Origin of the sequence: Vibrio sp. EJY3 (genome assembly GCF_000241385.1) — a bacterium.
GTDB classification, from domain to species: domain Bacteria; phylum Pseudomonadota; class Gammaproteobacteria; order Enterobacterales; family Vibrionaceae; genus Vibrio; species Vibrio natriegens.
This window is the reverse complement of sequence record NC_016613.1, coordinates 115343-230685: the sequence shown is the minus strand read 5'-3', so window position 1 is coordinate 230685 and position 115343 is coordinate 115343. Positions and strand designations below refer to the sequence as shown.

Annotated in this window: 107 protein-coding genes (2 of these 107 running past the window's edge); 48 read left to right on the top strand and 59 right to left on the bottom strand. The window is 45.5% G+C overall.

Annotated features, from left to right (window positions below; all coding sequences use genetic code 11):
- From VEJY3_RS01060 to VEJY3_RS01025, 9 genes are all read right to left on the bottom strand, one after another.
- Positions 1-160: the 5' end (the start) of an oligosaccharide flippase family protein gene (locus tag VEJY3_RS01060; RefSeq protein WP_014230612.1), read on the bottom strand. The gene continues 1052 nt to the left of window position 1, outside the view; only the first 160 of its 1212 coding nucleotides appear in the window; the start codon lies at positions 158-160; the stop codon falls past the left edge of the window.
- Positions 160-705, bottom strand: coding sequence for a dTDP-4-dehydrorhamnose 3,5-epimerase (rfbC, locus tag VEJY3_RS01055; protein WP_014230611.1), 546 nt, complete (start codon positions 703-705; stop codon positions 160-162). The genes VEJY3_RS01060 and rfbC overlap by 1 nt, the downstream gene beginning before the upstream one ends.
- A 1-nt stretch (position 706) precedes the next feature.
- Positions 707-1588, bottom strand: coding sequence for a dTDP-4-dehydrorhamnose reductase (gene rfbD, locus VEJY3_RS01050; protein WP_014230610.1), 882 nt, complete (start codon positions 1586-1588; stop codon positions 707-709).
- Positions 1588-2475 (bottom strand): glucose-1-phosphate thymidylyltransferase RfbA, encoded by an 888-nt coding sequence (gene rfbA / locus VEJY3_RS01045; RefSeq protein ID WP_014230609.1) that lies wholly within the window; start codon positions 2473-2475, stop codon positions 1588-1590. The genes rfbD and rfbA overlap by 1 nt, the downstream gene beginning before the upstream one ends.
- A gap of 2 nt (positions 2476-2477) precedes the next feature.
- Positions 2478-3542: a dTDP-glucose 4,6-dehydratase gene (rfbB, locus tag VEJY3_RS01040; protein ID WP_014230608.1), complete on the bottom strand. Its 1065-nt coding sequence runs from the start codon at positions 3540-3542 to the stop codon at positions 2478-2480.
- 71 nt (positions 3543-3613) lie between these two features.
- Positions 3614-4621 (bottom strand): Wzz/FepE/Etk N-terminal domain-containing protein, encoded by a 1008-nt coding sequence (locus VEJY3_RS01035; protein ID WP_014230607.1) that lies wholly within the window; start codon positions 4619-4621, stop codon positions 3614-3616.
- Between the two features lie 169 nt (positions 4622-4790).
- Entirely contained in the window at positions 4791-5060 is a 270-nt protein-coding gene (locus VEJY3_RS24540; RefSeq protein ID WP_308507398.1) for a four helix bundle protein, read from the bottom strand.
- Positions 5061-5167: 107 nt separating this feature from the next.
- Positions 5168-7846, bottom strand: a complete 2679-nt coding sequence (locus tag VEJY3_RS01030; RefSeq protein WP_014230606.1) for an SLBB domain-containing protein — start codon at positions 7844-7846, stop codon at positions 5168-5170.
- A 68-nt stretch (positions 7847-7914) separates the two neighbouring features.
- Positions 7915-8433 (bottom strand): outer membrane beta-barrel protein, encoded by a 519-nt coding sequence (locus VEJY3_RS01025; protein ID WP_014230605.1) that lies wholly within the window; start codon positions 8431-8433, stop codon positions 7915-7917.
- Between the two features lie 552 nt (positions 8434-8985).
- On the opposite strand from VEJY3_RS01025, the gene VEJY3_RS01020 reads away from it, so the two are divergent.
- The 9 genes from VEJY3_RS01020 (at position 8986) to VEJY3_RS00980 (ending at position 18255) form a co-directional block, all read left to right on the top strand.
- Positions 8986-9210, top strand: coding sequence for a hypothetical protein (locus VEJY3_RS01020; protein ID WP_014230604.1), 225 nt, complete (start codon positions 8986-8988; stop codon positions 9208-9210).
- A gap of 67 nt (positions 9211-9277) precedes the next feature.
- Entirely contained in the window at positions 9278-9952 is a 675-nt protein-coding gene (locus VEJY3_RS01015; RefSeq protein WP_014230603.1) for a YjbF family lipoprotein, read from the top strand.
- The gene (locus VEJY3_RS01010) at positions 9949-10713 is read left to right on the top strand and encodes a capsule biosynthesis GfcC family protein (protein WP_014230602.1); all 765 of its coding nucleotides are present in this window, start codon (positions 9949-9951) and stop codon (positions 10711-10713) included. Before VEJY3_RS01015 ends, VEJY3_RS01010 begins: the two co-directional genes overlap by 4 nt.
- Complete coding sequence (locus VEJY3_RS01005) at positions 10710-12908, top strand: YjbH domain-containing protein (protein ID WP_014230601.1); 2199 nt, start codon at positions 10710-10712, stop codon at positions 12906-12908. The genes VEJY3_RS01010 and VEJY3_RS01005 overlap by 4 nt, the downstream gene beginning before the upstream one ends.
- A gap of 123 nt (positions 12909-13031) precedes the next feature.
- Complete coding sequence (gene rfaD / locus VEJY3_RS01000; protein WP_014230600.1) at positions 13032-13973, top strand: ADP-glyceromanno-heptose 6-epimerase; 942 nt, start codon at positions 13032-13034, stop codon at positions 13971-13973.
- A gap of 133 nt (positions 13974-14106) precedes the next feature.
- Positions 14107-15087 (top strand): lauroyl-Kdo(2)-lipid IV(A) myristoyltransferase, encoded by a 981-nt coding sequence (gene lpxM, locus VEJY3_RS00995; RefSeq protein ID WP_014230599.1) that lies wholly within the window; start codon positions 14107-14109, stop codon positions 15085-15087.
- A 7-nt stretch (positions 15088-15094) separates the two neighbouring features.
- Positions 15095-16159 carry a lipopolysaccharide heptosyltransferase II gene (gene waaF / locus VEJY3_RS00990; RefSeq protein WP_041170289.1) on the top strand — a complete coding sequence of 355 codons (1065 nt, stop codon included), beginning with the start codon at positions 15095-15097 and terminating at the stop codon, positions 16157-16159.
- Entirely contained in the window at positions 16153-17403 is a 1251-nt protein-coding gene (gene waaA / locus VEJY3_RS00985; protein ID WP_014230597.1) for a lipid IV(A) 3-deoxy-D-manno-octulosonic acid transferase, read from the top strand. Before waaF ends, waaA begins: the two co-directional genes overlap by 7 nt.
- A gap of 3 nt (positions 17404-17406) precedes the next feature.
- Complete coding sequence (locus tag VEJY3_RS00980; protein WP_014230596.1) at positions 17407-18255, top strand: glycosyltransferase family 2 protein; 849 nt, start codon at positions 17407-17409, stop codon at positions 18253-18255.
- 218 nt (positions 18256-18473) lie between these two features.
- On the opposite strand, the gene VEJY3_RS00975 is transcribed toward VEJY3_RS00980, so the two are convergent.
- From VEJY3_RS00975 to VEJY3_RS00960, 4 genes are all read right to left on the bottom strand, one after another.
- Complete coding sequence (locus tag VEJY3_RS00975) at positions 18474-19442, bottom strand: hypothetical protein (protein WP_014230595.1); 969 nt, start codon at positions 19440-19442, stop codon at positions 18474-18476.
- A 1-nt stretch (position 19443) separates the two neighbouring features.
- A complete protein-coding gene (gene glf / locus VEJY3_RS00970) occupies positions 19444-20553 on the bottom strand; it encodes a UDP-galactopyranose mutase (RefSeq protein ID WP_014230594.1) in 1110 nt (369 codons plus the stop codon).
- A 335-nt stretch (positions 20554-20888) separates the two neighbouring features.
- Positions 20889-21596: a 3-deoxy-D-manno-octulosonic acid kinase gene (locus tag VEJY3_RS00965; protein WP_014230593.1), complete on the bottom strand. Its 708-nt coding sequence runs from the start codon at positions 21594-21596 to the stop codon at positions 20889-20891.
- Between the two features lie 8 nt (positions 21597-21604).
- Entirely contained in the window at positions 21605-21991 is a 387-nt protein-coding gene (locus VEJY3_RS00960; protein ID WP_014230592.1) for a diacylglycerol kinase, read from the bottom strand.
- Between the two features lie 191 nt (positions 21992-22182).
- Here VEJY3_RS00960 and VEJY3_RS00955 point away from each other — a divergent pair, with 191 nt between their 5' ends.
- Positions 22183-23298 (top strand): glycosyltransferase family 4 protein, encoded by a 1116-nt coding sequence (locus tag VEJY3_RS00955; protein WP_014230591.1) that lies wholly within the window; start codon positions 22183-22185, stop codon positions 23296-23298.
- A gap of 112 nt (positions 23299-23410) precedes the next feature.
- On the opposite strand, the gene VEJY3_RS00950 is transcribed toward VEJY3_RS00955, so the two are convergent.
- The gene (locus tag VEJY3_RS00950; RefSeq protein WP_014230590.1) at positions 23411-24415 is read right to left on the bottom strand and encodes a glycosyltransferase family 9 protein; all 1005 of its coding nucleotides are present in this window, start codon (positions 24413-24415) and stop codon (positions 23411-23413) included.
- Positions 24416-24823: 408 nt separating this feature from the next.
- Here VEJY3_RS00950 and VEJY3_RS00945 point away from each other — a divergent pair, with 408 nt between their 5' ends.
- The 3 genes from VEJY3_RS00945 to coaD are packed head-to-tail and all read left to right on the top strand — an operon-like array spanning position 24824 to position 27395.
- Positions 24824-25891, top strand: a complete 1068-nt coding sequence (locus VEJY3_RS00945; RefSeq protein WP_014230589.1) for a glycosyltransferase family 9 protein — start codon at positions 24824-24826, stop codon at positions 25889-25891.
- Positions 25888-26919 carry a glycosyltransferase family 4 protein gene (locus VEJY3_RS00940; RefSeq protein ID WP_014230588.1) on the top strand — a complete coding sequence of 344 codons (1032 nt, stop codon included), beginning with the start codon at positions 25888-25890 and terminating at the stop codon, positions 26917-26919. The genes VEJY3_RS00945 and VEJY3_RS00940 overlap by 4 nt, the downstream gene beginning before the upstream one ends.
- Positions 26916-27395 carry a pantetheine-phosphate adenylyltransferase gene (gene coaD, locus VEJY3_RS00935; RefSeq protein ID WP_014230587.1) on the top strand — a complete coding sequence of 160 codons (480 nt, stop codon included), beginning with the start codon at positions 26916-26918 and terminating at the stop codon, positions 27393-27395. Before VEJY3_RS00940 ends, coaD begins: the two co-directional genes overlap by 4 nt.
- An 89-nt stretch (positions 27396-27484) precedes the next feature.
- Here the strand turns inward: coaD and mutM are convergent, their stop codons facing one another.
- From mutM to radC, 5 genes are all read right to left on the bottom strand, one after another.
- Positions 27485-28294, bottom strand: coding sequence for a bifunctional DNA-formamidopyrimidine glycosylase/DNA-(apurinic or apyrimidinic site) lyase (mutM, locus tag VEJY3_RS00930; protein ID WP_014230586.1), 810 nt, complete (start codon positions 28292-28294; stop codon positions 27485-27487).
- Positions 28295-28389: 95 nt separating this feature from the next.
- A complete protein-coding gene (locus tag VEJY3_RS00925) occupies positions 28390-28866 on the bottom strand; it encodes a hypothetical protein (RefSeq protein ID WP_014230585.1) in 477 nt (158 codons plus the stop codon).
- 185 nt (positions 28867-29051) lie between these two features.
- Positions 29052-29222 carry a 50S ribosomal protein L33 gene (rpmG, locus tag VEJY3_RS00920; protein ID WP_004410866.1) on the bottom strand — a complete coding sequence of 57 codons (171 nt, stop codon included), beginning with the start codon at positions 29220-29222 and terminating at the stop codon, positions 29052-29054.
- Between the two features lie 13 nt (positions 29223-29235).
- On the bottom strand, positions 29236-29472 hold the full coding sequence (gene rpmB, locus VEJY3_RS00915) for a 50S ribosomal protein L28 (RefSeq protein ID WP_005384783.1): 237 nt from the start codon (positions 29470-29472) through the stop codon (positions 29236-29238).
- 303 nt (positions 29473-29775) lie between these two features.
- Positions 29776-30450: a DNA repair protein RadC gene (gene radC, locus VEJY3_RS00910; protein WP_014230584.1), complete on the bottom strand. Its 675-nt coding sequence runs from the start codon at positions 30448-30450 to the stop codon at positions 29776-29778.
- A 287-nt stretch (positions 30451-30737) separates the two neighbouring features.
- Here radC and coaBC point away from each other — a divergent pair, with 287 nt between their 5' ends.
- The 3 genes from coaBC (at position 30738) to VEJY3_RS00895 (ending at position 33644) form a co-directional block, all read left to right on the top strand.
- Positions 30738-31937 carry a bifunctional phosphopantothenoylcysteine decarboxylase/phosphopantothenate--cysteine ligase CoaBC gene (gene coaBC, locus VEJY3_RS00905; protein WP_014230583.1) on the top strand — a complete coding sequence of 400 codons (1200 nt, stop codon included), beginning with the start codon at positions 30738-30740 and terminating at the stop codon, positions 31935-31937.
- A 160-nt stretch (positions 31938-32097) separates the two neighbouring features.
- The gene (gene slmA / locus VEJY3_RS00900; RefSeq protein ID WP_014230582.1) at positions 32098-32688 is read left to right on the top strand and encodes a nucleoid occlusion factor SlmA; all 591 of its coding nucleotides are present in this window, start codon (positions 32098-32100) and stop codon (positions 32686-32688) included.
- A gap of 5 nt (positions 32689-32693) precedes the next feature.
- Positions 32694-33644 (top strand): Kdo(2)-lipid IV(A) acyltransferase, encoded by a 951-nt coding sequence (locus tag VEJY3_RS00895; RefSeq protein ID WP_014230581.1) that lies wholly within the window; start codon positions 32694-32696, stop codon positions 33642-33644.
- Between the two features lie 70 nt (positions 33645-33714).
- On the opposite strand, the gene pyrE is transcribed toward VEJY3_RS00895, so the two are convergent.
- Both pyrE and rph read right to left on the bottom strand, forming a co-directional pair.
- The gene (gene pyrE, locus VEJY3_RS00890; protein ID WP_014230580.1) at positions 33715-34356 is read right to left on the bottom strand and encodes an orotate phosphoribosyltransferase; all 642 of its coding nucleotides are present in this window, start codon (positions 34354-34356) and stop codon (positions 33715-33717) included.
- 110 nt (positions 34357-34466) lie between these two features.
- The gene (gene rph, locus VEJY3_RS00885; RefSeq protein WP_014230579.1) at positions 34467-35183 is read right to left on the bottom strand and encodes a ribonuclease PH; all 717 of its coding nucleotides are present in this window, start codon (positions 35181-35183) and stop codon (positions 34467-34469) included.
- A gap of 199 nt (positions 35184-35382) precedes the next feature.
- Between rph and VEJY3_RS00880 the strand changes: the two genes are divergently transcribed.
- On the top strand, positions 35383-36249 hold the full coding sequence (locus VEJY3_RS00880; RefSeq protein ID WP_014230578.1) for a YicC/YloC family endoribonuclease: 867 nt from the start codon (positions 35383-35385) through the stop codon (positions 36247-36249).
- A 101-nt stretch (positions 36250-36350) separates the two neighbouring features.
- On the opposite strand, the gene VEJY3_RS00875 is transcribed toward VEJY3_RS00880, so the two are convergent.
- Both VEJY3_RS00875 and VEJY3_RS00870 read right to left on the bottom strand, forming a co-directional pair.
- Entirely contained in the window at positions 36351-38339 is a 1989-nt protein-coding gene (locus tag VEJY3_RS00875) for a YjbH domain-containing protein (protein ID WP_237708169.1), read from the bottom strand.
- A 199-nt stretch (positions 38340-38538) separates the two neighbouring features.
- Positions 38539-39483, bottom strand: a complete 945-nt coding sequence (locus VEJY3_RS00870) for a hypothetical protein (protein ID WP_014230576.1) — start codon at positions 39481-39483, stop codon at positions 38539-38541.
- Positions 39484-40503: 1020 nt separating this feature from the next.
- Here VEJY3_RS00870 and VEJY3_RS00865 point away from each other — a divergent pair.
- Positions 40504-40965: a hypothetical protein gene (locus tag VEJY3_RS00865; RefSeq protein ID WP_014230575.1), complete on the top strand. Its 462-nt coding sequence runs from the start codon at positions 40504-40506 to the stop codon at positions 40963-40965.
- Positions 40966-40968: 3 nt separating this feature from the next.
- Here the strand turns inward: VEJY3_RS00865 and VEJY3_RS00860 are convergent, their stop codons facing one another.
- The 6 genes from VEJY3_RS00860 to VEJY3_RS00835 form a co-directional block, all read right to left on the bottom strand.
- Positions 40969-41394: a phosphate-starvation-inducible protein PsiE gene (locus tag VEJY3_RS00860; RefSeq protein WP_014230574.1), complete on the bottom strand. Its 426-nt coding sequence runs from the start codon at positions 41392-41394 to the stop codon at positions 40969-40971.
- Between the two features lie 128 nt (positions 41395-41522).
- Positions 41523-42362, bottom strand: a complete 840-nt coding sequence (locus tag VEJY3_RS00855) for an ABC transporter ATP-binding protein (protein WP_014230573.1) — start codon at positions 42360-42362, stop codon at positions 41523-41525.
- 32 nt (positions 42363-42394) lie between these two features.
- A complete protein-coding gene (locus tag VEJY3_RS00850) occupies positions 42395-43252 on the bottom strand; it encodes an ABC transporter ATP-binding protein (RefSeq protein ID WP_014230572.1) in 858 nt (285 codons plus the stop codon).
- Positions 43253-43261: 9 nt separating this feature from the next.
- Complete coding sequence (locus VEJY3_RS00845; protein WP_014230571.1) at positions 43262-45088, bottom strand: extracellular solute-binding protein; 1827 nt, start codon at positions 45086-45088, stop codon at positions 43262-43264.
- Positions 45089-45125: 37 nt separating this feature from the next.
- Positions 45126-46169, bottom strand: a complete 1044-nt coding sequence (locus VEJY3_RS00840) for an ABC transporter permease (protein ID WP_014230570.1) — start codon at positions 46167-46169, stop codon at positions 45126-45128.
- A gap of 1 nt (position 46170) precedes the next feature.
- Positions 46171-47196, bottom strand: coding sequence for an ABC transporter permease subunit (locus tag VEJY3_RS00835; RefSeq protein WP_014230569.1), 1026 nt, complete (start codon positions 47194-47196; stop codon positions 46171-46173).
- An 818-nt stretch (positions 47197-48014) separates the two neighbouring features.
- Between VEJY3_RS00835 and VEJY3_RS00830 the strand changes: the two genes are divergently transcribed.
- From VEJY3_RS00830 to VEJY3_RS00770, 13 genes are all read left to right on the top strand, one after another.
- Positions 48015-50615, top strand: a complete 2601-nt coding sequence (locus tag VEJY3_RS00830) for a TonB-dependent siderophore receptor (RefSeq protein WP_014230568.1) — start codon at positions 48015-48017, stop codon at positions 50613-50615.
- Positions 50616-50687: 72 nt separating this feature from the next.
- A complete protein-coding gene (locus VEJY3_RS00825; RefSeq protein ID WP_014230567.1) occupies positions 50688-51452 on the top strand; it encodes a DUF3450 domain-containing protein in 765 nt (254 codons plus the stop codon).
- Between the two features lie 3 nt (positions 51453-51455).
- Positions 51456-52817, top strand: a complete 1362-nt coding sequence (locus VEJY3_RS00820; protein ID WP_014230566.1) for a MotA/TolQ/ExbB proton channel family protein — start codon at positions 51456-51458, stop codon at positions 52815-52817.
- A gap of 9 nt (positions 52818-52826) precedes the next feature.
- Entirely contained in the window at positions 52827-53354 is a 528-nt protein-coding gene (locus tag VEJY3_RS00815) for a MotA/TolQ/ExbB proton channel family protein (RefSeq protein ID WP_014230565.1), read from the top strand.
- 25 nt (positions 53355-53379) lie between these two features.
- Entirely contained in the window at positions 53380-53787 is a 408-nt protein-coding gene (locus VEJY3_RS00810; protein ID WP_014230564.1) for a biopolymer transporter ExbD, read from the top strand.
- A gap of 4 nt (positions 53788-53791) precedes the next feature.
- On the top strand, positions 53792-54424 hold the full coding sequence (locus tag VEJY3_RS00805) for an energy transducer TonB (protein ID WP_014230563.1): 633 nt from the start codon (positions 53792-53794) through the stop codon (positions 54422-54424).
- A 12-nt stretch (positions 54425-54436) separates the two neighbouring features.
- Positions 54437-55648, top strand: coding sequence for a lipopolysaccharide assembly protein LapB (locus tag VEJY3_RS00800; RefSeq protein ID WP_014230562.1), 1212 nt, complete (start codon positions 54437-54439; stop codon positions 55646-55648).
- A gap of 333 nt (positions 55649-55981) precedes the next feature.
- Entirely contained in the window at positions 55982-56605 is a 624-nt protein-coding gene (gene gmk, locus VEJY3_RS00795) for a guanylate kinase (protein WP_014230561.1), read from the top strand.
- Positions 56606-56800: 195 nt separating this feature from the next.
- Positions 56801-57073 (top strand): DNA-directed RNA polymerase subunit omega, encoded by a 273-nt coding sequence (gene rpoZ / locus VEJY3_RS00790; RefSeq protein ID WP_014230560.1) that lies wholly within the window; start codon positions 56801-56803, stop codon positions 57071-57073.
- A gap of 39 nt (positions 57074-57112) precedes the next feature.
- Positions 57113-59233: a bifunctional GTP diphosphokinase/guanosine-3',5'-bis pyrophosphate 3'-pyrophosphohydrolase gene (spoT, locus tag VEJY3_RS00785; protein ID WP_014230559.1), complete on the top strand. Its 2121-nt coding sequence runs from the start codon at positions 57113-57115 to the stop codon at positions 59231-59233.
- A gap of 60 nt (positions 59234-59293) precedes the next feature.
- Entirely contained in the window at positions 59294-59977 is a 684-nt protein-coding gene (trmH, locus tag VEJY3_RS00780) for a tRNA (guanosine(18)-2'-O)-methyltransferase TrmH (RefSeq protein WP_014230558.1), read from the top strand.
- A 108-nt stretch (positions 59978-60085) separates the two neighbouring features.
- On the top strand, positions 60086-62167 hold the full coding sequence (gene recG, locus VEJY3_RS00775; RefSeq protein WP_014230557.1) for an ATP-dependent DNA helicase RecG: 2082 nt from the start codon (positions 60086-60088) through the stop codon (positions 62165-62167).
- A gap of 218 nt (positions 62168-62385) precedes the next feature.
- Positions 62386-63774: a uracil-xanthine permease family protein gene (locus VEJY3_RS00770; RefSeq protein ID WP_014230556.1), complete on the top strand. Its 1389-nt coding sequence runs from the start codon at positions 62386-62388 to the stop codon at positions 63772-63774.
- Positions 63775-63860: 86 nt separating this feature from the next.
- On the opposite strand, the gene envZ is transcribed toward VEJY3_RS00770, so the two are convergent.
- From envZ to VEJY3_RS00745, 5 genes are all read right to left on the bottom strand, one after another.
- Complete coding sequence (gene envZ / locus VEJY3_RS00765) at positions 63861-65153, bottom strand: two-component system sensor histidine kinase EnvZ (protein ID WP_014230555.1); 1293 nt, start codon at positions 65151-65153, stop codon at positions 63861-63863.
- A gap of 127 nt (positions 65154-65280) precedes the next feature.
- Entirely contained in the window at positions 65281-66000 is a 720-nt protein-coding gene (gene ompR / locus VEJY3_RS00760; RefSeq protein ID WP_014230554.1) for a two-component system response regulator OmpR, read from the bottom strand.
- A 183-nt stretch (positions 66001-66183) separates the two neighbouring features.
- Positions 66184-66483 carry a DUF1090 family protein gene (locus VEJY3_RS00755; RefSeq protein WP_014230553.1) on the bottom strand — a complete coding sequence of 100 codons (300 nt, stop codon included), beginning with the start codon at positions 66481-66483 and terminating at the stop codon, positions 66184-66186.
- A 98-nt stretch (positions 66484-66581) separates the two neighbouring features.
- Positions 66582-67085, bottom strand: coding sequence for a transcription elongation factor GreB (greB, locus tag VEJY3_RS00750; protein WP_014230552.1), 504 nt, complete (start codon positions 67083-67085; stop codon positions 66582-66584).
- Positions 67086-67213: 128 nt separating this feature from the next.
- The gene (locus VEJY3_RS00745; RefSeq protein ID WP_086027102.1) at positions 67214-69094 is read right to left on the bottom strand and encodes a RimK/LysX family protein; all 1881 of its coding nucleotides are present in this window, start codon (positions 69092-69094) and stop codon (positions 67214-67216) included.
- A gap of 208 nt (positions 69095-69302) precedes the next feature.
- Here VEJY3_RS00745 and VEJY3_RS00740 point away from each other — a divergent pair, with 208 nt between their 5' ends.
- Positions 69303-71633, top strand: a complete 2331-nt coding sequence (locus VEJY3_RS00740) for a Tex family protein (RefSeq protein ID WP_014230550.1) — start codon at positions 69303-69305, stop codon at positions 71631-71633.
- An 82-nt stretch (positions 71634-71715) separates the two neighbouring features.
- Here VEJY3_RS00740 and VEJY3_RS00735 read toward each other — a convergent pair whose 3' ends face one another.
- Positions 71716-72180, bottom strand: coding sequence for a hypothetical protein (locus VEJY3_RS00735; protein WP_014230549.1), 465 nt, complete (start codon positions 72178-72180; stop codon positions 71716-71718).
- Positions 72181-72291: 111 nt separating this feature from the next.
- Positions 72292-73059 (bottom strand): pimeloyl-ACP methyl ester esterase BioH, encoded by a 768-nt coding sequence (bioH, locus tag VEJY3_RS00730; RefSeq protein ID WP_014230548.1) that lies wholly within the window; start codon positions 73057-73059, stop codon positions 72292-72294.
- A gap of 84 nt (positions 73060-73143) precedes the next feature.
- Between bioH and VEJY3_RS00725 the strand changes: the two genes are divergently transcribed.
- From VEJY3_RS00725 to cysQ, 4 genes are all read left to right on the top strand, one after another.
- A complete protein-coding gene (locus tag VEJY3_RS00725) occupies positions 73144-73866 on the top strand; it encodes an amidophosphoribosyltransferase (RefSeq protein WP_041170186.1) in 723 nt (240 codons plus the stop codon).
- Between the two features lie 96 nt (positions 73867-73962).
- Complete coding sequence (gene nfuA, locus VEJY3_RS00720; RefSeq protein WP_014230546.1) at positions 73963-74547, top strand: Fe-S biogenesis protein NfuA; 585 nt, start codon at positions 73963-73965, stop codon at positions 74545-74547.
- A 160-nt stretch (positions 74548-74707) separates the two neighbouring features.
- Entirely contained in the window at positions 74708-75277 is a 570-nt protein-coding gene (nudE, locus tag VEJY3_RS00715; RefSeq protein WP_014230545.1) for an ADP compounds hydrolase NudE, read from the top strand.
- A gap of 44 nt (positions 75278-75321) precedes the next feature.
- Positions 75322-76149 carry a 3'(2'),5'-bisphosphate nucleotidase CysQ gene (gene cysQ, locus VEJY3_RS00710; RefSeq protein ID WP_014230544.1) on the top strand — a complete coding sequence of 276 codons (828 nt, stop codon included), beginning with the start codon at positions 75322-75324 and terminating at the stop codon, positions 76147-76149.
- 284 nt (positions 76150-76433) lie between these two features.
- On the opposite strand, the gene VEJY3_RS00705 is transcribed toward cysQ, so the two are convergent.
- From VEJY3_RS00705 to gspC, 12 genes are read right to left on the bottom strand one after another with little or no spacing between them, the layout of a single operon-like run.
- Positions 76434-77195, bottom strand: a complete 762-nt coding sequence (locus tag VEJY3_RS00705; protein WP_041170185.1) for a type II secretion system protein N — start codon at positions 77193-77195, stop codon at positions 76434-76436.
- Position 77196: 1 nt separating this feature from the next.
- Positions 77197-77688, bottom strand: coding sequence for a type II secretion system protein M (locus VEJY3_RS00700; RefSeq protein WP_041170184.1), 492 nt, complete (start codon positions 77686-77688; stop codon positions 77197-77199).
- A 7-nt stretch (positions 77689-77695) separates the two neighbouring features.
- Positions 77696-78895 (bottom strand): type II secretion system protein GspL, encoded by a 1200-nt coding sequence (gene gspL, locus VEJY3_RS00695; protein WP_014230541.1) that lies wholly within the window; start codon positions 78893-78895, stop codon positions 77696-77698.
- Positions 78864-79874, bottom strand: coding sequence for a type II secretion system minor pseudopilin GspK (gene gspK / locus VEJY3_RS00690; RefSeq protein ID WP_014230540.1), 1011 nt, complete (start codon positions 79872-79874; stop codon positions 78864-78866). The genes gspL and gspK overlap by 32 nt, the downstream gene beginning before the upstream one ends.
- Positions 79867-80532, bottom strand: coding sequence for a type II secretion system minor pseudopilin GspJ (gene gspJ, locus VEJY3_RS00685; RefSeq protein ID WP_041170183.1), 666 nt, complete (start codon positions 80530-80532; stop codon positions 79867-79869). Before gspJ ends, gspK begins: the two co-directional genes overlap by 8 nt.
- Positions 80519-80908, bottom strand: a complete 390-nt coding sequence (gene gspI / locus VEJY3_RS00680; RefSeq protein ID WP_014230538.1) for a type II secretion system minor pseudopilin GspI — start codon at positions 80906-80908, stop codon at positions 80519-80521. The genes gspJ and gspI overlap by 14 nt, the downstream gene beginning before the upstream one ends.
- Positions 80895-81494 (bottom strand): prepilin-type N-terminal cleavage/methylation domain-containing protein, encoded by a 600-nt coding sequence (locus tag VEJY3_RS00675; protein ID WP_014230537.1) that lies wholly within the window; start codon positions 81492-81494, stop codon positions 80895-80897. The genes gspI and VEJY3_RS00675 overlap by 14 nt, the downstream gene beginning before the upstream one ends.
- Positions 81495-81526: 32 nt before the next feature.
- Complete coding sequence (gene gspG, locus VEJY3_RS00670) at positions 81527-81970, bottom strand: type II secretion system major pseudopilin GspG (RefSeq protein ID WP_014230536.1); 444 nt, start codon at positions 81968-81970, stop codon at positions 81527-81529.
- Positions 81971-82030: 60 nt separating this feature from the next.
- On the bottom strand, positions 82031-83248 hold the full coding sequence (gene gspF, locus VEJY3_RS00665) for a type II secretion system inner membrane protein GspF (protein WP_014230535.1): 1218 nt from the start codon (positions 83246-83248) through the stop codon (positions 82031-82033).
- Positions 83248-84750: a type II secretion system ATPase GspE gene (gene gspE, locus VEJY3_RS00660; RefSeq protein ID WP_014230534.1), complete on the bottom strand. Its 1503-nt coding sequence runs from the start codon at positions 84748-84750 to the stop codon at positions 83248-83250. The genes gspF and gspE overlap by 1 nt, the downstream gene beginning before the upstream one ends.
- The gene (gspD, locus tag VEJY3_RS00655; protein WP_014230533.1) at positions 84750-86771 is read right to left on the bottom strand and encodes a type II secretion system secretin GspD; all 2022 of its coding nucleotides are present in this window, start codon (positions 86769-86771) and stop codon (positions 84750-84752) included. Before gspD ends, gspE begins: the two co-directional genes overlap by 1 nt.
- Before the next feature lie 36 nt (positions 86772-86807).
- Positions 86808-87725: a type II secretion system protein GspC gene (gene gspC / locus VEJY3_RS00650; protein WP_014230532.1), complete on the bottom strand. Its 918-nt coding sequence runs from the start codon at positions 87723-87725 to the stop codon at positions 86808-86810.
- 251 nt (positions 87726-87976) lie between these two features.
- On the opposite strand from gspC, the gene hslR reads away from it, so the two are divergent.
- The 4 genes from hslR to VEJY3_RS00630 all read left to right on the top strand — a co-directional run bounded on the left by hslR (position 87977) and on the right by VEJY3_RS00630 (position 93439).
- The gene (gene hslR / locus VEJY3_RS00645; protein ID WP_014230531.1) at positions 87977-88363 is read left to right on the top strand and encodes a ribosome-associated heat shock protein Hsp15; all 387 of its coding nucleotides are present in this window, start codon (positions 87977-87979) and stop codon (positions 88361-88363) included.
- Positions 88364-88394: 31 nt separating this feature from the next.
- The gene (gene hslO / locus VEJY3_RS00640) at positions 88395-89270 is read left to right on the top strand and encodes an Hsp33 family molecular chaperone HslO (protein ID WP_014230530.1); all 876 of its coding nucleotides are present in this window, start codon (positions 88395-88397) and stop codon (positions 89268-89270) included.
- A 336-nt stretch (positions 89271-89606) separates the two neighbouring features.
- Entirely contained in the window at positions 89607-91235 is a 1629-nt protein-coding gene (gene pckA, locus VEJY3_RS00635) for a phosphoenolpyruvate carboxykinase (ATP) (RefSeq protein WP_014230529.1), read from the top strand.
- A 143-nt stretch (positions 91236-91378) separates the two neighbouring features.
- Positions 91379-93439: an AsmA family protein gene (locus tag VEJY3_RS00630; RefSeq protein WP_014230528.1), complete on the top strand. Its 2061-nt coding sequence runs from the start codon at positions 91379-91381 to the stop codon at positions 93437-93439.
- Here VEJY3_RS00630 and VEJY3_RS00625 read toward each other — a convergent pair.
- The 3 genes from VEJY3_RS00625 to VEJY3_RS00615 all read right to left on the bottom strand — a co-directional run bounded on the left by VEJY3_RS00625 (position 93425) and on the right by VEJY3_RS00615 (position 95799).
- Positions 93425-94342 (bottom strand): bifunctional GNAT family N-acetyltransferase/hotdog fold thioesterase, encoded by a 918-nt coding sequence (locus VEJY3_RS00625; protein WP_014230527.1) that lies wholly within the window; start codon positions 94340-94342, stop codon positions 93425-93427. The genes VEJY3_RS00630 and VEJY3_RS00625 overlap by 15 nt on opposite strands.
- A gap of 106 nt (positions 94343-94448) precedes the next feature.
- Positions 94449-94883 (bottom strand): D-aminoacyl-tRNA deacylase, encoded by a 435-nt coding sequence (dtd, locus tag VEJY3_RS00620; RefSeq protein ID WP_014230526.1) that lies wholly within the window; start codon positions 94881-94883, stop codon positions 94449-94451.
- Positions 94855-95799 (bottom strand): virulence factor BrkB family protein, encoded by a 945-nt coding sequence (locus VEJY3_RS00615; protein ID WP_014230525.1) that lies wholly within the window; start codon positions 95797-95799, stop codon positions 94855-94857. Before VEJY3_RS00615 ends, dtd begins: the two co-directional genes overlap by 29 nt.
- 35 nt (positions 95800-95834) lie before the next feature.
- Here VEJY3_RS00615 and VEJY3_RS00610 point away from each other — a divergent pair, with 35 nt between their 5' ends.
- Entirely contained in the window at positions 95835-96476 is a 642-nt protein-coding gene (locus VEJY3_RS00610; protein WP_014230524.1) for a DUF2959 domain-containing protein, read from the top strand.
- Positions 96477-96498: 22 nt separating this feature from the next.
- On the opposite strand, the gene VEJY3_RS00605 is transcribed toward VEJY3_RS00610, so the two are convergent.
- Entirely contained in the window at positions 96499-97056 is a 558-nt protein-coding gene (locus VEJY3_RS00605; protein ID WP_014230523.1) for an AAA family ATPase, read from the bottom strand.
- Positions 97057-97135: 79 nt separating this feature from the next.
- Positions 97136-98965, bottom strand: coding sequence for a translational GTPase TypA (gene typA, locus VEJY3_RS00600; protein WP_014230522.1), 1830 nt, complete (start codon positions 98963-98965; stop codon positions 97136-97138).
- Between the two features lie 537 nt (positions 98966-99502).
- On the opposite strand from typA, the gene glnA reads away from it, so the two are divergent.
- The 6 genes from glnA (at position 99503) to add (ending at position 108120) form a co-directional block, all read left to right on the top strand.
- Positions 99503-100912 (top strand): glutamate--ammonia ligase, encoded by a 1410-nt coding sequence (gene glnA / locus VEJY3_RS00595; RefSeq protein WP_014230521.1) that lies wholly within the window; start codon positions 99503-99505, stop codon positions 100910-100912.
- Between the two features lie 207 nt (positions 100913-101119).
- Positions 101120-101701: a DUF4124 domain-containing protein gene (locus VEJY3_RS00590; protein ID WP_014230520.1), complete on the top strand. Its 582-nt coding sequence runs from the start codon at positions 101120-101122 to the stop codon at positions 101699-101701.
- 166 nt (positions 101702-101867) lie between these two features.
- A complete protein-coding gene (glnL, locus tag VEJY3_RS00585) occupies positions 101868-102878 on the top strand; it encodes a nitrogen regulation protein NR(II) (RefSeq protein ID WP_049794654.1) in 1011 nt (336 codons plus the stop codon).
- Positions 102879-102928: 50 nt separating this feature from the next.
- Entirely contained in the window at positions 102929-104332 is a 1404-nt protein-coding gene (gene glnG, locus VEJY3_RS00580) for a nitrogen regulation protein NR(I) (RefSeq protein ID WP_014230518.1), read from the top strand.
- 89 nt (positions 104333-104421) lie between these two features.
- Positions 104422-106968, top strand: a complete 2547-nt coding sequence (locus VEJY3_RS00575; protein WP_014230517.1) for a GGDEF and EAL domain-containing protein — start codon at positions 104422-104424, stop codon at positions 106966-106968.
- Between the two features lie 147 nt (positions 106969-107115).
- Complete coding sequence (add, locus tag VEJY3_RS00570) at positions 107116-108120, top strand: adenosine deaminase (RefSeq protein ID WP_014230516.1); 1005 nt, start codon at positions 107116-107118, stop codon at positions 108118-108120.
- A gap of 66 nt (positions 108121-108186) precedes the next feature.
- Here the strand turns inward: add and hemN are convergent, their stop codons facing one another.
- The 5 genes from hemN to VEJY3_RS00545 form a co-directional block, all read right to left on the bottom strand.
- Entirely contained in the window at positions 108187-109578 is a 1392-nt protein-coding gene (hemN, locus tag VEJY3_RS00565) for an oxygen-independent coproporphyrinogen III oxidase (protein ID WP_014230515.1), read from the bottom strand.
- Positions 109579-109796: 218 nt separating this feature from the next.
- Positions 109797-110285: a DUF2489 domain-containing protein gene (locus VEJY3_RS00560; RefSeq protein WP_014230514.1), complete on the bottom strand. Its 489-nt coding sequence runs from the start codon at positions 110283-110285 to the stop codon at positions 109797-109799.
- A 7-nt stretch (positions 110286-110292) separates the two neighbouring features.
- Entirely contained in the window at positions 110293-110835 is a 543-nt protein-coding gene (gene yihI / locus VEJY3_RS00555) for a Der GTPase-activating protein YihI (protein ID WP_014230513.1), read from the bottom strand.
- A complete protein-coding gene (locus tag VEJY3_RS00550; RefSeq protein ID WP_014230512.1) occupies positions 110835-111473 on the bottom strand; it encodes a class I SAM-dependent methyltransferase in 639 nt (212 codons plus the stop codon). Before VEJY3_RS00550 ends, yihI begins: the two co-directional genes overlap by 1 nt.
- A 792-nt stretch (positions 111474-112265) precedes the next feature.
- Complete coding sequence (locus VEJY3_RS00545) at positions 112266-112883, bottom strand: cytochrome c (RefSeq protein WP_014230511.1); 618 nt, start codon at positions 112881-112883, stop codon at positions 112266-112268.
- Positions 112884-113042: 159 nt separating this feature from the next.
- On the opposite strand from VEJY3_RS00545, the gene yihA reads away from it, so the two are divergent.
- A complete protein-coding gene (yihA, locus tag VEJY3_RS00540; protein WP_014230510.1) occupies positions 113043-113702 on the top strand; it encodes a ribosome biogenesis GTP-binding protein YihA/YsxC in 660 nt (219 codons plus the stop codon).
- 756 nt (positions 113703-114458) lie between these two features.
- Here yihA and polA read toward each other — a convergent pair.
- Positions 114459-115343, bottom strand: partial view of a DNA polymerase I gene (gene polA / locus VEJY3_RS00535; RefSeq protein WP_014230509.1) — the end only. Its footprint extends 1908 nt past the window's final position; 885 of the gene's 2793 nt are visible here — the last part of the coding sequence; its start codon lies beyond the right edge, outside the window; it ends in the stop codon at positions 114459-114461.

Here is a 115343-nt window from a genome sequence, read left to right as displayed (position 1 = left end):
TAAGAACAATACATATAGAAGATATCGTTGTAGCTACGACTATCTGTCCATACCCCTCCGGCCCTAAAGTTCTTGCAAACACAAAAACTAAAATACTTCCTATCACTAACCTTGAAAAGACAGAGCTAGAAAGAAATGATATCTTTTTGAGTAACCCCATTAAAGCGCCTCAGCACACTTTAAACTAACCCCTTCTTTATCTTTCTCTGATAGATATACTTCTCCTTCTACTGGCCAAATTATACCTACATCTTCATCATTCCAAATAATAGAAACTTCTGCACTAGGATTATAAAAGTCGGTACATTTGTACACAAACTCCGCCTCATCACTAGTCACATAAAAGCCATGAGCAAAACCTTCCGGTACCCATAACTGACGTTTATTTTCAGCTGATAAGTACACACCTACCCATTGACCAAATGTTGGAGAGTCTCTACGAATGTCAACCGCAACGTCAAAAACCTCGCCAGAAACCACTCGCACTAATTTACCTTGCGTGTTCACCGTTTGATAATGCAAACCACGTAAAATGCCTTTTTTTGACTTTGAGTGGTTATCTTGTACAAACTGTGTTGGTTTTCCAGTTACTAACTCTTCAAATTGCTTTTGGTTCCAGGTCTCCATAAAGAAACCACGCTCATCACCAAATACCGTTGGTTCAATAATTTTAACATCTGGAATTTTGGTATCGATAACTTTCATATTATTCCGTGTACTCATTAATATTGTTTAGTGCTAATTTCCAATCACTCGCTTCTATATCAAACAAAGCTGTAATTTTCTGAGTGCTCATTCGGGAATTACTAGGGCGTTTGGCAGGTGTCGGGTATTGCTCTGTAGTAATACTAGATAAGTTCGGCTTTTTGTTTAGTAAACCTTTATCTATCGCTGTATCAAAAATCACGTCTGCAAACTCAAACCAACTCACATGTGGCAATCCTGAGTAGTGATATACACCATATTCAACTGCATCACCATCGTTGATACATTTAGCTATTTTAACTAGTGCATTAGCAATGTCACCTGCATATGTTGGTCCTCCAAATTGATCTCCAACAATACTTAGCGCGTCTCTTGTTGCACCTAATCGAAGCATGGTTTTAACAAAGTTATTCCCTTTTTCACCAAAGACCCAAGCAGTGCGGAGAATAATGTGCTTTTCACAAGACTTTGCTACTTCTATTTCGCCAGCTAGCTTGCTCGCACCATAAACGCCTTGCGGATTAGTTAGATCATTCTCGCCATATTCACCATGCTTGTTTCCTTCAAAGACATAGTCTGTAGAAACATGTAATATGGCAGCCCCCACTTCTTGCGCGGCTTCGGCTAAAAATTTTGGTCCATCGCGATTGATAGCATAAGAAAGCTCTACTTCTTCTTCCGCTCTATCCACGGCAGTATGCGCTGCAGCATTGATAATGATCGTTGGTTGAAATTCTTGGACCATTGCTTTCACAGCATCTTGGTTGGTTATATCGAGCTCTGCTTTATCGAGAGATAGAACCGTCGTATTCTCATACTCTGATAAGCGTTTGGTAAGACAATAGCCGACCTGGCCTCGTCCGCCAGTAAGTAAAACCCTCATTATCTTTCTTCCTTGCTTAGCTTTTCATTCACTAAACGATACAAATACTGGCCGTATTCATTCTTCATCATTGGCTCAGCAAGCGCTAACAGCTGTTCATTGGTTAGCCAATTATTGCGCCAAGCAATCTCTTCTAAACAGGCAACTTTTAATCCTTGAACGTTTTCGATAGTTTGCACAAATGAAGATGCCTCATGCAGGCTTTCGTGGGTTCCAGTGTCCAACCAAGCAAAGCCTCGCCCTAGTAGTTCGACATTTAATGAACCATCGTTGAGATACATTTCATTAAGTGTCGTAATCTCAAGCTCGCCTCGCTCTGATGGTTTCACTTGTTTTGCCAGTTCAACCACACGGTTATCATAAAAATACAGTCCAGTCACAGCATAATTTGACTTAGGAAGTTCAGGTTTTTCCTCTATTGAAATTGCCTGCATATGTTCATCAAACTCAACTACACCAAAGCGCTCGGGGTCCTTAACTTGATATCCAAAAACAGTTGCTCCGAGTTCACGAGACGCCGCACGCTTGAGGGTATTAGAAAATGACTGACCATAAAAAACATTATCACCAAGAACTAAGCACACACTATCATCACCAATGAATTCTTCGCCAATAATGAATGCTTGTGCCAAACCATCCGGGCTTGGCTGAATTGCATACTCTAGGTTAATACCAAAATCGGAACCATCTCCTAGCAATCGCTTAAAGCCAGCGTTATCTTCAGGAGTGGTGATAATTAGAATATCTCTGATGCCTGCAAGCATCAGCGTAGATATCGGATAAAAAACCATCGGTTTATCATATATTGGTAATAACTGTTTCGACACTCCACGAGTTAGCGGATATAAACGTGTGCCCGAACCACCAGCAAGAACAATACCTTTCATTTTTATGCCCCTGTACCTAAACGTTCACCCGCGTAAGACCCGTCTAACACACGAGACCACCATTCTTTATTGTTCAAGTACCACTCCACCGTTTTTCTGATGCCAGACTCAAAAGTTTCTTCAGGTTTCCAACCCAACTCTCTTTCTATCTTTGAAGCGTCTATAGCGTATCTAACATCATGCCCTGGACGATCGGTAACATAAGTGATTAGATCGATATATTTATAAACTCCGACTGGCTTGTTAGGCACTAACTCTTCAAGCAGCGTACAAATCGTTTTCACGACTTCAATATTGGCTTTTTCGTTGTGCCCCCCTATATTATAGGTTTCCCCTACTACACCTTCCGTCACAACTTTATATAATGCTCGCGCATGATCTTCCACGAATAACCAGTCTCGAATCTGCATACCATCACCGTACACAGGCAATGCCTTACCATCTAGGGCGTTCAAAATCATCAATGGAATAAGCTTTTCTGGAAAATGGTAGGGACCATAATTGTTTGAACAGTTGGTCACGATAGTTGGAAGGCCATAAGTTCTTAACCATGCTCGTACCAAATGATCACTCGATGCTTTAGATGCTGAGTATGGGCTAGATGGTTCATAGGAAGTTTCTTCAGTAAACAGATCATCGGTACCTTCCAGATCGCCATACACTTCATCTGTAGAGATGTGGTGAAAACGGAATGCGTCTTTACGAACATTATCAAGGTTGTTCCAGTAACTGCGCGCCGCTTCAAGTAATGTATACGTGCCCACGATATTGGTTTCAATAAACGCAGCAGGACCATCAATCGAACGGTCTACATGCGATTCTGCCGCAAGGTGCATCACAGCATCTGGTTGGTGTTCGGCAAATACGCGGTCGAGTTCGTTGCGGTTACAAATGTCCACTTGCTCGAATGCGTAACGCTCATGGCTCTCTACTTCACTCAGGGACTCTAAATTCCCTGCGTAGGTAAGCTTGTCGAGATTCACAACACTGTCTGAGGTATTGTTAATGATGTGTCGAATGACCGCAGAGCCGATAAAACCAGCACCGCCAGTGACGAGAATTTTCATAAGATACTGCTCTTTCTATCTATTTTGATACGACCTATTTAGATTAAGCCAATATCGATAATTATTTTAAGCTACTTTTTTAAATGAATCTCAAGAGCTTCAGCGAAAGGATCTTCTTTTCTAGAGGCAAAGCGCACTAATACTATCGCTAACCCAAGAATTCCACCTAATAGCGAACCTAATACACACAGTAATGCACGTTTAGGGCCGTCCTTTAACTCTGGAACCACTGCAGGGTCTACCGTCTTAAAAACAAACTCTTCTTGAACTTCAGCCAGCATTAAGCTTTTGGTTTGTTCTTCTATAAGCTTGTAAAAAGTACTTTGCATATCGGCTACAGCGGTTTTCTGTAGTTGGGTGTTTAGGTAGTCCAAGTTTTGTGAAGTTTCAGCAATGGTGCGCTCTCTCATGACCTTGTTTATGTCTTCTACGAGCCAATTTACCCATTGTTGAGCAATGTATGGAGAGTAATGTTTTATAGATACAGTGTATAAGCCGCTTTCTTTGTCTTGATTTACACTTAAGGTATCTTTGTTGAATACTTCAAAAGCTTCTTGCGCCGTTGGCTTAGAGCCGCGAAGACCTTTTGGTTCACGAAGCCAATTACCTGTACTTGGGTTATATGAGTCTTCATTTATTACCAACTTATTAGCGGCCAGATCCCAATCTTTTGCTGCCATCAACGGAACGAGTAAGTCATGTTTATTGATGAACGCATCCACAAACTGGCGAGACTTCATTACTTGTACTGCAAGATCGGCTTGGGAAGTTTCCCCACCGCCGAGATTCACTCCAGCGAGAGCCGCTAATCCGCCAAGCTGACCAGCCATTTTTGATAAGCCGCCGCCGCTTGAGCTTTCTGCAGGCGATAACAAAGCATCTGCTTTGTAGATATTCGGTAAGCTTAAGGAATAAAGCACTGAAGCAACCGCAAATACAAACGTTGTGGCTATGATGATCCACTTACCTTTCCAAATGGCTTTGAAGAGTTCACGCAGATCAATTTCGTCGTCAGCGATCGCTGCGGGTTGGGGAGGGTAGGGTAAGTATTGGGATGATTGTTCTTTTTGTGGGTCCATAGGGTATTTAGGTCCTAGGATCCTAGGCCCTAGGTCTTAGGTAAAAACCAAGAGCTAGGGGTCAGGATCGAGTTTAATCTGTAAATAAAGTTTTTGAAGGCTAGTATCTGGTTTTCATACTTCGCGGTTGGTTCGCGGACAGAACCTTTTCTGCACCTTATAAGTGCGGCTAGCATTGCTGATATTCTTTGGCTTCTTTAATTAGGGCTAGGCCTTTTTGTTTTTCTATAAAGCCTGCCTCTATACCGATGTAAAGTTGGGTGATGGCTTCGCCAGCGGAACCTTTTGCAATGTATAAGAATCTTGCGGACTCGTTTGCGGTTTCTCGCTCTTCCCCTTCAGCAATGTTAGATGCGATTGAAAGTGCACTTCTGGTCAGTTGATCTTTAAAGCCGTAGTTCTTACAACTATCTAGCTCTTTATATAATTCACAAGACAGGCGACAACTACGTTTCCATACTTCTATTTTTTAAAAGCAAGCTGTCGCATCATCCACTTCCAATTCTTTGGTTTTTCTAGGACCTAGTATACTAGGCCCTATAACCTTTATTTAAGCGCATTTATCGCTACACCAGTTTGGTACAGGATTTGTGTTGCTGCGGTCCAAGTACTTAGAGCATCGCGGTAATCAGTGTCGATAGGCACAACAATCGTATCACCGGCACTTAGTTCTTCATTGTTATTACCAAACCAGTAGCCTGAAGTTGGCTTGTACACAGAGCCATCAGCACGTACGACGAAAATACGGTCTTCATCCGCTTGTTTTTTCGCACCGCCAGCTTTGTTCAAGTAATCGTCCACATCCAACTTACTATCTAAGAGGTAAGTAATTGGAACCTGGACTTCGCCCATGATTGATACTGTATTGCGGAATGTAGGAACAAACAGGAAGTCACCGTCTTCTAGCATAAAGTCTGCAGCACGCTGATCTTTAATAATGCGATTAAGCTGAACAACCATACGACCAAGAGCTTTACTACGGCTTGCTTCTTCCACAAACTTCAGTGTCTTATCTGGATCAGAAATAACAGAACCTAAGTTGCTGTCGGCACGGAAAGTCTTCTTGGCTGTTTCTGCACGCATGTCAGCCGCATACTCGTTAAGTAGCTTCTGCTCTTGTAATCGAAGTGCTTCACGAGTAAATATTGCCCCTTGAGGGTGAGCAAATTCGGTAAGACCACCAGCTCTTTCAAGTAGCTCGCCTAGCGTCTCTCCTTGGCGAACTGTATAAGTGCCAGGGAAACGAACTTCACCTTGCAAAGTGACTGTGCTTTGTAGTTTCACGCTTGGCTTTTCTAATATGTTCAAACGATCACGACCTGCAATGATAGCATCGTCAGCAGTACTACCCTGAATTGCTTTACGTAGGTCAATACGTTCTACATCAATATAAGCGCGTTCATCGACACTATTAACCACAGTACGAGCAAGTTCCGCATTGATAGTAAATGCGTTGTAAGTTAATCCACCAGCTGCTTCTAGTAGTGTTGAGACGGTCATTCGTGGCGTAATTGGATATCGACCCGGATGTTTTACTTCGCCAAACACCTCTGTAATTTGCGGAGCTAAGCCGAGCTTAGACTGCTGCTGGAGTTGTAGAAGTACAGGCGCAAGCAAAGTTCGTCGAGTGTTTTGCTTCATTGCCTCAAAATCTTCTTTCGTGATCTCTTTACCACGGAAAATGATCTTAGTTTGTCGAGTGTTGGCTTTTGAGTTGCTATCTATCGCCGTCACAGCAACCACAGGATTTAAGACATCTTGCTCTTGTTTAAGATCTTGCTGCGCTTGTGATTGAGCTTCTTCTAGTGTTTTTGCTTTGGTTACAACATCGTCCTCAGCAAAATTATCTAAGTCTTCATTATTAAAACGGTTAAAGACCAGAACTCGGTCGCGAGACTTTAATTGCAGGTTATCTTTACTACCCGGTGATAAAATCGCTTTGGCTAGGTTAACTTGATGTACTTCTATATCTCGTTGAGGATTGATTTCTCGAACGACTACGGCGTAGTTTACATCTGCAGTTGAATTAAACGACGAGTCAACCGATTGGAATAAGTCGGCGATTCGGATGCCATTATTCCATTCCACAAAGCCAGGATGGCGCACATCACCTTCGATTTGAACGTATCGAGTTAACTCTTCGCTTTTCTTCAGCACGTTGACTTCATCACCCACTTTAACTTTCGCTTGTTGGTCTTGGGAATTCACAAAGTTCAGCGTTAATGCTTCTCGGCTACCTTCAGTACCGTAACGTTTTATATCGATCTTTTCAAAGAAGGCATTAGCAGTAAAACCACCCGCCATTTGAATTAATTGTTTGTAGGTTTCACCCGGTTTTACTTCATAAATCGCAGGGCGGTTTACTTCGCCGTCAACTGAAACGGTTTGTGCAACCGAACCAATAAATACCACATCACCCGGCATTAAGCGTACATCGTTACGAGCATCACCCTTTAGCAGCAGATCGTACATATCTAGATTGCGAATCACTTTACCATCGCGTTTCAACTGAATATTACGCAGTGCACCACTTTCTCCAAAGCCACCACTGTAGTAAATCGCTTGAGAAATCGTCGAGAGTGCACTCACGGTATACGCGCCCGGTTTGTACGCATCACCCATGACAAATACTTGCATGGTACGCATTTCACCAAGAGAGATATCACTACGCACACCAATCATCTGTTCCTGTACACGTTGGTTAAGTGAGTCACGTACTTCAGAGAAGCTCATGCCAGCGACTTGTACCGGCCCCAACGATGGGAAGTTGATGATTCCCGCACGGTTAACACGCAGACGATGAGTAGTGTTCTCTTTACCGAATAGCTGGATCACAATTTCATCACCTGCACCAATGGTATAGTCAGCAGGAACAGGGACGTCACTAATAGGAGCAAAGGTACTTGGTGAGCCAGCAAATAACTCCAAACCGAAACGTTTCAGTTTTTGCTCTTCATCAGGCTTTAGCCAATCAAATTGCTCACTGTCCATATCAGCTGCCGCTTGTGGACGCTGCTCAATGACTTGTGGATTCTCATAGCTGGTTGATTGAGAGGCCCCTGAAGGCAGAGTAATACCATATTTACTTGCCAATGCTTGTTGCTGATCGACTGGTAAGCTCTTAAACATTTGAAGCTGTTCTGGGGTTGGGTTTTGCGCCAAGGTGTATGGCGCAAACATACTGGCCAATACACAAACCGCAATGGAGAAATATCCTTTAAGCATGATCAATCGCTATAAATATTAATGAAGTGAAAAACCTAGACACAATGACCTAGGCACTAGGTCTTTAATTAAAATCGGTGCTGGAAGCCCACTGAGATTCCGTTCAAACGGACTTTATCTTCAGCCAAGCTGTCAATGAACTCAAAGACAACAGCACTTTGTTTATCGAGAGCGTAATGTGCTCCCATACCAAAGCTAAAGCCCTGATCTTTACCAGCTCCAACATTCTGCTGATCGATTTGCACACTGGAGTAGCCAGCTAACCCATATAAGGCGACTCGCTGAGAAACTGGAATATTAAACTTGGCGAAGCCGCTTGCAATACTATCGACTGCTAGGCCACTATCTCGTTCGAGAGAAGTACCATAGCGGGCTTCTAAGGCAAGATAATCATTGAAGAAGTAGCCAGCTTGCGCTTGAAGAAGAAAAGGACTTCCTTCAGCTACTGAAGATGAGGAGGAGTGGTGATATTCGGCGTTAGAGTAACTCAATAACGCACCGGCATAAAAATTAGCCGAGGCAGAAAAAGAGCACAAGCCTAAACTGATTGCGCTCAATGCCCCTAGCCATGGTCGTTTGTTAATCACGTAATTGTTCCCTAGGTATCGACCTACCGCTGTGTAAATGCGAGCAGTAAGGCCTGTTAAACATCTCTCGCGTTCCACGCTACCGCCCTGCGGCACTTACGCGTTAGCCACTGTTCGCTGATTACCGATTTATTCTATTCGGTTTATTGATAGAAATACTGTTATTTAAGCCAATTTTTTGTGAATTTAAACCCAAAAATCATGATCTAAAGATCAAAACAAAGCTGTCAAATTATGCATGTAAAGACATTAAACGGCAAGGGGGCGAATGTGACCATAATGTAAGAATGGGATGCTCGCTTTTAGTAAAGAAGGTGTAGATGGGTTGGGTTATAGTAAAAGACAATTTCGTTGGAATGCGGAGTTTATTCTAAGCTAGCTATTGTCCTCCCCATCTTTCCTCCTTAGGCTGTTTATTTTCTTAAAATTAACAACCAAATAGATACGAAACTGTTTACATGCTGATGATTTTTTATCTAGAATAGATTTTGGAGCATTAATTTATGCTCCAAACATCGATGTTTTATATACCGGATATAAAAAGGATAAATAATGAAGAATACAGCTCTGGCTATTCTTATGGCTCTAAGTGCGTCAACAGCATTTGCAGCTCCTGAAGCAGGCACAACTGAAGGCGCATCTGCTCTTGCTAGTGGTGAAGTTGCGGTAGGTGTTGGTGCAGCAGCAGCAGCAACTGTCGTCGCAGTAGCCGCAACAGACAGTGACTCTAGCACTACAACAGCTTCGGCTTCTGCTTCTGCTTCTGCTCAGCAGTAATACCAAAAGCAGTCGATTAATAATCGCCCTGATTTATTCAGGGCGATTTTATTTTCAAGAGGGAACAATGAATATCTTTCGAACAATAAAGTGGAAGCGCCTACTTGTTATCCTACCGGTATTGAGTCTTATGTTCGGATGTACGCAAAAATTCAATGATGTGTCCGCAACCGTTCAAGAAGCTTATGGTAACTACATCGATGTAGAGCTCTCGCCGCTAGAAATTGAAGCCGTACCTTACGCTAGCGCCTATCTTAAGATAGGCAATCAAAAACAAATTTTTGTCGTTCTAGCCTTTGCAGATAAAAACCCACTTACCGGTAAAACGCAACTGAAATGGGTAAGTTCAGATAGAGCTATGGTGGTTACCGAGAATGGCCATATTGTTAAAACCGTAAACTTGCAGAACAATAATATAGCTGGTGTGCATGGTCAAATACCTGCTTACACGCCAACAAATACTGAATATCTACTTTCTTATGACTGGGAAGAACAATATCGATACGGATTTCCTGCTCACATTACTCGAACCTATCAAGGTAAAGAAGTGATCACAACACCACTATCCTCAACGTTAGCCAATGTCTATCGTGAATCCGTTGAGTTCTCAAGCCTATCTGAAACCGTTGAAAACTTTTACTGGGTAGATGATAAAGGGCAAGTCGTGAAGACCCTACAGCACCTAGGACCAAATATGGTACCTATTGAGTTAACGATACTGAAAGGATACAGCAAATCATGAGTAAACGACTGTTACCTTTATTAGTTGTCGCTTTGCTAGCTAGCGCAAGTGCTACTTGTGTTTCGGCTCGATTAGCCCCTGATAATGTTTCATATTTAAACGTTGATTTAGTTGGTGTGGGTAAACAGTTGCAATTCGAACAACGAGCTCGATTAGTAGATGTTCTAAAGCAGGCACAACAGCAAAACCTTCGTTTACAATACCCCCTCGGAACAACGTTATTTGACAGTTCTGAACACTCATTACGAGAATCAACAGCGTTAAAAAACTCGGTATTGAATCAAATGATTCAGCATAACCTGGTCGCTCACCCGTTTTATAAATACATCCAAAAACATCAGTTTGCTCCACGTTTATTCTCTGCTGTTGATTTGGATGACATCCGCTTAGATAAATTTAATAACCCCCTCATAAGTGGTGACCTAACGCTCGTATCTCCGCAGCGAGAAGAAAAAGTTATTTATCTAGGAAACTTAGAACAAGTCTATTCAGTTAAAGAGCAAGCAGGTATTACTCTAAAACAACAAGTTGCAAACCTAAAGAGCGACATTGGTGAACTGGCACACCCACCGATCCTCATTTATCCCGACGGAAAAGTCGTTCACCCACACCACGGTTCTTGGTTGACGACGCAATATTATCTGCCGCCATTGACCATGGTTTATATCCCATATGAGGAGTTTGAAAGCTCTGAAATGGATCAGGATATTGTTAAGTTACTTACACAACTAAAGCCAACCTCAACTAAGAGTCCACTATGACGCTGATTAGAAACACTTTAACCCTTTCGTTAATGGGTCCGGCATTAGTTTGGGCTCAAGATGTGCCGTTTGAAGCTCCACCATTACAGCCATCACAGATGGACTTTGGCGGTGTAGGTCTAATGCAAATGCCAACTGGTCGTATGGCACCAGAAGGAGAATTTAACTTTGCTGTCAATTTCAGCAATGAATACCAGTTTTATAATGTCACACTTCAAGTAATGCCATGGCTGGAAGCTACCCTTCGTTATACTCTCGCAAATGATCTTTTCTATAGCGATGACCCTGACTACTCAGGGGATACAAAATACACAGATAAAGGCGTCGATTTCAAAATTCGCCTCTTAGAAGAATCACAGTACTTACCAGAACTTTCGATTGGCGTTCGTGATTTTGCCGGTACGGGTCTGTTTGATGCCGAATATATTGCTGCAACCAAACGCTACTCTAATTCCAACGTAGGGACGTTCGACTTTACTTTGGGTATGGGCTGGGGTTACTTAGGTACCCGTGACAATATTACCAACCCAGCTTGTAAAGTTTTAGACCGCTACTGCAACCGCCCATCAGACTTTAAAGGAAACAGTGGCAGCGTAGATTATGAACGTTGGTTTAAAGGCTCAACTGCTATATTTGGTGGTATTGAATACCAAACGCTTTACGCACCGCTGCGCTTTAAACTGGAATACGACAGTAATGATTACAGTGAAGACTACCCTGTTGTTCGTGGTGGTACAGACATGACACCACACACGCCATGGAACTTCGGCGTACTTTACCGTCTGGGACACATGGCAGATCTGCGCGTAAGTTATGAGCGTGGGGATACCCTCGTAGCAGGTTTAAATCTGTACACTAACTTCAATAGGATGCCATCTTTCTGGCGTGATACACCAACGCCAAAGGCAGAAGATAACCAACCGGCAGAACTTTCTCAGGTCGATTGGGAGCGTGTAACGGAAGACTTAGATAAGATTGCAGGCTATCAAAATACAAAAATATACGCGAAAGATAATACAGTAGCGATTGTCGGTGAGCAGAAGAAATACCGTGACCGCAATGAGGCACATGAGAAAGCCGCCGCCGTGTTAACTAACCAAGTACCTGAAAGCGTTGATACCTTTACTATTAATGAGCGAAACCGTGGATTAGTTACCAGCCAAACGGTGATCTCTAAAGATAAGTATCGAGATTACGCGCAAGTAAACTACGTAAATCCCAAAATCGAGGATGCAGTTTCATCATCAAACAACAAGCCTCAAGGTGAAGCAACCTACGATGGTTATAAACGCTTTGACTGGGGTTTTGCACCTAAATTAGTTCAAACTCTGGGGAGCGCAGAAGACTTTTACCTGTTTAGCGTTGGTTTAAATGGTAATGCTTCGTACTGGTTAACTGACAACCTAGAAATAGGCGGCTCGCTTTACTGGGATTGGTACAACAACTACGATAAGTTTGTTTACGTAACACCACCAGATGGTACAACAATTCCACGTGTACGTACCATGTTCCGTGCTTACCAAAATGAGAACGACATAACCATGTCAAACCTACAGCTAACTTGGTTCCAAGAATACTCGGATACGATAGACCAGCAGTTCTACGCGGGTTATCTAGAAAGTATGTTTGTTGGTGTAGGTACGGAGCTCTTATACCGCCCGCAAGGCTCAAATTGGGCCATTGGTGCTGACGTTAACTTAATTTCTCAACGTGACCCACAAAGTTACCTTGGCGTTTACACCGACAAATGGCAGAACATTCCTGAGTATGGTCGTCCGTTCCAAGTTATTGATAAGGGCTTCACTGGATTTGTATCCGGCTACTACTACCCACAATGGGAATTCCTGTCTGATACGATGATCCAATTGGATGTTGGTCAATTCTTAGGTGGTGACAAAGGTGCTCAGTTGAATTTCGCCAAGCAGTTCAAGAGCGGCGTAATCGCTGGCGTATTTGCGTCTGTGAGTGACTTGTCAGCCGAGGAGTTTGGTGAAGGTAGTTTTACAAAAGGCTTCTATATTTCAATCCCTTACGACATCATGACCGTTAAACCAAGCAACAACCGAGCAAACTTTAGTTGGCAGCCACTGACTCGTGATGGTGGTCAGAAGCTGGGTCGCAAATACAGCTTGATCGAACTAACAGATGAACGAAACCCTTGGTACCAGCGACCAAACCATTCGGATGAGAAGTAACTAACGCGAGGGCCTAGACTATTAGGCCCTACTCCCTATAACCTTTCTTTACCGCTTCAATAGCGCTGTATAACGTTTCTTGCTAAAATTCCTGAGAAAATTTTAATCTATGGTGGAAGTTCTATGATCATCGTAACTGGTGGTGCTGGCATGATTGGCAGCAACATTGTTAAAGCTCTCAACGCAGCTGGTATGAACGATATTCTGGTTGTCGACAACCTAAAAAATGGTAAAAAGTTTAAGAACTTAGTTGATCTGGACATCACAGATTACATGGATCGTGACGACTTCCTTACCCAAATTATGGCCGGTGATGATTTCGGTCCTATCGAAGCAATTTTCCATGAAGGTGCTTGTTCTGCAACCACCGAGTGGGATGGTAAATACATGATGCTAAACAACTATGAGTACTCAAAAGAGTTATTGCATTATTGTTTAGACCGTGAAATTCCATTCCTTTACGCCTCTTCTGCTGCCACATACGGTGAGACAGACACCTTTGTTGAAGAGCGAGAATACGAAGGCGCACTCAACGTCTACGGTTATTCTAAGCAACAGTTTGATAACTACGTACGTCGCTTATGGCAAGACGCTGAAGAGCACGGTGAGACCCTATCTCAAATCACTGGCTTCCGTTACTTCAATGTTTACGGCCCTCGTGAAGACCATAAAGGAAGCATGGCATCCGTTGCCTTCCACCTAAATAACCAGCTAAATGCAGGTGAAAACCCGAAACTCTTCGCTGGTAGTGAGACCTTTAAGCGTGATTTCGTCTACGTCGGCGATGTATGTAAAGTCAACCTGTGGTTCTTTGAAAACGGAGTATCAGGCATCTTTAACTGTGGCACAGGACGCGCGGAGTCGTTTGAAGAGGTCGCGAAAGCGGTGATCACTCACCACGGAAAAGGTGAAATCGAAACGATTCCTTTCCCTGAGCATCTAAAAGGCGCTTACCAGGAGTTCACTCAAGCTGATCTGACTAAGCTACGCTCAGCAGGCTGCGACGTAGAATTCAAAACGGTTGCAGAAGGTGTCGCTGAATACCTAGCTATCCAAAACCGCTAAGCATCTTTGTTCTCAATTATGAGGTGGCGGTGATTATGACCTGCCACCTTTACTCAGCTTCAATAGCCTGTATCATTTCCTTTATCTACATTTAAATCACTCGTCTCCATACGTATAGGTAACAAGACACCCCATGACCAATAAACGTGATGATTTCGATCCCAAAGCCTATAACCCTGAGTTTGAACGCCACTTTCTATCGCCTAAATATTGGGGAACCTGGCTCGCTGTTTTTAGCTCAATTCTTATCGCATTGCTGCCCCTCGCTTTTCACCAGTGGCTGGCAAAAGTGCTAGCATCACGTTTAGTTAAATCTAAAGCAAACTCAGTCAACAACGTAAAGACCAACTTAGCCTTGTGTTTCCCACAGTTAAGTGAACAAGAGCGTGACCAACTGGTTTACAAAACGCTTTATACTGCCGGCGTATTTACTCTTAGATTTGGCTTGGTCTCTTTGCGTTCACCCGAATGGCTGCAATCAAAGTGTGACTTTGTAAACTCCGAACAGTTGCTCGACCTAACTGAGCAAAATCAAAAAGTGATTTTATTAGTGCCGCACTCTTGGTCGATTGATATACCTGCGGTACTACTTGCCTCACAAGGCTTACCTGTTTCTGCGATGGCGAAAAGACAGAAAAACCCAGTAACAGACTGGCTGATGCATCGCCAACGCGTGCAATATGGTGGCCGTGTGTACGAACGCTCTGGAGGGATTAAACCCTTCATCAAATCGATTAAAGACGGTTACTTGGGCTACTATCTACCAGACCAGGATCATGGTGCTGAACTCAGTGAATTTGTGGACTTTTTCGCGACGACGAAGGCAACCCTGCCAGGTCTGACAAAACTGGCGAAACTGTCAAAGTCCAAAGTAATCCCGACTTTTGCCTCACTGGATCCGGAAACTGGTCGCTTTAGTATTGAGTTCATGCCTCCACTGACGCTTCAGGAAACCGACTGCGACGATGCTCGCTCACTCAATGAAGCCGTTGAGTACTTTGTGACGAAAAATCCAGAGCAATACATGTGGACACTGCGTCTACTGCGTACTCAGGCGGATGGCAGCAATCCATACAGTGAAATGCGTGAGCATGGCTTTATTAAAGAGAAGTGATATCAACATGTCGAAAAACAAAATTCTAATTATTGGTCCTTCTTGGGTTGGCGATATGGTGATGTCGCAATCCTTATATATCGTTTTAAAGCAACTAAACCCTGAAAGTGAGATTGATGTGATTGCGCCCGGTTGGTGTAAACCAATCTTAGAGCGTATGCCTGAGGTAAACCAATCGATACAAATGCCGATTGGCCATGGTGAGTTTAACCTGCTGGGGCGCCGTGAAATTGGTAAAACACTACGTGAGAAGAAATACGACCACGCTTATATCCTGCCAAAATCTGCGAAATCCGCTTTGATTCCATGGTTTGCCAATATACCACTTCGTACCGGTTGGAAAGGCGAGATGCGTTTTGGCTTGCTGAATGACATTCGTCCAAACATGAAGTCATTCCAATATATGGTGGAGCGCTATGTGGCCTTGGCTTATCCGAAATCGGAGATGGTGGACTCATCATCACTAGGTGGACTAGAGACGCTGCCGCGCCCTCGCCTAGCTATCAATACTGAAGAGCAACAAGCCACTATCCAGAAGTTCAACCTAAATAAAGAACGCTCAATTATTGGCTTGTGTCCAGGTGCAGAATTTGGCCCGGCTAAGAAGTGGCCAGAAACGCATTATGCGGAAGTTGCCACACAGATGTGCAAAGAAGGCCATCAAATCTGGCTATTTGGTTCACAAAAAGATCTTGAGACGTGTAACGGAATTCGAGCACTGGTTCCGCCACAGTTCCAACAGCATATTCATGTTCTAGCCGGACAAACTAGTTTAATTGAAGCCGTTGATTTACTGGCTGCGTGTAAAACGGTAGTAGCAAATGACTCGGGCTTAATGCACGTCGCAGCCGCGGTCGGTTGTAGTGTCGTTGCTGTGTATGGTTCGACATCACCAAAATACACGCCGCCACTTGCGGACAAAGTCGAGATTGTTCATACCGATATTGACTGTCGCCCATGTTTTCAGCGTGAATGCCAGTTTAACCACCTTAAGTGCTTGACGGAGTTGTCTCCGAAACAAGTACTTAACAGTATCCAAAAGCTCGAAGCCATTACCATTAGCTCATGTTAATTCGTCTGATATATACGTTACTGCTGGCACTAGCGTCACCAATTCTTTTGTTTGGTTTGTATAAGAGCAAGCCAAACAAGCCTAAATTTGGTCCGCGCTGGAAAGAGCATTTTGGTGTCACGCCCAAGCTCAATACTGATCAACGCCCAATATGGATTCATGCCGTATCGGTTGGTGAAAGCATCGCTGCGGCACCGTTAATAAAAGCATTGAAAAAGCAGAATCCTGAACAGGCGATTTTGGTTACTACAACAACCAGTACCGGGGCTGAGCAGGTGGCAAAATTAGGTGATTTAGTTGAACACCGATATATGCCTATCGACTTTAGCTTTGCGGTAAAAGGCTTTTTAAAGGCTGTAAATCCAAAGCAAATGCTGATCATTGAAACCGAGCTTTGGCCAAATACCCTGAACACGGTGCACAAAGCGGGGATTCCAATTACTGTGGTCAACGCCCGTTTATCTGAAAAGTCATGCCGAAACTACGCTAAAGTGCAGCCGTTATTTAACCTTTTGCATCCAAAACTTACTCAGGTGTTGTGCCAAACCGAATCGGATTCTGAGCGTTTTTCTCGCTTGGGCGTCGATAGTAATAAGCTATCAGTTACTGGCTCAATCAAGTTTGATATCCAGATCTCAGACGACGTGAAAACGAAGGGTAAAGAATTGCGCTCTGTTCTTGGAGAACACAGACCCGTTTGGATAGCGGCAAGCACTCATAAGGGCGAAGATGAACAAGTACTTAACGCACATAAGAAACTACTTGAATCTTATCCAGAAGCCTTATTGATCTTAGTCCCTCGCCACCCGGAGCGTTTTGATAGCGTCTTTGAACTTTGTCAGAAACATAGCTTGGAAACCATTCGCCGTACCTCACAGTCAGACGTAGCTGAATCAACTCAAGTTTACCTCGGCGATACCATGGGTGAGATGTTGATTTTAATAGGCGCAGCCGATGTCTGCTTTATGGGTGGGAGCCTAATTGGTGATAAAGTTGGCGGACACAACGTTCTGGAACCAGCCGCACTTGGCGTGCCAGTTATTACAGGGCCGAGTTACTTTAATTTTACCGAAATTGTTGCCAGTTTATCTCAAACTGAATCTCTAAGTATCATCGAAGATAGCTCTCAATTAGCGGAATCCATAACTGATATTTTCTTCAACCCAAGGAAAATCGCTAACTCAGCGTTAGGTGCAACAGAAAGCCCTCTTGCGAAAACCATCCAGTTACTTGTTAAGGAATAAATTTTGGCGAAAACAGGCACCATACTTATTGTCTTGTATAACAAAAAGATCTCAGAATCGACTACTTATCAAAGTCTTATTAAGTATCCAGGAAACCTCAATAACATAGACTTGCTTATTTGGAATAACGGTCCTGACGAGATAAACAAGAATTTAGATGAGAGCGATACCAAAAAATTTCGTAGTGTGACAATCAAAGAGGATCTATCTAACGCTGGGCTCGCAAAAATCTATAATTTCGTCTTCACCTTTAAAGAAAATGATTTCTTTGTGTTTCTCGATGATGACTCTAATTTATCTCCTACTTACATTAAATCCATTCTACATGTAGATAAAGATACATGTGCCGTCCCTATTCTTACTCACAATGGCCAGGTCCAAAGCCCAACATTAAAGAAAAAGAAAGTTGAAAGCACTGAACTGCCGGAAGACAGGAGCCGCTTTCGAGCTGTAGGCAGCGGTGTTGTGGTTGGAGCCAATGTTGCCAACAAACTCAAAGCTACGTACGGTAGCGTCTTTGACGAGCACTTTCTTTTGTACGGAGTAGATACAACCTTTTTTATCAGGTTAGAACGCGCGAAATTATTATCGCACCTCAAAGTGATACCTGGGTTTGAGCACTCATACTCTCGCCTTTCTACGGATCCAGATGCTATCAGTGACTTCAGAAAAAAAGAGCGAGCCTATGATGAAGGGCTTCGAGCACGATATTACAAAAGTAAATCAAGCTTAATCGTTTATACTCTTCGTACTGGGTTAAAAAGTTTTAAAAATCGCTTAACAGAAAAGGAAGACCTAGAGGGCTTTATATTTAAAGCAATAATGACTGGAAAGCACTACAGATATAAATAGTCAAAAACCTTTTTTACCATATGAATTGAAGGTGCCACTGACGGTGATATGACATCGCCAGTGACACACTCCAAAAAATCTTAACTTATAGCTAGCGTGGAGTATTAACGTATAAAAGCTAGTTCTTCTAAGCACTACTCTATCTGCGATCTACAAATCAAATTACGCTATAGTAAGCCAAGCAATTAGATTTTATTTTAAGTATAGATACACTTCACCTATAAAAACTTCTTTGCAAAATCAGCTACTTCTTTATGGAAGGTGGCCTTTTCTTCTCTAATTTTATTGCGGTAAAATTCAAAATCGTCCAGTGAACGTTCAAAGTGAGTAAAGACCTCATTAACTAACGAGCTAACTTCATCAATAAAGCCTTCACCAGATTCATTAAGTTTGTATTTTTTTGGAACAGCAATATCAACGGTATTTCCAGCACTGCCTTTTTCACCTGTGATTACAATACACTTTGCCATTGCGGCTTCACGAGGAATACGGTCTTTACCAGGGTGATTACCAAAATCAATGTAAACTTTGCTCTTGGCTAGCAAGTCAGCAACTTCCGCTGCTGTCATATTCTGAATCGGAGCAAACTTTACAGATGGCATTGCAGCTATTAACTTATTCGTAGTTTCTATGCCTTTTTTGGGATTGTAACAAATAACATTTTCTTTCTGGTTGATATCAACTTGCCTGGTTAAGTGCTCTTCACCAAGATAATCACTTAAATGAAAGACATCAGAAATACCATGCTGGTTTAAAAACAATTCACCGTAGTAGCTCTGTGTCAAGTGTGAATATTGTTTGAGCTCATCCATCGGTAAAAACTTTGGATTATTTGTCACATTGCTTCGATACCAATGTTTTATATGCTTGAACAGTGTATTGGGATGAGATTTAAAGTAGTTATCAACCGATAACCACCAGACGATCTTTCTTTTTCCTTCTACCAAATTCAAATATTTGGTTGCCGCCTCAGGTACAATAACAGTAGCCTCACGACACTCCTCTAGCGTGGCTAATGGCACATTATAATGTGCGTAAGCAGAAGGTGTTTGATGTTTTTCCGTAAAGGGGTAGTAAAGAATTTTAGCATCGACATTTAACTGGGTCAGAGCATCCACAAACTGGTGAATCAACTCTGGACCACCAGTCACACTATTCGCTGGGCAAAGAACAATAGCTTTATCCATATTAAGATTTCCCTTCCATCTCATTAACTTTGTTCAACGCACTACGTATTACCTGATGCATATCGTAGTACTTATACTCAGCAAGACGACCACCAAAAAAAACATCTTCAGACTCATTTTTAGCTAGCTGGCGATACTTTTTAAACAGCGCCATATTCTTCTCATCATTCACCGGATAGTATGGCTCATCACCTGGTTTCCACTCAGAAGGATATTCTTTTGTAATAATAGTATGTTCAGTATCTACTGGGTCAAAATGCTTATGTTCGATGATTCTGGTAAAAGGAATTGAGCGCTCTGTATAATTAACAACGGCATTACCTTGATAATTAGCAATATCCATTCGTTCGTTCTGAAACTCTAATGAACGATATTCTAATCGACCAAGTTGATTATCAAAGTACTCATCGATTGGCCCAGTATAAATTACCTTTTTAGCCATTGATTTAAAGCGAGCTTTATCCGATAAAAAATCGACACCTAATTGCACCTCTGAATTTTCTAACATCTTTTCGATTAGATTGGTATAACCACCAATAGGCACACCCTGGTAACGATCGGAAAAATAATTGTTATCATAAGTCAAACGCACCGGCAAACGACGAATGATGAAAGCAGGTAGATCCACACAATCTCGTCCCCACTGCTTTTCGGTATATCCTTTGATCAAGGTTTCGTAAATATCTCGTCCAACCAGAGAGATCGCCTGTTCTTCTAAGTTTTCAGGCTCTTTATTTGCCATTTCCTGTCGCTGCTCTTGTAACTTTGCTTCAGCTTCGGCCGGCGTTCTTACTCCCCATAACTGGTAGAAGGTATTCATATTAAAAGGCAAATTGTAAAGTTTACCTTTGTGATTAGCTAACGGTGAGTTAGTGAAGCGGTTAAACTCCACTAGATCGTTCACATAGTCCCAAATAGCTTTGTCGTTTGTATGGAATATGTGCGCGCCGTACTTGTGCACCTGAATCCCACCACTGTCTTCAGTGTAAACATTTCCACCAATATGTTGTCGTCGATCTATCACAAGCACCGAACGACCTTGCTTCGTCAATTCATTAGCGCATACGGCACCAAATAAACCGGCACCTACTATTAAATAATCATATTTCATAACTGTTATTCCGAAGCACATGTTTGGCTTTCTATCGAATTCATCTGTAGCCTAAACTGGATTTATTTGATATCAAAGTCATAATCGGTCACCCATTGACTTTATATGCAGAGTCAAAGGGAACTTTGAGCTAAAATTTATCAGCGGTATCTTAACAAGAAATTTGACTAACCTGAACTCAGCGCAAAGAGGTTAGTCAAAGCTTTAGTAGTATGCAGTTATATCCCTTCAATTTTCGACAACTTCCGAGGAAAAAACATACCACTCTTCCACAACCCATATAGATCACTTACGAAACAGTAAGTTGATTGGGATTTGATTAATTCAAACTCAGTTCAATGATTAGCGGCTCCCTTAAGGAGGTATTCAAACTCCTCTTCTTGCCAATGAATTGAGCGTTTCTTAAGCTCTTTACGAAAGGAGCGCAACAATCTATCTAAATTGTGTTTTTGCCAGTCTGAGCCAGCTTGTTGGGAACATTTGTCGAAATCAATAATCCACACTTGCTTATCTGCATCAATCAGAATGTTGTGAATATTCAAATCGGTATGATTAACGCCAGCCTTGTGCATTTTGGCAATTTCTTGCCCAATCTTATGGTACATTTCTGCTGGTAAAGCCCCCTCTTGGAGGATACTTACTAAATCCTTGGCATTTGGTATACATTGGCTGAGTAAGTCCGCCTGGTAGGTTAATAAGCCTGTCTTGACCGCTCTTGCTGCTATGGGCTTCGGTACGTTCACACCGGCTTCCGTTAACGTAAGTAAGAGCTGAAACTCCGCCGCACTGCGAGTCCTTTCCCAACTAGAAAACCAATAATTATCTTTAACTAACTTTCCAAACAAACCACCACGTCGATAATGACGCAGCGCGGCTTGCATGGTACCAAGTTGGACAAACCAAGTGGTTCCACGCCCAGTTGCACTACCAACAACTGCGTTCAGACTCTGCCAGTATTCAATATCAAACAGCGTTTTTTCCGGCTCTGAAACTACCGATTCGTCATACCAAACTCGAGTATTGCCGTGTTTAAAAAGTTTCATGCTGTTCCTTAAAAGAAGAGGATCGTTAACCAAGTGAACCCGGCTAGCATTAGCGCTACCATTACGGCAGCCGAGCCAATGTCTTTTGCTCTGCCGCTCAATTCATGCCTCTCAATACCTATACGATCAACCACGGCTTCGATAGCTGAATTAAGTAACTCGACAATCAGCACCAATACGACACTTCCAAACATCAAAACACGCTCTATCGCCGACAAATCCAACAAAAATACGATGATGGCAGCGCAGACTAATAAGCCAACTTCTTGTCTGATGGCCGCTTCATGTTTGAATGCAGCTTTTATCCCTTTCGCGGAATAAAAAGTCGCATTGTAGATGCGCCTTAACCCTGTTTGACCAGGCTTTCCGGTAGTCTTTTCGTTATTTTTGTTCATGTCGCCCCATGATTGAATGATCGCCTAAACCTTCACGCGACGTATTCTACATGAGTACCAATGAAGCTGAAACGGGAACAAGCTGGCTGTTTGGCTTAAAAATAAACCCAGAACAGCATCTTTAATGAAGGACCTTTGGTAAACTTGGGTTTAAGCTAACATAAACACCATTTTCTGCTTTAGGGTTCATAATGAAGATTGCACTGATTCACATGCGTCACGCTAAGGTTGGCGGCACAGAACTGTTCTTAAATCAATTGTCCAAATACCTGTGCGAACAAGGTGAAGACGTCACCATTATTTGCCGTTCTCACGAAGAACCAAGTCACCCAAACATTAAGTTTGTCACACTAAAACCGCTCAGTATTGGTAAAGCGCATCGAGCCTATCGGTTTGCGAAAGCGGTTGAAAACCACGTCAATGAAAATGACTATGATATTGTTTATGCGTTGGGGAAAACCTGGACACACGACCTAATTCGCGTTGGTGGAGGCACTCGTAAACACATCGTTGATCTGAGAAAAGACAAGAAACCGACGCCAAGGGACCGCGTCTCCATGTATATCGAGCGTAAAGCCCTGTCGTCTGCCGATAATCTTTTCGTGGTATCGAACTCGCATAAAAGCAGCACCGAAATAATGGAAGATTATGGTGTCTCTCCAGATAAAATCGCCACGATTCATAACGCGGTTGATCTAAACCGTTTCTCACGTGAAAACTGCGCGACACAAGTAGCTGAGTTAAAAAAGAAACTACAAATTAACGATAAACACCCTATCTTTCTGTTTCTTGGTTCAGGTTATCACCGCAAAGGATTGGAGCCGACACTCAAGGCATTTAGCTTGCTGAAAGAAGAGGCAAGCTTGGTCATTGTAGGGAATGAACAGCACCCTCAACAGTACCAAGACCTGGCAAAAGAACTTGGTATTGAAGATAAATGCTATTTCTTAGGTAAACAAAACAATCCGGAAGTCTTCTTTAGCATGGCATCTTGTTATGTTTTCCCTACCAAATATGAACCATTTGGTTTTACTGCCATTGAAGCGTTATCAAGCGGCTGTCCAGTGATTACCACCGTCGACTGTGGTGCAAAAGAAGTGATGAACGACGAAGTGAGCTCGATTCTTGAGTCTGACTTTTCGACCGAAAAGCTCGCACAGGAAATGAGTCATTGGGCAGACAAAGCAAAGTCTAAAGAATTCCGAGCGGCCTGTCGTGAGTCAGTCGCACCGCTGGACGTGAATAACATTATGGAAATGAACTATCAGTTGATCAAACAAGCGTGGGAAAAGAAACAGCTAAAATAATATCACCCACATAATTCGATAAAATACAAAAGGCTTCGCACAACTGTTCGAAGCCTTTTAACATATAACGTTACGCGCAGAATCCATCGAACCCCGCTTAGCCTGAGCAAAACTATGCGGTTTCTAAGATCTGAGTCTCCCGACTCAACTCCATCAAAGATAAGCTACTTACCCTTTCTACAGATATAGATTCTATAGACTTACTACACTCAGATGGAAACACACACCAAGAATTATTGGTGCTGTGATACCAATCTGGTAGTACATAATAGGGGGATGTTGGAGACGCAGCTCTGGTATCCCACCCCCAGATCATCACCATTGGAACCTTCATCATTTGAAATATATGGCATGGACCACAGTCATTCGATAAAGTAAGTGCAGACTCGTGGGCAATATCGACCAGATCAGAAATAGAAGGAGAATGTTTTATCTCAAAAGGTAAACCGTGCAATAAACGCTCTACGATAGCTGCCTTTGAACTTTCCTGAGGACCGAGTATGATATTAATTTTGTCAATTTTGTCTGATTTTCGATAGATATCTTTCGCTGCTTCACAGTACCTTTCAATTGGCCAGACTTTAAAAGCTCCAGCGCCACCAGCTGGCACCAAAGTTAACGCGCTTGTCTTTGCATCTTGCCCGGCTTCTGAACCCAGCATATTGATTATCGTGGTATCGTAGTTAGTACCAAATGCGACATTGGCTAAATCGAGATTGTTTTTTGCGATGTACTGTCGACCTTTTGGCGTAAATAAATGCTTGCTATATAAACCACATTTATTCAAAAACTTGGAGTTACTAAACGCGTATTTTTCTTTTGTTTTCGCCAGCAGCAGTGCTGCATGAACACGCTCTGAGCCGGAGTAAATATTAAAAACTTTATCAAACTTATTCGAATTGATATTCGTTACTATTTTTAGAATATTCCAGCCTTTGTAATTAATGACGTTGTCTGCAAGTCCATTACAAACAAGAAGCTGACTGCTTTTGGCCTTGGTATAAATCGTAATATTTGCATCTCCAATCTCTTTTCTTATGGCGCAAAGCAATGGAATTTGCGTTGTGATGTTTCCAAATTGTGCTCTGTGTGGAACAAATACAGCCACGTTTGTCATTAATATATCCACCAATTACGATACGTATATGTCACCTTCCTTACTATAAAGACCAAAATATGAATCTAGACACGTAAGGCTAAGTAATATTTAAATTTATTCCTAATATAAAACAGAGAAATAATATCAAAAACTGACCTAGTTTTTACAAATAGCATTCCATTTTGTGCTCCTGAAACCAAAAATTCATCCTAGTTCAATTTATTGGCGAAAGCCTGTACCAAAATCAAACAAAAGGATTAAAAACACCTATCAATACTAAAGGGTTGGACCACTAAAAATTAGGATTGTTGCATACTCGTTCTTGGACCTTGACTCGCCAAATCACACAACTCAGGGTGATTTGGGTATACATTCTGTTGATGCAACTGCATAATTCAGAGATAAATAACAACCCTCTTCAGAGTCATGAGCCTTTTTAATAAACCACCACAGAAAATTTGTATTCTGAGACTCTCTGCTATTGGTGATGTATGCAACACCATCGCAGTTATACAAGCGATACAAAAACACTGGCCTACAACGGAGATCACCTGGATCACCGGAAAGCTAGAAGCTGAGTTGCTTAAATCGATTCCAAATATTAACGTAGTGGTGTTTAACAAAAAGAATGGCTTTTCCGAATATCTAAGAGTTTGGAAGCTACTTAAAGGCACTCGTTTTGATGCATTACTTCATATGCAATACGCCATCAGAGCGAGCGTTCTGACAATAGGAATCAAAGCCAAATACAAACTTGGATTTGATGCGAAGAGAAGCCAAGACGGGCAACGCTTGTTTACGAACGTGAAGGTTCCCTCTCCTGAATCCAATCATGTTTTAGATGGTTTACGCCAATTTGCGATTACGCTTGGTGTGCCTGAATTCACCCCATCATGGTCGCTAGAATATAATGATGATGCACGGAGCTGGGCGACGAAGAATCTATCCAACGAAAAAACAAACTTAGTCATTGTTCCTGGTGCGAGTAAGGCCTACAAAAATTGGACCGCTAAAGGGTATGCAGATGTGATTCATCATGCCGTGGCGAATAATCTAAATGTCATTCTTGCTGGCAGTCCTGCCCAAGTTGAAAAAGATCTTGGTCGTGATATTGAGAAAGCACTTGATGTGCCAGTTACCGATCTCATTGGTCAAAGTTCGCTGCAGCAAATGCTGGCATTGCTCGATAAAACCGATGTTTTGATAGCACCAGACACCGGCCCAACACACATGGCCAATGCCATGGGTACACCTGTTATTGGGCTTTATGCGCATCATAATCCAGAACGTACCGGGCCTTATAACTATCGATCGTTGGTCGTTTCAGCGTACAACGACGCGCTTTGGGCGGAAACCCAAAAACAGCCTTCTCAGGTTGACTGGCGTACCAGAGTTCAAGATGAAAAAGCGATGGAGAGAATTACCAGCGAGTCTGTCATCGCCATGTTGGATAAGGTGCTAACTAACCTTCAGAGCGAAAAGGTCAAAGCATGAATATCTGCCACGTGAATTTAGCGTCTGGGTATCACGGTGGTGAGAACCAAACTCTGCAACTTATCAAACAACAAGTTAAGTTAGGCTATGACCTCACTGTTGTCGCGAACCCTAAAAGCCCTTTTGCTGAAGCTGTCCACCAACTGGACGTAAAACTGGTGCTCGCGACGCACTTTACTAAAGCTCACTCAAAGTCAGTTACCGAAAATTGCACATTAATTCATGTGCATGAAGGCAGAGCAATTTACTGGGCCTTGATTCAACACATGTTGTATGGCACGCCATATATTGTCACTCGCCGAATAGACAACGCTTTAAAAAAGAAATGGTTAGCGAATCTAGCCTACTCCAAAGCAGCAGCAGTCGTCGGTTTAAGTACCGAGATTGTTCAGCGTGTTAATGATGCCTATCCCGCATTACAGACACATAAAATCCCAAGCTCTCCTGTCCAGTACCCTAGTGACGAGAAAACGGTTCAATCGATTAAACAAAGATTCGCAGGCAAGTTTTTGGTTATTCAGGCCGCGAATATGCTTAAACATAAAGGGTTTGATGTCACCATTTCTGCAGCCAAAAAGCTCGAAGAATCCAACCTACCCATACAGTTCTGCTTGCTCGGTGATGGTCCAGAGAGACCTGCTCTTGAGCAACAAGCTAGCGGACTTAATAACGTTAGCTTTGAAGGTAAACAAACGAATATGGGTGACTGGTTTAGCGCCGCCGATCTGCAAATTCACCCGTCATACACAGAAGGACTGGGCTCAGTGATCTTAGAAGGGATGTCTGCGGGCTTACCTGTGATTGGTGCGAACACAGGCGGAATCCCGGATATTATTGAACATGACTACAACGGTTTTTTAATCGAGCCCGGAAACGGCGATGCATTAACCGATGCAATCGTGAAACTCTATGAAGACGAACAAAAACGAGCCAGCTTCATACAAAATGGGGTTAAAAAGCTCGAAAAGTTCGATATTAGTTATACTTCCCAGCAGTACCTTGAGCTTTATAAGAAAATAGAAAAATGAAAAGAGTAATCTACCCAGGCACCTTTGATCCAATCACCAATGGGCATCTCGACCTGATCGAACGTGCGGCTGATATGTTTGATGAAGTCATTGTCGCGGTCGCCGAAAGTCCAAGTAAAAACACCATGTTTACACTAGAAGAGCGAGTCAGCTTTGTAAAAGATGTCACCGCACATCTAAACAATGTTACTGCCCAAGGCTTTTCCGGACTCATGGTGGACTTTGCACGCGATGTTAATGCGAACGTGCTAATACGCGGCCTGAGAACCACAGTAGACTTTGAATACGAATTCGGTTTAACCAATATGTATCGACGTTTATTACCTGGCTTAGAGAGTGTGTTTCTCACTCCGGCCGAAGAGTACGCATTTATCTCATCGACAATCGTCCGCGAAGTGGCTATTCATGGTGGAGACGTCAGTGCATTCGTTCCAAAAATAGTGGCGGACGCGATGCACAACAAAAAACGCAATTAATGAACAAGCCTGACTTAGCCATGCTAGGCTATTTCAGGCTTCAGCTTCTCCGCAATCCATTTATTTTAAAGCACTTCTAGCGAAAAGTTTTACTTCTGGCATTCCTCACAAAAGAAAGTATTACGCTGACCAATCTTTTGCTCTTGAAGTGGCTCACCGCATTCAGGGCAAGGCTCTCCTGCTTTTCCATAAACCAATAGTTCCTGGGCAAAGTATCCAGGTTTACCGTCTGCCTGTGCAAAATCCTTGAGAGTGGTACCGCCTTGGTTGATTGCGATTTCAAGAGTAGCTTTAATGTTGGTAACCAGTAACTTCCACTCTTCTGCCGTCACTTGACCCGTAGGTCTGGTTGGATGGATCCGAGATTTAAACAGGGATTCATTCGCGTAGATATTACCAACGCCGACCACGACTTTGTTGTCCATAATGAACTGCTTTACAGCAACACGCTTGCCTTGCGCTTTTTCTGCCACATACTCAGCATTGAATTCGTCAGTCAACGGCTCTGGCCCCATATGATCAAGTACGGTGTGAGACTCACCCGGCGCGCACCATAACCACGCTCCAAATCGACGCGGGTCGTTGTAGCGCAGTACTTTGCCATTAGTCAGCTTCAGATCCACATGATCATGTTTAGCCGGTGGAAAATCGGCATCAAGCACACGTAGCGAGCCTGACATACCCAGATGAACAATCGCGGTTCCCTTATCCGTCTCAATCAACAGGTACTTAGCACGGCGCCGGATTGCACGAATCACTTGCCCTTCAAGCTGTTTCAGTTCCTGGGGGATATCCCAGCGTAGTTTGGGGGTACGAAACACAAACGCCTGGATCGTTTGATCAAGCATATGCGGCGTGATTCCCATACGGCTGACTTCGACTTCAGGTAATTCAGGCATTGTTGGCTCCGTTCAATTGTCTATTCTTATTAATCTGCTCGGCTAGCATAATCGAAAACTCGTGGATAAATACAGGAATGATTCAAGCAGTCATATTACTTAGGAAGGAGGTAACCATCATCCACTGAAATCGCAATCCATTTATCTTGCCAGTTCTTGAACAGCCAAAAATCTCTTAAGCGGTAGAAGGTGATACGCTGTGGTTCATCAAGATCCTGATACCATACTTCTATCGACTCTGGCGCTGTAAGTTGACGCTTCAACGTCTCAAATTGCTGCTCAGTAAGCTCCGTGCCCTCTAAAGACTGCCAGCGAGCCACAAGCTCTTCAGAAGGAATACTCACTTTAATATTGGCCTGCCACTCGTCTTTCTTAAGTTCTAATTCCCAACCACTATAGTAAATCGCACTCACCTGATGATCAGATCGTAGTAAATTAGGATATGGATCCACTTCTTCTGATAATAAGTAGGTTTTGATCCACATCGGCGCATTTAAGATCACGATAAAAGCGATAACACCTAGGATAAGGATATTGTTCCATCGGCGACGACGAGCCGGACTAATGCGCATAATCACTCCTAATTTCTGTAAGTCACAGTAAATTAGCAAAGCAGATAAATATTGACTAGAAAATCTGTAAACAGATGCAGAAAGCAGTGAGGAAGAGTAATGGGGATGGGTGCTAGGAACTGGAGGTAATAAAAAACCCAACTCGAAAGTTGGGTTTTTCAATTCGTAAAAGAGTCAGAAACCAATTACTTGATTTTTGCTTCTTTGTACATAACGTGCTGGCGTACAACTGGATCAAATTTCTTGATCTCAAATTTGCCTGGCATGTTACGCTTGTTCTTATCAGTTGTGTAGAAGTGGCCAGTACCTGCAGAAGATACTAGACGGATTTTCTCACGAACGCCTTTCTTTGCCATTGCTTATTTCCTCTTAAACGTTTTCGCCACGTGCACGCATATCAGCAAGAACAGTATCGATACCTTTCTTGTCGATGATGCGCATACCTTTAGCAGATAGACGTAGTTTAACAAAACGTTTTTCGCTCTCTACCCAGAAACGATGAGTTTGTAGGTTCGGCAGAAAACGACGCTTAGTAGCATTTCGTGCGTGTGAACGGTTGTTACCCGTTACTGGACGCTTACCAGTTACTTGGCATACTCGTGACATGAATGTCTTCTCCAAAATCGTTTCAGCTCGATATCAACCTTGGTGGCCGAACCTCTCTATCTCTCAAAAAGAAGTTAGAGGTTAAGAACCGCTATGGAAAATCCATACAAGGCTATCAAAGGTCGCGCATTATACTAACTTGACATGCATTGCTCAAGACCCGAACAGATCCTTTTTACAGGTTTTCGTGATCTTTTTTTAGACAGCAGGTTTTTTCTAGCAGTCCAAGCTGAATTCAGTTTAAAATTTAGTGGCGTGGATGATAGCAGATTTTTTGCAACTAACAACCTAAAAAACGCACAGTTATATCCATCCTCTTTCAGCAAAAGAGACACTTTCTCCATCACCGATGACGAAATGGTCCAAAATGCGAATATCTACCAGTGCTAAAGCGTCGATTAAACGGCGAGTAATTCTTCTGTCAGACTGGCTCGGCTCCGCCACACCAGACGGATGATTATGAGCAAGAATCAAGGCTGCCGCGTTATGATGCAAGGCTCGCTTCACCACTTCTCGCGGATAAACCGACGCCGCATCCAACGTTCCTTCGAATAAGATTTCATCTTTTATAACGCGGTGCTGATTATCGAGAAAAAGAATATAAAAGGCCTCTCTTTGTCGATCTCTCAAAATCGATGAGAGGTACAACTTCGTCTGTTCCGGGCTGGTTAAGGCATCACCACGCTTTAAAGTTTCCGCTAAATAACGCTGAGTCATCTCAAGCACGGCTTGTAGTTGAACATATTTAGCTTGCCCTAAACCTTTATGTTGGCAGAAGTCTTTCTCTGACGCCGAAAACAGCTGCCTGAGCGAGCCAAAATCCTGAATTAGGAAATCCGCCAACTCAATCACATTCATGCCTTGCGTGCCCGTACGCAGAAATATAGCGAGTAATTCAGCATCGGTTAGCGCTTGTGGTCCTCTCTGGAGCAACTTCTCCCGAGGCATCGACTCATTCGGTAAGGATTTGAGTATCATCGACTGTCTCTTTATAGGTAAGAGCCCCTATTCCACAAAACAAAAAGCGAAAGTCGAGCATGACTTTCGTCTTTTTAGTTCCGTTCTGATTTTCTGTGTAATTTAATGGTTCATCAAAGTTTAAAATTACCAACTAGATCGTGAATTTTCAGCCGAATTATTGGGGTACGTCACTTCGAATTACGACCACATAATAGTGGCATAGCAAAGTAAGCAAACTAAATATACGCAGGCGGTAAGACTTTGAGTTGTGATAAACTCGTCGCCAGAAAAATTGGAGATCTCACATGCAAACACTAGCAGGAAAGAAAATTCTACTCGGCATCAGTGGCGGTATTGCCGCGTATAAATGTGCGGAGCTAACTCGTCGTTTAATAGAGAGAGGCGCACAAGTGCGCATCGTGATGACCAAGGCGGCTCAGGAGTTTATTACTCCACTCACCATGCAGGCGGTATCTGGCCATCCAGTCTCTGACAGTCTATTTGATCCCGCCGCTGAAGCGTCGATGGGGCACATTGAATTGGCAAAATGGGCCGATTTAGTCTTGCTCGCGCCAGCAACGGCTGATTTGATTGCTCGACTGTCGGCAGGGATGGGAAATGACCTGTTGTCAACTCTAGTGTTAGCCACTGATTCACCAGTTGCGGTTTCTCCGGCAATGAACCAACAGATGTATAGTAATGTGGCCACACAAGAGAACATCGCAACCTTGGCTCGTCGTGGCATGCACATTTGGGGGCCAGGCGCTGGCGAACAAGCATGTGGTGATATAGGTCCTGGCCGTATGTTAGAGCCAATGCAACTGGTGCATCTGTGTGAGCAGTTTTTTCAGCCTAAAGTACTCGAAGGAAAATCAGTACTGATCACCGCCGGTCCAACTCGCGAAGCGATCGATCCTGTTCGCTACATCAGCAACCACAGCTCTGGCAAAATGGGCTTTGCACTGGCGAATGCAGCAGTACAACTGGGAGCAAGAGTAACTTTGGTGAGCGGCCCAGTTAGTTTAACTACTCCATCGGGCGTTGAACGCATTAACGTCGCAAGCGCTCAGGAAATGTATGATGCTGTAATGTCGCACGCCACCAGCCATGATGCATTTATCAGCTGCGCAGCAGTAGCCGATTACCGACCAGAAGACATCGCGTCTCAAAAATTGAAAAAGACCGCAGACAACGACCAGATGGTCATCAAAATGGTGAAAAACCCTGATATTGTTGCGTCGGTTGCAGCCATGACAGACAAGCGCCCATTCACTGTCGGCTTCGCCGCTGAAACTAACGATGTCGAAACTTATGCTCGTGGTAAGTTAGTGAAGAAAAACCTCAATATGATATGTGCAAATGACGTATCGGTTGAAGGACAAGGCTTCAACAGCAACGACAATGCGATTACTCTTTTCTGGCCAGAAGGTGAACTCGCTCTCGCTTTAGAATCTAAAGAGGCACTGAGTTTTAAAATCCTCGAAAAAATGCACGCATTAATGTAATTAGTGCTCATTTTTTGATAAGAAACTGGCGAAAATTTAGTACAAACATGACAATTGAGGGTGTTGTAACTCCCAATCCACCCTCAGTAGTCTAGTTTGATCCGACTTAGCGTCTTATAATCCCCTCCGCTCAACTTTGTATTTTGAAAGGAAATAACTAATGGCCGGCAGTAAAAAATCCAATCGTCGTGAAGAGATCTTGCAAGCGTTAGCACAGATGCTTGAATCTACAGAAGGCGCTTCACGTATTACTACGGCAAAACTGGCGAAACAAGTTGGCGTTTCAGAAGCGGCGCTCTACCGCCATTTCCCAAGTAAAGCTCGTATGTTCGAAGGTTTGATCGAATTCATTGAAGAAGCATTAATGACTCGTATTAACCGTATTCTTGACGACGAAAAAGATACCTTAGAGCGTATCCGCATGGTGATGCACCTGATTCTGGTCTTTTCGGAGCGTAATCCGGGTCTGACACGCATTCTGTCAGGTCATGCTCTAATGTTTGAGAATGAGCGGCTGCGTGAGCGAATCAATCAGCTATTTGAACGAATTGAAACGCAGCTGCGTCAGATTCTACGTGAACGTAAACTTCGTGAAGGGAAATCTTTCCCCGTAGAAGAACGCATTCTTGCGGCACAGATCCTGGGCCAAGTAGAGGGCAGTCTAAACCGCTTTGTTCGTAGTGACTTCAAATATCAACCTACTGCCAACTTTGATGAATATTGGGCATTGCTCAGCGCACAAATTAAGTAGAGATTATGAGTAAAGACAACCACATGCAGCCAGAGTTTTCTCTTTCCCTTCTCCATCCAGGTAACTGGGGTGTATGGATAGGGTTTGGTCTACTGGCGATCATCGTTAATATTCTACCTTACCGCTTGCTTCTGTCGTTGGGCCAATCGGTGGGTAAGCTCGGCATGCGTTATGGTAAAAAACGAGTACACGTCGCAAAGCGCAACCTTGAGTTGGCTTTTCCAGACAAGTCTCAAGAAGACATCGACCGTATCGTTACCGAAAACTTCAAAAACACCGGCATGGCACTGATCGAAACTGGCATTACCTGGTTCTGGCCAACTTGGCGCTTTAAAACGCTGCTAGTGGAAAAAGATGTTGGTGCTCTAAAAGAAAAGGCGCAAGAAGGAAAAGGCGTCCTACTCTGCTGTGTGCATGCATTGAACCTTGAAATCACCGCACGTGCTTTTGCAGTCATGGGACTTGCGGGCTACGGCGCTTTTCGTCCACACGATAATCCAGCTTATAACTTTATCCAGTACTGGGGCCGCACCCATAACGGCAACAAACTGATTGACCGTAAAGACGTGAAAAAGATGATTCGCGTCTTGCGTAGTGGTGAACGTCTGTTCTATCTACCTGACCACGATTACGGACGCAACAAATCGGTGTATGTGCCATTCTTCGCAGTAGAAGATGCTTGTACCACAACAGGTACGAGCATTCTGGCTTATACGTCGAAGTGTGCCATCGTTCCTGGCTCTGGTTTCCGCAATGAGCAGGGCAAGTATGAAATCATTGCAGATAAATGCATTGAAGCCGATTACCCGCAAAAAGACGAAGTTGCCGCCGCAGCGTACATGAACAAATACGTTGAAGAAGTCATCTTACGCGCTCCTGAACAATGGATGTGGCTGCATAAGCGCTACAAAACCATGCAGGATGAAAACGTGCCAAAAGGCATTCGCTACAGATAAGTGGCAACAAAAAAAGGGGCTGATGGATATCCACTAGCCCCTTTTTTACGTTTTAAAGCTTCAGAATAGATTAAATGCCGTATTCCGCGCGGTATGCTTTTACAGCATCTAGGTGCTCTGCAGCGTTGCCTTTCTCTTCAAGGTAAGTCACTAGGTCACCCAAACTCACGATAGAGATAACCGCACAGCCGAAGTCGCGCTCAACTTCCTGAATCGCAGACAGCTCACCCTTGCCTTTTTCTTGACGGTCGATAGCCACCAACACGCCAGCTAAGTCAGCACCGTTCGCCTTGATGATTTCCATCGATTCACGAATTGCGGTACCTGCTGTGATCACATCATCAACCAGCATAATGCGACCTTCAAGAGCCGAACCTACCAGGTTGCCACCTTCACCGTGGTCTTTCGCTTCTTTACGGTTAAAGCAGTAAGGCGTGTCGATATCATGGTGATCCGCAAGTGCTACTGCTGTTGTCGTCGCGATAGGGATACCTTTGTACGCAGGGCCAAATAGCACATCGAACTCGATACCTGAGTCTGCCAATGCGGCTGCGTAGAAACGACCAAGACGAGCAAGGTCGCGACCAGTATTGAAAAGACCAGCGTTAAAGAAGTAAGGGCTCTTACGGCCTGATTTCAAAGTAAACTCACCAAACTTAAGAACTTCTTTCTCAAGTGCAAACTCAATAAATTCACGCTGGTATGCTTTCATGGATTTCTCTCAATTTTCAGTGTGTGGATATCAGTATTAAAGTTCTAGGACAAAAGCCCTATAAATACGCAAAAAAATAGCTTCCTTTGCGGGGAAGCTACTTTTAAAAATTAATTTTCTAACGCCGCCTTCTGCGCCGTGACGATTTCGCTAATGCCGACTTTCGCCGACTCCAGCAGTGCCATCAGTTGCTCGTGACTAAACGGTTCGCCTTCTGCAGTGCCCTGGATTTCAATCATCTTGCCTTCTTCAGTCATGACCACGTTCATGTCAGTATCAGCGGCTGAATCTTCAACATATTCAAGGTCACACAGTACTTCATCACCTAGCAAACCAACAGAAACCGCCGCTACGTGGCCTTTCATTGGGTTTGCTTTTAGCTTGCCACTCTCAATTAGGTGCTGGAACGCATCTGCCATCGCAACACTTGCTCCACTGATTGAAGCAGTTCTTGTGCCGCCATCCGCTTGAATTACGTCACAGTCAACGGTGATCATAAACTCGCCCATCGCTTTTAAGTCGACAACAGCACGTAGACTGCGCGCGATAAGGCGTTGGATTTCCATAGTGCGGCCACCCTGCTTACCGTTTGCCGCTTCGCGACGAGTACGAGAGTGTGTTGCACGTGGCAGCATGCCGTATTCTGCAGTTACCCAGCCTTTACCTTGGCCTTTTAGCCAGCGTGGTACAGATTCTTCGACGGTCGCATTACACAACACTTTGGTATTACCGAACTCCACTAACACTGAGCCTTCAGCATAAGCGGTGTAGTTTCGAGTAATTTTGATTGGGCGAACTTGGTCCGCCTTGCGATCGTTTGGACGCATGGGCATCTACCTTAAATATGAGGAGAAGACGATTTGGTTGGGCGAGGATTATAGCGGAATCGATTCCGGATTCCTAGGTCACAAGTCATGCAATCGATGCACATTTCCCTAGTACATCGCGCTACATCCCGCGCACCTATTCTCACTCCGTGATACACTCTCTAGGTAATTTTCAAAAAATTGAAGACAGGAAAATTCGATGATTTACAGTATGACAGCGTATGCGCGCAAAGAAGTGAAAGGCGATTGGGGTTCGGCGGTATGGGAAATCCGCAGTGTAAACCAGCGCTACCTGGAAACTTACTTCCGCATGCCAGAACAATTCCGAGCACTAGAACCCTTGCTACGCGAGCGTTTTCGTAAGCGCCTAGCTCGCGGTAAAGTTGAGTGTAACCTTCGTTTTGAAGCGAACCCAGCCGCGAAAGGTGAACTTAGCATCAATGAAACTCTGGCAAACCAAGTGATTAAAGCGGCAGAGCAAGTGATGCACATGACGGGCGAACTAAGCCGCATCAACCCATTCCAGGTGATGCAATGGCCAGGTGTGATGGAAACGCCAGAGCAAGACATGGATGAAGTAAACAAAGTTTTACTGAGTGCTTTTGATGAAGCTTTAGGTGAGTTTATTGATGCTCGTGGCCGTGAAGGCGACAATATGAAAGCGCTTATCGAACAACGCCTAGATGCAATTACTGCAGAAGTAGTAAAAGTTCGTGCGCGTATGCCAGAAATCCTGGAGTGGCAACGTGAGCGTCTGTTCTCTAAGTTTGAAGATGCCAAAGTCGAGCTGGATGCTTCTCGCGTGGAGCAAGAGCTTATCCTTTTAGCGCAAAAATCTGACGTTGCAGAAGAGCTGGATCGTCTCGACTCTCACGTAAAAGAAACGACTAACATTCTGAAAAAAGGTGGCGCTGTCGGTCGTCGTCTGGATTTCATGATGCAAGAATTCAATCGAGAGTCGAACACACTAGCGTCGAAATCAATCAGCACGGACATCACGGCATCTGGCGTTGAGCTAAAAGTTCTGATTGAACAGATGCGCGAACAGATCCAGAACATCGAATAATATTTTCTAGGGTATTTATCACTCTCACATATCTAACCCTCTAAAGAAAAAGGGCGGTACCTAAATTAGGTAACCGCCCTTAAATATTACTTTTATTCTGCTTACAGTTCTTGCTCTAACAAACGAATGTACGCATTTCTCATACGCTGTTGGTTGGTATTAAAATACGCTGGTGTTAGCCTCGAACGGTTAAGATACTCACGCTCCAGACTGTGTTGTAACTCAATAGACTGACCAAGGCCGGTATTCACATTGTTGTGAGAATCATTGATTCGAGTTTGCACCGTCAGCTCATATTGGTCGATACCTCTAACCTGTAAGTATCCTGGCTTCATGTCTCGCCAAGGTGTCAACGGTAAAGAAACACCAAGAGTCAGGAATTCTTCATCTTCACTGTTTAAGTATTTCGCAAAGAATTTAGCATCACCCAACCAGTGCGTGGTCGTGATATCAAAGCCTTTATCGCCAAACCAATACTCCCCACCTCGTAAACTCAACTGCCAGTTCCAGTCTGGTTTTGAATAGGTATAGTTGGCTAAGCGCGTAGCTTTATCTTCGATTTGACGGCCACGCGAGTCTACATCATCCTTGTAGGTGAATTCGCTAATTTGGAAGCTAACGCCATGGTTCCCTTCAGGTGAATTCCATTGCGTTTCATTCATTCCGCCAAGGTAACCACTATAAATATAACCTGCAGAAAACTGAGTCATGATATCAATAGGTAGACGGAAAGCTTGGTGAATAAGAACACGGTTGATCTCATTATCTAAGCTTTGATTTTCCCACAGACCACCGCTGTCATAATCATCGCTATCATCAAGCGGCAATACATGTCGGATATCAAACGCTGCGCCTTGCCACAGTGGTGTATATAAGTTGGAGCTCAGACCGACAGAATAATCAAAAACACCATACTCCGTAGCAACATTGTAATTCATAATCGGCGCAAAAATAAGTTGCGAGCGACCAATACCTTCGTTGATATTCTGGTGAATCCACTGAGTCTGTTTGCGGTATTCATTGAGGTGTTTTGAAGAAAACGAGGTCTGCTTGCATAACTCACCTGTCGCCAAAAAGTCCTGATAACAGTCAAGGGTAGTGGAAACTCGCATTACTGGAATATTGTTATTCAGCAATAGCACGTTGATCACTGGTGCATCACTGCTACCTACCATATCAGCGAGTGTAACATGGCTTAGGTTTGTTGCGATTAAGCCCAAGGCCACACCGACACCATCCACTTCATTGTGGTTATAACGGCGGTTCTCGAGAGCAACAACAAATTGGTTAAGATGGGTGCCCGTTTGAATATTGATAAAGCCTTCATTCTTGAGAGCTTGTTGCAAAGACGTCAGGCTAGTTGATTTGCTTTCAGCCAACTTAGAGGCAAGACGCTGCTCAGTCGTTTCTTGTTCAGCCAGTTTCAATCGCTTACGGCTATTAATGCTATTGCTGCTATAACCTAATAATGGAATGGCAGTATTAATACCCCATAACGTCTGGTCACTACTCTGGTGGCCGGTGTAAAGTTCAACATGAGCAGAGGATTGAATGCCATAGGGCAAAAAGCCCTCGGGAGTAAAAACCTTCGCTGTGACATTGAATTCGCTGGCATCGTATTCGCCAACAAGTTGGGTAAAGGGAAGCGGTTGCCACTCTACCCCACCAAATGGCCCATCCATAATCCCAAGGCTAAGATCTGACTTGCCAAAACCTGAACTAACACGTAATCCGTAGTCTTCGAAAGTTTTGTCTGCGACGACATATGCCGCTCTAAAGTTACTGGCTGCACCACCAATATCTTGAGCCCCAACCGCTAGTTGGATGCCAGTTAAGTCATAGACATATGGCACTTGGACTTTTACAGATGCAGATAGGTCTCGAATATCACCACAGTCGGGGTCAAAGTAGAGATTACAATCATATGTTTGAGTAACAATTCTCCCCCCAGCTTCGACTCCAGGAAGAATACCAGCACCAAAAAACCAGTTATCAAGCTGAGCGATGGACCCCTTATAAGGCGTGCCTTGGCTGAATGAAATGTGAAAATTGCCAGTATCAATCACCTGGGCATTTGGGGTAAATCCCAAGCCGGTGAAACTCTGATATGAAGAGAGGTTATCGGGTGAAGCAAAACTGGTACAGGGGACTAAGAGCAAAACAGCTGTTATGCAGCTTTGCAAGGAAAAATTTGGTTTGAACATGCGATATATCCACTGATAAAAAGTCACCCAAAGCGAGCGCTGTGGGTGACTAATCTTTTAACGATGATAAGGAAAGTGAAAGTTATTAAGCGCCGCCGCCGCCTTCACTACCGCTACCACCAGTACCACCTGTACCGCCTGTAGATGGACGCTCAGGATCAGGGACAGGAACCGATGGTCTAGCTGATGCTATATCATCAGTAATTTTATCAAAGATTGGATCCGTCAGGTCGATTTCGTCGTCTGGTCCGGCATTAGCAATTTCGCTGAATACATCTTTATCTTCCAGTGCTTCGGAAAGGTCAACATAGATTTCGTCGCCATTGTCGTTCTCTGGATATTTTGGATGTTCACTTAGAACAGCCTTACTTACCGTTTTAGCAACATTAGCAAGTTGATCAACAGTTACACCCTCTTTATCACCTTGAGCGGCAAGTGTGTCAGACAGTACAACTGTCGTAACCATGATTTCTGAGTAAACCGTTGGACTCGATGTCTTAAGAGTATTTAGTGCTGTTTCTGGGTCAGTAAGCAGCTCAAGAACATCAATTTGGACACCATCATTGTTCAGCTGATCAACATCGATACCCAGTTTTGTCAAAGTCTCTTTAGCAACTTCTTCAGAATACACGTCATCACCAAGCACTTTGGCAATAATTGTAGTCAATGGCGTTGCCGCTGCTTCTTGGCCCACTTGGAGCAAGCCTTTTGGCACACTGTAGCTTACGTTCGACATGTCTTTACCGTTAGAGGTATCCACCGCACCTGGTGTTTTATTGAAGGTTACAGAACACGTTTCAGGGTTAGTTGCAAACGTTTCATCTTCAATAGTGATAAAACCATCGTAGTCAGTTGTCCCGTTGATAGCGCCGCCTGAGCCATCAATACAATCAAACTGAGCAGCCATACCTTGAACAGCACCATCGAATGCACGTACATCCTTAGAAAACGATACAGTATCAGTGCTACTATCATTACAGCCGACTAAAATTATGGAGCCAACCGCGATTGCCAATAGTGAAAGTTTCACTTGAATCTCCTTTTTTCTTGCAAGTGAGGGTATACCAATAAAGGGCCGCAATAATAGTTCTCTATTATCTTTAACCTTGATTAATATATGAATTTTAGAATTTTGGCCATCATATAAGAAATCAATATGAATGTAAAAAACTGTTTGCATAAACCTGACAGATAAATCACCTAAAATTGACATATCATATCTATTAACTGGTATTGGCAATTCTAAAAATTAGGCTCTGAGAAACAACTCCATCAATCAATCGTTTCATTCCTGCATCGACATAATACGGTTATCTTAATCTGTTAATTGGGAGGGACGAGGCGACTATAAGGCAGTAGAAATGTAACACCTGGTAACAAGAAAATAATTAGATTACCCAGTGGCATGACTCTCGCAACAGTATCGGTGGTAAGAACAATGAGAACAGCCCTTTTACTTAACAAACAATTAACAAATAAACTTAAATTTAAAAGAATTGGAAAATTAAATAGTCTTAAATCACAAGTCTAAATATTAATAAACTGGTAACACAGGAAGCAATACAAATTAAAAAACATCAAATAACACTGAAATAAGTAACAACTTTAAAAATAAAGTCCAATATTGAGTTAAAAAACCGTTTAGACTCTCAGCCAATATATATGGAATATTTCCTCAAAGTCCGCATTTACAAAAAACTTAATTATTTTTTTTACTTCATTCCCAAGCGTATATTTCGAGTCACATCTCAAAATCAAGCTCATAGGGACAAGATAACTGTAGATCCGACAAGACAGGGGCTCATTTAAACACTCAAGAAAACCAGATAAAAATATCTTAATTAGCACCTAAAATGGGAGGACTTAATCTTCAAATCGCGCTTTTTGAATAAATGGGCATACCCAAACTGACTTAACAGCGCTGTTTCACCTTTATTCTTACTTTGAATAAGCACACTTACGCAAACCTATAAACTATAATTATTTATCACAAACCACATACATTACCGTTAGCAAAGAAAGCCAGCTATAAATAAAACGAGGCCATATTATGAACAATAAATCTCTTGTTTATAGCAGCATACTGTTTTCTCTCCTTTTTTCTCCGCTTGGCAACGCAGAGCAAGAACCGGAAGTCGACTTAGAACGTACTGAGGAGCTTCTACATTGCTCGTTCATGGCTAACCGGTTGGGATGGACAGGTTATTTAACGATGACATTCGCCTTTGAAGCTTACAAACCTTTCGAAGCTTCCAAACCATGCGGGCATTTGAAAGATGTAGACGAGCGGAACCAGTGCTTAATCCCGATTCGCTCTATATACCAGAGAGCCAAAACAGAACAGCGCTATACGGAATCGGACTTAGACTACTGCATCAGCCTGCTCGGTGATGAGCAGCAAACAGCGAAGCTCAGAGAAAAGCTCAAGGAACAACAGCAGCGTTACTACGAAAAAGTGGCCGAGCGGAATCAGCCCGACCACGAATCAAAGCAGAAAGATAAAGCAGAGTAAGCTTTACTCGTCTTTTTCCGCCGTGCGGTTATCTACGTACGGCCAGTAATGATGACCGATACGAATTAACAATGTCGCCGCCGCAAGTATCAACGCCGCAAGAGATAGCCAGACAACAGGAACCGCGTCCAGCTCTTTCATACCAAGTGTGATGTAACGAGCAATCGCCATCATTGCGATATAGATAGGGTAACGAACCGGAATTTTCCCATTCATCACAAACTGCCGCACCATCGCTAACACTTCGAGATAGATAAACATCAACAAGATGTCTGTTAGCAATACTCGCTTTTCAATAAAAACATGGATGAACTCTTCTACCATGGCATACAAGGTCGCTAAGGTAATAGCGACCAACAATATCGCCTCAAAGATATGGAAGATTTTTAAGAACGGTCGGCTGAATGATTTAGGTAACTCTGACGCCATAGTCAATTATCCAAATGAAACCAAAGAGATAAACCTGAGTTTCGCATGCTAGCTGTAAATGCATACAAAACAAAAACGCTCCGACTATTTGGTGGAGCGTTTATTGTTTAACCTAGAAGTGGCACAGCTTACGCCACTCGCTGCTTTTTTTCAGCCAAACGCTTTTTCTTCCTGTATTTAGGGTGCGTAATCGGAATAGCAGACAGCAATTTTTTGGTGTATTCGTTTTGAGGGTTGGCGTAGATCTCTTTTGCGTTACCCGCTTCTACCACCTTACCAAAGTACATCACCGCTACTTTGTCTGATACATGTTTAACCACCGATAAGTCATGCGAGATAAAGATGATCGCCAGATTCATTTCTTGCTGCAGCTGTAACAGCAAGTTCAGAATCTGAGCCTGAACGGAAACGTCCAGCGCCGAAACGGACTCGTCACAAATCAAGAGTTTTGGTTTTAACGCAATCGCTCGAGCGATACCAATACGTTGACGTTGGCCACCAGAAAATTCATGTGGATAGCGGTTTACTGCCGTTTCTGGCAAGCCTACTTTAACCAATAACTCTTTCACCCACTGTTTGCGCTCTGCTGGCGTACCAATTTTATGAATAACAAAGGGTTCTTCCAGAATCATGCCGATGGTGTGGCGCTGGTTAAGCGACTCCATCGGGTCCTGAAATACAATCTGCATGTCTTTACGCAGAGAGCGCATCTCTTTTACCGACAGTTTGGTGATATCTTTGCCTTCGAAAAAGATTTTGCCTTCCGTTGGTTCGTAAAGCTTTAATATTGTTCGACCTAAGGTACTTTTACCACAGCCTGACTCTCCTACCAGACCCAGTGTTTCCCCTTCACCGACAGACAGAGATACACCGTCTACGGCCTTAATCGTGTAGCCTTTCTTAAACAGTCCTTTACCAGATACAAAGTGCTGCTTAAGATTTTCAATTCTTAATACTTCTTTTGCCATAACATCCTCTTTTATGACTCGTTCACTTTGTACTAGTGAGCAAACATACTTGCATCGATTGGTTTGATGTCGATCATCTGCTTAGGTTCATTATCTAAGCTTGGCATCAATCCCATCAAACGCTCGGTGTATGGGTGCTGCGGGTTATCAAACAGTTCAAAAATCTCTGCTTTTTCAACAATGCGCCCGCCATACATCACAGCCACGTCGTCGCACACTTCTGCCACCACACCAAGGTCGTGGGTAATGAAGATCATCGCCATGCCCGTCTCTTCCTGAAGATCATTCATTAGTTCAAGGATAGACGCCTGTACGGTTACATCCAGTGCAGTTGTTGGTTCGTCACAGATCAAAATGTCCGGTTTGCAAGCCAGTGCCATTGCGATCATGACACGCTGACGCATACCGCCAGACAAGTTGTGCGGATACTCGTTAAGACGCTTTTCTGGCATTGGAATTTTTACTTTATCCAACATTTCAATCGCATAGGACTCGCGTGACTTCTTATCCAGTTCTGGGCGGTGTAGTTCGAGTACTTCACAAATCTGACGGCCGATGGTGTGAACAGGGTTCAATGCCGTCATTGGATCCTGGAAGATAATAGAAATGCGGTTACCACGCATGGCATACATTTCATTTGCAGGCAAATCCACCAGATTGGTTCCGCGGTAGTTCACTTCACCCTTAACAATATTGCCGTATGGCTTCGGCAGCAGCCCCATAATAGACATTGAAGTCACACTCTTGCCACTGCCCGACTCACCCACTAAGCCAAGCGTGCGTCCAGCTCGAACATCAAAGTTCACTCCATGGAGTACTTTTACCGGCCCATCGTCGGTCGTAAATTCTACTTCGAGGTCTTTAACACTTAAAATTACATCGTTTTCCATAACACCTCCCTACAGCTTATAGGTGTCGTCGATTTCAACTACAGGCTCGAATGTCTTACCCGATTTCATCGCTTTTTGAGTTTCTTTTTTCACATCACTGTCGATCCAGTATGTGCCGTCACCAATAACACCATCACTGTAAAGTGCTTCTGTCATACGGTTCATCGGTTTTTCTGGTAGCTTCAGCCAGCGCCAGTGGCCGTAGCGAACGTAAGGCACCATGTAGCCCGAGATGATCACGTGCGCGTCGATAATATTGCGCTGAATTTCGTGTCCGAGTTTGATTTTCTTGTCCATATCTAAACCGAAACGATACTCCATGATTTTTTCATCCAGCTCTGGTGTGCTGTAATTGGTGAAGTTGTTCGTTTGCGGCTTATTGGCATTGACCGAATGGAAGTATTCCCAATAGGTTGGAATCTCAGAAGTACTCATGGTCAGGAAAGCGAGATCGTGCTTTTTCTCACGCACATATTTGAACATCGAAGAACCATCCACCAGCTTCAGTTCAATGTCCAAACCAGCCAACTTAGCCTGCTCTTTTAGATAAGCGATACGCGGAGTGTGGACAGGCGTTCCATAGGTCAACTCGAAACTCAGTCGCTGACCTTCAGAGTTAACGCGAATGCCGTCAGCCCCAATTTGGTCAAAGCCTGCAGCTTCAAATGCTGCAATGGCTTTATCGACATCAAAGGCGGGTGCTTTTACATCTGGCAGCGAGTATTTGCCATGGCCAAAACCGGTTGGATTAGGCTTACGAGAGTAGTCACCGCGCAAGACATTTTCGATCATTCCATCGAAATCCGTCGCGTAGGTGACACCTTTGCGCACATTAAGATCATTCAATAACGGTTGTGCCGTATTGATCCAAAGGCCACCAGCCCCTACAGGATATTGGTTGTAGCCCCAGAACTTCTCGATGTAGCCCTTTTGATACGGTTCCGTGTTCGATTTATCATGCCACAAACTTGGTAGTATTAAGCCAAAGGCGTCGAGATTGCCTTTCTCAAAGTGCTTCATCGCAATGTCATTATCACGAATGACAGTGATACGAATCTTGTCGACGTTGTAGCGGTTTTGGTAGTACTTATTGCTATAGCCCCACCAGTCTTTACCAACGTGTTTAAACGTTACGCTTTTGCCTTTCTTGATATCATCCAGGTAGTAAGCGCTTGTGGTTGGTTCACTTTTAAAGTTGTAGTAACGAACAAAATCATCATGGATGCCATCGCCGTTTTCATCTTTGGCTGGGTTAGCATAGAAATGCGCTGGGCGTGGGCGTAACGCGCCCATTCTCAACATCAGTTCTTCTTGGTTGAACTCTTTAGCCGCAACAACTGAAAACGTGTGATCATCGAATTTAACGACGTCTGCGACCGTTTTGTTGTAGTAATCGTTATACCAAGGCTCAAGGATATCTGCGGAACGGTAGAACTTGAGCATGAAGACAAAATCGTCTGCAGTCACTGGCTTGCCATCTGACCATTTCGCTTTCGGGTTTAGTCGGAAGTAAACCGTCTTATTATCACCAGCCAACGCCCATTCATTTGCCAACTCAGGAATAAATTCCAAAGTATCCGGATGGCGTACCACCAACCCCGGGGTGTCATCTAACAAGAAAGCACGCAGTCCTGCGTTCGCGTCTGGCCCTACGCTACGTAATGTCTGCGGAAAACTCGACATGTAAGTGCGATAAGTGCCACCACGCTTAGCTTCTGGAGAGCCATATTGCGGCTCATCCCAGTTTGTTTTCCATTCTAAGTCAGTCGGGAGCGTCGCGGACATCGCACCGAAACTCAGGGCGGTCAACGTAGACGCTAAAAGTAATCTATTCATAAAACTTCCCTTTTTTATGTTTTGTTCACACGCTTAATTAAACATAGCGTGTGAATTTTTTCGGGTCGAAAGCCGCTCGGATCGCTTCACCAATGAAGGTCACCATCACCAATACCAATACAATCGAAGTCACTACTGAAGACACAATCCATGGCGAGTCTAAATTCGACTTACCTTGTTGCAGTAGCTCACCCCAGCTCGGTGTTGGTGGCATTAGGCCAAGGCCTAAGTAATCTAACGCTGTTAGTGCAGTAATATTAGCCGCAATAGTAAATGGAGCCAGTGTTACAATCATAACCATCGTATTAGGAAGTATATGATTAAATAGAATACGTCCCGTTGATGCACCCAAAGCACGCGCTGCCATTACGTATTCACGAGCCGACTCTTTATAGGTCATGGTCCGCATGTACCACGTCATCCCCATCCAGGAGAAGAGCACGTTGATGGCGACGAAGAGCGCAAAGGTGGGCTGAACGATTGAAACCAGAATCATAATCACGTACAGGAATGGCACCATCGACCAAATTTCGATCAATCGCTGAACGAACAAATCGAATTTTCCGCCCCAGAAACCCATCGCACAACCGACTGCTGTACCAATCGCGTACGAGACGATCATGGTTAGCAAAGCAAATCCCATCGCGGTTCTAAAGCCATAAACCAGACGAGCTAAGATATCTCGACCGATAACGTCAGTACCTAAATAGTGCTTGTTCTCAGCGCTCGGTGCTGTTGGTGGGAAATCACCGCTGAAATCCTGCTCATACGGGTTCCAAGGAACGATCGGCAAAATGACAAAATTATCTCCACCTTGCTCTTCAAACACCTTCTGCAGTACACGGTAATCTGCTTCACTTGCGGAGTTTTGGCCGAAATCACTGCCTAAGCGTACATCACTGACCACAGGAAAGTAGAAACTGCCGTCATACTTCACGACGAGAGCTTTACTGTTGATCAACAGCTCTGCAAACAGAGAGAGGATCAGCATGATTGATAACACCACGAATGACCAGTAACCACGTTTGATCTCTTTAAAGTGGCGAATTTTCTTTTGAGTTAATGGACTGACTGTAAACATCTTACGCTCCAAACTTCACACGAGGGTCGACTAAAGCAACACAGACATCTGAAATAATGTTACCGATCAACAACAAGATCGCGTTGATGGCAACAATGCCCATTACTACAGGATAATCACGCTCCATGATGGACTCGTAGCCCAGCAGGCCAATACCATCAATGTTAAAGATAACCTCGATCAGGAATGCGCCCGTCATAAAGAAAAGTAAAGAGTTACCGAAATGGCTCGCAATCGGAATTAAACTGTTACGCAAAGCATGTCGGCGAACGGCTTTCTTGAACGGCAAACCTTTTGCGATTGCAGTACGAATGTAATCTGATGACAGGTTTTCCATCAGGTTGTTTTTCATCGTCATTGTCAGCGTGGCAAAGTCACCAATCAGATAACAAATCAATGGCAACACGGCATGCCACATGATGTCCTTGGCTCGCTCAAAGAAGGTTTCATAGTCATCGAAGTCATCGCCAACAAAGCCTCCCATAGGGAACCACTCGAGGTGATAACTGAACAAGGTAATGAGAAGCACGCCCACCACATACCCAGGTAAGGCATAGCCAACAAATATCAATATCGAGGAAGAGGAATCAAACACGGAGCCATGCTTGAGCGCCTTGTAATAACCGAGAGGAATGGAGATGAAGTAACTGATAAAGAACGTCATCCCTCCGTAAAACAGAGAAACAGGCAGGCGTTCTGCAATCATCTCTGATACTGGCTCGTAGTAACGGGTTGATTCGCCAAGATCTAAAGTAACCAAACGGCTTAACCACTCGACGTACGCTTCCATCACTGGCTTGTCCAAACCATAGAAAGCATTTAACTCTGCGATTTGATCGTCAGAAAGCGCGGTGTTACCACCCGCAGACGTCATAGAGGCGGCGCCATCTCCCTGTGATTGCATTTGAGACAACATACGCTCAACAGGTCCACCCGGTACAAAACGAGTAATGGCGAAAATAAGAATGGTAATTCCGAGAAACGTCGGAATCACTAACGCTAAACGGCGTAAAAAGTACGACAGCATATACAACTTGCTCCTTGTCTACTGTCCAATTTAGACCGGCGTAACAGAAAAAATACCGGCCCCAAATGGTGCATATCTATCTTGCAGAAATTCAAATCACTGAAGCACCTTCCATGTGGGTCAATAACTTGTTTTTTATCACTGCAATAATGTCAGCGTCATATTTAGCTTGAATCCACATTGGCTTCAAGTGTTTAAAAACAAAACATGACGCACTTCGTCCACTATCAAAAAAAACGCAATATTTTGGTAAAAAATGATAAAAAACCACAAAAATAATTCATACAGAATATCAATCTGACTAAATTAGAGCCAAAACCCTACATAAAAATGCAGAAATTAAGAATAATAAGACAATTCCCAACCAAGCATATTGACTCGAAATCACGAGTGAGCCCTTTGGTAGCAACGGGTATCATATTTTGATACCACCCTACGTGCTAGAGCTAACTTGATTAGCTTTACATATAAAACCCATGTCAGAATTATTCACTGGAAAAATACTTTTTTTCAGATTCAATTACCCGCTTAAAAACCATACACAACATAACCCATTAAAGTTTACAAGAAAGACAAAACACGGTGTTTTATCGAGGTTTAATGTCATTTTTTTATTATTACTTGGTTAATTATTCTGCAATTCACAATATCTTCAGATTTTTACATCTTTTTTACATTTGACCATCCTAGTTTACTACTGGTTTGACTTCCTTTTTTGACCTCGGTTATACATTGGCCGCACGTTAACGAAACATTAACGTCACATTTGGTCGTTTACGACCAGACACAGGAAATAATAATAAATTGGAGCAACAAGGATGTATAAAAACACAACAGCTTTATCTGTTGCGATCAGCCTTGCTTTGGGTACGGCGACGGCTTTCGCACCTGTAGCAGCTCAGGCAGAAGAGCAGCAAGTTGAAAAACTTCAAAAAATGAAAGTTACTGGTTCGCGCCTTACGCGCGCATCAATGGAAGGAAGCACTCCGATAGCAGTGATCGGTCGTGCGGAGATCGAACGTGCTGGTGACGTATCGATTGCAGACGTTCTACGTAAATCTTCATTCAACTCTTTCGGATCATTCAGTGAAAGCTCTGGTAACTCATGGCAAAGCCAGGCAACCATGTCTCTGCGTGGTTTAGGCGCTTCACGTACTTTGGTTCTTGTTAACGGTAAACGTCTTCCTGGTTCTGCAACCATGGGTGGCGGCGCTGCGAACATCAACGCGATTCCATCTGCGATTGTTGAGCGTGTTGAAGTAATGGCCGACGGTGGCTCAGCGGTATACGGTTCTGATGCGGTTGCTGGTGTAGTTAACATCATCCTGAAAGAAGAGTTTGATGGCATTAACGTAACGGTTGGTTCAGGCATCCCTAGCCAGGAAGGCGGCGATGAAGGAAACGTTGCGCTTGTGATGGGTACCAGCGGCGAGAAAGGTAACATCATGTTCTCGTTTGAACATGACAGCAAAGATGAAATCTACCAACGCGATCGCGATTACCTAAGCTCAACGAATACTGGCTCAGCGAACTACTTCGATATGTCTGGCGTGAGCATCTTCGGCCGTAACGTGTACCACGACGGCGAATTAAAAGCGCTAAACGGTTACAACACTGACGCATCTTGTACATCAAAAGGTTTTGTTGGTCTAACAAACTACCCGGGGCTGGGTGACATTTGTGGTTACGACTACACTGGTGAAGCGGCTCAAACTGCCTCTCTAGAACGTAACACGGTGTTTGTTAACGGTAATATTTTCCTGACTGACGACACAACGTTTAATTCACAGTTAATGCTTAACCGTAACGAAAGTTTTGGTCGTTTCGCACCAGCTGCGGGTAGCTTTACAGTAAACCCGGACACTGATGGTGGTGCAGCATTCTTCGCAGAAAATGGTCTTGATCCAACTGCAGGCCCTGCTTCGGTCTACTATCGTTTTAACAACGTGGGAACTCGTGATAATACCGTTAAAGACTTCCAGGCTGATTTCAAAGCAGGCTTAGATGGAACCCTTTACACTGACACATTCGGTGATGTGATTTGGGAAGCTGGCTACCATATGAACTACTCCAACGGTAGCGAAACAGGTACTGGTTATGTCTTCGGTTCAGCAGCATCGCAACTTGTAGAATCAGGCCAATTTGTAGACGGTGAGTTCAGTACAGACGCGACAGACCAGCTTTCTGCAGGTACTGGCCGTGAAACCGAGATGGAAATGCACCAGTTCTCTGGCGGCCTTCAGTTTGACCTTGCGCAAGTGGGTGACGTAACGATTCCACTGTACCTTGGTGCCGAGTTCACGACTTACGACTACTCTGACATCTACGATCCGCAAAGTGAAGCGGGTAACATCATCGGTAGTTCGGGCAACTCTGCCGGCGGTGACCGTGAAACTTACGCGTTTTACGCGGAATCTTTGATCGCATTCACTGATGAGCTGGAAATGAACCTGGCGGCTCGTTACGACCACTACAGTGACTTCGGTGATGAGATCTCACCAAAAGTCTCTTTCCGTTACCAGCCACTCGATAACCTGATGTTCCGCGCTGGCGCTGGTATGGGCTTCCGCGCTCCAACACTATCTGACCTTTACGCCGCTGACAGCTTCTCGTCAGACTTCGCAAAAGACTACAGTTACTGTACAGCGAATGGTATTGCAATCGAAGACTGTCCAGAGACTCAATACGATGTTACTCGTACTTCAAACGAAGATCTGGAAGCAGAAACGTCAGTATCATTTAACTTCGGTGTGAGCTACTCACCAATCGAAGATCTAGACGTAACAGTGGATTACTACAACATCAGCATTGATGACATGATCACACTGAATACACTGCAAAGCATGATCGACGAAGAGCGTAGCTCTGGCGTTTCTAACCCGAACATCATCCGTGATGCAAATGGCCGTATCATTGAAGCAACAGCGGGTCTTCAGAACCTAGGTACACTAGACACTTCTGGTATCGACCTGAAACTGGGTTACCGTTACGACTTCGATTACGCGACTGTTCGTTACGACTTTATGGGTAGCTACGTACTTGACTACAGCACACCTGAATACGTTGGCGGTCCAACAAACAACCAAGTAGGCCGCAACGGCTTGCCTGAGTACCGCTTCAACTCTGGTGTTGGTGTAAGCTTCCTTGAAGATCACGACATCTACCTATCTGCAGATCACATCGCAGACCAGGCACAAGATGTTGATGACAACTACAAGAAAACTGGCCACATCTCTTCACAAACAACGTGGAACGTGGCGTACAACTATCTGGCTCCATGGGATGCAAAATTCACAGCGGGTGTACGTAACCTGACTGACGAAGATCCAGCATTTGAAGCTGATGGCGTGACTTATGAGTCAGACCTATACAGCATTCAAGGCCGTGTTTACTTCTTGAAATACTCTCAAAACTTTTAATTAAGACCTTTGGCGCAGGAGGATTTCCTGCGCCCTATTCGACTGACTTTATACACTAACAAGGATGCTACTATGACGTTAAAGGAATTTGGCGTAAGTGCGTTGACTGCCGCGATCCTGTCGGTAAGTGGTGCAGCAATGGCTGCTGACTCAGGAACCGTAGTCTCTAATCAAGCACAAACCACTAAGTCTTCACAGGCTTCACAAGAAAAAATCGACAACTATGCTGAAAGCACTGAAGGCATGTTGGCTGAATACAAAGGCTTACTTCGTCAAATCGACAGCATGAAAGTCTACAATGAGCAAATTAACCGTATGGTTCAATCTCAACAGGGTGAGTTGGATTCATTAAACAATCAGATTGCTCAAATCGATCAAACGGCAACCGAAGTTGTCCCTCTAACACTAAAAATGATCGATGCACTAGACGAGTTCGTGACGCTCGACTTGCCGTTCCAAAAAGAAGAACGTAATAAACGCGTTCAAGAATTACGTCGCCTGATGGACCGTGCAGACGTAACGACTTCAGAGAAATTCCGTAAAGTAATGGAAGCTTACCAAATCGAAGAAGGTTTCTCGCGCTCTATCGAATCTTACAAAGCTAGCCTGGATCGTGGCGGCGAAGTTGTGACTTACGACTTCTTGCGTATTGGTCGTACGGCACTTCTATTCCAATCTCCAGACGGCGGTGAAACGGGTATGTGGAACCAACAAACTCGTCAATGGGAAACATTACCTGAAAGCTACCGTATTGCTGTACAGCAAGGTCTGCGCATCGCTAAGAAGCAAGCGCCACCATCGCTGATCAAACTGCCTGTATTTGCTGGGGAGGAATAAGAGATGAAAGGATTCAAAACTCTAGCCGCTGGTCTATTAGCTAGCTTATTTATGGTTTCTGGCGTTCAAGCAGAAACCCCACAAACTCTTTCCGAACTACTGAAAAACGTAAAATCAGAAAGTATTGTTGAATCGAAAGAAAACAAAGAACGCGAAGCAATCTTCAAGCGCGATCGTGATCAACAAGCCGTGTTGCTACAACAAGCGCGCGATGAGCTTGCCTCACAACAAGCACTGGGTGATCAGCTAAAAGCAACATTCGACGAAAACGACAAACAACTGACTGAACTAACCGAAACACTGCGTGTTCGTTCAGGTACCTTGGGTGAAATGTTTGGTGTAGTTCGTCAATACGCAGGCGAATTTAAAGGTCTGTTTGCCGCTTCGCAAAATGCCGTTCAGTTCCCAGAGCGTGATGCACTGCTGACGAAGCTGGCAGAAAGTAAAGAGCTACCGTCAACTCAAGAACTAGAAGCATTCTGGCACACCATTCTTCAACAAGTTGTCGTATCTGGTGATACATCAACAACACAAGCAACCGTTGTTTACGGTGAAGGTAAAGAAGCCGTTCGCGACGTAACGCTAGTAGGTGAGTTCAACGCAATTGCAGATGGCAAATACGTCATTTACGTACCTCAAACTGGCAAGTTCGAAGAACTATCACGTCAGCCAAGCAAGAACATCACAAGCCAAGTGGCTGGTTTCGAATCAGCAGAAAGCACATACGAGCCGCTGTTCCTTGACCCGTCTCGTGGCGTAATCCTATCGCTATTGGTACAGAGCCCGACCGTTCAGGAACGTATTGACCAAGGTGGTATCGTTGGTTACGTCATCCTGGCTATGGGTGCTGTCGGTGTCATCATCGCACTATTCTGCTTCCTACGCCTTCAGGTTATCGGTGGCAAAATGCGTAAACAGGCAAAATCTGACACGGTTATCCCTGGTAACCCACTGGGTGAAGTTATCCAAGCTTACCAAGAGCACAAAGGCGACAACCTTGAAGATCTTGAAGCGAAACTGGACGAAATCATCCTACGCAATGCGCCAAGCATCGAACGCTTTGTTAGCTCAATCAAACTGTTTGCCTCTGTTGCACCGCTACTAGGTCTATTGGGTACGGTAATGGGTATGATCGGTACCTTCCAGGCAATCACGCTATTTGGTACCGGCGATCCGAAACTAATGGCTGGCGGTATTTCTGAAGCATTGGTAACCACCATGCTAGGTCTGGTTGTCGCAATTCCTCTACTGTTCCTTTACACCATCGTACACAGTAAAGGTCGTCGTTTGGTTCAAACTCTTGAAGAACAGAGTGCAGGTTTCATCGCTCGCTATCAGGAAAAACTACATAAAGCCGAAAGCTAAGGAGGCGTTATGTGGTGGTTAGTTGGAGAACTTGAATCAATTAGGCGCTTCTTGGGAATGGGTGGCGATGTACTCGTCGCCATCTTCATCCTCAGCTTCATGTTGTGGGCAGTGCTGCTAGAACGCTGGTTCTACTTTGCCGCCGTCGCTCCGAGAGCCGCGAAAAAAGCCGTGACTCTTTGGAGTGAGCGTTCAGAACATCAAAGCTGGAACGCAAAGATGATCCGACAAGAAATCGTTTCTCGTCAGGATATTGAGAATAAAAAGGGTCTGCCAATCGTGAAAGTATTGATTGCGCTTTGTCCCCTACTCGGTCTGCTCGGCACGGTTGTCGGCATGATCCAGGTATTCGACATCTTAGCGGTAACAGGAACAGGAAGCCCTCGAGCAATGGCCTCGGGGATCTCAAAGGCAACAATCCCAACGTTAGCCGGGATGGTGGCTTCTCTATCAGGACTGTTCTTTAGTTCACGTCTTGATCATTTAGCCAAAGTCACAACGCAAAGGCTGGAAGATAAGCTAAAGCATATTGCCTGAGTAAATGGAATTAGAGGTATAGGTCATGAAAAGACGCTATAGCAGTGATAGCAGTGATGAAACCGCTATCGATATGACACCGATGCTCGACATCGTATTCATCATGTTGATCTTCTTTATCGTAACAACATCGTTCGTTAAAGAAGCTGGTATTGAAGTAAACCGCCCAACGGCAAGCTCAGCACAAACCGTGAAGAAAGGTAACATCATGGTTGCCGTTGGTGCAGCGGGTGACGTTTGGGTTGATAAACGACGCATTGAAGTCGACGCCGTTCGCGCCAACATCGAGCGTCTTCGCGCAGAAAGCCCTGATGGTGCGGTTGTTATCCAGGCGGATACAGAAGCCAACGCAGGCGTAGTCGTGAAGGTTATGGACCAGATCAAGATGGCAGGTGTAGAAAGCATCTCCATTGCCGCAACTGGTAAGGATTAAGCTTATGCGGTATCTGGCCTCAATTGCACTGGCGCTCATTGTCTCCCTCGGATTGTTCTGGGGGATGGACAAGCTGGTAAACAAAGAGCGCCACGAGCTAGTGTCGAATGATGATCAGCGTATGGTCGATTTCATTCGCATTAAACCAGACGAAAAAGTACAGGAGAAAAAACGCGAACTCCCGAAACCACCACCACCTAAGCGTCCGCCGCCACCACCAGAAATGAAGGTGACGTCGACCGTGAAACCGGTGATGGATCAAGTTCCAATGAACATGCCTAATCTAGACCTTCCAGTTAACGTAACAGGTGGTTCAGTACTGGGTCACTACACACAAGGTGGTGGTGCTCAGGTCATTGGCGGCGGAGGCCCGGTTCCTCTGGCCACGTTCCAACCGCAGATGCCTCGTAAAGCGGCACGCTCGGGACTTGAGAAAGGTATCGTACTTGTAGAGTTTACCGTTAACGAACGCGGTGGCGTCGAAGATGTAAAAGTCTTAAAAGAAACACCACGTAAGTTAGGCTTGGGTAAAGCAGCGAAAACAACCGTAGCTAAATGGACCTTCAAACCTAAGATGGTTGATGGTAAAGCTGTAAGTTCTCGCCTTTCTCAAGAAATCGAGTTCTCTACCAACTAAGGAGTCGCAATCATGAAATCATACACAAAATTGTTGGCTTCTCTGGTGTTCATTGCAGGTGCGTACGGCGCGCCTGCTTTCTCCAGCACTCCTGAGTTGTCTGACAGAACATTCAGAACCGTCAATAAAGTTCAGGAACTGATCGCAACGGAAAAGTATTCGGAAGCGATTTCGAAACTGAACTCAGCGTTAAGTAGCAGCAAACGTGAATACGACCGCGCCGTGTTATTGCAACAAATGGGCTTCTTGTACTCGTTGCAAGATAACTATCCCAAAGCGGTCAAATACTTTGCTGATGCATTGAGTTTGAACGCGCTGCCTGTCCCTGTTGCTCAACAGGTTCGCTACAGCGTGGCTCAGCTTTATCTTGCTGAAGGTCAGTTTAAAAAGTCCGTCTCTACTATGAAAGAGTGGTTCAAAATTGCCGAGACAACGGAAGAAAAACCGCAAGCTCATGCCTACATCACGCTGGCGAGTGCTTATATTCAGCTAGAAGATTACAAAAACGCGATTCCGCCGACTAAACAGGCTATCGCAATGAGTAAAGACCCTAGCGAATCCTGGTACCAGCTTCTGATGTCTGCGCATTATGAACTCAAACAGTTCAAGAGCGTGGCCGGTGTTCTGAAGATTTTAACGACCAAGTACCCGAAAAATAAGCGTTACTGGACGCAATTGTCTGGTATCTACATGGAGTTAAACCAAGAGCGTAATGCCCTTTCTACTCTGGAGATGGCCTATAAACTAGGTCTTCTGGAAGATGAAAAAGAGTACCTGCGCTTAGTGAACTTCCAGGCTTATCAAGGCGTACCATTCCGAGCAGCAAAAACGCTTCAAACGGCCTTTGACGAAGGTCATGTAGAGCGTAACGCGGAGAATCTAGAAAAGCAGGGTGCATTCTGGCAGCAAGCGCAAGAGCTTGGACGTGCAATCGACGTCTACCAACAAGCTTATAACTTGGCTCCAAAGGCGAAAACTCAAATCAAAATCGCTCGTCTGATGATTTTAGACAAGCAATATTCAGAAGCGACGAAGTTTACTCAAAACGCCGCTCCTGATGCCAAGCGCGATCAAAAAGGCGAATTAGCCTACATTCGTGGCATGGCATATTTTGAGCTGAACCAGCCAGACAGTGCTCTTAAAGCAATGCAAAGTGCCGCTCAGTCTCCTGACTTGAAAGCCGTTGCGAACCCTTGGATCACTTTCTTAGAAAGCCAGGGCTAAGCTCAGACAAGTCAATAAACTTAAAAATTAAGTGTGAGTCAGTCGCACGCCTGGGGAAGTGAAAGCTTCCCCTTTTTTCCGTCTATTTAGAAACCGAGTACGAATAAGTCACATCAGCATAAATTGCTCTTTTATTGGGAGTGAGTACAGATAGAAAGATCAACTGGCAACAATATAGAGATCATGATACTCTTCGCCTCCATTTTTCTGGCGGGATTATCACCAATATCCATCCCTTTGGTGGTTAATTCAACAACGCCAGTGCTATCGTTATAAGACTGTCGCGACTTTCCGTCGGCACTCAATCAATCCAATCAATAGTGGAACAGTACAATGGGCAAAGGTACTCTCTATATCGTATCTGCACCTAGCGGCGCAGGTAAATCTAGCTTGATCTCAGCAATGTTGGAGCGCAATCCGACATACGCAATGAAAGTGTCTGTGTCTCACACCACTCGCGACATGCGCCCTGGTGAAGAAAACGGTATCCACTACCACTTCGTAGCAAAAGAAGAGTTTGAAGCTCTTATTGCGAAAGGTGACTTTTTGGAATACGCCGAAGTATTCGGTAACTACTATGGCACTTCCCGCGTCTGGATTGAAGAAACGCTAAACAAAGGTATCGACGTATTTTTGGATATCGACTGGCAAGGTGCACGACAAATTCGTGAGCAAATGCCTGAAGCAAAAAGCATCTTCATTCTTCCTCCATCAAATGGTGAGCTAGAACGTCGCCTGAACACTCGCGGCCAAGACAGCGATGAAGTCATTGCCAAGCGCATGGCAGAAGCCAAGTCAGAAATCTCGCATTACAACGAGTACGATTACGTGATTGTAAACGACGATTTCGATACAGCGCTGATGGACTTTAAAGCTATTCTTCGAGCTGAAAGATTGAAGGAAGAAAAACAAGCTGCTAAATATAAAGGTATGCTTGACGCGTTGTTAGCAGAGTAACTTCAATATAAAGTCACGCTGTAAAACATAAAGAATTCTTGCTTCTTTGCTCTTAATTTTCCGTAGCAAAGAGCAGACAATAAAACACCGGAGAAAGCCCGCTTACAGTGGCACGTCTAATCGCTAGTAAATAAAGCAGTTAGACTGTATACTTTCTCGTCATTCTAATATTTTAGTTAACTATTTGGAGTCCTCATGGCACGCGTAACTGTTCAAGACGCTGTTGAAAAAGTTGGCAACCGTTTCGACCTAGTACTGATTGCGGCTCCCCGCGCTCGTCAAATGCAAACTGGCGGTAAAGATGCACTAGTGCCAGAAGAGAACGATAAGCCAACGGTTATCGCACTTCGCGAAATCGAAGAAGGTTTAATCACGAAAGAAGTTCTGGACGCTCGTGAACGTCAAGAACAACAAGAGCAAGAAGCGGCAGAGCTAGCGGCAGTAAGCAGCATCGCTCACAACCGTTAATTCTGACTCGAGAATTCAACAACCTCCCGGGCCTATAATTTGTATCTATTCGATAGCCTCAAAGACGTTGCCCAAGAATACCTAACAGAGCCTCAGATTGAGGCTCTGCGTCAATCTTATGTGGTAGCGCGAGATGCCCATGAAGGGCAAACCCGTTCTAGCGGTGAACCATACATCATCCACCCTGTCGCTGTGTCTCGAATCCTGGCAGAAATGCGTCTGGATATCGAAACCCTCCAAGCAGCTCTATTGCATGACGTCATTGAAGATTGTGATGTCAGTAAAGAAGATCTCGAAGAGCAATTCGGTAATACTGTAGCTGAGCTGGTTGATGGTGTATCTAAACTGGACAAACTCAAATTCCGTGACAGGAAAGAGGCTCAGGCTGAGAACTTTCGTAAAATGGTTCTGGCTATGGTGCAAGACATCCGCGTAATTCTGATCAAACTGGCTGACCGAACGCACAACATGCGTACGCTTGGCGCACTTCGACCAGACAAAAAACGCCGTATCGCTCGTGAAACTCTAGAGATTTATGCGCCACTCGCCCACCGTCTTGGTATTCACAATATCAAAACCGAGCTGGAAGAGTTGGGCTTTGAAGCGCTTTACCCAAACCGTTATCGCGTTCTAAAAGAAGTCGTGAAAACGGCACGCGGTAATCGTAAAGAGATGATCCAACGTATCCACAGCGAGATCGAAGGCCGCCTGCAAGATGTCGGTCTGAGTTCACGCGTTGTTGGCCGTGAGAAGAATCTGTTCTCTATCTATAACAAGATGAAAACCAAAGAACAGCGCTTCCACACCATCATGGACATCTATGCATTCCGAGTGGTTGTTGATACTGCAGATACGTGTTATCGCGTTCTGGGCCAGGTGCACAGCTTATACAAGCCACGCCCAGGCCGCATGAAAGATTACATCGCGGTTCCAAAAGCCAACGGCTACCAATCGCTGCATACTTCGATGGTCGGCCCTCATGGTGTTCCGGTAGAAGTACAGATCCGTACTGAAGATATGGATCAAATGGCGGATAAAGGTGTTGCTGCGCATTGGTCTTACAAAGACAAAGGCGATACCTCTGGCACGACAGCGCAAGTGAAAGCTCAACGCTGGATGCAAAGCCTGCTTGAACTGCAACAAAGCGCGGGTAACTCGTTCGAATTCATTGAAAACGTAAAATCGGATCTGTTCCCAGACGAAATTTACGTCTTCACACCAAAAGGTCGTATCGTCGAATTGCCACTTGGCGCGACAGCGGTTGACTTCGCCTACGCGGTGCATACTGATGTCGGTAACTCTTGTGTTGGTGCCCGTGTTGATCGCAATCCTTACCCACTGAGTAAGGCACTGAAAAACGGTCAAACGGTCGAGATCATCAGCGCACCTGGTGCACGTCCAAACGCAGCATGGCTGAACTATGTCGTGACTTCACGTGCACGCACCAAGATTCGTCAGGTACTGAAAACCATGCGTCGCGAAGAGTCAATCACTCTCGGTCGCCGCTTGCTGAATCACGCACTTGGTCGCCACTCTATTGACTCCATTTACCCAGATAACGTCCAGGAAGTCCTGACTGACCTTCGTTTGGAAAGTACCGATGACTTGTTGGCTGCAATTGGTTTGGGTGAGTTAATGAGTATCGTCATTGCGCGTCGTCTGCTAGGTGATACCGAAGAGCTGACCACAACCAGTTCGATTCCTGGCGATTCGAAGAAGAAGCTGCCAATTCGTGGCGCGGAAGGTTTACTGCTGACGTTTGCAAACTGTTGTCACCCAATTCCGGATGATCACATTATTGCGCACGTATCACCGGGCCGGGGGTTGGTTGTTCACCGCGAAACCTGTCCAAACGTACGTGGTTACCAGAAAGAACCGGATCGCTACATGGCGGTTGCCTGGTCTGACGATTACGATAAAGAGTTCATCGCGGAACTTAAAGTCGATATGCTCAACCACCAAGGTGCGCTCGCTGAGTTAACCAACGTAATTTCGAAAACAGGCTCGAACATCCATGGCTTGTCAACGGAAGAACGTGATGGTCGCCTGTATACCGTCACCGTACTGCTGACCACCAAAGATCGTGTTCACCTTGCTGGCATCATGCGAAAAATCAAAGCGATGCCACACGCGACTCGAGTCCGACGCAGAAGAAGATAATAACAATCATCGCCACCTACTCCGCTAGGTGGCGATTTTTTATATCCCTATTTATTTACTATGAACCTAGAACGCTACCACCGTATCCACCAAGTCCTGAAAGCACGCCAGACCGACCTAACGTTATGCCTTGAAGAAGTTCACAAGCCGAATAACGTCTCAGCGGTTATCCGCACTGCCGATGCAACGGGCTTACACAAAGTCCACGCCATTTGGCCAAATAAAATGCGTACCCTGAGCCACACATCAGCAGGCGCACGCAACTGGGTAGAAGTGGACACTCACGATTCTATCGAAGACGCCGTGACCGAGTTAAAAGAGCAAGGCATGCAGGTACTGGTGACTAACCTATCGGAAACAGCTGTCGACTTTCGAGACATCGACTACACCAAACCAACCGCCATCATTTTAGGCAGTGAGAAAACAGGCGCTTCAGAACAAGCCAAACAGCTCGCTGATCAAGACATCATCATCCCGATGATTGGTATGGTGCAGTCTCTTAATGTTTCTGTCGCAAGTGCGGTGATTTTGTATGAAGCCCAGCGACAGCGTGAAGCCGCCGGTATGTACGAGCGTGAAGAAAGCGCTCTGCCGAAAGAGACGATTAACCGAATTCTGTTTGAGCGAGGTCACCCGGTTCTGGCTAAAGTTGCGAAACGTAAAGGTCTCGCTTATCCGCCACTCGACGATGAGGGTCAAATCATCGCCGATGAGGCGTGGTGGAAAGAGATGCAGCAGAAATAATAGCGAGACTAGGATCCTAGTTCCTGGTCGCTCCTCTTATTTTTTCCTGTACAAAAACACAGCTCCATGGTTAACATATTGCAATGTTAACCATTTTTTGAGCCTTCTATGTCTGCCCAACTGCTATCTGCTGTCCCATTAACTTCCCTTTCAGGGGTTGGCGCGAAAGTCGCAGAAAAACTAGCCAAAGTTGGCTTGCATTCGGTTCAGGATTTACTGTTTCACCTGCCACTTCGTTACGAAGATCGTACCCGTATTTATCCTATTGCTAAGCTCCATGCCGGTCTGTGGGCCGCAGTACAAGGCAAGGTGATGGCCGTGGATACCATTTTCGGTAAACGCAAAATGCTCACGGTAAAAATCAGTGATGGTAACGGCACTATTACGCTGCGTTTTTTCAATTTTACCGCGGCGATGAAGAACAACTTTTCTCAAGGTAAGTTAGTACACGCTTACGGGGAAATAAAACGTGGTGGAATGGGTTTGGAAATCGTCCACCCAGATTACAAGTTCTATATCAGCGAACAAAAGCCAGATGTAGAACAAAGACTGACGCCCGTTTATCCAACCACAGATGGCCTAAGACAAATCACCCTGCGTAACCTGACCGAACAGGCGTTAGCGCTACTTGATAAAGCCGCAGTGCAAGAGTTACTGCCTGCGGGCTTATACAATCACCAGATCACCATGTCTCAGGCGCTGCACACAATTCATCGACCGCCCCCAACGATCAACTTAGATGAGTTCGATGAAGGTAAGCATCCGGCACAAATCCGCCTGATCATGGAAGAACTGTTGGCTCAGAACCTCTCTATGTTGGCAGTGCGCAGTAAAGGACAGCAAGATATTGCCCTGCCACTTGCTCCTTGTGAAAAACTGAAGAACCAACTGCTGGCACAACTGCCGTTCTCACCAACCAACGCTCAGGCACGAGTGGTAAAAGAGATTGAAGCCGATCTGGAGAAGCCTCACCCGATGATGCGTCTTGTTCAGGGCGATGTAGGCTCAGGCAAAACATTAGTGGCAGCACTGGCCGCTGTTCGTGCGATTGAGCACGGTTATCAGGTCGCACTAATGGCACCCACTGAGCTGCTAGCCGAACAGCATGCCATCAACTTTGCCAACTGGTTTGAATCAATGGGAATCCAAGTGGGATGGCTGGCAGGTAAGTTAAAGGGTAAAGCCAAAGAAGCAGAGCTCGCACGCATTGCCAGCGGTGAAGCACAAATGGTAGTGGGTACTCACGCCTTGTTTCAGGAACATGTTGAATTCCATCATCTGGCGCTGGTTATTATTGATGAACAGCACCGCTTTGGCGTCCACCAGCGATTAGAGTTACGTGAGAAAGGAGCCAAGCAAGGCGCTTACCCACATCAGCTCATCATGACCGCAACCCCTATCCCACGTACCTTAGCGATGACTGCTTACGCCGATTTGGAAACCTCAGTAATTGACGAATTACCACCGGGCCGAACTCCGATTCAAACCGTCGCGATTCCCGATACAAAACGCGACGACATCGTAGAAAGAGTTCGCCATGCCTGTCTCAACGAAGGTAAGCAAGCCTACTGGGTGTGTACACTGATTGATGAGTCTGAGGTATTGGAGGCACAAGCAGCCGCTGATACGGCTGAAGAACTGCAACGCAAGTTGCCTGATGTAAAAATTGGCTTGGTTCATGGCCGGATGAAGCCAGCGGAAAAACAAGCGGTGATGCAGGATTTTAAAGACAACAAACTGCACCTACTTGTTGCTACTACAGTCATAGAAGTTGGCGTGGACGTACCAAACTCAAGCCTGATGATCATCGAAAACCCGGAGAGACTCGGTTTAGCTCAGCTCCACCAGCTAAGAGGTCGCGTCGGACGAGGCTCTGTCGCCAGTCATTGTGTTCTGCTCTATCATTCACCACTATCAAAAACCGCACAAAAGCGACTCGGCGTTCTGCGTGAAAGCAACGACGGCTTTGTCATTGCGCAGAAAGATTTGGAGATCCGTGGTCCTGGTGAGTTATTAGGTACCAAGCAAACCGGTCTGGCAGATTTTAAAATTGCGGACTTGGTTCGTGATCAGCGCTTAATACCCGAAGTTCAACGCATAGCTCGCCATATTCACGACAATTATCCTACTAATGCCACGGCGATTATCGATCGTTGGCTAGGCGAACGGGATATTTACTCCAAAGCTTAAGCTTAAAATAGTCCGAATAATTGATTATCAACGCCTCATGGCAATCGTTTGCTTTTTAAATAAATCACTCTATAATCGCGCACAAAATTAGGGTATTTACCCCAACCAATCTGAGTTGACACTGATTAACAGCAATCACAGATCAAAACGTCAGCTCCTCCCAGTACTCCCATTCAGCGAGCGCTGGGTAATATATATTGCGACAAGCGAGACAAACCATGACAACTTCAAACCGATCTTCGGAACTGGTGTATCAATTAAACGATCGCCCACCACTGCCACAAACGATTTTCGCCGCCATTCAGCACTTGTTAGCGATGTTCGTTGCGGTGATTACCCCTTCGTTGATCATTTGCCAATCCTTAGGCGTACCAGCCGATCAGACAAACACGATTATCAGCATGTCTCTATTTGCTTCTGGTGTGTCGTCATTTATTCAGATTCGTACCTTTGGCCCGATAGGCTCAGGCCTGTTATCCGTGCAAGGCACCAGCTTTAACTTTTTAGGCCCAATCATTGGTGCCGGCTTGTCATTGAAAGCGGGCGGTGCAGACATCAGCACAATGATGGCCGCCATTTTCGGCACGATTCTGGTCGCTTCCTTCGCGGAAATTCTGCTGTCTCGAGTGCTTGAGCACGCTCGCCGTATCATCACTCCGCTGGTTTCAGGTATTGTGGTAACTCTGATAGGTCTGACATTGATTCAAGTTGGATTAGTCTCGATGGGCGGTGGCTATGCAGCAATGGGTGACGGCACGTTCGGTAGCCTGGACAAGTTGGCACTGGCTGGCACTGTACTGGGTCTGATCGTTATTTTGAACCGCTCAAACAACCCGTACATTCGCGTTGCTTCGATTGTCATTGCGATGCTGGTTGGCTATATCATGGCCTACTTTATGGGTATGGTTGACACTTCACAGCTAAGCGAGACCAACCTGGTTGCGCTGCCAATCCCGATGCAATACGGCCTAGCGTTTGACTGGTCGTTGTTTATTCCTCTAGTACTGATTTTCTTTATTACTGCGCTAGAAGCCATCGGCGATATTACCGCAACTTCTGAAGTGTCCGGTGAGCCAGTAAAAGGTCCGGTTTACATGAAGCGCATCAAAGGTGGCGTGTTGGCTGACGGTTTAAACTCAGCGATCGCTGCAGTCTTTAACAGCTTCCCGAACTCTACTTTCAGCCAAAACAACGGCATTATCATGCTGACTGGTGTCGCAAGCCGTTACGTGGGTTACTTCATCTCCGCTATGCTGGTTTTACTTGGTTTATTCCCCGGTGTAGCGAGTTTTGTTCAGCTGATTCCTGAGCCTGTACTTGGCGGCGCAACCATCGTGATGTTTGGTACGATTGCCGCGGCAGGTGTGCGTATTATCTCTCGTGTTGATCTCGACCGTCGTGCGATTCTGATCATGGCGCTGTCATTCTCGATGGGCCTTGGTATTGCTCAGAAACCTGAAATTCTGCAATTCATGCCAGAGTTTATTAAGAGCATCTTCTCGACGGGTGTTGCTGCGGGCGGTATTACTGCAATCATCTTGAACCTGTTATTGCCAGAAAAACTGGAAGATGAAGAGTCTCAAACTGAAGAGATTAAAGAATCCTAAACTGATCAATAGGATAATAAAAAAGCCCAACTTAGGTTCTAAGCTGGGCTTTTATTTTGCTCGTCGATGATGCTTTAGCTGTTGGGTTACTTAGTCGGGAAGCTGATTTGGGCGATTAAGCCACCTTCACTACGATTACGCATCACAACCGAGCCTGAATGCTGGCTGACAATGCGCTTAACGATCGCCAGACCAAGTCCGGTACCTTCACTGCCTCGTGCCGTATCTCCACGCGTAAACGGTTCAAACAACTTACCGACCTGATCAGGTTCAATACCGGGGCCATTGTCTTCCACTGTGACCCAAACCAATTGGTTATCTGCGGTCATGCCCGTCGACACTTTGACCCAACCATTGCCATAGCGAACCGCATTGACCACTAAGTTAGTCACTGCGCGTTTTATCGCAATCGAATTACCCAGAGCGGGTTTGATGGACGCTTCAATTTTGGTCTCAATTTCCCGCTCATCACTGCCTTCTGAGCTCGCGACATCGCATACTATGTCGTTCAGAGACACCGCCTCAAACGTCTGGTTATTCACCGGTTTAAGGTAATCCATAAACTGGCTGATGATTTCATTACACTCTTCCGTATCGCTGATAATGCCTTCAGCGAGATAGCTTTCCTCTGGTGACATCATTTCTGTCGCGAGACGAATTCGGGTTAACGGTGTTCGTAAATCGTGGCTGATCCCCGCCATCAACAAGGCGCGGTCTTCTTCCAGCTCCTGAATACCTTTCGACATCTGATTAAAAGCACGGGTCACCGCGCGAATTTCTAACGCGCCTTTCTCTGGTATCGGTGGCGGTATCTCACCACGACCAACCCCCTTAGCTGCTTTTTCTAACGCCAGTAACGGCCGGTTTTGAAAACGAATAAAGAGCCAGCCACCAGCTATAATCAGCAATGCCATGATCAGGCTGTTACGAAATAGCGGCGCAAAATCCTCTTCTTGCAGCTCTGAAAGCGGGATACGGATAAGCGAGTTGGGCAGCTTGTCGATGTGCATCCACAAGATGTAACTCTCCTCGCCCAACATCAAACGTACTTCAGTCGGAGAATCCAGTTCTTGAGTCATTTCTTCCGACATCAATTCAATCGACATCGCATGATTAAACTCGTCCGCTCTTTCACTATCAATACTGTGAACCGTTACGCCCAGCCTTTCTAATAACTGACGCCTTATTGGTGCCTCATACTGAAGCTCTCCGTCGGCATCAAGCACCAGGTTGAGCTCATGAGCGAGAATTTTATTGAACTGCTGCAGGCTCGGCATCAACGCATAATTGAAAACGGCGTAATAAGAGAAGACTTGGCTAGCGAGAAGCAAAGAAATAAACAGCAGAATAGATTGAGTGAGAGAGCTTCGGATTCGCATGGACAGTTCCTGGTGATCCTAACAGAGTGTTGCTAAAAGAATGTGCCTAATCGCGATTTTCCGCCCTCATACAGGAGATGCAAGAGGACGGAATGTACAGACAAATATCGGAGTGCAGTTACGCGAATTATACTTCTTTGCCGTCTGGGACAAATACGTAGCCCAAGCCCCATACCGTCTGAATGTAACGTGGTTTGCTCGGATCATCTTCCAACATGCGACGAAGACGAGAAATTTGTACGTCAATAGAACGTTCCATTGCCGAATATTCACGGCCACGGGCCATATTCATCAGTTTGTCACGCGACATTGGCTCACGTGCATTGGTGACTAAGGCTTTTAGTACGGCAAACTCACCAGATGTTAACGGCATCGATTCTTCGCCACGGAACATTTCACGCGTTCCAAGGTTTAAACGGAACTCGCCAAACTCAACCACTTTTTCTTCCGTGCTTGGCGCGCCCGGCAGTTCGATGGTTTGACGGCGTAATACTGCTTTAATGCGAGCCAGCAACTCACGCGGGTTAAACGGTTTTGGCAGGTAATCGTCTGCCCCGACTTCTAAGCCAACAATACGATCAACTTCGTCCCCTTTTGCGGTAAGCATCAGGATAGGTAACATGTTGTTCGCGTTACGTAAGCGGCGACAGATAGATAAACCGTCTTCACCTGGCAACATCAAATCGAGCACCATTAAGTGAAAGTTTTCACGCGTCAGTAAGCGATCCATTTGTTCGCCATTGGCAACGCTACGAACCTGAAAACCTTGCTCAGAAAGGTAACGCTCCAATAGAGCACGTAAACGAGCATCGTCATCAACCACTAAAATTTTATGATTTTCCTGCATTGAAACATCCTTTCAGAAGCATGTATTGTCGAAAATGTATCACTGTTTTTTCAAACGTGCTTGTGCAAATTGTTACTCTTTTTATCTTAGCCGCTCTTTTGACACATTATTTCGAAGATACAGCGCTAATATTGAGCGAAGTGATTGCTCAGATTAGCAAAAATATCGCCTATCAAACGGAGGTTACTGGCTCAGTTCCCACTCTGTTTCGCTGCTGGCTTGCAACTTTTCCTTTTGAGTACTTTTTTCAATTTCTGCATGTAATTTCTGGCGTTGCTCCTCTCGAATACACTCACTTTGTACCGAAGCTAACGCACGTTCGAGGCCTTCAATATGCTGCTCTTTACCTTGCACTTTGGCGTATTCAAGCTGCTGCTCGACAGCAAACTCTTTTGCATCACACCCTTTTAGTTCTTCTTGGGAAAACGCAGAAAATGAACATCCTACGGTTAATACGGTGCCACTAATCACTGCTCTCATCATTTATGTGCTCCTATAAAAGCGCTCAATGCCTTTTCTTCTCAGGATAAAGAGGATGTCGGTTAAACATGGTCGGAACATTCACTCACCGACCAGTCACCCTAGCTAGGGTTTGTCGCATCTGGGCTGGATAGGTTGTACTCAATCGAGTTAATGAACCATTCTTTATCGCCATCGGGCGTCCTAACCGTAAACTCTTCATCGACTTGTTTTTTCAGCATCGCGCGTGCCATGGGTGAGTCGATAGAGATATAGCCTTTCGCATCGCCATAGATTTCTTCCGGCCCGACAATACGAAACTTCTTCACGTCACCCGCTTCATTTTCGATCTCGACCCAAGCTCCGAAGAAGACCTTGCCTTCTTGCTGAGGTGAGTAATCCACGATGGTCACTTCAGGTAAAAACTTTCTGAGAAAACGAACGCGACGATCGATTTGACGCAATAATCGTTTATTGAAGGTGTAATCTGCATTTTCAGAGCGATCGCCCAAACTGGCAGCCCAGGTGACTATCTTGGTGATCTCAGGTCGCTTTTCGTTCCAGAGGTAATCGTGCTCTTGTTTGAGTTTGTTATAGCCTTCACGCGTAATCAGCTTAGTTTTCAATTTTTCTCCTTGGGAGACGGGTGATTTTCGTTTGGTTTATGCCCCGGCTCTAATTCTGAGATTATACCAATCACAGTACGTAAAACACGGGGCGAAATTAGCGTTCAGCCTACAAATTGACTGAGTTTTTACTTTTTGACATCCGATTTTTTCGTCACGATGTAATTGGTATCACTCGACACCACCACACCATGCTTCAAAAAGTTTTTACCCAAAATCATACTGTACTTAAAACGTTCTCTGTCCTGAAGGTTGACCTCTATTTTCTTCTCCAGATCGCCCAGTTTCACGTGCATTTTAACCACCGGCCTGACGTTGGTTTTCTCGCCCTTCTTCGCAGTAATGTGCATCACATTGACCACTTCACGAGTCAGCTGTTTTTTCACGCCATAATCGTTTTCATAAGTGAAGCTCACCATGTCTTTGCCGTCTTTCTGAAATTGCTTAATATCAGTAGCGCTGATTGAGCTGACGTCAGCCCCCGTATCCAGTTTCACCGGGAACAACATGCCTTCCACTTCAGCCACTTCAATATGACCAGCCCGGAATAACGGTTTGGCATCCAAGAGGTGATCCGCTCGCGTATTCAGCAGCACACCACCTTTTGCCATATCATGGCCAAACACGAAAAACGGTTGAGTTTCTTCGTTCTCCAACACATCAATGGCAAATTCGATGGTTTTCTCTGTGTTCCCAAACACAAAATCCCCTTCAACCACAGGGCGCACCATATCGCCCACTCTTAGCTTTTTCACAACGGGTTTGGTGATTTTTTCCTCTTTGCCCTGTTCATTGGTTAAGTAATAGGTCGCAACTTCATCTTTGCCTTTTTCGCTCAGCTCAAAGCCATGCACGCGAAGAAGCGGTGTTTTGACGGTAAACGTTGGGTAGGCTGGTACGGAGTAGCCATCAATATTGAGAGTCTCCTCAGGAGAAATCACCAGAGGTTTGGCTTTCAGAGCACTCTTAAAGGTCTTTTCAACACCACCAAGCAGGTTTTCTTTATCGGTATCGACCACAAAGTGCTGGCTAACCACATCATTGCCTAAACGAAGCTGTGAGCTAAAATTGCTGCGATCACGCAAATACACCAACCAGTGCTGAGTTTCACTTTCCGACACTTTCACGGGTAAATACACCAGTGGTCGCTCACCCTTGGTAGTTTTAAGCATACGAATCAGCGGCAGTGTCATCGGATGTCGCTTACCGTTTTCGCCCTCCAAGGTGAAGGACACTTGCTTGGCCTTCTTATCTACTTTGATGTCCAGAGCATGCGCGTTGGTATAGCGACTGCTGGTCGAAATACTCACCTTGTAAGGAACGCCTTCAACAGAAACAAGCTCTTGCTTACCAATCATTTTGGCCTTGGGCTGCTGCTGCAGGTAGTCATATCCGGCAAACACCCACGCGTTATCTTTCAGATAGGTTTTTCCAATCAGAATTGGTGCAGAAAACTGCTTACGTGCGGTTAAGTTCACAACGGTATCAACGGTATGACCCGCTATCGTCATCGGCATTTTTACGTTTGGACGCAATATCGGTTTTGTACTGGTACGGCTGCGAATCGCACTGATACGTTCCAGATCATCGGTGACGGTGATCTGTTTGCCCGTGTAAGGGTGCTGAATGGTAAAGCTCACTTTGACTTGATACGGCTCGAAAGTCCCATCATCCCACTTGGCTTTGGTTCCACCCAGATCATCGATGATCGCCCAAAGTAACTCGTTATCTTTCAGGTTAGAGAACTCTGGGTTCGAGCTGGTGACGTGAATATTCTCGGCATGCATCGAGGTGGTATCGGCACCCGTATCAATCTTACCCATAAACGGCACGTCACTTAGCTCTGGAATCTCGCTGTAATAGACATTTTCAACCCGGCCTAACACCAGTTTGTCATCAAGTTGGTAAATTGGATCTTGAGTGGTTGCGGAAAGAGATTGCGCCCAGCTAAATGGCGCAACAAGTAAGGCACTGGTAAGCGCCAAAGCCAAAGACATTTTTTTCATCATGATTATCCCTATGAGCTAAGGTATGTACTTTAGTTGATAATCGAGGATATAAGTTCTCAATTTAATTAAAGTTTTGACACAAACCTGACTGATGTCCACCAGCGCCCGGTAAATTTTTGCACTGCTCGCGGAAAACATTGCAAATTCATCGAATGACCCCAATGTTTATACCTAACGAAACTCAACTGAATAAAAAGAGAATACACGGATGAGCCAAGCTATCTGTCGCATGATTGCTCAAGAGCTGAATGTTCGCCCAGAGCAAGTCAACGCTGCTGTCACCCTGATTGATGACGGTAACACCGTTCCTTTTATCGCACGTTACCGTAAAGAGGTGACGGGTGGCCTTGATGACACCCAACTGCGTACGCTGGACAGTCGCCTGTCTTACCTTCGTGAACTGGACGACCGTCGTCAAACCATTCTGAAGTCTATTCAGGATCAAGGTAAGCTGACGCCTGAACTGGAAACAGAAATCACTCAGGCAGACAGTAAAACTCGTCTGGAAGATCTTTACCTGCCTTACAAACCAAAGCGTCGTACTAAAGGCCAAATCGCAATTGAAGCAGGTTTAGAGCCACTCGCTGACGCCCTGTGGAATCATCCGCAAACTGAACCAGAAAGCGAAGCAAGTAAGTACCTTGACGCAGACAAAGGTATCGCGGATACCAAAGCGGCACTGGATGGCGCGCGTGCCATCATCATGGAGCGCATCGCCGAAGACGCCAACTTACTAGAAAAGATTCGTACGCATCTGAACCGTAATGCAGAGCTCGTTGCCCGTGTTGTCGAAGGCAAAGAGAACGAAGGTGAGAAATTTAAAGATTACTTCAGCCACAATGAGCCACTCAGCAAAGTGCCATCTCACCGTGCCCTTGCGATGCTCCGTGGCCGTAACGAGGGTTTCCTTACGTTGGCAATGAATGCCGACCCAGAACAGGAAGAGGGCGTTCGTCAGGCTTACTGTGAAACCATTATTGCAGACCATTATGGCGTGACACTTAGCAATGCACCCGCAGATACGTGGCGTAAACAGGTAATCAGCTGGGCATGGCGCATCAAAGTGTCAATGCACATGGAAACCGAGCTGATGGGAGTGATGAAAGAGCGCGCAGAAATCGAAGCGATTGATGTGTTCGCCACCAACCTGAAAGATTTGTTAATGGCGGCTCCAGCTGGCCCTCGTGCCACGCTGGGCCTCGATCCGGGTCTGCGTACTGGTTCAAAAATCGCAGTAGTCGACTCCACAGGTAAAGTACTGACGACCGAGACCATCTACCCTCACCCGCCGCAAAAACAATACGATAAATCGGCTCAGATTGTGGACCAACTGGTACGCAAGTTTAACGTTGACTTGATCGCTATTGGTAACGGTACGGCTTCTCGCGAGACTGACAGTTTTGTCGCTGACGTCATTAAGCGCGGCAACCTGAAAGTACAAAAAATCATGGTCAGTGAAGCCGGAGCTTCGGTTTACTCAGCATCAGAGCTGGCAGCGAAAGAGTTCCCGAATATGGACGTTTCGCTGCGTGGCGCTGTTTCTATCGCACGTCGTTTGCAAGATCCTCTGGCGGAGCTGGTAAAAATCGATCCTAAATCGATCGGTGTGGGTCAATACCAGCATGATGTCAGCCAATCGATGCTGGCAAAACGTCTTGATGCAGTGGTAGAAGACTGTGTTAACGCCGTGGGTGTGGACGTTAACACTGCATCTGCCGCACTGCTGACTCGAGTGGCTGGCCTTTCCAGTACCATCGCGCAAAACATCGTTGATTTCCGTGATGAAAACGGCCGCTTTGATGCGCGTACGACTCTGAAAAAAGTGCCTCGCTTAGGGCCAAAAGCCTTTGAACAGTGTGCCGGTTTCCTGCGTATCATGGATGGAAAAAACCCGCTGGATGCCTCTTCGGTTCACCCAGAAGCCTACCCAGTGGTCAAAAGTATCGCAGCGAAAAACAGCAAAGACGTTAAAGCACTTATCGGCGATACCACTTTCCTGAAAAGCTTGCATGCTGTGGATTACACTGACGACAACTTTGGTGTTCCAACGGTGACAGATATCATCAAAGAACTGGATAAGCCGGGCCGTGACCCTCGCCCTGAGTTTAAAACCGCGACCTTTGCTGATGGTGTTAACACCGTGGCAGACTTGGAACCCGGCATGATTCTGGAAGGTGTGGTATCGAACGTCGCAAACTTTGGTGCATTCGTTGATATCGGTGTCCATCAAGACGGATTGGTACACATCTCAGCACTGACGGATCGCTTTGTCTCTGACCCGCGTGAAGTGGTAAAAGCAGGTGACATCGTCAAAGTAAAAGTGATGGAAGTCGATATTCAGCGTAAACGTATTGCTCTGTCGATGCGTCTTAACGATGAGCCGGGCCAGGACAATCGCAGCCAGCGTTCTGATGCGCCACGTCGTAATGATCAGCAACGTCGTCAACCACGTCGTGATAATTCCTCATCAAATAATGCATTAGGAAATAACGCAATGGGTGGCGCTTTTGCCGCGGCTTTTGCCAAGGCGAAAAAGTAAATTACGTTAAAAACAAAAAAGAAAACGCTCCAGTCAGGTAGCTCTGACTGGAGCGTTTTTATTTGAGTAGAGTGTTGAGTTATTACAATACTGCTATCACGTCTGACGGCGTATGGGGCGCGACCGAATGACCATAATGAAACTTGATCACTTTCCTGCGCCTTTCCATCAATCCTTGATAGATCGCAGCATCCAGAATGCGCTTGGGTAAGCGAAAGCGTATCGTATAGCCTTTACCCTGTTCTTCACTGTACGACTTGAGTGCGAGTAATCCGAAAAGCCGTTCTAACGTATCGGCTGGGTCTTCAGAGTAACGAGCGTCAACTTCAGGCTCCCTTTCATAACTGGGATGCTCAGAAGGATCCCAAGCAGGCTGGCGTCGCCGCTTGTCCTCTCCTTTTACTTTGCGCTCAGCGCTGGTTTTAACCAATGCTGTCGTTGGCGTCACAGGCTCCCGGACTTTGTTATCACGAGCCGCTTGCTCCGTTTGCACATTCACGGACGGGGCGATCAATGGCACACTTACGTTGGTCGGTGACACAATCATTGCGAACCCTCCTCGGAGTCGCCACTCATCTATGCCGCTAGCAAATACAGCCTAGCTCAAACCTTTATCGACCACTTTTTAAACAACTTGAGTTTTTTGCCCCATGAACCGTTAGCGGACAGCAAATTCTCGAACTTGCGCACAAAACGCGTCATGTTCAGTCATAAATGGCGCATGGGAGGACTGGCTAAAGATGCCATGCTCAGTGTGTGGCAGCTGCTCATTGAGATCGCTGGCGACCTTAATCGGTACCAGTCCGTCTAGTCGTCCATACAAACGTAACATCGGCATGGTCAGAGAGGTAAGCGCATCGCGCAGATCAACGTCCGCTAAGATATTTAAACCCACCAGCAGTGAGTCTGGATTCGGCTGAGGGCGAGAGAGCACTGCTTGCTTAAGCAGTTTTACGTCTTTACGCGCTGATGGGCTGCCCATTGCTTGCAGCGCCATAAAACGCTCGATTGTGAGTGAAAAATCTTCCAGCAACTGCTCTGTAAAAGCACTCAAAACCTTAGGCTGAATGCCACGCCATGTTTTCTCTGCCGCAAATTTAGGAGAGCTCGCCACAGTGATGAGTTTACTCACACGCTCTGGTGCGTTAAGCGCAATATGAGTCGCCACCAAACCGCCTAATGACCAGCCCAGCCAAACCGCTTTTTCTGGCGCGTCTTTTAGCACCATCTGAGCAATCTGAGCTAAATCTTCGCCGTGATGTTCAGCGCTGTGGCCGTATCCTGGAAGGTCAACCACATGCACCCGAAAACTGGACTGAAGCGACTCTATTGTTTGTTGCCAAACCGCACCATTCATTCCCCAGCCATGCAGCAACACCAGATCTGGTCCCTGACCAAACGACTGCCAGTGTAAATTCGTGCTCATGCTCTCAATCTCTCCCACTTAACTTATTCCTTACGCTTACATCCCGGCGTTAGTCTGTGCAAAACCTCTACCTGAATAAGTTGTATGTTATCTCATCACTGGCAAAACATCATGTATCGCGTGCTCGGTAGCCAATGTGGTCTGTGCAGGCTGCCACTGAAAATAACACAGCCGCCTAACGCTCTTCGTTGGTGTAGCCATTGTTTTCAGTATCTTAATCCGATTAGAAGGTGCCAACATTGCGGTTTGGTTATGCAGGAAACAGAAAGGAGCGACACGGTGTGTGGCGAGTGCTTGGCCGAACCACCGCCCTGGCAGCGACTCATCACTCTCGGTGACTATGCGTTTCCTCTGTCACGCGAGGTTCAGCGCTTTAAAGATCATGGCGAGAGTTGGCACGTAGAAGAATTAACGCGATTGCTCGCGGCGCGCATTTCTTCTCCAGCGACACTGATTACCAGCGTTCCACTGCACTGGCGACGCTATTTATCGCGTGGGTTCAATCAAAGTGATGTACTTGCCAGACACTTGGCAGCCCATCTGCATCGCCATTTTGACCCTAAAGTATTTCGTCGTATCCAATACGCAGACTCTCAGAGAGGCCATACTAAAACCCAACGAGAGCAAAACTTGCAAGGTGCGTTTATCCTCAATAAAAAGCCGATGTATAAACACGTGGCGATTGTCGATGATGTCGTCACAACGGGCAGTACGGTACGACAATTATGCCAATTACTACTTGAAGTTGGTGTAGAAAGCATCGATATTTACTGCATCTGCAGAACACCTGCTCCTACTTCGCTCTAGACCGATTCACTATGCCTTATCAGCAAAAAAGCTAGACCCATACGTCAACAAGAGTAGAATAGCAGCAGTAACCTACAAATTTACTCGGGTATTGTCGTGTCAAATATTACTATTACAGAAACTGCGCAAACGCATTTCGCTAATCTTCTCGGTCAACAGCCAGAAGGGACTAACATTCGTATTTTCGTTGTAAACCCAGGTACACAAAACGCTGAATGTGGTGTGTCTTACTGCCCACCTGAAGCGGTGGAAGGAACTGACACAGTGCTCCCATACAGCGGCTTTTCAGCATACGTTGATGAGTTGAGCCTGCCATTCCTTGAAGACGCTGAAATCGACTTCGTTACAGACAAAATGGGTTCTCAACTAACGCTAAAAGCGCCAAACGCTAAAATGCGTAAAGTGTCGGATGATGCACCGCTTGTTGAGCGTGTTGAATACGCTATCCAAACTCAGGTGAACCCACAGCTTGCTGGCCACGGCGGTCACGTAAGTCTGGTTGAAATCACTGATGAAGGTGTTGCTATCGTTGCATTTGGTGGCGGCTGTAACGGCTGTTCAATGGTCGACGTAACACTAAAAGAAGGCATCGAAAAAGAGTTACTAAACCAGTTCTCTGGTGAACTAACTGCGGTTCGCGATGCTACAGAACACGATCGTGGTGACCACTCTTACTACTAAGGTAAGTACTGTCATTGAAAATGGGAGACTCAGGTCTCCCGTTTTTGTATCTAGCATTCGCCAGAGCGATAAATTCCAGCTAGCAACTCAGGCAGACTTTTCATATATTAAGAATCTTACGCACCTCGTAAAAACCCAACGACACCAAGGAGCCAGCGCTATGTCGAAAAGGACCCCACCAGAGATTCTCTCTTGCCAGACGGTCGCAAAGTCTAAGCTGTTTGCAGTGGAAGCCCTCGACCTTCGCTTTTCTAATGGCGAACATCGCACTTACGAGCGTATGAAACCTAGTGGCCGAGATGCCGTTATGGTTGTTCCTATTACCGAACAGGGCGATCTCCTGTTGGTACGCGAGTACGCGGCTGGTACAGAACGATATGAGTTGGGTTTTCCCAAAGGTCTAATTGATGCGGGAGAAACGCCACATGAGGCGGCAGACCGCGAGCTGAAAGAAGAAATCGGTTTTGGCTGTAATCAATTAACCGCTTTAAAACAAGTTATCCTCGCACCCTCTTACTTTTCGAGCAAAATGACCCTGTTTTTAGGTCAGGCGTTGTATCCGGAAAAACAAGAAGGAGACGAACCTGAGCCATTAGAAATTGTGCGCTGGCCACTGGCACAGGCTGAAGAGCTCATCACGCACATGGATTTCTGTGAAGCACGCAGCATCACCGCATTGATGTTAGCACTGAAACATTTACGCAATACCACTCGCAACAGTAACCAATAACAACAACAGAGCCAAATCATCGTTGTGAGTAAGGACAATCACCTATGCCAATGACAAAAGATCTATCTCACCTGCTCCCTCAAGTTATTGAGATCGCCCGCAGCGCCGGGCAATTGATCCTCGATATCTATCAAAAAAAGCAATACGAAGAATACACCAAAAGTGATGAAACTCCGGTGACCAGCGCTGATATCGCTGCACACAAGTTCATCATTGAACGCCTGAGCGAACTGACTCCGGATATTCCTGTATTGTCTGAAGAAGACGCAGACATCAGCCTGTCAAAACGTGCTCAATGGCAACGCTATTGGCTGGTAGACCCTCTCGATGGTACTCAAGAATTCATTGCACGCAGTGGCGACTTCGCGACGATTATCGCCTTAGTCGACAATAACAAGCCGACGCTCGGTGTTGTTTATGGTCCGGTATCCGGTGTCACTTATTATGCCTACAGCGGGAAAGGGGCATGGAAAATTCCCGACATGTCGGAGAGCGTGAGAATCCACACTCATAAACATGAGCATCCCGGTCAAAATATTGCGATTGCCATCAGCCGTCGTCAGGACATCAACCGCATCACCAACCGCATGAGCAGCGCCTGGAATTATGAACTGATCCCACTTGGCTCTGCTGCGTTAAAAGCGTGTTTAGTTGCTGAAGGTGCGGTGGACTGTTACCTGCGCTTAGGACCAACTGGCGAATGGGACACGGCCGCAACTCAATGCATTGTTGAAGAGGCTGGAGGTCGTATCCTGAGCACTCAATTGGAACCTCTGTCTTACAATGAGCGCGAAACGTTGGAAAACCCTAACTTCATCGTATTAGGTGATGAATTATTACCTTGGAATGATATTCTTCAGCGAAAAGATTAACTTTCTCTCCTCCAGCAGAGCGAACTTCTATAAGGCCACGAATCTAATTCGTGGCCTTTCTTTTTATTGCTGTACAGCGATTAGGGCATTTGGCCTACTATGATCCAAAAGCTATACAAGCTGCACAAAAACTCATAGATAACTTTAAAATCAACCAGTTATTCCATTTTGTTTGGGTTAGGCATTTTCTCGTACAGCAATTTGAGGGTTTGGCCTACCATGATCTAAAAACAAAAAGAGCTGCACATTGGCAGCTCTTTTCTTTGTCTGTTTTAGGCTTTTATTTAAAAGCGCCCTTTGTAATCAAACTCATATTGACCTTGTGCGTTTGGCTTACCGAGCCATTGCAGCTGATCTCCCATCGCAGAAGGGAATTCAGCGCCCGGTTTAAACCATGCTGTCGTCGAGTAACGCTGATTCGGCATTAACTCCGCTGAAAACGCCGCAGAGACTTGCGGGCTATTTTGTTCACCGGATGCGGTCAGCACGCTGTCTTTACAGTTCAAATTGGCGACGACCGGACCGAGATCTAAGCGCCCTAATGGACTTTGTATGCCACTCGCACTCCAAACCAGAGTGCCATCCCCTTCACTACACCAAGGAGAAGCATACGTTGCATGGTGGATATTGAGCTCCAACTGTCCATCGACACCAACCGGAACTGGCAAGCGCGCCTGCTCAACGACTTTTATCGCCGGAACAGAGGCGACTAAGTCTTTTGCGTAGGCATCACCAAACAAACCATAGCCCACTAGGCCACGTCCTCGCACATCCATATCGCTGCCACGACCAAAGCGCACGGCAAATTCTGCTTTACCAGTAAACAAAGCAGACCATTGGAAATCCCAGTTAACTTCACCTAGGTTTTGTCGTTGCCAACGAACATTAGACGCCTGACCTTGCCATATGGTGCCCTGAACGCCCTGAATATCGAGCCCACTTACCTTTGGACTTTGTTTAACAACCCAGGAAACCGGCAGGCCCATTAATAAACTCACAGAAAAGCAGACAATAAAGATGCCTGCATAAAGTACAACTCGCTTCAATTTATCCTCGCTTAAACTGCAGGCGATTCACCTCGATCATGCCCGCCTGTTCGGTTCGATCAATATCTAAGAACTCCACCTCGATACCTTGCTGCTCTTTCAAATAGCGTAACCAATCTACCAACTGGTTAAAGGCTAAAGGTTTGATCCACACCTGAACACTCTCGTTGCGGGGTTGTACGCGGATCAGCTCAACCTTATAACGGCGAGCTGAAGAAGACACCAACTGATTAAGAGGCTGATTCGAGTAGGTTACACCACCGCTCTTACGCAGTGCCGTGATGTCGTCTGCTTTGTCTTGCACCCAGGCAAGAAGCTGTCTTTCACTCTGTATTCTTGACTGTGCCAAATCTGCTCGCTGGCTCATCGGTTGTAATATGCCCCAGTAAACGAGACCGACAATTACGAGAACCCCACAACCCATCATCATACGCTGTTCACGTTGTGAGATGCCGCTCCACCAAGTTTGAACTTGAGAGATTAAATTCTTCATCATCACCTCACAAACGTTTCAATACAAAACTGCCCATCACAACTTTGTCGTTGCGATTAAGCTGGCCTTGCTCGACATTAAACTTTTCAGCAAGTTTTACTCGAGCTTGTTCGAAAGGCTGAAAGTCAGAGCTGCGAGCGTGAATTCTTACTTCTCCACGCTGACCATCATATTTGAAGCTGGTAATTTCCAAATCCTCAACCTGACTCAGCGCAGAAGGAAGCGCGGCCAGCCAAACCAACATCGCTTCGTCACCAGAACCACCAGACAAGCGACGCTCTTCATCGGTCATTTGGCGTTTAAGGTAACTGACGGTCGGAATGCGATTTTTACCCGGGAAAACCTGGCGGAAAATGCGTTCACTTTCTTCGCGGTACGTCTGAGCCTGAGCTTCATACTTATGTACCATTAGCAACTGTTGGGCGACCAAGACCACGAGCAAAACACCCGCAGCGATAGCGGTTTTTTGCCAAATTTTCCAGTATTTACCCCAAGACGATTTCGGCTTAAATGCTCCGGTGAGTAAGTTGGTTTTGCTTTCAGCCACACCTTTGGCTAACAACGCCATTGTCATTTCTTCTGGCTGAGGTACCCATACTTCACTGACGGCAGACTCCGGAACCGAGCTGTAACAGTCGAGTTTCCAACCTTCATGGTTTTGTAGATAAGATGAGAGATAAAGGTCTAACCATGAAACATCCACCACCGCGCCTTCGGTTTGTGAGTGACGAATCAGCCACTGATCACCCATAAGTGCTGCGCTGCTGTTCTCATTCACTGGTAATGCCAAAACATCTGGCAAAACACGTTTAATTGTCATTCCCTGGCTCAAGAAGCGCTGCAATACGGTTTCCAGCCACAGTCGCTCAACCGCACACACGTGCGCTTTCCCAGATTGCTTGCTCAATACGGTGAAGTGAAGACTGTCGACATCTTGTGCCACTTCGTCTTCCACCAAGTACGGCAGCATGGTGTCGAACTGACGTTCTGCCCCTGCGGGGATATCCACTTGAGTGAGCACGACATCGTTACTTGCCAGTAAAGCAAACACCGGACGCTGGTTAGCGTAAGACACTAACTCATCCAAATGTTCCCACCCGGCGATTTCGCCGCTGGCAATCACTTCCTGCTGCTCTGTCGACCACACCACCCAAGGAATGGTACTTTGTTGTTCGCTACTCAGCCGAACGGTCAGAAACTCGCTCACTGATCCCTCCAAAACGACGGCGTACTACCGTCACTGTGTCTCTGTTTGTACTTTGCAAAAGGCTGCGGATACGCACGCGTGAATCATCCACCAGCACTTGTGCATCTAATTCGAAGAAAGCGCTATCGACGCCTAAATAAGCTTTGGCTTCCTTCGTGATATTTTCATTTAAGCCAGCTAATTCTGACTCGGCTAAAAACGCTTCAATATTGTCCCAGCCATCGAATGGGCGCTTTTCTATCAGCTGTACCGCATCACTGTTGCTCAAACCGGGTGAGAACATCGCGACTAAAATTGGCGCTTGTTCAGCTTCGATAGTGTTCACATTCAGACGCCAGTCATCGCTTGGTAAAGCGCAGACTAACGGCGCTATTTTTTGATAGAAGTCGCCACTCACCTGATAGACTGAACGTAACTCCGTTTTGTCTGCCATCCAGCTGTTCGGCGGCAAATAAGCCGGGCTCATCGCTTCATAAGTACTGTCTTCGACCCCAGTCGTCGAACGAACCACAGAGTCGCTGTCTACGTACTCCCAAGTCGAGTCTGCAATCACTTCAGCTTGATAAGGATCCACTTCCGACTCTTCCAGTAAGCGTTGCAGGACCTGCACCAAGTAAGGTCTGACCGTTTGCTGACTGGTTGACTGTACACGGCTCAACACGTTGAGGTTAAAGCACGCTTGTTTATCTACAATCCGTCCGGTCGCCTGACCGTAATCAAGTGGATAAACCTGATCTTTTATCGCCCACGGCTGGCTCAGGTTAATGGTGTCAGTATCCTCATAGCTTTGTTCAATACCCACTTTTGCCAGAGCTTCGACGCCTAAACTATACCAATAAGCCTGTTGGAAATTGATTTGGTTACCACCACGTTGAAACTGAGCAAATAGACGCTCAGACATGCTTGCTGCTACCGTCGTCATTATCGCCAGCAACATCAGGACAATGAGTAGAGCGACACCACGCTGACTTTTAGCCATTGTCACTCCCCTCTGACTCACCCAGTTTGCCATCTGGCGTAAGATAAGTACGCGTGATTTTGCCATAGTCCTTCAGCGTCAGAACCACCGATACGGCTTTAGGCAATGAGTCACTGCTGTCCCAATCACTTTTCCACTGATTACCATCATAAAAGCGAATGTCGAATGCTTCGACTTGCGTCAGCAGAGGCGTCACAATCCCTTCCTGTCCAACAGGTGTATCCGGATAGCGCCACCAGATGCGCTGCAGCGTCTCGCCCTTAATTCGATAACCCACTTTCGTTACCTCACCGCGAGGAAACTGCTGTTGCGGATTGTGCCAACCCAAGCGAACAAACATCACGCCTTTGGCATCCGAGTCCAATAAGTAGTCTGACCAAAAGATGAGCTGGCTCGCCACCTCCTCTCCATCGGTACGAGTGCGACGCAAGGCCATCTGACGAAAGTCATTGTCCATCATTACCATCGTGCGCTGCAGCTCATTCAAACGCGCCGTGCGTTCCTGAGAAAGCAGGTTGCTGCGCTGTATCTGCGACACCACCTGATAGGCTGCAACACTTAAGCTGGCAAAGATCGCAATCGACACCAACACTTCGATAAGTGTAAAACCTTTTTGCTTGTGGTGCTTAGCCACGTTGTGCCCTCTACTGCGCCACATAGCTTCGTACCGTTACAACTGGGCTTGCGTCTTTTGCTGTCGCGACGCTTACATCAAATGCTTTCAGCAATGGCTGCGTGGTAGCCACTGGCGAAACTTTCCAGTACCACGTGCGTCCAGCGAGATCCTCAGTGCCATTTTTCGCTTTGAGTTCACCGGTGTCTAACATCACATTGGCCATTTGATTATCCACAACCATTGCTGCAAACATTTTTTCTTCTAAGTAGCTGACCGTATTAATGTGTTGGCTTACTGAGCGAATCACGCTAATGGCCGCTGTCGCAAAAATCGCCAGAGCAACCAGCACTTCCAACAAGGTCATGCCTCTGGTTTGGCGACCCGTTAAGCTCAGGTGAGTTCGCTTAAAATTGCGCATTCTCATCCTCTTCTGCTTCTTCACCCGGTGCTAATAACAAAATCTGACCGGACTCTTTACCTACCACACGCCAGCCATCATTCAATGCGTCGCCATTTTTAGGAAAGAAAGACAACGTAAACGGCGTCAATTCAGCACTGGAAAACACAAACACTTGTGGCGGCTTGCTCTTTACCTTTTTCTCCTGCTCGGCAAACATATCTTCATCAAACAGGGAACCGGGTTCAAACAAGCGATCATCGTCATCCCAGGCACCACCGCCTAAGTCCAGTTGCAACGTGATGTCTTCATCCAGCGTGGTTTCACTTGGTATCTGTCGCATGTCTAATGGTTGCCAGCCCTCTTCGCCAAGGCTCAGTAATGCGTAGGTCGATTTTACGTCGTCAACTCGAACACCAAAATCTTTGCCGCTCAATACTGCCTCTTCATTGAGTAGTAGTAAGCGCTGAAAAAAGCTTTGGGCGTATTGTTTTGAAAGGTCTTTCTGACTGGTAGGCAATGTCGTAACTACCGCTAAAGCGGTCAGAGATAATAAAACCAGCACCAATAGAATTTCTATTAATGTAAACGCTTGATGTTTTCGCATTTGCTTCCTTGGCGCTGGTTTAACGATCACGGTTATTGGAAATCTTGCATATTCCAGTTGCCGATATCTGCAGCTGGACCTTCACCACCTTCTTGACCATCCGCACCCAAGGTAAAGATATCAATCGTGCCATTGTCACCAGGGCTCAGGTATTGGTATTCATAACCCCAAGGGTCATTAGGAAGACGCTTAATGTAGCCACCATCACGGTAGTTACGTGGCTCAGGGTTTGACGGTTTGTTTACCAATGCATCCAAACCTTGATCGGTCGTTGGATAAACGTTGTTATCTAATTTGTACATATCCAAAGCATTTTCTAACGCCACAATATCTGTGATCGCTTTTTGTTGGTCTGCCTTTTCTTTGTTACCAAGTAGGTTTGGTACAACAAAACTTGCCAAAATACCTAAAATTACAACCACCACCATTACTTCTAACAGTGTGAAGCCACGTTGTTTACTGCGCTTAAAGTTCATTTTTTTCTCCGAAAGTTAGATTAAAGGAACACCCTTAGTAGACATCCCTTAACCCGAATATTATCCGCTCATTAAGTTATTCATTTCTAGCATTGGCATCAAGGTCGCCATCACTATGAACAGTACAAGGCCAGCCATTAAAGCAATCAATACAGGGGTGAAGATGCCCAATGCGATATTAACGGTTGATTCAAAGTTCTGGTCTTGGTTGTCTGCGGCACGAGTGAGCATGCTTTCCAGCTCGCCACTCTGCTCACCACTGGCGATCATGTGCAACATCATTGGCGGGAACAGGCGAGTCTGATCAAGAGCGCGACGCAAGCTTGACCCTTCACGAACATTGTCCGCAGCCACCAGCACCTGTTGCTTCACGTAGCGGTTCGACATGACGTCCACCGCGACACGCATCCCGTCTAGAATAGGGATGGCGCTGGAAGTACAAATCGAAAGTGTACGAGCGAATCTCGCTGTGTTGATACCTTTAGAAATCTTACCTAACAGAGGCAAGTTAAGAATTTTTTTATCCCAGGCAAGGCGGAAATCCGGCTTTTGCAATGCCAGCTTTAGACCGTAGAAAAACACCACTAAGACAACAAAGATAATCAACCCCCACTCCTGAACAAACTCACTGGCTGCCAGAAGAACTTGGGTTGATTGAGGCAGTTCTTGTCCCATCTGAATAATAGGATCGATGATTTTCGGCACGACTGTCGCCAGCAAGAAAGAGACGATAGCAACCGCAAAGACGACCAAAACCACAGGGTAAATCATAGCTTGCAGCAATTTAGAACGCATTTTTTGACGATTTTCTACGTAATCCGCCAAACGCTCCAATACCGCATCCAAATGTCCCGATTTTTCTCCCGCCGCAACCATCGAGCGAAACAGCTCATCAAACACATGAGGGTAGTCTGCCAGGCTATCAGCCAAGGCATAACCTTCTGTCACTTTAGAGCGAACTGCAGCCATCATGGTTCGAATGCGAGGTTTGTCTGCTTGCTCAGAAACGGCGCGCAAACATTCTTCAAGAGGCATGCCTGACTGAACGAGGGTGGAAAGCTGGCGTGTAATCAACGCTAATTCTGCGGTCTTAATACCACGCTTAAAACTGACTGAGCCTGAAGATTTGGCCGCTTTTGCTTTCGCTTCCATCACTTCAATTGGGATCATGCCCTGCTCTTTCAGGCGTTGGCGGACCTGACGTCCATTATCGCCTTCGATGGTGCCTTTCTTTTGTTTCCCTTTGGCATCCAGCGCTTTGTACTCAAATGCCGCCATTACGCTTCCTTCGTCACTCGCATCACTTCTTCAAGTGACGTAATACCGCGACGTACTTTGCTCAGCCCATCACTGCGGATACAAGGTGTATGCGCACGTACCGATTTCTCGATTTCCAGTTCACCGGCTTCTTTATGAATCAGTTCTTGCACTTCCTCATCGACCAGTACCAACTCATGAATACCAGTACGGCCACGGTAGCCTTTTTGATTACATAGCTCGCAACCCTTAGCACGATGAAGAACTAACGATTCAGATTCACTCATCCCAAACAGCTTTTTCTGCTCACTGTCTGCTTCATAAGGCTGTTTACAATCCGGGCATAGCGTACGTACAAGGCGCTGAGCCAATACGCCTAGCAGCGAAGAAGAAATCAGAAACGGTTCAATACCCATATCACGCAGACGAGTAATGGCACCCACCGCGGTGTTGGTGTGAAGCGTCGACATCACCAAGTGACCAGTCAAAGACGCTTGCACGGCAATTTGTGCGGTCTCTAAGTCACGGATCTCACCGACCATCACCACATCCGGGTCCTGACGCAAAATTGCGCGTAAGCCGCGGGCAAAGGTCATGTCCACTTTAGTATTGACCTGTGTCTGACCAATACCATCGATATCAAATTCGATCGGGTCTTCTACCGTCAGAATGTTACGTTCGTTGCTGTTGATTTCTTGCAAACCAGCGTACAAAGTGGTCGATTTACCAGAGCCCGTCGGACCGGTAACCAAGATAATGCCATGAGGGCGCTGGATGAGATGACGAAAATTGTCATGCACCGAGGTCGTCATACCCAAACTGTGCAGGTCAAGACGCGTGGCATTTTTGTCCAATAGACGCATCACCACACGCTCACCATGTGATGACGGCATGGTCGAAACACGCACATCAACAGCACGACCACCGATACGCAAGGAAATACGTCCATCCTGAGGAACACGTTTTTCTGCAATATCCAGTTTAGCCATGACTTTGACACGGGAAACCAACAGGGGTGATAGCTTGCGACTTGGCGTGAGAACTTCACGCAGTACACCGTCAACGCGGAAACGAATCGAGAGTTTTTTCTCGAACGTTTCGATGTGAATATCTGAGGCTCCTTCTTTGATAGCCTCGCCGAGCATCGCGTTGATTAGCTTGATGATAGGTGCATCGTCTTCGGACTCTAATAAGTCTTCATCATGCGGCAACTCTTCTGCAAGAGAGAAGAAGTCGTCACTGTCTGCACCGATGTCTTCCATCAGCTGACGCGCTTCAGAGGAGTCTCGCTGATACGCTTCAGTCAGCTTCTTATCGAACGTCTCCTGATCGATAGGCTGAGGCACAAAGCTCTGCTTAATCACGCGACGGACTTCAACCAGAGCCGCTGGGTTAAGCGGCTCGACGTAAAACAAAATTGGTGGGCGCTCAGGATGTTCAGTCTCCAGCACCAGTTTAAAGCGATTGGCAAAACTGAATGGCAGACGACGCATGCTTGGCGCAGTGTCTAACATATCTACCATTAGTTCATACTCATCTGATCAAGAAACGCTTGGATCTCAGCAGGATGCTCACGGTCCTTACCAAACTCAGGCATCAGTGGGATCTTGTCATCCGACATCAGCTTCAAACCTTGCTCTGCTTTGTAAAGCTGTTCAGCACGAATAAAGTTGTACTTACGCTGAGTGATGCCATCCGCCGTCATTCCATCACGGATAATCGTTGGTTTGATAAATACCATCAGATTGCGTTTTTGCGTTTCTGTAGTGGTTGATTTGAACAAGTAACCTAAAACGGGAATATCACCCAATAGAGGTACTTTGGCTTCACTTTCCAGTGCCCGCTCATCCACTAAGCCACCCAGCACTAGCATCTGACCATCTTGAACCATAACAGACGTATTTAACTGACGCTTGGCAAAGCGAACGTCCACCGCACCATTAGCACCTAAAACGTTCGATACTTCTTGTTCGATATTCAGTTGAACAGAATCACCTTCGTTAATTTGTGGCACCACTTTCAGTTTGATACCCACTTCTTTACGGTCAACAGTCTGGAATGGGTTGTCGTTGTTTGAGCCAGCAGTCGAGCCAGTAATAACCGGCACTTCTTCACCAACAATAAATGACGCTTCACCGTTATCCATCACCGTAATGCTTGGAGATGACAGGATGTTAGAGTTTGAATCCGTTGCCACTGCGTTAATCAGTGCTGTCCAGTCACCCATCACGATGCTCATAGCCGCGCCGTTTACACCACTTAATGCAGATGCCAATGTTGAGTAATCACCTTCTTCGGTGTACTCACGGGTCTGCCAGCTACTTGAATCGCTATCCCAGTAGCTTTCTGTCTGCGTAGTGTTTTTCGCTTCTTCCAGACCGACCATGACTTCGCCGATTTGCGCGCCAGAACCGTACTGAATAACTGCGCCAGTCTCTAGCGAGCCCCATTGAACGCCAAGGTTAATACCATCACCTTCCGACATTTCAACAATCAGCGCTTCAATCAATACCTGTGCTCGGCGGATATCAAGCTGGGCGATAACATCTTGCAAGGCCATCATGATATCTGGCGGCGCAGTCAATACGAGTGCATTGGTTGCAGGGTGAGCAGCGATAACCACTTCGCCACGCTGCGCGCTTGCTCTTTGGCCTTGACCCGCTTGTTTTTCTGCTTGCAGATTGTCAGAGACACCTTTCAGTACTTCGACTAAATCTTCCGCTTTGGCATTTTTAAGGTAAACTACTCGGTTATTGCCTTTCGTTGCCATCTCGACATCAAGCTGACGGATTAAGCGTTTAAGACGAGCACGTACTTTAGGGTCACCCGAGATAAGGATCGCATTGGTGCGATCATCAGCCACGATTTTAGGCTCTAAGAATTCTGGTGTGCTTTTCTGGTTGGTGCTTTTGTTTAAAGCTTCCACAATACGCACCATCTCTGCTGCAGACGCGTTGCGCAGTTCTACCAGCTCAATTTCTTTGTCACCTGCCTGGTCAACACGTTTAATGATTTCTGCCAAACGATTGACCACCGCCGCACGACCTGTAATCAGAATGATGTTGGCTGGATCATAGTGAACGACGTTACCAGCACCGGCATTGTCGATAAGCTGACGCAACAATGGAGATAATTCACGTACCGATACATTACGCACAGCAACGACTCGGGTGATAACGCTGTCGCCTTGCGCGCTACTATCACCTAAAACGGGGATTGCAGAAGTCTTCGAGTCTTTCGCTTTAATAACTTTCAGTACGCCATTGTCCATTTCTACAACTGCGTAGCCGTACACTTCAAGTACGTTGAGGAAAAAGCTGTAGTATTGCTCTTCATTCAGCACGTCATAACTACGGACGTCGATTTTTCCGCGTACCGATGGATCAACAATGATGGTCTTCTCTAAATTTCGACCAACGATGTTAATGAATTCCTGAATATCAGTGCCTTTAAAGCTGGCACTAAATTCATTTGCTATCGCACCAGGGGCACAGAGTAGGCTCCCTGCCAATAACCAAGCACTTTTGCTTAACCAATGTTTCACGTATTTCTCCCTGCACTTACGCTGATAGCCTAAGTATTACAATTGGATATAGATTTCGTACTGCTGGCCTTCACGCTCAACAGTCAGATTCAGCTCTTGCGGATCGTTCATGATTCGCATCAATTCAGCTGAAGAAGAAGGATCACTCAAGTCGATCCCATTAAGTTGTACTGCAATATCACCAGACTCTAAGCCCACATCATTAAATAATGCAGCGTCCCGACCCGGAGCAACTCGGTAACCCACAATGTCATCACCATTCTTAACTGGTGAAATGCTGATGTATTTGAAAACACTTTTCGGATCTTGAGCAATTTCCTCTCGGATTTGCTCCAATTTGTCACCCGCTACGGATTCTGGTTGTGCTGCCTGCGCACGTCTTAATTGAGGCGATTCAGATAACTTGTTGTATTCAATCCCCTGCATCATCAGGGTTTCGTCACGGCCTTGGTTTTCGATGATCACACGATCCACCAATACGGCTTTCAGTGTCGCACGTGTGCCTTCGATTTCTTCACCGATACCATACGTTGACTGTTTACCTTTATTAGCAATCACCGCTAAGCTGGTTTGCACCTGATTACTGGCCACTGCCCCCACGAGAGTTAAGTTTAGACGAGTTTTAGGTGCATCTTTGACAACTGGTTGTTCGATGATGACAGGTTTTTGTTCAGAGTATTGACCGAATAAGTGAGCATTTTGAAGGGCATTGAAATCAATCGCGTCTTTGTTATTGCCAGCAATAACGTTACCTGCTGAAGGCCGCCATGGGCTGATATCAGCCGTTTGTGGGATCGCTAACCACACTATCTTTCCGAGCAGCCACCCGGCTAGCGCGATAAATAAACAAGTAAACAGCAAACTAAGCTTGGTTTGAATCGCGTAGTTATTGGATTTCATCTGAGCCAGTAGCGGGCTACCAGATAATCCAGCACTCAGCTCTATTCGCTTCACTAAATTGATTCCTTTCTTTCGATGTAGGTCGAACTGGCTATTAAAAAAACATCGACTCTATCTTTCTAAAATGACAGTAAAATTACTAATAAACAAATAGCAGTGAACTATATCACAACAGATATGGCATACCTTTTTCTTCTTCAGTTTTTGCCAACTCCCTTGAAAAAATTAGACCTTGGCTCCATCTGTAGGTGAATAATCCATCACTCACTGCAGTTAATGGCAGTGGTTAGATAGCGTAGTGTTCTATGAGTTCCGTTAATGAAGCCGTTAGGCTAGATAAATGGCTTTGGGCCGCCAGATTTTATAAAACCCGTTCCATCGCTCGTAACATGGTCGATGGCGGTAAAGTCCACTATAATGGCCAACGAAGCAAACCGAGTAAAATCGTTGAAGTGGGCGCCGAAATTAAACTTCGTCAAGGCAATGAAGAGAAAACGGTGATCATTGAGATAATCTCCGATCAGCGTAAGGGCGCACCAATCGCACAGACTCTGTATCGCGAAACTAATGAAAGTATAGCGAAACGTGAGGAACACGCGACACAACGTAAACTTAATGCCCACAACCCAAGTCCGGAACGCCGCCCAGATAAGAAGCAGCGCCGAGACATCATTAAGTTCAAACACCAGTAAAAAGCCGGAATACCAACGAGGAAATCACTCCATGGCAAATAATGTTTTAAACCGCTACCTATTTGAAGACCTTTCAGTTCGTGGCGAGTTGGTACAATTGGACGAAGCGTACCAGCGTATTATCTCCAGCAAGGAATATCCGGCGGCAGTACAAAAACTGTTAGGCGAGCTACTCGTATCAACCACACTTTTAACCGCAACGCTTAAATTCGAAGGCTCAATCACCATTCAGATTCAAGGCGACGGCCCGGTTTCTCTTGCTGTGATCAATGGTGACCACAAACAAAGAATTCGTGGTGTTGCGCGCTGGGAAGGCGATATTGCCGATGACGCGAGCCTTCACGATATGATGGGTAAAGGTCATATGGTGATCACCATCGAACCTAAAGTAGGCGAGCGCTACCAAGGCGTTGTTGGCTTAGAAGGTGACAATCTTGCAGAAGTTCTGGAAGGCTACTTCGCTAACTCTGAGCAGCTAAAAACGCGTCTTTGGATCCGTACTGGTGAATTCGAAGGTCAACCGCATGCTGCAGGTATGCTGATTCAGGTAATGCCGGATGGTACTGGTTCTCCTGATGACTTTGAACATCTGGAGCAACTGACTGACACAGTAAAAGAGGAAGAGCTGTTCGGTTTAGAAGCCAATGAACTACTTTACCGTCTTTACAACCAGGACAAAGTACGTCTTTACGAACCTCAACCAGTTTCATTCCAGTGCGGCTGTTCTCGTGAACGCAGTGGTGCAGCGATCGTCACTGTTGAGAAGGCGGAAATTTATGACATTTTAGCCGAGGTTGGATCAGTTTCGTTACATTGTGATTACTGTGGCACAACATATAGCTTCGATGAAGCTGAGGTTACTGCGCTCTACGAACAAGCTTCAACGGACAAAAAAACGCTGCATTAATTTTCATAGCTTACCAAGCACGTAATTCCCCCTTCAAAAGGCCAGCTCAATGCTGGCCTTTTTGTGACCTAAGCCCCGTAAACCCTAGCTTTTACCGTAATAAAATAACCGCTTAATTTTAAGTAATTAATAATCGTTTTGCCCTAGCGTAAAGGATTGCGCCCACGATAAACTATTCCAACCAATATGTGACGGGTCACCTAAAACCCTAGCAAAATCATGGATAAATTTTGAACTACATCCCTGTTTTCTCCCAGTCCCGTTGCTAGCATGGTGAGCAGATAAAAATTAAAACATTCTTACAAAATCCCTACAAAATCCTTATAAGGAGCACCTATGACCGTTATGGAACATACAAAGGCTGCAACACTTGATCTAACCAGACATGGACTGCACAACGTAAAAGAGGTTCTGCGCAACCCAAGCTACGAAGTGCTGTTTGAAGAAGAAACGCGTGAAGAACTGACCGGTTATGAACGCGGTGTGGTTACTGAATTGGGTGCGGTTGCTGTTGACACAGGCATCTTTACTGGTCGCTCACCAAAAGATAAATACATCGTTAAAGATGCGACGACAGAAGAAAACATGTGGTGGACTTCTGACGCTGTCAAAAATGACAACAAGCCAATCAACCAAGAAGTTTGGAATGAGCTAAAAGAATTAGTGACAAACCAACTTTCTGGCAAACGTCTGTTTGTGATTGACGGTTACTGTGGTGCAAACCCTGATACACGCTTGAGCATTCGTGTTATCACCGAAGTTGCATGGCAAGCGCACTTCGTGAAAAACATGTTCATCCGCCCAACAGAAGAAGAACTGGCAACATTTGAACCAGACTTCGTTGTTATGAACGGCGCGAAATGCACTAACCCGAAATGGGAAGAACAAGGCCTAAACTCTGAAAACTTCACTGTCTTCAACTTGACTGAACGTACTCAGCTTATCGGCGGTACTTGGTACGGTGGTGAGATGAAGAAAGGCATGTTCGCAATGATGAACTACTTCCTTCCTCTGAAAGACATCGCATCGATGCACTGTAGTGCGAACATGGGCGAAGATGGCGATGTTGCAGTCTTCTTCGGCCTATCTGGTACAGGTAAAACAACACTTTCAACAGACCCTAAACGTGCGCTAATTGGTGATGATGAGCACGGTTGGGATGACGACGGCGTATTTAACTTCGAAGGTGGTTGTTACGCGAAGACCATCAAACTATCGAAAGAAGCCGAGCCTGATATCTACAACGCTATCCGCCGCGACGCACTGCTAGAAAACGTAACGGTACGTAACGATGGTTCTATCGACTTTGATGATGGTTCTAAGACTGAGAACACTCGTGTTTCTTACCCGCTTTACCACATTGAAAACATCGTTAAGCCAGTATCGAAAGGCGGTCATGCAAATAAAGTGATCTTCCTGTCTGCTGACGCGTTTGGTGTGCTTCCTCCAGTATCGAAGCTGACACCAGAGCAAACCAAGTACCACTTCCTGTCTGGCTTTACTGCAAAACTAGCCGGCACAGAGCGCGGTATCACTGAGCCGACGCCAACTTTCTCTGCGTGTTTTGGCGCTGCGTTCCTAACGCTTCACCCAACTAAGTACGCAGAAGTACTGGTTAAACGTATGGAAGCAGCAGGTGCAGAAGCTTACCTGGTTAACACTGGCTGGAATGGTAGCGGTAAACGTATCTCAATTCAGGATACACGCGGCATCATTGATGCGATCCTAGATGGCTCAATTGAAGATGCACCAACTAAGCATATCCCAATCTTCAACCTTGAAGTTCCTACTTCACTACCAGGTGTTGATCCAAGCATTCTTGATCCACGTGATACTTACGTTGATCCACTGCAATGGGAAAGCAAAGCGAAAGATCTAGCAGAACGCTTTATCAATAACTTTGATAAATACACAGACAACGCAGAAGGTAAATCTCTGGTTGCTGCTGGTCCACAGCTTGACTAATGTTGTGCGAAAACCCGGTCGAGAGTGACTTGGTTACCAAAATATTCTACAAGCCCCTCTTTTGAGGGGCTTTTTATTGAATCCCACCCAAGATTGATACAAGCTAAAGCAGACTTCCATACTTTACGTAGGTTCTGGCAAGGATGAAAACAGCGCTTCGAATTCTAATTCTGTTACTTGTATTACTGATTGCTATCCCTGCAACCGTTATTGCGCTGCTTACCACTTCCTATGCTAACCAAACCTGGGCTTTTATTTCAGAGCACCTGAACTTGCCTATTCAGGCAGAAAAGGTGTACTACGACTTTCCTTATCACCTCACCGCGCAAGGCATTCGAACGAATAGCGAAGATATATCCAGCATTGAGCAAGTCGATGTATGGCTAAACCCAGATGTGCGCCGCGATGGTAAGTGGATTGTCGATAGCTTACTTATCAACGGTGTGAGCTTAAAACAAGGACTGCCGGATTTCGCCAATCTAGAATCTGTCCAGTTCCACCAAGTTGCGATTAAAAATCTCGATTACGCGAACAAACAGTTAGTGATCAATGGGCTGAATGTTCAAATCCAATCACCAATCTGGCAGAACAACTCGTACGTGCTGCCTTATGGCGAGATTCAGTTGTCTGCTGCGCAAATCTACTGGAATGGCGAAGCTTTCGATAATGTGTTGCTTGATATGGATTATCGACCAGAAAACAGCACTCTCTATGGTACGTCGTTTAAGTGGAGAGACAGTCTGATCTCGGGTCAGGGCGAGCAATACCCTCAAGGCTGGTCTTTGGTCAATGTCACCGTCGACAAGCTGAAAATGAACAATGCCCAGCTGCAATCGCTGCTCGCTAAGCCATGGAATGCCATACCTTTCAAAATTAACCACATTAATAGTCTCGACCTGTTAAACGCTGACATTGAATGGGGAGACTGGCATTGGCAAAACCTAGAACTTTCGCTCGAAGATGCTTCACTTCCGCTATCACTTTGGCAGACACAAGCTCAGATCTCTTTGCAAGCAGACAGCGTTAGCTTTCAGGAACAAACTGCAATAGAGCCACGTTTAAGCGCGGTAATGACGCCTAATCAGATTGAACTGAAAGAACTCTACCTGGACTGGCAACAAGGCCGTGTTCAAATTTCAGGACAGTTCCAACCAACCCAGTGGCAAATAGACAATGCCTCAATTTATGGCTTGAAATGGGCAATGAAGCCTGACGAAAGTTCAGACTGGTGGCAAGCGGCGACAAAAGCACTAAACGAAGTGACGATAAATCAGCTCGACATTGAGCACAGCCAAATCATACAAATATCACAACAGCCCTATTGGCAGGTTTCAGGCCTGAATTTGGAGGGTCGTCAACTTGCCCTCAAACGCCTAGGAAATCACTGGGCAGTGTGGAATGGTAATCTGGATGTTAGCGTCGTCAACGCCAGCTATGATCAGGTGATTGCCTCTCACGCCGCACTTTCAACTCAAAGTGACAATGGTCTTTGGCAATTGACTCGTCTATTTGCGCCATTAGAGCAAGGCTATATCGAAGGTTACGGGCAGATTGATGTCAGCACCACCAGCCAACCATGGACGCTGAACATCAATGCAGATGGCATTCCTCTGCGCCTCTTTCACTCATACTTACCTAAAGTATTAACCGTAGAAGGCTTGTCCGATCTGAATCTTGATCTCCAAGGCCTGGCTGGCGATCGCAATATGCTGGCGTACAGCTTAACCGGCGATATCGAAGCCAACTTCCGTGACACGATGTTGCTTTCTCAAGCCGATCAGTCACTGAAGTCGATCACATTCTCTCCTGTCCGTCTGCAAGCGCGACGTGGTGAGGTTTCAATCCAACCCATCACCATTTCGGGAAGCGACATTAAAGGCAAAATCACTGGTGCGTTTGATCTGGCTAACAACCCACTAAGTGGGCTTGAGTATCAGCTAGAAGAGCAGTGTGGCGTCATTAGCGGCGATATTTTCAGCCATGAGCCGACGAAAAATGACTGTATCAAGCCCGCAGAGAGCGAAGGACTGGAATCAACAAAAGAGACTCAGCAACCAGAGTTAACGGCAGAAAAAGCGCAACCCACAGCTCCTATCGCGGAAATCAATATAGAGCTGCAGGAAGAAGAGTTGGTTGAAGAGATAGTGGAAGAAGATGAACCAACAATAAATGCTGCTGCCGACGAAGCGCTAACAGCTAAGTAATTGCGAATAATTAGGGATTAGCATGTAAGTCCCGACAAAATCGACTGCTGGCGTGTCACCACTATAAATCACCACATGAATCACGATGCGCGCTTTACGGCCCGACTTCAGTCGATCTAAGTCACCACTGATGCCATCAAGTGATGTACTGGCGACAGGGTTTTGCTCAACGGGTTGGCGATAACGAATGGAACTGTCCGCGAGAACAATATCACCGTGCAAGCCACGCTCTTTAAGTAGTAACCAGGTCATTCCCCACCCAGTCAATGTCGCCAAGGTAAAAGCAGAGCCAGCAAACATCGTATTGTGAGGGTTCAGGTTAGGGTTTAGCTGGGCGCAACATTCAAATTGATAGCCCGTGTATTGATTAATCTTAATCCCCATTTTGTCACTGATCGGGATTTGCTCTTCCCATCGCTTCTGAAGCTCCGTACACCACTCAGGGCGGCGAAGAACATTAGCCATCGGGTCTAAGGGCTTAACCATTTGTTGGTGACGGACCGGGCCACGTTCATCAGTCAGCTCACCACGGCGCTCAAAACCACTTTTCTCATAGAACGCAATCGCATCTTCACGGGCATTACATACCAAACGTTTCGCACCTTCCTGGCGCGCAAGTGACTCAAGTGCCACCAACACTAATGAACCCATGCCTTTGCCACGACGATTACTTTTTACCGCCATGTAACGAATCTGACCGTCATTGTCTGGCGTAATATAAAGACGTCCAATCGCCATCGGACGGCCACGACCATCCACAATCATTCGGTGGTGACTCATACCATCGTATTCATCACGTTCCGACCCGATCGGCATTCGCCACGGCTCACGTAACATCTGCCAGCGGAACTGATAATACTTGTTAAGCTGGTTTTCGGTTTTTGGAGTAATGAGTTTGAACATATCAATCCTTTGAAAGTACAAAACAAATAAATGTCAAAGAAACAAGGCTAAGCTATTTCCCTGCACTTGGAGTTAAAGCTTAGCCTATGAAGATTGCGTTACCAGATTAGACCTGTAGCCAGAAAGTCACTGGGCCGTCATTAATTAATGACACTTTCATATCAGCAGCGAAACGGCCACGCTGGGTAGGTAGCACCTGTTCGCATAAGTCAGAAAAGTAATCATACAGACGTTCTGCATCGGCAGGGTGAGCACCGCGCGAAAAGCCGGCGCGAGTCCCTTTTTTAGTATCGGCTGGCAGAGTGAACTGAGAAACGACTAACACCTTGCCTTCCACCTGCTTGACGTTGAGGTTCATTTTACCGTCCTCATCTTCAAACACACGGTAAGTGGTCACACGCTCCATCAAACGCTTGGCTTTAGCTTCATCGTCGTCCTTCTCTACGCCAAGCAGAACAAGAAGACCCTGATCGATTTCACCAACTACTTCACCGTCAACACGGACGGCTGCTTCACTGACCCTTTGAATTAGAGCTATCACTACGCTCGTTTCCTTTATTTGCTAACTGAGATTCTGCGACCGAGTGTATCATGTCTAGGTCTTCACTCCAGTGCTCTCGTTCACCCATCGCCGCCGTCACTTCCGCTCCTAACAGCACAATCATCCAGCACAAGTACACCCAAACAAACAAGATAGGAATCGCGGCCAGAGCGCCATAGATAAGCTGGTACGACGGGAACTGAGTAATATACAAAGCGAAGCCTTTTTTACTCAATTCAAATAATACCGCAGCCAGAGCGGCCCCCACAGCCCCATGGCTCAGGTATACTTTTTTATTTGGCACTAAGATGTACAGGCCTAAAAAAGCAAAGAAAGACAATAACAAAGGCAACCAACGCAAAAACAGGTTAAACGCACCCGATAAGGTTTCGTGCTCCAGGATCTGAAGTGATGTCACATAAGACGTGGCGGCAATACTGGCGCCGACCATAATTGGCCCGAGCGTTAATACCATCCAGTACATTGAGAAGGAAAACACAAAGCGACGTTTATCCTTTACTCGCCATATGTAGTTTAGGTTCTTATCAATATTAGAGATCAGCATCAGTGCCGCGACAAATAAAAATCCACCGCCAACCGCACTCATTTTTCCGGTATTGGACACAAACTCTTGCAGAGCCGTATTTACCGCCTCTCCAGACGCGGGCACAAAATTCTCGATGAGATACCCTTGCAACACCTCTCCAACATTCGCAAACACCGGAAATTTCGATAAGATTGACAACAATACCGTTAGCATCGGCACGATGGACAACAGGGTGATATAGGCAAGGTAGCCAGCGTTCACATTCATGCGATCGTGCGTCAAACGCTTAAGAAGATACTTAAAGAAAGCGACGCAACTTGGCAATAGATTGCTCAATCTCGCCTTGTAACTCTCTGATAACTGGTTCATAGTTCATCTCATAATTAGCATCTGGGACATAAAAAATGCCTTATTTATTAGCAATTGTACTATCAATTTTTACTTTAACAGGGTGTCAGTCTGCATATTATTCAGCAATGGAACAAGTGGGATACCATAAACGCGACATCATGGTCGATCGTGTTGAAGACGCCAAAGAATCTCAACAAGACGCTCAAGAAGAATTCACCAGTGCGCTTGAGGCTCTATCCGCTCTGACCAACTTTGATGGTGGTGAGCTGGAAGACGTTTACAACAACATAAACGACAAATATGAAGACAGTGAGAAAGCGGCGCAAGATGTCCGCGATCGTATCGCTGCTATCGAAGATGTATCAGATGCACTCTTTGATGAATGGCAGGACGAACTCAACCTGTACACCAGTGCAAAACTGCGTCGTTCAAGTGAACAGAAATTGCGTGATACCAAGGCGTCTTACAAAACCATGCTCAGCGCGATGAAGCGAGCTGAACAAAAGATGACGCCAGTTCTTAATACATTACGCGACAACACCTTGTATTTAAAACATAACTTAAATGCGAGCGCAATTGGCTCTCTACGAGGTGAATTCTCGAATCTAGAGCAAGACATTCAATATGCCATCAAACAGATGAATGCAGCGATAGCAGAATCAGACAAGTTCCTGCAAAAGCTAAACCAAAAATAACCTACCCGAATTTAACACCTCTCTACGTGGAGAGGTGTTCGCTTTCTTCCTGGCTGACTAAACCGGCCACACTTTGAACAAACCTTACCCTCTCATCTACCGTTCCCCATGGCACTTCAATCACCTGATAACCAAGCTCAGCGTAGGTAGCAACTAGGATTTGATGGATAGCCAGTGCCTCTTCAAAACTGTGGGGACGCACTTCATCTTGCACATAAATAGAGGCTTCAGGTCGACAAGTCAGTACCTGACTATGGTACCCAGCACTTTCTGTCACAAAGTTTAAGTCTACATCACAATCGCCAACTCGCAGGTAAGCAATGATGTCTGGAATCGCGCGATCAACAAACGCCACTTCGTGACTCTGCGCCTGCTGCTTCTGCTCACTCATGAGCTCAAGGCACAATCTGGCAAACTCAGGTAAGTTGTTCCAAGGTAAGATACCGCCTTCCAACTGGCTTTGTTGCTCTATTATGGTGCGAGAGCTTTCAGCGAAAGTTGCAAAGCCCTGCTCACCCAAAGCGTTCAATAACGTCGTTTTGCCAGCGCCTGGACCACCCGTAATCACAATCGGTTTCATCAAAGTTTTTCCTTTCCCTGAATACAAAAAGCCCCGAGCATAACTCGGGGCTTCTTATTAACTTAAACGTTACAGCAGATTATTTCGCTGAACGTGAAGCACGCTTACGATCGCTTTCCGTTAGGAACTTCTTACGGATACGGATGCTTTCAGGCGTTACTTCTACTAGTTCGTCATCATCGATGAATTCTAGTGCTTGCTCAAGAGTCATCTTGATTGGCGGAGTAAGAACCTGTGCGTCATCAGTACCAGAAGCACGAACGTTAGTTAGCTGCTTACCTTTCAGTGCGTTTACTGTAAGGTCATTGTCGCGGCTGTGAATACCGATAACCATGCCTTCGTAAACTTCTACACCGTGACCGATGAATAGGCGACCACGCTCTTGAAGGTTAAACAGTGCGTTTGTTAGCGCTTTACCCATCGCGTTCGCGATTAGTACACCATTCACACGTTGACCAATGTTACCGCCTTTGTGAGGGCCGTAGTGATCAAATGTATGGTAAAGAAGACCAGAACCTGAAGTCAGCGTCATGAACTCAGTTTGGAAACCGATCAGACCACGAGATGGCATAACGAAGTCCATACGTACACGGCCTTTACCATCTGGAGACATGTCTTTCAGCTCACCTTTACGTAGGCCGATGTTCTCCATGATGCCGCCTTGGTGCTCTTCCATTACGTCGATAGTTACCGTTTCGAACGGTTCCATCAACTGACCATCTTCTTCTTTGATGATTACTTCTGGACGAGATACCGCTAGCTCAAAGCCTTCACGACGCATGTTTTCGATCAGGATAGACAGGTGAAGTTCACCACGGCCTGATACGCGGAATTTATCTGGATCGTCAGTTTGCTCTACGCGTAGTGCAACGTTGTGTACCAGTTCCTTCTCTAGACGCTCAAGGATGTTACGTGAAGTTACGAACTTACCTTCTTTACCCGCGAATGGAGACGTGTTTACCTGGAACGTCATCGTTACTGTTGGTTCATCAACAGAAAGTGCAGGTAGCGCTTCTACCGCGTTTTGAGCACAGATAGTGTCAGAGATTTTTAGCTCGCCAAGACCAGTGATTGCAATGATATCACCCGCGTTAGCTTGATCAATGTCGTGACGCTCTAGGCCAAGGTAGCCCATTACTGTGCCAACTTTGCCGTTACGAGTTTTACCGTCTGCACCGATAACTGTTACTTGTTGGTTTGGCTTAACGCTACCACGAGTTACACGAGCAACACCGATAACGCCAACGTAAGAGCTGTAGTCAAGCTGAGAAACTTGCATCTGTAGTGGACCGTCTAGGTCAACATTTGGCGCGTCAACAACATCAACGATAGTTTGGAATAGTGGTTCCATGTTCTCGCCAGTTTCGCCTTCTTCTAGAGAAGCCCAACCGTTAAGTGCTGATGCGTAAACCACTTTAAAGTCTAGCTGGTCATCAGTTGCGCCTAGGTTGTCGAATAGGTCGAACACTTGGTCCATAACCCAGTCAGGACGCGCACCAGGACGGTCAATCTTGTTGATTACAACGATTGGCTTAAGACCATGAGCAAACGCTTTTTGCGTTACGAAACGAGTTTGCGGCATTGGACCGTCAACTGCGTCAACGATAAGTAGTACAGAGTCTACCATCGACATGATACGTTCTACTTCACCACCGAAGTCCGCGTGTCCCGGAGTATCTACGATGTTGATACGGTAATCGTTCCAGTTAATTGCTGTGTTTTTAGCAAGAATGGTAATACCGCGCTCTTTCTCGATGTCGTTCGAGTCCATGACTCGCTCTTCAGCTTCACCGCGAGACTCAAGCGTGCCTGATTGTTGTAGCAGCTTGTCAACCAGCGTTGTTTTACCGTGGTCAACGTGCGCGATAATCGCGATATTTCTTAATTTATCAATCTGTGGAGTAGCCATGGATATTGATTCACTTAGATAGATGAAATGCCACCACGCTAAGAACGGGTGCTCTCTGGCGACATTTGCTGATTAAAAAAACGGCCATAATGTACCAGATTTTAGCAAAAAGCCTAGAAATATGTGATCTACTCCCGAGCATTTCTGCGATTTATACGCTTAATGCACGCTTTCGTCTTCTAAGCGGTGCCGTGAAGTGAACTTTCTTTACTTCAACGTTCAATACAAATTGACTATTGCTTAAAAAATGGGCTGAATAAGCTATGTGGCTGTCACATCGTGGTGCAATAAAAATAAATTGCACCACTAAGGTGCAGATAAGGATCATTATGGTGCAATGATTTGCACCAAACTAGTATCCGAAAACACAATCCATTGAAATTAATGGAATATTTTTTTTGGCACGGTTCTAGCTTTAGAAAAAACAGCATCGGTTAATGAAAGTTTAGTTTGATTAATCAATGCCGAATTTCACATTTAAAGAATAGTTCCTAAATCGAGCTTTTACCGCTTATTTAACACTGGAGGTTATCCAAGATGTCAGTAGAAAACGTTCTATCGCTGATCCAAGAAAACGAAGTTAAGTTTGTTGACCTACGCTTCACAGATACAAAAGGTAAAGAGCAGCACATTTCGATTCCTGCTCACCAAATCGACGCAGACTTCTTCGAAGAAGGTAAAATGTTCGATGGTTCATCAGTTGCTGGCTGGAAAGGTATCAACGAGTCAGACATGGTAATGATGCCAGACGCTGCCTCTGCAGTTCTTGACCCATTTACTGAAGATGCAACGCTAAACATTCGTTGTGACATCCTAGAGCCTGCAACTATGCAAGGTTACGACCGTGACCCACGCTCTATCGCAAAACGCGCTGAAGATTACATGCGTGCAACTGGTATCGCAGACACAGTTCTTGTTGGTCCAGAGCCAGAGTTCTTCCTATTTGACGACGTTAAATACTCGAACGACATGTCAGGTTCTTTCTTCAAGATTGACGACGTAGAAGCAGCGTGGAACACAGGTTCTGAAATCGAAGGCGGTAACAAAGGTCACCGTCCTGGCGTTAAAGGCGGTTACTTCCCAGTAGCTCCAGTTGACTCATCTCAAGACATCCGTTCTGCAATGTGTCTAATCATGGAAGAAATGGGTCTAGTTGTTGAAGCGCACCACCACGAAGTTGCAACTGCTGGTCAGAACGAAATCGCGACTCGTTTCAACACGCTAACAACTAAAGCTGACGAAATCCAAATCTACAAGTACGTTGTTCACAACGTTGCTCACGCATTTGGCAAAACAGCGACATTCATGCCTAAACCACTAGTTGGTGACAACGGTTCTGGTATGCACGTTCACCAATCTCTAGCGAAAGACGGTGTAAACCTATTCGCTGGTGACAAGTACGGCGGCCTATCTGAAACTGCACTTTACTACATCGGCGGTATCATCAAGCACGCTCGCGCAATCAACGCATTTGCTAACCCATCAACTAACTCGTACAAGCGTCTTGTACCAGGCTTCGAAGCACCAGTTATGCTTGCTTACTCTGCACGTAACCGTTCTGCTTCTATCCGTATCCCAGTGGTACCAAGCCCGAAAGCGCGTCGTATCGAAGCTCGCTTCCCAGATCCAGCAGCGAACCCATACCTAGCGTTTGCTTCTCTACTAATGGCTGGTCTTGACGGTATCAAGAACAAGATCCACCCAGGCGAAGCGATGGATAAAGACCTTTACGATCTTCCAGCAGAAGAAGCGGCTGAGATTCCAAAAGTTGCTGAGTCTCTAGAAGTAGCGCTTAATGCACTAAACGAAGATCGTGAGTTCCTAACAGCTGGCGGCGTATTCTCTGATGACTTTATCGATTCTTACATCGCACTTAAGTCAAAAGACGTTGAGCGCATCAACATGGCGACTCACCCACTTGAATTCGAACTTTACTACTCTGTATAAGGTTCAGGTTCAGGTTCAGACTGTGTAACATGTAAACACAGTAGCAAAATATTAGGCTCGCCTCGCAGGCGGGCCTTTTTTGTATTCGTCAGTCAAGAATCGCCGTTTAACATGAGGAAATAATTACAATACGCAGAGACTCTTATTATGTGAAGCAAGGGAGTCCGTAACCTAAACGTGAAAATATCAGTCAAAAGAAGGTGAGCCATGAAAGTTCAGCTTATTACACTCCTGTGCGCTTTCAGCAGTGCATGGAATACCCCCGTAATTGCACAAGTTGCTTATACCTGGGTTGATAAAGATGGCGTAATTCACTTCAGTGACACGCCTCGTCAGGGTGCAAAGGCCATCGCTCTACCTAACTTGGAAGCCTCACCTCCAGCTCCTGAAGTCGAAAGTACCGAATCGCTTGCACCACAAGTGAATAAAACGCCAGACGAATCACAGGACGCGCCTCAGGCTCAACCTGAAAAACCCCAACCTTTACAGCTCACCATGCTCAGCCCGACACATGATGCAACATTACGCAGCAATCGTGGACTTATTGATATTCAGCTTGAAGCAAACCGTAAGCTCGGCATTGGTGAACAGCTACAACTTCTGCTCGACGGTAACCCTTATGGGGCACCCCAAACGCACCTAAATTGGCAGTTAAGTGATATTGACCGAGGGACTCACACTCTTTCAGTTCATGCTAAGCGAAGCGGCAAGCTTATTGCATCATCTAGCCCTATAACGGTGCATTTACACAGAGCGAGTATCAAGCCGACCGTAAACGGGGCAAAGTAGAATTTTTGGTGAAAATTTAGCATCACAATGAAGCTTTTCACTTTTTCTTCTTAGTTTTATTGGCCATACTCAATGTTCTATTGCACCATTATTGTGCGTCGCACGATCTTAACGCAAACAAGGACATAATGTGGATACCAATCTTCCAAGTGCCATTCTCAACAATATGGTTACAGCAACGCTAATTCTCGATGATGGGTTAGCGATCCGTTATGCCAACCCAGCAGCGGAGCTGTTGTTTTCACAAAGTGCTAAACGCATCATCGAGCAGTCGTTGTCTCAGCTTATCCAACATGCCTCGATGGATTTGGCACTGCTCACTCAGCCTCTGCAAAGTGGCCAAAGTATCACCGACAGCGATGTCACTTTCATTGTCGACGGAAAGCCTTTGATGCTGGAAGTGACGGTGAGCCCGATAACCTGGGAAAAGCAGCTTATGCTTTTGGTCGAAATGCGAAAGATCGACCAGCAACGCCGACTCACGCAGGAGCTCAACCAACACGCACAACAACAAGCAGCCAAGCTTCTTGTGCGTGGTCTGGCGCATGAAATTAAAAATCCATTAGGTGGGTTGCGGGGGGCAGCACAGCTACTGGAAAAGATGTTGCCAGATCCATCCTTAACGGAATACACCCATATTATTATCGAACAAGCCGATCGATTGAGGGCCTTAGTCGATCGCCTGCTTGGCCCTCAAAAGCCAGGTAAAAAGACACAAGAAAATCTCCATCAGGTTCTGGAAAAAGTCCGCCAATTGGTCGAACTGGAGTCGCAAAACTCTATCACTATCGAGCGAGATTATGACCCAAGCCTGCCTGAGATTTTGATGGATGCAGACCAAATAGAGCAAGCAATGCTGAACATCGTCAGCAACGCAGCACAAATTCTGGCGTCTCAAGAGCACGGCAAGATCACCATTCGCACCAGAACAGTGCACCAAGCAAATATTCATGGTAAGCGCTGTAAATTAGCCGCGCGTATTGAGATCACCGATAACGGACCGGGCATTCAACCTGAATTACAAGATACGCTGTTTTACCCAATGGTCAGTGGCCGAGAAGGCGGTACCGGACTCGGACTGTCTATTTCACAGAATTTGATCGACCAGCACAACGGAAAAATCGATGTTGAGAGCTGGCCTGGCCACACCAATTTCACAATTTATTTGCCGATCTGACCAAGTTTAGCTTTGGGTCAGTTTTACGGTTTTGCTGCAAGGACTAGTAGATGAGTAAAGGATATGTTTGGGTCGTTGATGACGACAGTTCAATTCGCTGGGTGATGGAAAAAACCCTTTCTTCAGCCAATATTAAGTGCGAAACCTACGCTGATGGGGAAAGCGTATTAATGGCACTAGAACGCGAAGTTCCTGACGTTCTGGTTTCAGATATACGTATGCCGGGCATCGATGGCCTTGAGCTTCTCAAACAAGTTCAGCGCGACTACCCGGACTTGCCCGTCATCATTATGACCGCTCACTCCGATCTGGACGCGGCAGTTAATGCGTATCAAAAAGGCGCATTTGAATACCTGCCAAAACCGTTTGATATCGATGAAACCCTGACTTTAGTCGAGCGCGCTATCGCTCACAGTCATGAAAATAAACGAGTGCAGATATCACCAGAAGACATCCCTGCCGAAACACCAGAAATCATCGGTGAAGCACCGGCGATGCAGGAAGTGTTTCGCGCGATTGGCCGCCTTTCCCGCTCTTCAATTTCAGTATTGATCAATGGTGAATCTGGTACCGGTAAGGAACTTGTGGCTCACGCGCTTCATCGACATAGCCCTCGAGCCAGCAAACCTTTCATTGCACTTAACATGGCAGCAATCCCGAAAGACCTAATCGAATCCGAACTGTTTGGCCATGAAAAGGGCGCGTTTACCGGCGCGAACAATGTTCGCCAAGGCCGATTCGAACAAGCGAATGGCGGTACGTTATTTTTGGATGAAATCGGTGATATGCCATTGGATATCCAGACTCGTTTACTACGCGTTCTCGCTGATGGTCAGTTCTATCGTGTCGGTGGTCACTCGCCAATCAGTGTCGATGTCCGTATCGTTGCCGCAACTCACCAAAACCTGGAAAGACTGGTACATGAAGGTGATTTCCGTGAGGACTTGTTCCACCGCTTGAACGTTATTCGGGTACAAATTCCAGCACTTCGTGAACGTAAGCAAGACATAGAGAAACTGACTCAGCACTTCCTGCTGCGCGCTGCGGACGAGCTTGGCGTTGAAACTAAAACACTGCATCCTTCTACGGTAGAAATTCTCAACAGATTGGACTGGCCGGGCAACGTGCGTCAGTTGGAGAACATTTGTCGTTGGTTGACCGTTATGGCTAGCGGTAGTGAAGTATTACCCAACGACCTGCCTTCAGAACTGCTGCAAGAAAAGAAAACTATCTCAGACTCTACGCAAGGCAGCTGGCAAGAACAATTGGCGGACTGGGCACGTCAATCATTAGCTGCAGGCGATAAAGAACTGCTTTCTTACGCATTACCAGAATTTGAACGCATTTTATTGGAAGCCGCGTTAGAACACACTAAAGGTCACAAGCAAGATGCCGCTAAAGTACTAGGCTGGGGACGTAATACGCTCACCAGAAAATTAAAGGAGTTGTACTGACACTTTGATTAATAATACAGCATAGCTGTCATCTAGTATTAATAAACGTATCAGTACAATATGGCGCACCACCCTTTTGTGATTAGACAATGTCTACTGCTACGACTCAAATTACACTACGTACCGCTGTACTCATCCCATTTGTGATGATTTTCTTATTGGCTATCAGTGTAATGGTCTACGTCCAAAAGCAGAACTACGAAACGGTGGTGACCGATATCAGTGATAAGCAACTGTCGGTTTTGACCGAGAGTGTCCACGAGCATCTTAACTGCTTTCTAAATGAGCCTCTGGCTGCCGTGACAACACTCGCCCATAGTGTGAATCATCACAACCTCTTCCACCCTATCGATTCCCATGAGATCCAAACCTACTTACTGAGCACGTTTGAGACCCTTTCAGAGTCTATCCCACAGCTGGATGTGATAGCCTTTGGCTCTGAAAGTGGCGACTTTACCGGTTTTCGTCTGGAGCCTTCTGGCAACTACACTTTAATGCTTCAAAGCCAACAAACCAGTGGTGATCTGGTAATCTACGAAACCAGTCTGGTCAGTGACGATATTCGTTCAGTCATTACTTCTTATGACCCGCGCAACCGCCCTTGGTACCAACCGGTAGCCAAAAATCAAAGACCAATGTGGTCAGAAATTTATAGTAACTCCGATGAACGCCAAGAGATTACTTTGTCAGCGATGGCACCGGTGTACCTTAAACAAGAATTAGCGGGAGTATTGGTCGCCGATGTCCGGCTGAATACCTTTAACAAGTTTCTACGCGAAGTAGCACAAAAGACAAAAGCCTCTGTCTTTATCATGGATCAGGAGCATCGCTTGGTCGCGCACTCCGAATCCGGCAGTGTCATATCATGGGGCACACGCTTCTCCGATAAAGGACAGCGCTTATTGGCCTCTGAGAGCACCAATCCAATCATTCAATCCAGCGCCACTCGGGTCCGCTCATTCGATCTTTCCCACACCACGCAAACTTTTACCTTTGTCTTTGACCACAACGGACAACGTATCTTCAGCCGACTCACACCCTATGAAGACCCCAACGGGATTAAGTGGTTTATCGGTACCTCTATCTCTGAGGCAGAATTGCTCGGAGTGTTGCCAGACAGTCAGGAAAAAAGCTGGCTTGTGGGCATCATTGTCAGCTTAATCGGCATTGCAATCTGCTGGGTCATTTTCAATCGCATCACAAAGCCAATTAATACCACTGCAGCTGCAGCACTCCAGTTGGCTAAGGGCGATTGGAACAGCAGCCTGCCCAAGCCGGGCTATGTATATGAGACCACGGTGCTTGTTCAGGCATTTAATGAAATGACCGCAAATTTAAAAGCATCATTTACCGCCTTACGAGAGCAGTTGGTTTATGACTCACTTACACGTTTATACAGCCGCCAAGGGTTAGTAGAAATGTGTACTCAGCAACGCTGCCAGTGCCACGGAACGCTATTTTTGCTCGGCATCAACCGATTTAGGGACATAAATGACAGTGTCGGCCACCACAATGGCGATCAACTACTGATAGACATAGCGGAAAGGCTGAAACAACAATTTCAAGGTGATACTTTGCTGGCCAGGATCGGTGGAGACGAGTTCGCCATTTTTGTATCCAATGTACACAACAGCAATGACGTTCGGCTCATAGAGCGTCGTTTACAGCTACTCTTTGCGACTCCGTTCATCACGCAAGAAGAAGCCGTCATCATGAAAATCTCGCTTGGTATTGTGCAAAGCAAGCAAGGCGAAGATATGTCTTTATGGTTACGTAATGCCAGCATTGCACTGAGTTACGCCAAACAAGATTCTCTCACAAATGTTTGCCATTACAGCCCTGAACTCGCCAACGCTTCTAAATTTCGCACTCAGATGCTGACTAAGATTCAAACCGGAGTGGAAAACCGAGAGTTCATTCCGCATTATCAGCCGATTATCGACTTGGCAACTGGCAATACCTGTGGTGCCGAAGCTCTGGCGCGCTGGCAGAGTGAGTCAGGCATGGTTTCACCGTTGGATTTTATTCCCATCGCAGAAGAGAGCGGGATGATCAAAGCGATTGGTCAACAGATTCTGTTACAAGCCTGTCGCGATACCTACGACGCCATTGAAAATAAGCAGTGGCCATCAGACTTCCAACTGCATGTAAATATCTCGGTTAACCAAATTTCCTGTCCGGACTTTGTCGATAGCGTCACGCGTGTGCTAACAATAACTAAACTCCCAGCCAGTAACCTGACTCTGGAGATCACTGAATCGCGCATCATCGATAGCGGGCCGACAACGCTAGACAACATGAAAAAACTCCGCGATATGGGCATAGGCATCGCGATAGACGATTTCGGTACAGGCTATTCGTCTCTGGGCTATCTGCATACCCTGCCCTTTACATGTCTGAAAATCGATCGCACGTTCGTAAACCAATTAAACCAAGAGAATCTAGAGCGATCTGTAGTTGCAGCCGTGCTTAATATAACGGCTGGACTTAAAACCAGCGTTGTAGCTGAAGGGGTAGAAAACGCCTCTCAAGCCCAACTGCTTCGTTCAATAGGCTGCCATCAGGTGCAGGGATTTTATTACAGCCGACCTATGCCACTGGAAGAATGGCCAACACATTTAGTTAACATGGAGTAGAAAAGAGCGAGAATCGTTGAATTCCTGGTCACGCTCTACTGACAATCAACCAAACTGTTAATTATACTTAATTGCAAATCTTCCCAATGTATTGTCACAGATGATGTTTGGGCCTTGTTCCAGTTCATAACTATCCGGATCAACACAATGATAACTAAGAACCTTCCTCTTACCGATTTGCACCGCCACCTTGACGGCAACATCCGTACCCAGACCATCCTAGATCTTGGCCAAAAATTTGGGATGACTCTGCCTGCGTACGACGTTGAATCTCTCACGCCACACGTTCAGATTGTCGAAGCAGAGCCTTCTCTCGTTGCTTTCCTTTCAAAGCTTGATTGGGGCGTAGCGGTACTGGGTGATCTAGACGCGTGTCGTCGTGTTGCGTATGAAAACGTGGAAGATGCGCTGAACGCTCAAATTGATTACGCGGAATTGCGTTTCTCGCCTTACTACATGGCAATGAAGCACAACCTGCCAGTAGCCGGTGTCGTTGAAGCAGTCGTCGATGGTGTTCAGGCAGGTATGCGTGATTTCGGTGTCAAAGCTAATCTGATTGGCATCATGAGCCGTACATTCGGTATCGATGCTTGCCAACAGGAATTAGACGGTATCCTTAGTCAGAAAGACCACATTGTGGCAGTTGACCTTGCAGGTGACGAGCTAGGTCAACCAGGTGATCGTTTTGTTTCTCACTTTAAACAAGTGCGAGACGCGGGTCTTCACGTGACTGTTCACGCTGGCGAGGCTGCTGGTGCAGAAAGTATGTGGCAAGCAATCAACACGTTAGGTGCAACGCGTATCGGGCACGGTGTGAAAGCGATTGAAGATCCAAAATTGATGGATTACCTAGCAGAAAACCGCATTGGTATTGAATCTTGCCTGACATCGAACATTCAGACCAGCACCGTTGCTTCTCTTGCGAATCACCCGCTAAAACAGTTCCTTGAACATGGTGTTCTTGCATGTCTAAACACCGATGACCCAGCGGTTGAAGGTATTGAGCTGCCTTACGAATACGAAGTCGCAGCACCAGCTGCAGGCTTGAGCCAAGAACAGATTCGCCAAGCGCAAATCAATGGCCTTGAGTTGGCATTCTTGTCAGACGCTGAAAAAGCAGAGCTGAAAGAAAAAGTTAAACATCGCGTTTAATTCCGCGAAAATCATAAAAAATGCCAGCATTTGCTGGCATTTCTTGTATTCGGAATCTCTCGAATTCTAAATCACTCGAGAGAACTGCTGCTGACGAGCCTTCGCACGGAGGTACTTATCGAAACTCATACAGATGTTACGGATAAGCAGGCGACCGCGTAGAGTGACACGAATTTCGTTGTCATCCACTTCGACCAGCTCATCATTAATGAAGGTTTGTAACAGCTCCAAGTCTTCTTTGAAGTACTGATTAAACTTAACCTTAAACTCCGACTCAATGGCTCTTTTATCCAGTTTAAAGTTACAGATCAGTTGCTTAATTACTTCGCGGCGTAGTAAGTCATCCGCATCCAGCGAGACGCCTTTCCAAAGCGCATGACGCAGGTCATTCACCTGAGCGTAGTATTTCTTCAACTCTTTTTGGTTCTGCGCATAAGCGTCACCAATCATCGAGATAGCCGAAACGCCAAAGCCGACTAAGTCACACTCACCTTGTGTGGTATAACCCTGGAAGTTGCGATGCAGCACACCTTCTCGCTGAGCAACCGCAAGTTCATCATCAGGCTTAGCAAAGTGATCCATACCGATAAACTGGTAACCCGCATCGGTTAACGTTGCGATGGTATCTTGCAAAATCGCCATCTTTTCTTCGGCTTGAGGCAGGTCTTCATCTTTAATCTTACGCTGAGCGGCAAACAGCTGCGGCATGTGGGCGTAGTTAAATACCGACAGACGACCCGGCGACATTTCAAGCACTTGCTCCAATGTCTTAGCAAAAGACTCTTTGGTCTGCTTCGGTAAGCCGTAGATTAAATCCAGGTTTGTCGAGCGGAAGCCCAAGTCTTTCGCACGTGCCACCATATCAAAAATGAACGTTTCATCCTGCTCACGATTGACCAGTTTCTGAACTTCTTTGTTAAAGTCCTGAACGCCGATACTTAAGCGATTAAAGCCTTCGCTGCGCAGGTGATCCAGCATAGTGAGTTCAATTTCTCGCGGATCAACTTCAATGCTGATTTCGGCATCATCACTGAAGAAAAATTCCTGGCGAAGCAGGTTCATCACACGTGTGATCTGTTTTTCAGATAGGAACGTTGGTGTACCACCACCAAAATGCAATTGCGTTACTGTTCTGCCCACTAGCAAAGAGGCACGTTGACGAATTTCGTGCTCTAGAACATCGAGGTACTCATCGGCTTTATGCGAGTGACGAGTAATCACCTTATTACAACCACAGTAGTAACAAAGCTTGTGACAGAACGGAATATGGATGTATAACGATAACGGCCGATCAGGGTACTGAGCACATGCCATATCATAATCAGAAATAGTAAATGCTTCGTGAAACTCCAATGCTGTCGGGTACGACGTATAGCGAGGACCGGAATAGTTGTACTTATCCAATACTGCTTGATCCCAAACGATTTGTTGTTTCGATTCAGTGTGTTGATTCGACATGGTGGTACTTTCCGTTAAATGTTAGGGCAACGAAAGCCGTCACCCAATATTCAGAGCTGCTTATTTTGCCACACGACAAAGATAACCGCGGTAATACCTTTTGGCTTTTTAATTATAAAACCAAAGAAGTGCTAGCGTGATCACGATAACCCCAGCTGCCACAAGAGCATAACTGGGGTGAAATTACTGACTCAAGCAATCAAGTAACGTTCTGGTGACTAGATCATCTGAATATTAATTTGATTATTCAGTGGCTGGACGTTTTTCTTCAACAATTCGAGCTCTTTAACGATCGACTCGGTTAAGCGACTTTCCGCTTTCTGACGAGTCAGATTCTGCTGCATACGCTCTTTTTTGGCTAGTTGCTGGCGATCTTCACCGCGCGCCATATCTTTCACAATATGGTAAAGCTCAGAAATTGCAGGATACGTTTTGTCGAAATCAATACGGTCTTCACCCTGAACATAATCCATGATGCAGTAGACACGAATACTGATTTCCGACAAATCGCACTGGCCTTGAATACCTGCCTGACACAAGGTATGCACGTTCTCAAAAATGTTGGCGTTACGTTTATCAATCGCCAGTTTTTGATGCTTCAGCTGCAATTCCTTTTGCTTTTTCAATTGAAGCAGAAGGTAACCTGCATAAGAAGCCAGAGCGATAATGATCACCGCCCCTGCAATTGCTAATAAGGTTACGTTCATCGCTTAATTATCCTTTGTAGTCGTCAAAGTTGATATCATCAAAATCCGCAAGAAGATCATCGTCATTACGAGAACCTTTCGCAGCAGGAGCAGTAAAGTCCTCTTCTTCTTCAGGTTCTAACAGACCAAGTTGGTCCATCAACTTCTCGATGCGATCCAGCTTCTCGTCTACGTATTTTTGTAGACCAGTACCCAGATTCTCACCTGCTTCGATACGATCCAACAACACATTCAATTGTGCATCGTTTTCCAGCATCTCCAGCTCTTGTTCCGCAGACAGACGACGTTCTTGCTTGGTCATCTTCTTCGCTGGCTCAACAATCAGAGGGATCTTCTTCTTGCTGCCTAAACGTGGGTCACGATTTTGTGCAGCGGCGCGTTGCTTCTGCTCATTCGCGTCTGAATTACGGTTACCCGTTTTCAAACCTTTGCGCTTTTTCGCACGCTTACGTAAACGGCCTTCCACGTCTGATTCAGTACGGTTACGAGTGACAATAATATCAGGTGCGCCTGCGGCACCCGGCTTTCTAGATTTTTTACTACGGCTCATTACTGGGTCTTCCTCAGTAAAATTACATCATTACCAATAAATTCAAGTTCGAGCTTATCCCGCTCAGCTAGGAACTGGAACGTCTCACGGCTAAAAAACACCACATGCGTTGGGTCGTTCTTATAATGCCACGATTTGAAAGCCTCTGCGTCGATGACCATTTTTGTCATCAGGCCAATCCAGCCCCCTGGCTTAACTAAATTCAACCATTGCTTCCACACCATATCTGGGTGGTAGAGGTGTTCAATCACCTCTGTTGCTGTCATGAAGTCATACTGCTTTTCTAACACCGATGTATCAGGGTGGTAATAAAGATCATATAACGCCATGCTGTGGCCCGTTTCTTCTAACATCAGAGAAAGTGTCGGGCCCGGACCACAACCAAAGTCGATTCCGTTCGATTGTGGAGAAATTCGCTCTGTCATTGGATCAGCTATTCGCGACAAAAAGCGTCTGTATCCCATATCTTCGGGATTGTTCTCATGCAAATCATAGTGAGCTTTTTCGGTATCTGCATCCAAACGTTGGTCTGGATTTACAAACACCAAACGGCACTGTTCACATTGAAGATACTCGCGACGCTTATCTTCAAAATAATGGTGAGTGTGCTGATTGTGGCATAAAGGACAGGTATGCATGCTGACTTCCTCAAACAGGGATGCGAAACATACCAGAAACTGAACTCAGATTGGAGTGTTACTGAGTATTTTTTCAGCAGTTTTTACTAAAAAACTCTGATTCTGATGCGACATCATCTCCTGAGAGAATTTCGACGTCGAATTTATTGTGAAAGAAATAAAAAAAGCGACAGTTAAACTGCCGCTTCCTAATGCCATCTTATGTGGCGAAACTGTGTTGCACGCATTGAGTGCACCAATAATCCTTTTGTTTTTCGAGCTTTCCTTGCCAAAAAGTGTTGTTTTTCATCTTCCTGATGAATTTTGGCTATCCATTAACTTCCTGTCTTCTGGGCAACTTCCTGTGCCTGATCCTTTTCACTGTCTTAACCGTCAGACTAGATGACCATCCTTATCCGGTAGGCTCCCTGCCTACCCAAGTCCTTTTGCAACAACCAAGCATCCCTAGCTTGAATCCCTGAGACCGAAACCTTGGTCTAAATTTCCCTTTGTTCACCCCCCTGTGAACAGCTTCTACTTTACGCCGATCAAACCTTGCGACAAGCCGAGCACAGAAAAAAACTACAGCATTTTTCCTGTTACAGACAAAAGATATTACTAATCATAATGTTAAGGTTAACCGAAGAGAAAAAGGCAACAACAAGTATGGCAAATGTCTTACAAGCTACCGAGCTAGATATCTATTTAGCCACTTACCTCTGGTGTGAGCTAAGTCACCAACAAAAATGCCCCGACGAATTCGCCGGGGCATTTTTGAATAACATTGCTCGAACTATGTAGGGTTATCAGTTATCAGTGCAGACCGCCAACATATTGCGACAGAACTTCAATATCTTCATCTGTCATCTTCTTCGCGATATCACGCATCATGGCATTCATATCGTTACCACGGCTACCATCACGGAATTTAGTAAGCTGAGCTTTGATGTAGTCAGCATGCTGACCAGAAATTTTAGGGAAACCTGAAAGCTCAGTACCGTTACCACGAGCACCGTGACATGCAATACATGCCGTTAGACCACGCTCAGCATCACCAGCGGTGTAAAGCACTTTGCCTTTCTCAACAACGTTTTCAGGTGTTGAGTTCTCTGACGTTGGCAGAGACGCAAAGTATGCGGATAGATCTGCGATGTCTTCATCACTTAGCGGCATTGCCATACCACTCATGACGGGATCGTAACGACCTTGCTTACCACCGCTTGTCATACCTAACTTAAGATCTTGCAACTGTTTTTCAAGATACTTAGCGTGTTGACCAGCGAGTTTAGGGTACATTGCGATTGCACTGTTGCCATCTGCACCATGACAGGCGACACAGGTTTGTGATTTTGCTTTACCAGCCTCAATACTACCTTGGGCCCATACTGAGCAGCTGGCTAAAACACTCAAAATTAGCGCTAATTTCTTCATGACATTCCATTATAATTATCAAGCTTCCAGTACCACGGAATGTGAACATACCGTGTACACTCATGGTACAATAGGCGACCTCATGCCGAGCACGGTTATTTTACACAATTTCACAAAAAAGTAATCAATCGACTACACAAAGTCGAGATGGAGTTAACAGTGAGCGTAAAAATTCATTACCAAAATACGCATTTCATCACCAGCGCACCCGATATTCGCCACTTGCCGGAGGACGAAGGTGTCGAGATTGCGTTTGCAGGACGCTCAAACGCTGGTAAATCGAGTGCACTTAACCGTCTGACTAACCAAAAAAGCTTAGCCAAGACATCAAAGACACCGGGTCGTACCCAGTTGATCAACCTTTTCAAGGTAGAAGAAGGTTGTCATATCGTCGATCTACCGGGATACGGCTTTGCTCAAGTCCCAGTTGAGATGAAGAACAAATGGCAGAAATCTTTGGGCGAATACCTTCAGAAGCGCGAGTGTCTAAAAGGCTTAGTGGTTCTGATGGACATCCGTCACCCAATGAAAGATCTCGACCAGCAAATGATTTTTTGGGCTATCGACAGCCGTATTCCAGTGCAAGTGCTGCTGACCAAAGCAGACAAACTGAAAAGCGGTGCCCGTAAACAGACGCTACTGAAAATTCGTAAGCAAGTTGAAACTTTCGGTGGTGATGTAGACGTGGACGTATTTTCGTCTCTGAAAGGTCTAGGTGTTGATCAGCTGCGTGCCAAACTGGACACCTGGTTTGCGCCTGCACTGGCACATCTGATTGAAGAAGACGAATTAGAAACGCCAGAGAGCAATGAAGAATAATTAACAATTCTTGTTAAATTTTTGCGATAGCCCTGCCAACCCGTTGGTGGGGCTTTTGTTTATCTAACGAATAAGAAAGGAAATGACAGAAATAAAAATCCCCACCTTCCTGGCAGGGATAACGGGAGAGAAAACTTGGTAGTTGTTATTATGCTGTAAAGCATTACTGAACTATCAAATGATTTCAATAGCATAAAAAGCCTTCAAATTTCCCCACTATAGTCTCTCTGCCACATTCAATCACAATAAAAATGATAAATTTCAAAAAGTTAAAATAAATACAATTGTGATTATTAACGACTTAGTTTCTGTGGAGAAAAAATCAGAATGTGACTGGCGTAAATTTACAGGACGTAGAGAACAGCTAAATGCAGAAAAAAGTGAGGTTTTGTAAGGAGTTAAAGAAAGGGGAAGGTTGATGAAAAGCCCAAAAACAATAAGCAATTGTTCTTTAACACATTTTTATTTGGCCCAATAAAAAACGCCCCAGTCAAAAACTGACTGGGGCGGCTGAATCAGCCTAATCCAATAACGTGAAACAAAAGGTCTGAAAGATAGAACATCTTACCTCTGTACCCTACGAGTATTAATGTACAACAATTGGTCAGAATTGCAAAGAATTTTTGTAGTTTTTTTTCATTAAAGTTTTATTAAATGACAGCAAACCTAAGACTGCCATGTCTTTTTTAATCGTAAAAAAAAGCCAGCGTTTGTGCGCTGGATCATAATAAATTAGACAAATCGATTTAAAAATGACTAGTGAGCCTGATCCCAGTTGTCACCATGGCCAGCTTCTGCAACCAGAGGCACTTTCAGCTCTGCTGCAGATTCCATCAATTTCTGTACTTTACTTTCAATTTCGGACAATGATAACTCTTCAACCTCAAATACCAGTTCATCGTGTACTTGCATCAAAAGTTTCACTCGACCGTCACCTTCAGCCTGAATCCATTGGTCAACAAGTAACATCGCTTTCTTGATGATGTCTGCCGCTGTACCTTGCATTGGCGCATTGATCGCCGCACGTTCTGCTGCTTTACGACGCATCCCGTTACGAGATTTAATCTCTGGTAGGTGTAAACGACGACCAAAGATGGTTTCAACATAACCTTGATCGGCTGCAGCACTGCGCGTGTCTTCCATATACTGCATCACACCTGGGTAACGCTCGAAGTACTTATCCATGTAGGTTTGTGCTTCTCCACGTGGGATGCCTAACTGTTTCGCTAAGCCGAACGCACTCATACCATAGATAAGACCGAAGTTAACCGCTTTCGCTCGGCGACGCTGTTCACTAGAGACTTGATCAATGCCCACGCCCATGATTTCAGCAGCAGTGGCGGCGTGAATGTCTTTACCATCGCGGAATGCATCAAGCAGAGCCTGGTCGCCAGAAAGGTGAGCCATAATGCGCAGTTCGATTTGTGAATAGTCGACCGCCAGGATTTTGTAACCCGTCGGTGCAACAAATGCCTGGCGAATACGGCGTCCTTCTTCATTACGAATTGGAATGTTTTGTAGGTTTGGATCGGTTGATGACAAACGACCAGTCGCCGTTACCGCTTGATGGTAAGAGGTATGTACGCGTCCTGTGGTCGGATTAATCATCTTCGGCAGCTTATCGGTGTAAGTCGATTTAAG

Coding starts and splice junctions, on each gene's coding strand:
- VEJY3_RS00865 (WP_014230575.1), top strand. CDS start 40,504: ATGAACAATAAATCTCTTGTTTATAGCAGCATACTGTTTTCTCTCCTT.
- VEJY3_RS00860 (WP_014230574.1), bottom strand. CDS start 41,394: ATGGCGTCAGAGTTACCTAAATCATTCAGCCGACCGTTCTTAAAAATC.
- VEJY3_RS01010 (WP_014230602.1), top strand. CDS start 9,949: ATGAGTAAACGACTGTTACCTTTATTAGTTGTCGCTTTGCTAGCTAGC.
- VEJY3_RS00825 (WP_014230567.1), top strand. CDS start 50,688: ATGACGTTAAAGGAATTTGGCGTAAGTGCGTTGACTGCCGCGATCCTG.
- VEJY3_RS00830 (WP_014230568.1), top strand. CDS start 48,015: ATGTATAAAAACACAACAGCTTTATCTGTTGCGATCAGCCTTGCTTTG.
- rfbD (WP_014230610.1), bottom strand. CDS start 1,588: ATGAGGGTTTTACTTACTGGCGGACGAGGCCAGGTCGGCTATTGTCTT.
- envZ (WP_014230555.1), bottom strand. CDS start 65,153: ATGCGAATCCGAAGCTCTCTCACTCAATCTATTCTGCTGTTTATTTCT.
- VEJY3_RS00840 (WP_014230570.1), bottom strand. CDS start 46,169: ATGTTTACAGTCAGTCCATTAACTCAAAAGAAAATTCGCCACTTTAAA.
- VEJY3_RS01020 (WP_014230604.1), top strand. CDS start 8,986: ATGAAGAATACAGCTCTGGCTATTCTTATGGCTCTAAGTGCGTCAACA.
- pyrE (WP_014230580.1), bottom strand. CDS start 34,356: ATGAAAGCATACCAGCGTGAATTTATTGAGTTTGCACTTGAGAAAGAA.
- VEJY3_RS00725 (WP_041170186.1), top strand. CDS start 73,144: ATGTTATCTCATCACTGGCAAAACATCATGTATCGCGTGCTCGGTAGC.
- rpmG (WP_004410866.1), bottom strand. CDS start 29,222: ATGGCAAAGAAAGGCGTTCGTGAGAAAATCCGTCTAGTATCTTCTGCA.
- hslO (WP_014230530.1), top strand. CDS start 88,395: ATGGCAAATAATGTTTTAAACCGCTACCTATTTGAAGACCTTTCAGTT.
- VEJY3_RS00590 (WP_014230520.1), top strand. CDS start 101,120: ATGAAAGTTCAGCTTATTACACTCCTGTGCGCTTTCAGCAGTGCATGG.
- VEJY3_RS00820 (WP_014230566.1), top strand. CDS start 51,456: ATGAAAGGATTCAAAACTCTAGCCGCTGGTCTATTAGCTAGCTTATTT.
- VEJY3_RS00850 (WP_014230572.1), bottom strand. CDS start 43,252: ATGGAAAACGATGTAATTTTAAGTGTTAAAGACCTCGAAGTAGAATTT.
- VEJY3_RS00735 (WP_014230549.1), bottom strand. CDS start 72,180: ATGATTGTGTCACCGACCAACGTAAGTGTGCCATTGATCGCCCCGTCC.
- rfbB (WP_014230608.1), bottom strand. CDS start 3,542: ATGAAAATTCTCGTCACTGGCGGTGCTGGTTTTATCGGCTCTGCGGTC.
- glnG (WP_014230518.1), top strand. CDS start 102,929: ATGAGTAAAGGATATGTTTGGGTCGTTGATGACGACAGTTCAATTCGC.
- VEJY3_RS01015 (WP_014230603.1), top strand. CDS start 9,278: ATGAATATCTTTCGAACAATAAAGTGGAAGCGCCTACTTGTTATCCTA.
- glnL (WP_049794654.1), top strand. CDS start 101,868: ATGGTTACAGCAACGCTAATTCTCGATGATGGGTTAGCGATCCGTTAT.
- gspK (WP_014230540.1), bottom strand. CDS start 79,874: ATGGCTAAAAGTCAGCGTGGTGTCGCTCTACTCATTGTCCTGATGTTG.
- bioH (WP_014230548.1), bottom strand. CDS start 73,059: ATGAGCACGAATTTACACTGGCAGTCGTTTGGTCAGGGACCAGATCTG.
- VEJY3_RS00545 (WP_014230511.1), bottom strand. CDS start 112,883: ATGAAGAAATTAGCGCTAATTTTGAGTGTTTTAGCCAGCTGCTCAGTA.
- lpxM (WP_014230599.1), top strand. CDS start 14,107: ATGACCAATAAACGTGATGATTTCGATCCCAAAGCCTATAACCCTGAG.
- VEJY3_RS00965 (WP_014230593.1), bottom strand. CDS start 21,596: ATGAAACTTTTTAAACACGGCAATACTCGAGTTTGGTATGACGAATCG.
- VEJY3_RS00745 (WP_086027102.1), bottom strand. CDS start 69,094: ATGATGAAAAAAATGTCTTTGGCTTTGGCGCTTACCAGTGCCTTACTT.
- rph (WP_014230579.1), bottom strand. CDS start 35,183: ATGCGTCCAAACGATCGCAAGGCGGACCAAGTTCGCCCAATCAAAATT.
- nudE (WP_014230545.1), top strand. CDS start 74,708: ATGTCGAAAAGGACCCCACCAGAGATTCTCTCTTGCCAGACGGTCGCA.
- rfaD (WP_014230600.1), top strand. CDS start 13,032: ATGATCATCGTAACTGGTGGTGCTGGCATGATTGGCAGCAACATTGTT.
- VEJY3_RS00560 (WP_014230514.1), bottom strand. CDS start 110,285: ATGAACGTAACCTTATTAGCAATTGCAGGGGCGGTGATCATTATCGCT.
- VEJY3_RS00575 (WP_014230517.1), top strand. CDS start 104,422: ATGTCTACTGCTACGACTCAAATTACACTACGTACCGCTGTACTCATC.
- VEJY3_RS00755 (WP_014230553.1), bottom strand. CDS start 66,483: ATGATGAGAGCAGTGATTAGTGGCACCGTATTAACCGTAGGATGTTCA.
- yihI (WP_014230513.1), bottom strand. CDS start 110,835: ATGAGCCGTAGTAAAAAATCTAGAAAGCCGGGTGCCGCAGGCGCACCT.
- gspG (WP_014230536.1), bottom strand. CDS start 81,970: ATGAACTTTAAGCGCAGTAAACAACGTGGCTTCACACTGTTAGAAGTA.
- VEJY3_RS00700 (WP_041170184.1), bottom strand. CDS start 77,688: ATGAAGAATTTAATCTCTCAAGTTCAAACTTGGTGGAGCGGCATCTCA.
- VEJY3_RS00960 (WP_014230592.1), bottom strand. CDS start 21,991: ATGAACAAAAATAACGAAAAGACTACCGGAAAGCCTGGTCAAACAGGG.
- mutM (WP_014230586.1), bottom strand. CDS start 28,294: ATGCCTGAATTACCTGAAGTCGAAGTCAGCCGTATGGGAATCACGCCG.
- VEJY3_RS00895 (WP_014230581.1), top strand. CDS start 32,694: ATGAGTAAAGACAACCACATGCAGCCAGAGTTTTCTCTTTCCCTTCTC.
- radC (WP_014230584.1), bottom strand. CDS start 30,450: ATGATACTCAAATCCTTACCGAATGAGTCGATGCCTCGGGAGAAGTTG.
- VEJY3_RS00805 (WP_014230563.1), top strand. CDS start 53,792: ATGCGGTATCTGGCCTCAATTGCACTGGCGCTCATTGTCTCCCTCGGA.
- gspI (WP_014230538.1), bottom strand. CDS start 80,908: ATGCGCAATTTTAAGCGAACTCACCTGAGCTTAACGGGTCGCCAAACC.
- add (WP_014230516.1), top strand. CDS start 107,116: ATGATAACTAAGAACCTTCCTCTTACCGATTTGCACCGCCACCTTGAC.
- VEJY3_RS00880 (WP_014230578.1), top strand. CDS start 35,383: ATGATTTACAGTATGACAGCGTATGCGCGCAAAGAAGTGAAAGGCGAT.
- gspF (WP_014230535.1), bottom strand. CDS start 83,248: ATGGCGGCATTTGAGTACAAAGCGCTGGATGCCAAAGGGAAACAAAAG.
- cysQ (WP_014230544.1), top strand. CDS start 75,322: ATGCCAATGACAAAAGATCTATCTCACCTGCTCCCTCAAGTTATTGAG.
- VEJY3_RS01035 (WP_014230607.1), bottom strand. CDS start 4,621: ATGGACCCACAAAAAGAACAATCATCCCAATACTTACCCTACCCTCCC.
- rfbC (WP_014230611.1), bottom strand. CDS start 705: ATGAAAGTTATCGATACCAAAATTCCAGATGTTAAAATTATTGAACCA.
- VEJY3_RS00925 (WP_014230585.1), bottom strand. CDS start 28,866: ATGCGCATTAGTCCGGCTCGTCGTCGCCGATGGAACAATATCCTTATC.
- trmH (WP_014230558.1), top strand. CDS start 59,294: ATGAACCTAGAACGCTACCACCGTATCCACCAAGTCCTGAAAGCACGC.
- VEJY3_RS00630 (WP_014230528.1), top strand. CDS start 91,379: ATGAAAACAGCGCTTCGAATTCTAATTCTGTTACTTGTATTACTGATT.
- waaF (WP_041170289.1), top strand. CDS start 15,095: ATGTCGAAAAACAAAATTCTAATTATTGGTCCTTCTTGGGTTGGCGAT.
- rpoZ (WP_014230560.1), top strand. CDS start 56,801: ATGGCACGCGTAACTGTTCAAGACGCTGTTGAAAAAGTTGGCAACCGT.
- VEJY3_RS00615 (WP_014230525.1), bottom strand. CDS start 95,799: ATGAACCAGTTATCAGAGAGTTACAAGGCGAGATTGAGCAATCTATTG.
- VEJY3_RS00835 (WP_014230569.1), bottom strand. CDS start 47,196: ATGCTGTCGTACTTTTTACGCCGTTTAGCGTTAGTGATTCCGACGTTT.
- rfbA (WP_014230609.1), bottom strand. CDS start 2,475: ATGAAAGGTATTGTTCTTGCTGGTGGTTCGGGCACACGTTTATATCCG.
- VEJY3_RS00945 (WP_014230589.1), top strand. CDS start 24,824: ATGAGCCTTTTTAATAAACCACCACAGAAAATTTGTATTCTGAGACTC.
- VEJY3_RS00950 (WP_014230590.1), bottom strand. CDS start 24,415: ATGACAAACGTGGCTGTATTTGTTCCACACAGAGCACAATTTGGAAAC.
- VEJY3_RS00675 (WP_014230537.1), bottom strand. CDS start 81,494: ATGCGAAAACATCAAGCGTTTACATTAATAGAAATTCTATTGGTGCTG.
- rpmB (WP_005384783.1), bottom strand. CDS start 29,472: ATGTCACGAGTATGCCAAGTAACTGGTAAGCGTCCAGTAACGGGTAAC.
- hemN (WP_014230515.1), bottom strand. CDS start 109,578: ATGTCGAATCAACACACTGAATCGAAACAACAAATCGTTTGGGATCAA.
- typA (WP_014230522.1), bottom strand. CDS start 98,965: ATGGCTACTCCACAGATTGATAAATTAAGAAATATCGCGATTATCGCG.
- VEJY3_RS00740 (WP_014230550.1), top strand. CDS start 69,303: ATGAGCCAAGCTATCTGTCGCATGATTGCTCAAGAGCTGAATGTTCGC.
- glf (WP_014230594.1), bottom strand. CDS start 20,553: ATGAAATATGATTATTTAATAGTAGGTGCCGGTTTATTTGGTGCCGTA.
- VEJY3_RS00975 (WP_014230595.1), bottom strand. CDS start 19,442: ATGGATAAAGCTATTGTTCTTTGCCCAGCGAATAGTGTGACTGGTGGT.
- VEJY3_RS00810 (WP_014230564.1), top strand. CDS start 53,380: ATGAAAAGACGCTATAGCAGTGATAGCAGTGATGAAACCGCTATCGAT.
- VEJY3_RS00815 (WP_014230565.1), top strand. CDS start 52,827: ATGTGGTGGTTAGTTGGAGAACTTGAATCAATTAGGCGCTTCTTGGGA.
- VEJY3_RS00610 (WP_014230524.1), top strand. CDS start 95,835: ATGCCTTATTTATTAGCAATTGTACTATCAATTTTTACTTTAACAGGG.
- gspJ (WP_041170183.1), bottom strand. CDS start 80,532: ATGTGGCGCAGTAGAGGGCACAACGTGGCTAAGCACCACAAGCAAAAA.
- VEJY3_RS00955 (WP_014230591.1), top strand. CDS start 22,183: ATGAAGATTGCACTGATTCACATGCGTCACGCTAAGGTTGGCGGCACA.
- slmA (WP_014230582.1), top strand. CDS start 32,098: ATGGCCGGCAGTAAAAAATCCAATCGTCGTGAAGAGATCTTGCAAGCG.
- coaD (WP_014230587.1), top strand. CDS start 26,916: ATGAAAAGAGTAATCTACCCAGGCACCTTTGATCCAATCACCAATGGG.
- VEJY3_RS00770 (WP_014230556.1), top strand. CDS start 62,386: ATGACAACTTCAAACCGATCTTCGGAACTGGTGTATCAATTAAACGAT.
- ompR (WP_014230554.1), bottom strand. CDS start 66,000: ATGCAGGAAAATCATAAAATTTTAGTGGTTGATGACGATGCTCGTTTA.
- recG (WP_014230557.1), top strand. CDS start 60,086: ATGTCTGCCCAACTGCTATCTGCTGTCCCATTAACTTCCCTTTCAGGG.
- VEJY3_RS00845 (WP_014230571.1), bottom strand. CDS start 45,088: ATGAATAGATTACTTTTAGCGTCTACGTTGACCGCCCTGAGTTTCGGT.
- gspE (WP_014230534.1), bottom strand. CDS start 84,750: ATGGTAGATATGTTAGACACTGCGCCAAGCATGCGTCGTCTGCCATTC.
- VEJY3_RS00605 (WP_014230523.1), bottom strand. CDS start 97,056: ATGAAACCGATTGTGATTACGGGTGGTCCAGGCGCTGGCAAAACGACG.
- VEJY3_RS00855 (WP_014230573.1), bottom strand. CDS start 42,362: ATGGCAAAAGAAGTATTAAGAATTGAAAATCTTAAGCAGCACTTTGTA.
- VEJY3_RS00625 (WP_014230527.1), bottom strand. CDS start 94,342: ATGTTCAAACTCATTACTCCAAAAACCGAAAACCAGCTTAACAAGTAT.
- VEJY3_RS00800 (WP_014230562.1), top strand. CDS start 54,437: ATGAAATCATACACAAAATTGTTGGCTTCTCTGGTGTTCATTGCAGGT.
- VEJY3_RS01005 (WP_014230601.1), top strand. CDS start 10,710: ATGACGCTGATTAGAAACACTTTAACCCTTTCGTTAATGGGTCCGGCA.
- pckA (WP_014230529.1), top strand. CDS start 89,607: ATGACCGTTATGGAACATACAAAGGCTGCAACACTTGATCTAACCAGA.
- VEJY3_RS00940 (WP_014230588.1), top strand. CDS start 25,888: ATGAATATCTGCCACGTGAATTTAGCGTCTGGGTATCACGGTGGTGAG.
- gmk (WP_014230561.1), top strand. CDS start 55,982: ATGGGCAAAGGTACTCTCTATATCGTATCTGCACCTAGCGGCGCAGGT.
- hslR (WP_014230531.1), top strand. CDS start 87,977: ATGAGTTCCGTTAATGAAGCCGTTAGGCTAGATAAATGGCTTTGGGCC.
- VEJY3_RS00550 (WP_014230512.1), bottom strand. CDS start 111,473: ATGCATACCTGTCCTTTATGCCACAATCAGCACACTCACCATTATTTT.
- glnA (WP_014230521.1), top strand. CDS start 99,503: ATGTCAGTAGAAAACGTTCTATCGCTGATCCAAGAAAACGAAGTTAAG.
- coaBC (WP_014230583.1), top strand. CDS start 30,738: ATGCAAACACTAGCAGGAAAGAAAATTCTACTCGGCATCAGTGGCGGT.
- waaA (WP_014230597.1), top strand. CDS start 16,153: ATGTTAATTCGTCTGATATATACGTTACTGCTGGCACTAGCGTCACCA.
- VEJY3_RS01030 (WP_014230606.1), bottom strand. CDS start 7,846: ATGCTTAAAGGATATTTCTCCATTGCGGTTTGTGTATTGGCCAGTATG.